Source organism: Croceivirga radicis, assembly GCF_002072105.2.
Lineage (GTDB): Bacteria > Bacteroidota > Bacteroidia > Flavobacteriales > Flavobacteriaceae > Croceivirga > Croceivirga radicis.
This window is the reverse complement of sequence record NZ_MTBC01000002.1, coordinates 346,029-459,267: the sequence shown is the minus strand read 5'-3', so window position 1 is coordinate 459,267 and position 113,239 is coordinate 346,029. Positions and strand designations below refer to the sequence as shown.

Annotated in this window: 110 protein-coding genes and 1 tRNA gene (1 of these 111 running past the window's edge); 50 read left to right on the top strand and 61 right to left on the bottom strand. The window is 37.6% G+C overall.

The window, feature by feature from the left end; translation table 11 throughout:
* The 7 genes from BUL40_RS15725 to BUL40_RS15720 form a co-directional block, all read left to right on the top strand.
* A partial coding sequence (locus tag BUL40_RS15725; RefSeq protein WP_394336966.1) for a hypothetical protein occupies positions 1-809 on the top strand: 809 nt, incomplete at its 5' end.
* Entirely contained in the window at positions 809-1,972 is a 1,164-nt protein-coding gene (locus tag BUL40_RS04935; protein ID WP_080318298.1) for a T9SS type B sorting domain-containing protein, read from the top strand. The genes BUL40_RS15725 and BUL40_RS04935, both read left to right, overlap by 1 nt.
* A gap of 143 nt (positions 1,973-2,115) precedes the next feature.
* Positions 2,116-5,922 (top strand): beta strand repeat-containing protein, encoded by a 3,807-nt coding sequence (locus BUL40_RS04930; RefSeq protein WP_141239639.1) that lies wholly within the window; start codon positions 2,116-2,118, stop codon positions 5,920-5,922.
* Positions 5,922-7,070, top strand: a complete 1,149-nt coding sequence (locus tag BUL40_RS04925) for a gliding motility-associated C-terminal domain-containing protein (RefSeq protein WP_080318296.1) — start codon at positions 5,922-5,924, stop codon at positions 7,068-7,070. The genes BUL40_RS04930 and BUL40_RS04925 overlap by 1 nt, the downstream gene beginning before the upstream one ends.
* Positions 7,071-7,140: 70 nt before the next feature.
* Entirely contained in the window at positions 7,141-7,872 is a 732-nt protein-coding gene (locus BUL40_RS04920; protein WP_080318295.1) for a M15 family metallopeptidase, read from the top strand.
* Positions 7,873-7,912: 40 nt separating this feature from the next.
* Positions 7,913-8,680 (top strand): M48 family metalloprotease, encoded by a 768-nt coding sequence (locus tag BUL40_RS04915; protein WP_010517726.1) that lies wholly within the window; start codon positions 7,913-7,915, stop codon positions 8,678-8,680.
* A gap of 167 nt (positions 8,681-8,847) precedes the next feature.
* Positions 8,848-9,015 (top strand): DUF6747 family protein, encoded by a 168-nt coding sequence (locus tag BUL40_RS15720; RefSeq protein ID WP_176465448.1) that lies wholly within the window; start codon positions 8,848-8,850, stop codon positions 9,013-9,015.
* Between the two features lie 93 nt (positions 9,016-9,108).
* Here the strand turns inward: BUL40_RS15720 and BUL40_RS04910 are convergent, their stop codons facing one another.
* Positions 9,109-9,492 carry an ankyrin repeat domain-containing protein gene (locus BUL40_RS04910; RefSeq protein WP_080318294.1) on the bottom strand — a complete coding sequence of 128 codons (384 nt, stop codon included), beginning with the start codon at positions 9,490-9,492 and terminating at the stop codon, positions 9,109-9,111.
* A 210-nt stretch (positions 9,493-9,702) separates the two neighbouring features.
* On the opposite strand from BUL40_RS04910, the gene gpmI reads away from it, so the two are divergent.
* The 4 genes from gpmI to BUL40_RS04890 are packed head-to-tail and all read left to right on the top strand — an operon-like array spanning position 9,703 to position 14,983.
* Entirely contained in the window at positions 9,703-11,205 is a 1,503-nt protein-coding gene (gpmI, locus tag BUL40_RS04905) for a 2,3-bisphosphoglycerate-independent phosphoglycerate mutase (RefSeq protein ID WP_080318293.1), read from the top strand.
* Positions 11,206-11,207: 2 nt separating this feature from the next.
* Positions 11,208-13,340, top strand: a complete 2,133-nt coding sequence (locus tag BUL40_RS04900; RefSeq protein ID WP_080318292.1) for a glycoside hydrolase family 97 protein — start codon at positions 11,208-11,210, stop codon at positions 13,338-13,340.
* Between the two features lie 52 nt (positions 13,341-13,392).
* Positions 13,393-14,208, top strand: coding sequence for a type I methionyl aminopeptidase (gene map, locus BUL40_RS04895; RefSeq protein WP_010519194.1), 816 nt, complete (start codon positions 13,393-13,395; stop codon positions 14,206-14,208).
* Between the two features lie 55 nt (positions 14,209-14,263).
* Positions 14,264-14,983 carry a class I SAM-dependent methyltransferase gene (locus tag BUL40_RS04890; RefSeq protein ID WP_244901822.1) on the top strand — a complete coding sequence of 240 codons (720 nt, stop codon included), beginning with the start codon at positions 14,264-14,266 and terminating at the stop codon, positions 14,981-14,983.
* 8 nt (positions 14,984-14,991) lie between these two features.
* On the opposite strand, the gene BUL40_RS04885 is transcribed toward BUL40_RS04890, so the two are convergent.
* The 8 genes from BUL40_RS04885 to BUL40_RS04850 all read right to left on the bottom strand — a co-directional run bounded on the left by BUL40_RS04885 (position 14,992) and on the right by BUL40_RS04850 (position 22,554).
* A complete protein-coding gene (locus BUL40_RS04885; RefSeq protein WP_080318291.1) occupies positions 14,992-16,002 on the bottom strand; it encodes an FAD:protein FMN transferase in 1,011 nt (336 codons plus the stop codon).
* Positions 15,999-16,361 (bottom strand): hypothetical protein, encoded by a 363-nt coding sequence (locus BUL40_RS04880; protein WP_010519191.1) that lies wholly within the window; start codon positions 16,359-16,361, stop codon positions 15,999-16,001. The genes BUL40_RS04885 and BUL40_RS04880 overlap by 4 nt, the downstream gene beginning before the upstream one ends.
* Before the next feature lie 98 nt (positions 16,362-16,459).
* Entirely contained in the window at positions 16,460-17,767 is a 1,308-nt protein-coding gene (gene nqrF / locus BUL40_RS04875; RefSeq protein ID WP_080318290.1) for an NADH:ubiquinone reductase (Na(+)-transporting) subunit F, read from the bottom strand.
* Positions 17,768-17,769: 2 nt separating this feature from the next.
* A complete protein-coding gene (nqrE, locus tag BUL40_RS04870; protein ID WP_010519189.1) occupies positions 17,770-18,516 on the bottom strand; it encodes an NADH:ubiquinone reductase (Na(+)-transporting) subunit E in 747 nt (248 codons plus the stop codon).
* A gap of 12 nt (positions 18,517-18,528) precedes the next feature.
* Entirely contained in the window at positions 18,529-19,176 is a 648-nt protein-coding gene (locus tag BUL40_RS04865; RefSeq protein WP_010519188.1) for an NADH:ubiquinone reductase (Na(+)-transporting) subunit D, read from the bottom strand.
* 4 nt (positions 19,177-19,180) lie between these two features.
* Entirely contained in the window at positions 19,181-19,924 is a 744-nt protein-coding gene (locus BUL40_RS04860) for a Na(+)-translocating NADH-quinone reductase subunit C (RefSeq protein ID WP_010519187.1), read from the bottom strand.
* A gap of 2 nt (positions 19,925-19,926) precedes the next feature.
* A complete protein-coding gene (locus BUL40_RS04855; RefSeq protein WP_080318289.1) occupies positions 19,927-21,198 on the bottom strand; it encodes an NADH:ubiquinone reductase (Na(+)-transporting) subunit B in 1,272 nt (423 codons plus the stop codon).
* Positions 21,199-21,201: 3 nt separating this feature from the next.
* Positions 21,202-22,554: a Na(+)-translocating NADH-quinone reductase subunit A gene (locus tag BUL40_RS04850; protein ID WP_080318288.1), complete on the bottom strand. Its 1,353-nt coding sequence runs from the start codon at positions 22,552-22,554 to the stop codon at positions 21,202-21,204.
* Positions 22,555-22,700: 146 nt separating this feature from the next.
* Between BUL40_RS04850 and BUL40_RS04845 the strand changes: the two genes are divergently transcribed.
* The 7 genes from BUL40_RS04845 (at position 22,701) to BUL40_RS04820 (ending at position 29,280) form a co-directional block, all read left to right on the top strand.
* Entirely contained in the window at positions 22,701-23,945 is a 1,245-nt protein-coding gene (locus BUL40_RS04845) for a type IX secretion system plug protein (protein ID WP_080318287.1), read from the top strand.
* Between the two features lie 30 nt (positions 23,946-23,975).
* The gene (locus BUL40_RS04840) at positions 23,976-25,166 is read left to right on the top strand and encodes a DUF3667 domain-containing protein (protein ID WP_080318286.1); all 1,191 of its coding nucleotides are present in this window, start codon (positions 23,976-23,978) and stop codon (positions 25,164-25,166) included.
* 3 nt (positions 25,167-25,169) lie between these two features.
* Positions 25,170-25,556 carry a Co2+/Mg2+ efflux protein ApaG gene (gene apaG, locus BUL40_RS04835; protein ID WP_010519182.1) on the top strand — a complete coding sequence of 129 codons (387 nt, stop codon included), beginning with the start codon at positions 25,170-25,172 and terminating at the stop codon, positions 25,554-25,556.
* Between the two features lie 73 nt (positions 25,557-25,629).
* Positions 25,630-27,258 carry an L-glutamate gamma-semialdehyde dehydrogenase gene (gene pruA / locus BUL40_RS04830; RefSeq protein WP_010519181.1) on the top strand — a complete coding sequence of 543 codons (1,629 nt, stop codon included), beginning with the start codon at positions 25,630-25,632 and terminating at the stop codon, positions 27,256-27,258.
* A gap of 153 nt (positions 27,259-27,411) precedes the next feature.
* The gene (locus tag BUL40_RS15885) at positions 27,412-27,534 is read left to right on the top strand and encodes a hypothetical protein (RefSeq protein WP_262485912.1); all 123 of its coding nucleotides are present in this window, start codon (positions 27,412-27,414) and stop codon (positions 27,532-27,534) included.
* A gap of 92 nt (positions 27,535-27,626) precedes the next feature.
* Positions 27,627-28,190, top strand: coding sequence for a DinB family protein (locus tag BUL40_RS04825; RefSeq protein ID WP_010519180.1), 564 nt, complete (start codon positions 27,627-27,629; stop codon positions 28,188-28,190).
* An 85-nt stretch (positions 28,191-28,275) separates the two neighbouring features.
* Entirely contained in the window at positions 28,276-29,280 is a 1,005-nt protein-coding gene (locus BUL40_RS04820) for a DKNYY domain-containing protein (RefSeq protein WP_010519179.1), read from the top strand.
* A 1-nt stretch (position 29,281) separates the two neighbouring features.
* On the opposite strand, the gene rsmG is transcribed toward BUL40_RS04820, so the two are convergent.
* Positions 29,282-29,920, bottom strand: coding sequence for a 16S rRNA (guanine(527)-N(7))-methyltransferase RsmG (rsmG, locus tag BUL40_RS04815; protein WP_010519178.1), 639 nt, complete (start codon positions 29,918-29,920; stop codon positions 29,282-29,284).
* Positions 29,921-30,024: 104 nt separating this feature from the next.
* Here rsmG and BUL40_RS04810 point away from each other — a divergent pair, with 104 nt between their 5' ends.
* Together BUL40_RS04810 and BUL40_RS04805 are read left to right on the top strand one after the other, a co-directional pair.
* Complete coding sequence (locus tag BUL40_RS04810) at positions 30,025-31,125, top strand: fatty acid desaturase family protein (protein WP_010519177.1); 1,101 nt, start codon at positions 30,025-30,027, stop codon at positions 31,123-31,125.
* Positions 31,126-31,140: 15 nt separating this feature from the next.
* Entirely contained in the window at positions 31,141-32,331 is a 1,191-nt protein-coding gene (locus tag BUL40_RS04805; protein WP_010519176.1) for a pyridoxal phosphate-dependent aminotransferase, read from the top strand.
* A 2-nt stretch (positions 32,332-32,333) separates the two neighbouring features.
* On the opposite strand, the gene BUL40_RS04800 is transcribed toward BUL40_RS04805, so the two are convergent.
* Complete coding sequence (locus tag BUL40_RS04800; protein WP_029511536.1) at positions 32,334-33,824, bottom strand: TrkH family potassium uptake protein; 1,491 nt, start codon at positions 33,822-33,824, stop codon at positions 32,334-32,336.
* Complete coding sequence (gene trkA / locus BUL40_RS04795; RefSeq protein WP_010519174.1) at positions 33,824-35,173, bottom strand: Trk system potassium transporter TrkA; 1,350 nt, start codon at positions 35,171-35,173, stop codon at positions 33,824-33,826. The genes BUL40_RS04800 and trkA overlap by 1 nt, the downstream gene beginning before the upstream one ends.
* 181 nt (positions 35,174-35,354) lie before the next feature.
* Here trkA and ubiE point away from each other — a divergent pair, with 181 nt between their 5' ends.
* Positions 35,355-36,083 carry a bifunctional demethylmenaquinone methyltransferase/2-methoxy-6-polyprenyl-1,4-benzoquinol methylase UbiE gene (gene ubiE, locus BUL40_RS04790; protein WP_080318285.1) on the top strand — a complete coding sequence of 243 codons (729 nt, stop codon included), beginning with the start codon at positions 35,355-35,357 and terminating at the stop codon, positions 36,081-36,083.
* A gap of 4 nt (positions 36,084-36,087) precedes the next feature.
* A complete protein-coding gene (gene porT, locus BUL40_RS04785) occupies positions 36,088-36,786 on the top strand; it encodes a type IX secretion/gliding motility protein PorT/SprT (RefSeq protein WP_080318284.1) in 699 nt (232 codons plus the stop codon).
* 5 nt (positions 36,787-36,791) lie between these two features.
* On the opposite strand, the gene BUL40_RS04780 is transcribed toward porT, so the two are convergent.
* On the bottom strand, positions 36,792-37,514 hold the full coding sequence (locus tag BUL40_RS04780; RefSeq protein ID WP_080318283.1) for a TrmH family RNA methyltransferase: 723 nt from the start codon (positions 37,512-37,514) through the stop codon (positions 36,792-36,794).
* 40 nt (positions 37,515-37,554) lie between these two features.
* On the opposite strand from BUL40_RS04780, the gene tamL reads away from it, so the two are divergent.
* Genes tamL through accD form a run of 3 tightly spaced genes read left to right on the top strand, consistent with a single transcriptional unit; the run spans position 37,555 to position 42,155 of the window.
* On the top strand, positions 37,555-40,131 hold the full coding sequence (gene tamL / locus BUL40_RS04775; RefSeq protein WP_080318282.1) for a translocation and assembly module lipoprotein TamL: 2,577 nt from the start codon (positions 37,555-37,557) through the stop codon (positions 40,129-40,131).
* Positions 40,132-40,184: 53 nt separating this feature from the next.
* Positions 40,185-41,252: a class II fructose-bisphosphate aldolase gene (fbaA, locus tag BUL40_RS04770; protein ID WP_080318281.1), complete on the top strand. Its 1,068-nt coding sequence runs from the start codon at positions 40,185-40,187 to the stop codon at positions 41,250-41,252.
* Between the two features lie 24 nt (positions 41,253-41,276).
* Positions 41,277-42,155 (top strand): acetyl-CoA carboxylase, carboxyltransferase subunit beta, encoded by an 879-nt coding sequence (accD, locus tag BUL40_RS04765; RefSeq protein WP_010519168.1) that lies wholly within the window; start codon positions 41,277-41,279, stop codon positions 42,153-42,155.
* On the opposite strand, the gene BUL40_RS04760 is transcribed toward accD, so the two are convergent.
* Positions 42,148-42,906 (bottom strand): hypothetical protein, encoded by a 759-nt coding sequence (locus BUL40_RS04760; RefSeq protein WP_080318280.1) that lies wholly within the window; start codon positions 42,904-42,906, stop codon positions 42,148-42,150. The two genes, accD and BUL40_RS04760, sit on opposite strands and share 8 nt — an antisense overlap.
* A 203-nt stretch (positions 42,907-43,109) precedes the next feature.
* On the opposite strand from BUL40_RS04760, the gene rpsO reads away from it, so the two are divergent.
* The 4 genes from rpsO (at position 43,110) to BUL40_RS04740 (ending at position 49,250) form a co-directional block, all read left to right on the top strand.
* Positions 43,110-43,379 (top strand): 30S ribosomal protein S15, encoded by a 270-nt coding sequence (gene rpsO, locus BUL40_RS04755; protein ID WP_010519166.1) that lies wholly within the window; start codon positions 43,110-43,112, stop codon positions 43,377-43,379.
* Positions 43,380-43,562: 183 nt separating this feature from the next.
* Positions 43,563-45,779, top strand: coding sequence for a polyribonucleotide nucleotidyltransferase (locus BUL40_RS04750; protein WP_080318279.1), 2,217 nt, complete (start codon positions 43,563-43,565; stop codon positions 45,777-45,779).
* A gap of 162 nt (positions 45,780-45,941) precedes the next feature.
* Entirely contained in the window at positions 45,942-46,805 is an 864-nt protein-coding gene (locus BUL40_RS04745; protein ID WP_010519164.1) for a sigma-70 family RNA polymerase sigma factor, read from the top strand.
* 246 nt (positions 46,806-47,051) lie between these two features.
* Positions 47,052-49,250 (top strand): DUF7133 domain-containing protein, encoded by a 2,199-nt coding sequence (locus BUL40_RS04740; protein WP_080318278.1) that lies wholly within the window; start codon positions 47,052-47,054, stop codon positions 49,248-49,250.
* Between the two features lie 86 nt (positions 49,251-49,336).
* Here the strand turns inward: BUL40_RS04740 and BUL40_RS04735 are convergent, their stop codons facing one another.
* Positions 49,337-49,570 (bottom strand): hypothetical protein, encoded by a 234-nt coding sequence (locus tag BUL40_RS04735; protein WP_080318277.1) that lies wholly within the window; start codon positions 49,568-49,570, stop codon positions 49,337-49,339.
* Between the two features lie 163 nt (positions 49,571-49,733).
* On the opposite strand from BUL40_RS04735, the gene rpe reads away from it, so the two are divergent.
* Positions 49,734-50,393: a ribulose-phosphate 3-epimerase gene (rpe, locus tag BUL40_RS04730; RefSeq protein WP_080318276.1), complete on the top strand. Its 660-nt coding sequence runs from the start codon at positions 49,734-49,736 to the stop codon at positions 50,391-50,393.
* Positions 50,393-51,355, top strand: a complete 963-nt coding sequence (locus BUL40_RS04725) for a YpdA family putative bacillithiol disulfide reductase (protein WP_080318275.1) — start codon at positions 50,393-50,395, stop codon at positions 51,353-51,355. The genes rpe and BUL40_RS04725 overlap by 1 nt, the downstream gene beginning before the upstream one ends.
* 14 nt (positions 51,356-51,369) lie before the next feature.
* Here BUL40_RS04725 and BUL40_RS04720 read toward each other — a convergent pair whose 3' ends face one another.
* Positions 51,370-51,795 (bottom strand): hypothetical protein, encoded by a 426-nt coding sequence (locus BUL40_RS04720; RefSeq protein ID WP_080318274.1) that lies wholly within the window; start codon positions 51,793-51,795, stop codon positions 51,370-51,372.
* 143 nt (positions 51,796-51,938) lie between these two features.
* Here BUL40_RS04720 and BUL40_RS04715 point away from each other — a divergent pair, with 143 nt between their 5' ends.
* Positions 51,939-53,117: an MFS transporter gene (locus BUL40_RS04715; protein ID WP_080318273.1), complete on the top strand. Its 1,179-nt coding sequence runs from the start codon at positions 51,939-51,941 to the stop codon at positions 53,115-53,117.
* 79 nt (positions 53,118-53,196) lie between these two features.
* Here the strand turns inward: BUL40_RS04715 and BUL40_RS04710 are convergent, their stop codons facing one another.
* On the bottom strand, positions 53,197-54,417 hold the full coding sequence (locus BUL40_RS04710) for a DUF3089 domain-containing protein (RefSeq protein WP_176465446.1): 1,221 nt from the start codon (positions 54,415-54,417) through the stop codon (positions 53,197-53,199).
* Between the two features lie 167 nt (positions 54,418-54,584).
* Between BUL40_RS04710 and BUL40_RS04705 the strand changes: the two genes are divergently transcribed.
* Entirely contained in the window at positions 54,585-55,478 is an 894-nt protein-coding gene (locus tag BUL40_RS04705; RefSeq protein WP_080318271.1) for a helix-turn-helix domain-containing protein, read from the top strand.
* 90 nt (positions 55,479-55,568) lie between these two features.
* Entirely contained in the window at positions 55,569-56,225 is a 657-nt protein-coding gene (locus BUL40_RS04700; RefSeq protein WP_080318270.1) for a hypothetical protein, read from the top strand.
* A gap of 513 nt (positions 56,226-56,738) precedes the next feature.
* On the opposite strand, the gene BUL40_RS04695 is transcribed toward BUL40_RS04700, so the two are convergent.
* The 4 genes from BUL40_RS04695 to BUL40_RS04680 form a co-directional block, all read right to left on the bottom strand.
* On the bottom strand, positions 56,739-56,990 hold the full coding sequence (locus BUL40_RS04695) for a hypothetical protein (protein ID WP_080318269.1): 252 nt from the start codon (positions 56,988-56,990) through the stop codon (positions 56,739-56,741).
* 43 nt (positions 56,991-57,033) lie between these two features.
* Complete coding sequence (locus BUL40_RS04690) at positions 57,034-57,576, bottom strand: hypothetical protein (RefSeq protein WP_080318268.1); 543 nt, start codon at positions 57,574-57,576, stop codon at positions 57,034-57,036.
* 221 nt (positions 57,577-57,797) lie between these two features.
* Positions 57,798-58,511 (bottom strand): hypothetical protein, encoded by a 714-nt coding sequence (locus tag BUL40_RS04685; protein ID WP_080318267.1) that lies wholly within the window; start codon positions 58,509-58,511, stop codon positions 57,798-57,800.
* Positions 58,512-58,728: 217 nt separating this feature from the next.
* Positions 58,729-59,313, bottom strand: coding sequence for a hypothetical protein (locus tag BUL40_RS04680; protein ID WP_080318266.1), 585 nt, complete (start codon positions 59,311-59,313; stop codon positions 58,729-58,731).
* 130 nt (positions 59,314-59,443) lie between these two features.
* Between BUL40_RS04680 and BUL40_RS04675 the strand changes: the two genes are divergently transcribed.
* The 7 genes from BUL40_RS04675 (at position 59,444) to BUL40_RS04645 (ending at position 65,252) form a co-directional block, all read left to right on the top strand.
* On the top strand, positions 59,444-59,920 hold the full coding sequence (locus tag BUL40_RS04675; protein WP_080318265.1) for an OsmC family protein: 477 nt from the start codon (positions 59,444-59,446) through the stop codon (positions 59,918-59,920).
* 51 nt (positions 59,921-59,971) lie between these two features.
* Complete coding sequence (locus BUL40_RS04670; protein ID WP_080318264.1) at positions 59,972-60,658, top strand: NUDIX hydrolase; 687 nt, start codon at positions 59,972-59,974, stop codon at positions 60,656-60,658.
* A gap of 64 nt (positions 60,659-60,722) precedes the next feature.
* Positions 60,723-61,553 carry a ribose-phosphate diphosphokinase gene (prs, locus tag BUL40_RS04665; protein WP_080318263.1) on the top strand — a complete coding sequence of 277 codons (831 nt, stop codon included), beginning with the start codon at positions 60,723-60,725 and terminating at the stop codon, positions 61,551-61,553.
* A gap of 11 nt (positions 61,554-61,564) precedes the next feature.
* A complete protein-coding gene (locus BUL40_RS04660) occupies positions 61,565-63,013 on the top strand; it encodes a nicotinate phosphoribosyltransferase (RefSeq protein ID WP_080318262.1) in 1,449 nt (482 codons plus the stop codon).
* 184 nt (positions 63,014-63,197) lie between these two features.
* A complete protein-coding gene (locus BUL40_RS04655) occupies positions 63,198-63,629 on the top strand; it encodes an META domain-containing protein (protein ID WP_010519146.1) in 432 nt (143 codons plus the stop codon).
* A gap of 1 nt (position 63,630) precedes the next feature.
* A complete protein-coding gene (locus BUL40_RS04650) occupies positions 63,631-64,125 on the top strand; it encodes an META domain-containing protein (protein ID WP_080318261.1) in 495 nt (164 codons plus the stop codon).
* 167 nt (positions 64,126-64,292) lie between these two features.
* Positions 64,293-65,252: a sugar kinase gene (locus BUL40_RS04645; RefSeq protein ID WP_080318260.1), complete on the top strand. Its 960-nt coding sequence runs from the start codon at positions 64,293-64,295 to the stop codon at positions 65,250-65,252.
* Between the two features lie 114 nt (positions 65,253-65,366).
* On the opposite strand, the gene BUL40_RS04640 is transcribed toward BUL40_RS04645, so the two are convergent.
* The 15 genes from BUL40_RS04640 to BUL40_RS04570 form a co-directional block, all read right to left on the bottom strand.
* Positions 65,367-65,440, bottom strand: a tRNA-Arg gene (locus BUL40_RS04640).
* 9 nt (positions 65,441-65,449) lie between these two features.
* Positions 65,450-65,902: a GatB/YqeY domain-containing protein gene (locus BUL40_RS04635; protein ID WP_010519143.1), complete on the bottom strand. Its 453-nt coding sequence runs from the start codon at positions 65,900-65,902 to the stop codon at positions 65,450-65,452.
* Positions 65,903-65,989: 87 nt separating this feature from the next.
* Positions 65,990-67,999, bottom strand: coding sequence for a cell division protein FtsZ (ftsZ, locus tag BUL40_RS04630; protein ID WP_080318259.1), 2,010 nt, complete (start codon positions 67,997-67,999; stop codon positions 65,990-65,992).
* A 25-nt stretch (positions 68,000-68,024) separates the two neighbouring features.
* On the bottom strand, positions 68,025-69,386 hold the full coding sequence (gene ftsA, locus BUL40_RS04625; protein ID WP_010519141.1) for a cell division protein FtsA: 1,362 nt from the start codon (positions 69,384-69,386) through the stop codon (positions 68,025-68,027).
* A 3-nt stretch (positions 69,387-69,389) separates the two neighbouring features.
* Positions 69,390-70,097 (bottom strand): cell division protein FtsQ/DivIB, encoded by a 708-nt coding sequence (locus BUL40_RS04620; protein WP_317044007.1) that lies wholly within the window; start codon positions 70,095-70,097, stop codon positions 69,390-69,392.
* Position 70,098: 1 nt separating this feature from the next.
* On the bottom strand, positions 70,099-71,451 hold the full coding sequence (gene murC / locus BUL40_RS04615) for a UDP-N-acetylmuramate--L-alanine ligase (protein WP_176465445.1): 1,353 nt from the start codon (positions 71,449-71,451) through the stop codon (positions 70,099-70,101).
* The gene (gene murG, locus BUL40_RS04610) at positions 71,448-72,536 is read right to left on the bottom strand and encodes an undecaprenyldiphospho-muramoylpentapeptide beta-N-acetylglucosaminyltransferase (protein WP_080318256.1); all 1,089 of its coding nucleotides are present in this window, start codon (positions 72,534-72,536) and stop codon (positions 71,448-71,450) included. Before murG ends, murC begins: the two co-directional genes overlap by 4 nt.
* Positions 72,523-73,722, bottom strand: coding sequence for an FtsW/RodA/SpoVE family cell cycle protein (locus tag BUL40_RS04605; protein WP_080318255.1), 1,200 nt, complete (start codon positions 73,720-73,722; stop codon positions 72,523-72,525). The genes murG and BUL40_RS04605 overlap by 14 nt, the downstream gene beginning before the upstream one ends.
* A gap of 11 nt (positions 73,723-73,733) precedes the next feature.
* Positions 73,734-75,068: a UDP-N-acetylmuramoyl-L-alanine--D-glutamate ligase gene (gene murD, locus BUL40_RS04600; protein ID WP_080318254.1), complete on the bottom strand. Its 1,335-nt coding sequence runs from the start codon at positions 75,066-75,068 to the stop codon at positions 73,734-73,736.
* Positions 75,069-75,070: 2 nt separating this feature from the next.
* On the bottom strand, positions 75,071-76,291 hold the full coding sequence (mraY, locus tag BUL40_RS04595; protein WP_010519135.1) for a phospho-N-acetylmuramoyl-pentapeptide-transferase: 1,221 nt from the start codon (positions 76,289-76,291) through the stop codon (positions 75,071-75,073).
* Positions 76,291-77,754 (bottom strand): UDP-N-acetylmuramoyl-L-alanyl-D-glutamate--2,6-diaminopimelate ligase, encoded by a 1,464-nt coding sequence (locus tag BUL40_RS04590; protein ID WP_080318253.1) that lies wholly within the window; start codon positions 77,752-77,754, stop codon positions 76,291-76,293. Before BUL40_RS04590 ends, mraY begins: the two co-directional genes overlap by 1 nt.
* Positions 77,751-79,760, bottom strand: a complete 2,010-nt coding sequence (locus tag BUL40_RS04585; protein ID WP_080318252.1) for a penicillin-binding protein — start codon at positions 79,758-79,760, stop codon at positions 77,751-77,753. The genes BUL40_RS04590 and BUL40_RS04585 overlap by 4 nt, the downstream gene beginning before the upstream one ends.
* Positions 79,760-80,077, bottom strand: coding sequence for an FtsL-like putative cell division protein (locus BUL40_RS04580; RefSeq protein WP_080318251.1), 318 nt, complete (start codon positions 80,075-80,077; stop codon positions 79,760-79,762). Before BUL40_RS04580 ends, BUL40_RS04585 begins: the two co-directional genes overlap by 1 nt.
* Positions 80,078-80,080: 3 nt before the next feature.
* Complete coding sequence (gene rsmH / locus BUL40_RS04575; protein WP_080318250.1) at positions 80,081-80,974, bottom strand: 16S rRNA (cytosine(1402)-N(4))-methyltransferase RsmH; 894 nt, start codon at positions 80,972-80,974, stop codon at positions 80,081-80,083.
* Positions 80,964-81,437, bottom strand: a complete 474-nt coding sequence (locus BUL40_RS04570) for a division/cell wall cluster transcriptional repressor MraZ (RefSeq protein WP_080318249.1) — start codon at positions 81,435-81,437, stop codon at positions 80,964-80,966. Before BUL40_RS04570 ends, rsmH begins: the two co-directional genes overlap by 11 nt.
* 259 nt (positions 81,438-81,696) lie before the next feature.
* On the opposite strand from BUL40_RS04570, the gene BUL40_RS04565 reads away from it, so the two are divergent.
* The 3 genes from BUL40_RS04565 to BUL40_RS04555 all read left to right on the top strand — a co-directional run bounded on the left by BUL40_RS04565 (position 81,697) and on the right by BUL40_RS04555 (position 83,723).
* Positions 81,697-82,461, top strand: coding sequence for an alpha/beta fold hydrolase (locus BUL40_RS04565; RefSeq protein WP_080318248.1), 765 nt, complete (start codon positions 81,697-81,699; stop codon positions 82,459-82,461).
* Between the two features lie 50 nt (positions 82,462-82,511).
* Positions 82,512-83,132: a ribosome biogenesis GTP-binding protein YihA/YsxC gene (yihA, locus tag BUL40_RS04560; RefSeq protein ID WP_080318247.1), complete on the top strand. Its 621-nt coding sequence runs from the start codon at positions 82,512-82,514 to the stop codon at positions 83,130-83,132.
* A gap of 93 nt (positions 83,133-83,225) precedes the next feature.
* Entirely contained in the window at positions 83,226-83,723 is a 498-nt protein-coding gene (locus BUL40_RS04555) for a hypothetical protein (protein ID WP_080318246.1), read from the top strand.
* Positions 83,724-83,731: 8 nt separating this feature from the next.
* On the opposite strand, the gene gldC is transcribed toward BUL40_RS04555, so the two are convergent.
* Together gldC and gldB are read right to left on the bottom strand one after the other, a co-directional pair.
* On the bottom strand, positions 83,732-84,067 hold the full coding sequence (gldC, locus tag BUL40_RS04550) for a gliding motility protein GldC (RefSeq protein WP_010519126.1): 336 nt from the start codon (positions 84,065-84,067) through the stop codon (positions 83,732-83,734).
* Positions 84,067-85,035: a gliding motility lipoprotein GldB gene (gldB, locus tag BUL40_RS04545; protein ID WP_244901820.1), complete on the bottom strand. Its 969-nt coding sequence runs from the start codon at positions 85,033-85,035 to the stop codon at positions 84,067-84,069. The genes gldC and gldB overlap by 1 nt, the downstream gene beginning before the upstream one ends.
* A gap of 66 nt (positions 85,036-85,101) precedes the next feature.
* On the opposite strand from gldB, the gene nadE reads away from it, so the two are divergent.
* Positions 85,102-85,899: an NAD(+) synthase gene (nadE, locus tag BUL40_RS04540; protein ID WP_080318244.1), complete on the top strand. Its 798-nt coding sequence runs from the start codon at positions 85,102-85,104 to the stop codon at positions 85,897-85,899.
* Positions 85,900-86,064: 165 nt separating this feature from the next.
* On the top strand, positions 86,065-86,694 hold the full coding sequence (locus BUL40_RS04535; RefSeq protein ID WP_010519123.1) for a response regulator: 630 nt from the start codon (positions 86,065-86,067) through the stop codon (positions 86,692-86,694).
* Positions 86,695-86,752: 58 nt separating this feature from the next.
* On the opposite strand, the gene dnaG is transcribed toward BUL40_RS04535, so the two are convergent.
* Positions 86,753-88,726 carry a DNA primase gene (gene dnaG, locus BUL40_RS04530; protein WP_080318243.1) on the bottom strand — a complete coding sequence of 658 codons (1,974 nt, stop codon included), beginning with the start codon at positions 88,724-88,726 and terminating at the stop codon, positions 86,753-86,755.
* Between the two features lie 69 nt (positions 88,727-88,795).
* Between dnaG and BUL40_RS04525 the strand changes: the two genes are divergently transcribed.
* Entirely contained in the window at positions 88,796-89,041 is a 246-nt protein-coding gene (locus BUL40_RS04525; protein WP_080318242.1) for a zinc-ribbon domain-containing protein, read from the top strand.
* Positions 89,042-89,043: 2 nt separating this feature from the next.
* Here BUL40_RS04525 and BUL40_RS04520 read toward each other — a convergent pair whose 3' ends face one another.
* From BUL40_RS04520 to rsgA, 12 genes are all read right to left on the bottom strand, one after another.
* Complete coding sequence (locus BUL40_RS04520; RefSeq protein ID WP_080318315.1) at positions 89,044-90,123, bottom strand: coiled-coil domain-containing protein; 1,080 nt, start codon at positions 90,121-90,123, stop codon at positions 89,044-89,046.
* A gap of 83 nt (positions 90,124-90,206) precedes the next feature.
* Positions 90,207-90,941 carry a hypothetical protein gene (locus tag BUL40_RS04515; protein WP_080318241.1) on the bottom strand — a complete coding sequence of 245 codons (735 nt, stop codon included), beginning with the start codon at positions 90,939-90,941 and terminating at the stop codon, positions 90,207-90,209.
* A gap of 11 nt (positions 90,942-90,952) precedes the next feature.
* The gene (locus BUL40_RS04510) at positions 90,953-91,519 is read right to left on the bottom strand and encodes an RNA polymerase sigma factor (RefSeq protein WP_010519118.1); all 567 of its coding nucleotides are present in this window, start codon (positions 91,517-91,519) and stop codon (positions 90,953-90,955) included.
* A gap of 115 nt (positions 91,520-91,634) precedes the next feature.
* Positions 91,635-92,612 carry a polyprenyl synthetase family protein gene (locus BUL40_RS04505; protein ID WP_080318240.1) on the bottom strand — a complete coding sequence of 326 codons (978 nt, stop codon included), beginning with the start codon at positions 92,610-92,612 and terminating at the stop codon, positions 91,635-91,637.
* Positions 92,613-92,734: 122 nt separating this feature from the next.
* A complete protein-coding gene (gene rlmN / locus BUL40_RS04500; protein WP_080318314.1) occupies positions 92,735-93,772 on the bottom strand; it encodes a 23S rRNA (adenine(2503)-C(2))-methyltransferase RlmN in 1,038 nt (345 codons plus the stop codon).
* A gap of 83 nt (positions 93,773-93,855) precedes the next feature.
* Positions 93,856-94,905, bottom strand: a complete 1,050-nt coding sequence (gene queA, locus BUL40_RS04495) for a tRNA preQ1(34) S-adenosylmethionine ribosyltransferase-isomerase QueA (protein WP_080318239.1) — start codon at positions 94,903-94,905, stop codon at positions 93,856-93,858.
* A 77-nt stretch (positions 94,906-94,982) separates the two neighbouring features.
* Positions 94,983-96,212, bottom strand: coding sequence for a 3-phosphoshikimate 1-carboxyvinyltransferase (locus BUL40_RS04490; protein WP_080318238.1), 1,230 nt, complete (start codon positions 96,210-96,212; stop codon positions 94,983-94,985).
* A 44-nt stretch (positions 96,213-96,256) separates the two neighbouring features.
* Entirely contained in the window at positions 96,257-96,583 is a 327-nt protein-coding gene (locus tag BUL40_RS04485) for a nucleotide pyrophosphohydrolase (RefSeq protein ID WP_080318237.1), read from the bottom strand.
* A 169-nt stretch (positions 96,584-96,752) separates the two neighbouring features.
* Complete coding sequence (locus tag BUL40_RS04480; protein WP_080318236.1) at positions 96,753-98,765, bottom strand: DUF3857 domain-containing protein; 2,013 nt, start codon at positions 98,763-98,765, stop codon at positions 96,753-96,755.
* Positions 98,766-98,803: 38 nt separating this feature from the next.
* Positions 98,804-100,696 carry a DUF3857 domain-containing protein gene (locus BUL40_RS04475; protein ID WP_080318235.1) on the bottom strand — a complete coding sequence of 631 codons (1,893 nt, stop codon included), beginning with the start codon at positions 100,694-100,696 and terminating at the stop codon, positions 98,804-98,806.
* 91 nt (positions 100,697-100,787) lie between these two features.
* On the bottom strand, positions 100,788-101,240 hold the full coding sequence (gene dtd, locus BUL40_RS04470) for a D-aminoacyl-tRNA deacylase (protein ID WP_080318234.1): 453 nt from the start codon (positions 101,238-101,240) through the stop codon (positions 100,788-100,790).
* Positions 101,240-102,193: a ribosome small subunit-dependent GTPase A gene (gene rsgA / locus BUL40_RS04465; RefSeq protein WP_080318233.1), complete on the bottom strand. Its 954-nt coding sequence runs from the start codon at positions 102,191-102,193 to the stop codon at positions 101,240-101,242. Before rsgA ends, dtd begins: the two co-directional genes overlap by 1 nt.
* 105 nt (positions 102,194-102,298) lie before the next feature.
* On the opposite strand from rsgA, the gene BUL40_RS04460 reads away from it, so the two are divergent.
* Positions 102,299-102,739 carry a hypothetical protein gene (locus BUL40_RS04460; RefSeq protein ID WP_080318232.1) on the top strand — a complete coding sequence of 147 codons (441 nt, stop codon included), beginning with the start codon at positions 102,299-102,301 and terminating at the stop codon, positions 102,737-102,739.
* Positions 102,740-102,807: 68 nt separating this feature from the next.
* On the opposite strand, the gene BUL40_RS04455 is transcribed toward BUL40_RS04460, so the two are convergent.
* The 5 genes from BUL40_RS04455 to BUL40_RS04435 all read right to left on the bottom strand — a co-directional run bounded on the left by BUL40_RS04455 (position 102,808) and on the right by BUL40_RS04435 (position 107,531).
* Positions 102,808-103,482: a head GIN domain-containing protein gene (locus BUL40_RS04455; protein WP_080318231.1), complete on the bottom strand. Its 675-nt coding sequence runs from the start codon at positions 103,480-103,482 to the stop codon at positions 102,808-102,810.
* Positions 103,483-103,604: 122 nt separating this feature from the next.
* A complete protein-coding gene (locus BUL40_RS04450) occupies positions 103,605-104,687 on the bottom strand; it encodes a bifunctional 3-deoxy-7-phosphoheptulonate synthase/chorismate mutase type II (protein ID WP_010519106.1) in 1,083 nt (360 codons plus the stop codon).
* Positions 104,688-104,698: 11 nt separating this feature from the next.
* Positions 104,699-105,559 carry a prephenate dehydrogenase gene (locus tag BUL40_RS04445; RefSeq protein WP_080318230.1) on the bottom strand — a complete coding sequence of 287 codons (861 nt, stop codon included), beginning with the start codon at positions 105,557-105,559 and terminating at the stop codon, positions 104,699-104,701.
* 2 nt (positions 105,560-105,561) lie between these two features.
* Complete coding sequence (locus tag BUL40_RS04440) at positions 105,562-106,704, bottom strand: pyridoxal phosphate-dependent aminotransferase (protein WP_080318229.1); 1,143 nt, start codon at positions 106,702-106,704, stop codon at positions 105,562-105,564.
* The gene (locus tag BUL40_RS04435; RefSeq protein WP_080318228.1) at positions 106,701-107,531 is read right to left on the bottom strand and encodes a prephenate dehydratase; all 831 of its coding nucleotides are present in this window, start codon (positions 107,529-107,531) and stop codon (positions 106,701-106,703) included. The genes BUL40_RS04440 and BUL40_RS04435 overlap by 4 nt, the downstream gene beginning before the upstream one ends.
* A 389-nt stretch (positions 107,532-107,920) precedes the next feature.
* Here BUL40_RS04435 and gldA point away from each other — a divergent pair, with 389 nt between their 5' ends.
* Entirely contained in the window at positions 107,921-108,817 is an 897-nt protein-coding gene (gene gldA, locus BUL40_RS04430) for a gliding motility-associated ABC transporter ATP-binding subunit GldA (RefSeq protein WP_080318227.1), read from the top strand.
* On the opposite strand, the gene BUL40_RS04425 is transcribed toward gldA, so the two are convergent.
* Positions 108,804-109,199, bottom strand: a complete 396-nt coding sequence (locus BUL40_RS04425) for a group III truncated hemoglobin (RefSeq protein WP_080318226.1) — start codon at positions 109,197-109,199, stop codon at positions 108,804-108,806. The two genes, gldA and BUL40_RS04425, sit on opposite strands and share 14 nt — an antisense overlap.
* Position 109,200: 1 nt before the next feature.
* Positions 109,201-109,482, bottom strand: coding sequence for a hypothetical protein (locus BUL40_RS04420; RefSeq protein ID WP_010519100.1), 282 nt, complete (start codon positions 109,480-109,482; stop codon positions 109,201-109,203).
* Positions 109,483-109,647: 165 nt separating this feature from the next.
* Between BUL40_RS04420 and BUL40_RS04415 the strand changes: the two genes are divergently transcribed.
* On the top strand, positions 109,648-111,081 hold the full coding sequence (locus BUL40_RS04415; protein WP_080318225.1) for a pyridoxal phosphate-dependent decarboxylase family protein: 1,434 nt from the start codon (positions 109,648-109,650) through the stop codon (positions 111,079-111,081).
* Between the two features lies 1 nt (position 111,082).
* On the opposite strand, the gene BUL40_RS04410 is transcribed toward BUL40_RS04415, so the two are convergent.
* The 3 genes in view from BUL40_RS04410 to BUL40_RS04400 are tightly spaced (at most 6 nt apart) and all read right to left on the bottom strand, a layout consistent with a single transcriptional unit that may run on beyond the window.
* Positions 111,083-112,126, bottom strand: a complete 1,044-nt coding sequence (locus tag BUL40_RS04410; protein ID WP_080318224.1) for a serine hydrolase domain-containing protein — start codon at positions 112,124-112,126, stop codon at positions 111,083-111,085.
* Between the two features lies 1 nt (position 112,127).
* The gene (locus BUL40_RS04405) at positions 112,128-112,898 is read right to left on the bottom strand and encodes a head GIN domain-containing protein (protein ID WP_317044006.1); all 771 of its coding nucleotides are present in this window, start codon (positions 112,896-112,898) and stop codon (positions 112,128-112,130) included.
* Between the two features lie 6 nt (positions 112,899-112,904).
* On the bottom strand, positions 112,905-113,239 hold the end of the coding sequence (locus tag BUL40_RS04400; RefSeq protein WP_080318223.1) for an acyloxyacyl hydrolase. It continues 766 nt past the right edge of the window; 335 of the gene's 1,101 nt are visible here — the last part of the coding sequence; its start codon lies beyond the right edge, outside the window; the stop codon is at positions 112,905-112,907.

Genomic DNA, 113,239 nt, shown 5'->3' with positions numbered 1-113,239 from the left:
AGAACATACCTGTAAATCTTGACTTGGACAGTACCGATGATTTTGACGGAACTTGGACCGCATTGACTGGCGTTCCTACCGATTTATTGGATGGGGATGCTGATACGCAATACACCGCTGGTGCTGGGTTAACTTTAACCGGAACAGAGTTCGCCGTGGACGCTACAACTTTACCAAATTTTGGAACCACAGATTTAACCCAAACTGCAACAGAAGACAGAAACTACAATATAAATGGTAATGATCTATTTTTTAGAAATGGCCAAATTGGTATTGGAGCTCTTGCGGGAGCTCCTCAAAGCATGCTAGATGTAAATGGACAAATACAAGCTAGAGATGGATTTGCCGCAAATACCGGTAGTGTAACTAATCCGCATTATGGTTTTGCAACAAATGGTGATACTAATACAGGAATGTATAGAATTAGTGAAGACAATCTAGGTTTTACCACTGGTGGTATTGAAGCCTTAAGAATTGATGATAACCAAAATGTTGGTGTTGGCAGTACCAACCCAACTTCTAAATTGGACATTGCCGGTTCTGTAGCTAAACCCATTACCGTTGAAAACACTAGCATAACATTGGATGAAACCAATTACACGGTTATTCTTGATGGTACAACAGCAATAATCTTACCTATGGCGGGTACATGCGAAGGGAGGGTATATAGAATTATTGCCCGAGGCAACTCATATACTTTAAACATTAATATTTTAGATTCTGATGGTGGTGGTATTGATGAAACTTCAGGTACCACACGGAATTTAGTGTTGCAAAGTGATGGAACTAATTGGTATCAAATCAACTAATGAAAAAACTACTTTACATATCGTTTTTTACATTAAGCAGTGTAGCAACGGCCCAAGATGCGCTATTTAATAGTGGCGGTTTTCAATTGCATGATAATGGCGCTATAGGTTTCCATACCAATTGGATCAACACGGCACCATTTGTTGCAGAGCAAGGCTTGGTCGGTTTTTACGGAGACAACCCCGTTCAGGTGCTAGGCAATAGCAACCCCACCCTTTATGATTTGGAACTATTTGCGCCTGGTGGTGTATTTTTAGGCAACACCATCAACATAAACAACAATGCAAACTTTATTGCAGGTAACCTATTAAGTTCCTTGAACAACAATACGGTTTACCTTAATTTTATGGATAATGCCTTTTTCACCGGTGAGGACGATTTAAGAAAGGTTTCTGGTATAGCGGCCATTACCAATAAACGTATTTTCTCTTTTCCCGTAGGTGATGTTAGCATGTTACGCCCACTAACCCTAAGCTCTGAAAACACCAACGCCTTTGCTAGTTGTAAATACCTATTTCAAAACCCTAGCAATCCGTTTTCCATTGAGGAAACCTTTGACACCCAAGAAAAAATAAGAGACATAGGAGAAATCAGCGAAAGGGAATTTTGGGTACTTACGAGTACACAACCCTCTAGGGTAACCATAAATTGGAATACGCGCAGTGAATTGTTTAACCTAGCCAATAGCGTAGACGATATTATTTTAGTAGGTTGGTCCAAGGTAAATGCGCAATGGGTCATTATTGGCAATAGTGCGTTAAGCGGAGATGTAGACCAAGGTTTTTTAACCTCGGAAACATTTGTACCAGATGATTATGCCGCCCTAACCTTTGGTACCGTACCCTTGCCAACAGATACTTTTGCGGTGAACAACCCAACCTTGGGCAATTATTTTGTTTCGCCCAATGCAGACGGCATTAACGATGTTTTAATTTTTGATGCATTGGATCCAACAGCACCCAATGAAGTCTACATTTACAACCGTTTTGGACAACGGGTTTTTTACAAAGAAAACTACACCAATGAATTTGCGGGCTTCTCTAATATAGACAACTTTGTTGTTGGCAGGGATAAAGGCTTACCTGCCGGGATTTACTACTACACAGTTAGTTTGCCTCAGCAAGAATTAAACTATCAAGGCTTCTTTTATTTAAAAGACTAATCTTTAAAGTTCTACCCCTCCCAGTCAACCTAAAATAAACTAGACCACAAAATTTATAATTTTTGTAGTCCTTTTCTTAGTTTCTTACAACATATTTTCTTCTTAATTTTTAGTTAAATCTATTTTGCGGGAAAATTAGCACAATGATGATTTCCCCATCCAAAAGATTACTTATAGGTTTTCTATTTTTTACCTGCTACCAATTGGCAACAGCTCAAGTAAAAATTGGAGCAGATGTGAACACCATTAACCCGGCCTCACTTTTAGAGTTAGAGAGTACCAGTAAAGCACTGGTTCTTACTCGTGTAACCAATCAGCAAATGAATGCCATTTTTCCATTAAATGGTGCCTTGGTCTATAATACAGACACCCAATGCGTATATTTTTATAACGGTACGGCTTGGACTAATTTGTGTAATGCCAATAGCGGTTCAAGTGCATTGACTGATAACGGCAACGGCACATTCACCTTTTTAGATGCGAATGGTGTAAGCACAACTTTTTACGGTCAGCCAGAAACGGTGAGTACATTAACAGCCACTGGTGCAGCACAATATACTTATACGAACGAATTAGGCGAAACCACCATAATTGATATTCCTACCTTAAATTTCTCTGGAAGTTTTAACGACCTTACCGATGTACCAGCCAACTTAGATTTGGATAGTACAGATGACTTTTCCGGTGCGTGGGCCGATTTGACAGGAGTTCCAGCTAACTTAGATTTAGATAGTACTGATGATTTCTCAGGAGACTTTGGTGACTTGGCCAACATTCCTCTTGGTCTAGCCGACGGTGATGATGATACCACCTACTCCGCTGGAGCAGGGATCACCATTACGGGAACAACCATCGCAACGGATAATTCCTCCATTGCTCCTGCATGGGCAAACATAACAGGAATTCCAGCTAATCTGGATATCGATGCCACCGATGACTTTTCCGGAGCATGGGCCGATTTGACAGGTGTTCCTGCTAACTTAGACTTGGATGCTACGGATGACTTTTCTGGAGCTTGGGCCGATTTGACAGGTGTTCCAGCCAACTTGGATTTGGATAGCACAGATGATTTCTCAGGTGATTTTGGGGACTTGGTAAACATTCCTGTTGGACTTGCTGATGGAGATGACGATACCACCTACTCCGCCGGAGCAGGAATTACCATTACGGGAACAACCATCGCAGCAGATAATTCCACCATTTCTCCTGCATGGGCTAATATTACTGGCATTCCAGCTAACTTGGATTTGGATAGCACAGATGACTTTTCTGGTGATTTTGGTGACTTGGCCAACATTCCTGTTGGTCTAGCCGACGGTGATGATGATACCACCTACTCCGCTGGAGCAGGAATTACCATTACGGGAACAACGATTGCAGCAGATAATTCTACCATTGCGCCTGCATGGGCTAATATTACTGGCATTCCAGCTAATCTGGATACCGATTCCACCGATGACTTCTCTGGAGCTTGGGCTGATTTGACTGGTGTTCCAGCTAACTTGGATTTGGACAGTACCGATGATTTTTCTGGAGCATGGGCCGATTTGACAGGTGTTCCAACCAACTTAGATTTGGACAGTACCGATGATTTCTCTGGAGCTTGGAGTGATTTAACAGGCGTTCCGGCCAACTTAGACTTGGATGCTACAGATGACTTTTCTGGTGCGTGGGCCGATTTGACAGGTGTACCAGCCAACCTAGACCTGGATAGCACCGATGACTTTTCTGGTGCTTGGGCCGATTTGACAGGTGTTCCAGCCAACTTAGATTTAGACAGTACCGATGACTTTTCTGGTGCGTGGGCTGATTTGACTGGTGTTCCAGCCAACTTAGACTTGGATAGCACAGATGATTTTTCTGGAGCATGGGCTGATTTGACAGGCGTTCCGGCCAACTTGGATTTGGATAGTACTGATGATTTCTCAGGTGATTTTGGTGACTTGGCCAACATTCCTGTTGGTCTAGCCGATGGTGATGATGATACCACCTACTCCGCTGGAGCTGGTCTGACCTTAACTGGAACCGCATTTGCAGTAGACAACAGCTCGATCGCACCAGTTTGGACCAACATTTCCGGAGTACCGGCTAATTTGGATACCGATGCTACCGATGACTTCTCTGGAGCTTGGGCTGATTTGACTGGTGTTCCAGCCAACTTAGACTTGGATGCTACGGATGACTTCTCGGGAGACTTTGGAGACCTGGCCAATATCCCTGTAGGTCTAGCCGACGGTGACGACGATACCACTTACTCCGCTGGAGCAGGAATTACCATTACAGGAACAACCATCGCAGCAGATAATTCCACCATTGCTCCTGCATGGGCAAACATAACAGGAATTCCAGCCAATTTGGATACCGATGCTACCGATGACTTTTCTGGTGCGTGGGCTGATTTGACAGGTGTTCCAGCCAACTTAGATTTGGACAGTACCGATGATTTTTCTGGAGCATGGGCCGATTTGACTGGTGTTCCTGCCAACTTAGATTTAGATAGCACCGATGACTTTTCCGGGGCGTGGGCCGATTTGACAGGTGTTCCGGCTAACTTGGATTTGGATAGCACAGATGATTTCTCAGGTGATTTTGGTGACTTGGCCAATATCCCTGTAGGTCTAGCCGATGGTGACGATGATACCACCTACTCCGCCGGAGCGGGAATCACCATAACAGGCACAACGATTGCAGCAGATAATTCTACCATTGCGCCTGCATGGGCTAATATTACTGGCATTCCAGCCAATCTGGATACCGATGCTACCGATGACTTTTCAGGAGCATGGGCCGACTTGACAGGAATTCCGGCCAATCTGGATACCGATGCTACCGATGACTTTTCTGGGGCGTGGGCCGACTTGACAGGTGTTCCAGCCAACTTGGATTTGGATAGCACAGATGATTTCTCAGGTGATTTTGGTGACTTGGCCAACATTCCTGTAGGTCTAGCCGACGGTGATGATGATACCACCTACTCCGCCGGAGCGGGAATTACCATTACGGGAACAACCATCGCAACGGATAATTCCACCATTGCGCCTGCATGGGCAAACATAACAGGAATTCCAGCTAACTTGGATTTGGATAGCACAGATGATTTCTCTGGTGTGTGGGCTGATTTGACAGGTGTTCCAGCCAACTTGGATTTAGATAGTACTGATGATTTTTCTGGAGCATGGGCTGATTTGACAGGCGTTCCGGCCAACTTGGATTTGGATAGTACAGATGACTTTTCTGGGGCGTGGGCCGACTTGACAGGTGTTCCAGCCAACTTAGATTTGAATAGTACAGATGATTTTTCTGGTGCTTGGGCCGATTTGACAGGTGTTCCAGCCAACTTAGATTTAGATAGCACAGATGATTTCTCAGGTGATTTTGGTGACTTGGCCAATATCCCTGTAGGTCTAGCCGACGGTGACGATGATACCACCTACTCCGCCGGAGCGGGAATCACCATTACGGGAACAACCATCGCAGCAGATAATTCTACTATAGCCAACCTTGCCAATGCAAACTTAACTTTACCAGCTGCTATTGTACGAACTGTAAATCAAAATGGAAGCGATATTGCTTTTACCGGAAATGGAAATATTGGTATCGGAGATGGGGCTAATCCCCCAACTAGCAAATTAGATGTTGCTGGCGAAATAAAGGCAGAAGGCATAAATGTTAGTGGGGCATTGGCAACACCAATAGATGTTACCACAGGAAATTTAACTTTAGACGAAACCCACCACACTATTATCATTGGGGGTAACCATACCATTACCCTTCCTGCCGCTTCTAGTTGCAAGGGTAGAATGTACATTATAAAAAACCCAACTGCTTTAGCCGTAAGCATAAGTCTTTATAAAAATCTTTTAGGATTGGATATTACACTTGTTCCCTTACAGAAAGTAATTTGGATTCAGAGTGATGGCGCTAATTGGCAACTGATAAGTCAGATATAATGAGAACAATTCTTTTAATATTCTGGTTAGGCCTTTATTCAATCAGCGCTCAAGAAGTGCTAAGGCATGATGGTGGGCTACAACTTTTTGAAGAAGCTCAAATTGGTATTTTTTCAAATCTTGATAATAATGCCAGTTTAGAGCTTAACCAAGGGCTAATTGGTTTTTACGGGAATACCAATCAGACAATCAACGGTTCGTTACCCGTAGATTTTTATGATATGGAACTTTTTAATTCAAATGGTATTACCTTAAGCACATTGGCTACAATTGAAAACAATTTAAATTTTGTTGCTGGAAATATTAATTCAATTGGTACCATTGAGGCGCCTTTACTAACTTTTAATGAAAGTGCCTTTCATACTGGAGCCTCAGATCAATCTAAAGCTATTACTCCCATTCAAAGCCTAGCCAAGTCACAATTTGTACTTCCTTTGGGAACAACAGACTATTACCGGCCAATTGAAGTAGCTTTTTCAGAAACAAGCTTTGACTTACAAAGTATGTACAAATGGGTTGGAAACGATGATTCTTTTCAGTCTAATTATTCAATAAATCAGAAAGAATCATCCATTAGAACAATAGAAAACCAAGAAATATGGGAAATAGAAAATGTAATGGGTGCATTACAAGTAACATTGCATTGGGATAACAGAACAACTTCTAGCGAGACTATCGAAGACATTGATAATATAATAGTTGTTGGATGGCATCGAGTGGATCAAGAATGGCATAATTTAGGTAATTCAGAAACCACAGGAACTAGGGAAAATGGCACAATAACATCATTTATTTTTGATGGCCCGGATTATACGGCTGTAACTTTTGGCACTATTACCAATTCAAACCCAAAATTTGAAATTAGTAGTCAATTAATTAGTCCTAACGGAGATGGAATCCATGATGCGTTGACTTTTGAAAATATTGATGAAATGCCAAACAATGTTTTAGAAGTATACAATAGATATGGTATTTTGGTTTTCAAACTAAAAAATTACACTGCGGATTTTGTTGGGTATGCCAATGTAGATAACGCCATAACCCGTTCTAAAGGCTTGGCCTCTGGAATTTATTATTATATACTGACTAATAAGGATGACGGAGAAATGTTTCAAGGATTTTTCTATCTAACTCCAATCAATAATTAAAGTCAACCGGCTAAAATATTATCAAAGCATTTAACGTTATTGCTATACCTTTACCGTAAACAAACGATTAATGCAGAGAAGAAGCTTTATAAAACGTAGTTCTATGGCCGGTATGGCACTTACCACCCTACCATCCTTTTTTAATAACCAAGATGCGTTTTACACAACAAAAGAGCTTTTAGGACAAGCAGATATAGAATTGTTTGGAAAAGGTATTAATCTTCGAAAAGAGGCGCACGATGCTTTTATTTTAATGAAAAAAGCAGCCTACCAAGATGGGTTCGATTTAAAAATGGTCTCTAGCTATCGTAGTTATGAACGCCAAAAGGCCATTTGGGAACGCAAGTACATCAAATACACCCAACAAGGCATGAAACCCTTAGATGCCATGGCAAAGATTATAGAATATTCTACAATACCTGGTACCAGTAGGCACCATTGGGGAACGGATATGGATATTATAGATGGTTATGCGAAAGTAACGGGTGACGTTTTGGTTCCTTCCAAATTTGAAGCTGGCGGCCCATTTGAAAAATTTAAATTGTGGTTGGATGAAAATGCTCAAAGTTTTGGCTTTCATCTAGTTTATACGGATAATTACTTTAGAAAAGGTTTTAAGTATGAACCCTGGCATTATAGCTACGCTCCCTTATCCAAACCCATGCTAAAGCAATACCGAAAATTGAATATCCTAAAATTGCTTTCACAAGCCGAAATGGAAGGCTCCGAACATTTTACTAGAGGTTTTTTAATGGAATATATACACAATAATATTTTGGATATTAACCCAGATTTATTGTAACCTGCTTTTTTGTAACTTTCCTTCGCTAAACATTAACATTATGAGAGGTAGAGGAAATTGGAAAATCCGAATCTTAATAGGTCTGGCTATTGTAGCCTTTGCATACTTTAACAAATGCAGCAACACAGAAACCAATCCGTATACGGGTAGGGAACAGCACATAACCATGGAACCGGAGCAAGAAATTGCCATTGGTCTGCAAAGTGCGCCCGAAATGGCACAGCAACATGGCGGTTTGTACCCAGATGAGCAATTACAAGCCTTTGTAGATGCCGTGGGCAATAAGCTGGTTAGAAACAGCATAGCCAAGGACACACCTTATAAATACGATTTTCATTTGTTGGCAGATGACCAAACCATAAATGCATTTGCATTACCTGGCGGCCAATGTTTTATAACCTACGCCTTGTTTAAACAATTAAACGAAGCACAGTTGGCCGGTGTAATGGGGCATGAAATTGGTCATGTTATTGGTAGGCACTCTGCAGAACGTATAGCGGAGAGCCAATATTGGCAAAATATTGCTATGGGTGCTTCCGTTGGTGCAGATGCAGGTAGTATTGTTGGGGCTATTGGCCAAAACACCTTGTTAAAAAACGGTCGTGGAGATGAATTGGAAAGTGACGATTTAGGCGTATTGTTAATGATAAAATCTGGGTACGATCCGTACGAAATGATTGAAGTAATGAAAATATTAAAACAAGCTGCTGGTCCTAACCGTGTTCCTGAATTTCAAAGCACCCACCCAGACCCGGTTAATAGAATTGAAAAAATAAAAGAAAGCATTAAAAAATACCAAGGTGCCTAAAAAACCACCGCAACGTTCATTTTAATAAAATATTATGGTTGCAATCGAAGAAAAGCAACATTTTACCGATCATTTGATTTGTTCTATCGAAAATGCGTATCTTTATGTGACCAAATCTTATCGACAGTGACTTAGCCCCTTGTAGCTCAACTAAAAAAAACTACAACATGGGGACACTATTAGACTTTAAAAACGTATACTTCAGGGCATTTGAGAACTGCAAGCCAGAATTTTTGGTGGTGCTTTTAAAAGCCTATTCCATATTTTGCGCAGGGATGATTTTTGTTGCGATGTACGCATTCATGTACAGGGCAATAACAGGTTTTAGATTTTAACACGCACATTTCCTTTTACGAGAACACTATAGGAAATAAATAAACCCGTTGCTATGCAACGGGTTTTATATTTATTCTTACTACTAAGTACCTTTACGAAGCCTTATTTAAAATTACAATCACTTCAGAGGCATTGGCCATTTCCGCGTATTTTTTCACGGTAAATCCTTGGTCACAACGTTTTTTAAGATTTGCGCCTTTCTTGATCAATAGTTTTAAAATTTCTGGTCTGTTGTACCGTGCGGCGTAATGCAAAGGCGTTTTACCAAGATATTTCCTATCTAAATTTTCTCCTGCCTCTATCATTTCTTGAACCCTATTGATATCGCCTTTAATAATAGCTTTACAAAAAGATTCTGCTGCAAGAGAATGTAAGGTTATACCTTCAACATTTTTAAGATTTTCGTTTGCGATAGCCGATGGTACTGTGCATAATAATGCCATGGCCATCCCTAGGGATAGGACTGTTTTTTTCATGATGTTTGTTTTTTATTGATGAATTAATTGATATAACAAAGAGACGGTATTATTCAGTAATTGTTACCGGATTAACAGTTATATAACTAAACTTTAACAAGTTGGCAATTTTAGTAGCATATAATTGCAAATAATGTAGTTAGGAAATAACGTCATTTTTTAGCACTTATAAATACAATGCCCTATTTTTGAAGCTTAATTTTTTTAGTCATGAACAACAAAGTAATCTTGATGATATTAGACGGCTGGGGAAAGTCTCCAGACCCTAAAGTTTCTGCAATAGATAAAGCCAATACTCCTTTTATAGATTCCCTTTATACCCAATATGCAAATGCTAACTTATTGACTGATGGCATGAACGTTGGTTTACCAGAAGGGCAGATGGGCAATAGTGAGGTAGGACACATGAACCTTGGTGCGGGCAGAATAGTTTATCAAGATTTAGCTAAAATTAATAAAGCAGTTGCTGAGGACACCCTTAAAGATGAAATAGTTCTAAAGGATGCTTTTGAATATGCTAAAGAAAATAACAAGAAAGTGCACTTTCTTGGCTTGTTAAGTGATGGTGGTGTACACAGTCACATCAATCATTTAAAAGCCTTGGTAACGGCAGCAAATAACGCTGGTGTATCAAAATCTTACATACATGCCTTTACAGACGGTAGAGATGTAGACCCTAAAAGTGGTAAAGCATTTTTGGAAGACCTTTCCGCTTTTATACAAGATAAAAATACCGCTATTGCTACGGTTGTGGGGCGATACTTTGCAATGGACCGAGACAAAAGATGGGAACGTGTAAAGAAGGCTTATGACGCATTAGTAAAGGGTATTGGCACCACATCAGATGCTATTGGCACTGCTATGCAGCAATCTTATGACAATAATATAACCGATGAATTTGTAGAACCCATAATTCTAAATAAAGATGGATTGGTAGAAAAGGACGACGTAATTATCTTCTTTAATTTTAGAACAGATCGCGGAAGGGAATTGACTATGGCATTGAACCAGCAAGATTTTCCTGAACAAGACATGCGTAAATTAGACCTTTATTACGTTACGCTTACCAATTATGACGAATCTTTTAAGGGGGTTAAAGTTGTTTACGATAAAGACAACATAAAGGACACCCTTGGAGAAACCTTGGCAAACGCGGGGAAAAAGCAGATTAGAATTGCTGAAACCGAAAAATACCCTCATGTTACCTTTTTCTTTAATGGTGGTAGGGAAGAACCTTTTGAAGGCGAAGAACGTATTTTGTGTCCTTCTCCTAAAGTGGCCACTTATGATTTACAACCAGAAATGAGCGCGTACGACATTAGAGATGCCATTATACCGGAATTAGAAAAAGGAGAGGCAGATTTTGTATGCTTAAACTTTGCCAACCCAGATATGGTTGGGCATACCGGTGTTATGGAAGCTGCCGTTAAAGCTTGTGAATCCGTAGACGACTGCGCAAAGGCCGTTATTACAACGGCACTAGAAAATGGGTATAGCACCTTAGTTATTGCGGACCATGGTAATTGTGACACCATGATTAACCCAGACGGAAGCCCAAATACGGCACACACCACCAATCCTGTACCGCTAATTTTGGTAGACCCAGATAGAAAATCTATTAGCGACGGTGTACTTGGAGACTTGGCGCCAACAATTTTAAAGATAATTGGTGTGGAGCAACCTGCTGCCATGACACAGAAACCATTAATTTAAATATGAGAATTCTTAGTATCCTTCTGTTTTTAGGGATTACATTTTTTAGTTATAGTCAAGAATTAAAGTCGCCAAACGGCGACTTTAAATTAGTTTTTGAACTTGAAAATCGTGTTCCTACTTATGAACTATTTCTTGGAGAGCAGCACATAATCAAAAAAAGTAAATTAGGTTTTGAACTAAAAGACCAGGAAGCGCTGTTGGAGAATTTTGAACAACTCTCCGTTGCAACAGCTACTGAAGATAATAGCTGGGAACCGGTTTGGGGCGAACAAAAATCCATCAGAAATCACTATAACGAAATGTTGGTAGCTCTCAATCAAACCACCACCAACCGTAAAATGAATATCAGGTTTAGGCTTTTCGATGATGGACTAGGGTTTCGATATGAATTTCCTTCCCAAGATGAACTCACCTATTTTGTAATTCAAGAAGAGAAGACCCAATTTGCTATGGCCGGAGACCATACTGCTTTTTGGATACCAGGGGATTATGATACACAAGAGTATGATTATACAACCTCCAAACTATCTGAAATTCCTGGTTTAATGCAAACGGCAATTACACCAAATGCATCACAATCTCCACTTTCCGTACCGGGTGTTCAAACTGCGCTAATGCTTAAAACGGCCAATGGTATTTACATTAACCTACACGAAGCGGCATTGGTAGAATATCCATGCATGCATTTACAATTAGATGCAAATAATTATGTATTTGAATCGCATTTAACCCCTGATGCCTTAGGTAACAAAGGCTACATGCAAGCGCCAAGAAATACACCTTGGCGAACAGTGATTGCCAGCAAAAATGCAGGAGATATTTTATTATCAAACATCACCCTAAATCTTAACGAACCTTCTAAATATGCGGATACCTCCTGGATTAAACCTGTAAAATATATTGGTGTCTGGTGGGAAATGATTACCGGAAAAAGTTCTTGGGCCTACACGGATATTCCAAGCGTAAAGTTGGGCGAGACCGATTTTACCAGCTTACCGCCCAATGGCAAACACGCCGCGAACACTAAAAAAGTTAAAGAATATATTGATTTTGCCGCTACACACGGATTTGAACAGGTATTGGTAGAAGGTTGGAACCAAGGTTGGGAAGATTGGTTTGGTAAATCAAAAGATTTTGTCTTTGATTTTTTAACTCCATATCCAGATTTTGATGTTGTTGCGTTAAGAGAATATGGAAAAAGCAAAGGGGTGCGATTAATGATGCACCATGAAACCTCGGGTTCCGTAAGAAATTATGAACGCTTTATGGATGATGCTTACCAATTTATGGAAGACAATAATTACAATGCGGTAAAAAGTGGTTATGTAGGAGACATTATCCCAAGAGGCGAACATCATTACGGCCAATGGATGGTTAATCATTACTTATATGCGGTTGAAAAGGCCGCAGCGCACAAAGTTATGGTTAATGCCCACGAGGCCGTTAGACCAACTGGTTTAAGTAGAACGTACCCTAATCTAATTGGAAATGAATCTGCCCGGGGAACAGAGTATGAAGCTTTTGGAGGCAATAAACCAGACCACACCACTATATTGCCCTTCACACGTTTAGTAGGTGGTCCAATGGATTATACCCCTGGTATTTTTGAGCCAGATGTAAGCCAATATAATCCCAATAATAATTCTTGGGTAAATACTACTATTGCTAGACAATTGGCCCTATATGTTACCATGTACAGCCCTTTACAAATGGCAGCAGATTTACCAGAAACATACAATAAGCATTTAGATGCGTTTCAATTTATAAAAGATGTGGCCCTAGATTGGGACAAGACCTTAGTTTTAGAAGCCGAGCCGGGAGACTTTATTACCTATGCAAGAAAAGAAAAAGGAAGCAACAATTGGTTTGTTGGTCGTACAAATGATGAAGAAGCACGTTTATCTACAATTAACTTTAATTTCTTAGATAAAGACAAAACCTATATTGCAACTATATACAGTGATGCAAAAAATGCACATTATAAGAAGAACCCTAAAGCCTATAACATAAAAAAGTTTAGGGTTACCCATAAATCGAAATTAAAACAACCCTGTGCGCCAGGCGGGGGTTATGCAATTAGTATTATAGAAGCAACCCAAAAACAAGACTTAAAAGGTTTAAAGCGATTGTAATTACGGAATAGCCTTAATTGAAAAATGCATTAAACCGTGTATCTTTGCGGCTATGGTTAAAATTAAGACGGCAGAAGAAATTGAAATAATGCGCGAAAGTGCGTTAGTGGTATCCAAAACGTTAGGTATGTTGGCCTCAGAAATAAAGCCTGGAGCCAACCCGCTTAAATTGGATAAAATGGCGGAGGAATTTATTAGGGAACAAGGTGCCGAACCTGGTTTTCTTGGCATGTATGATTTTCCAAATACACTTAACTGGAGCCCAAATGCACAGGTAGTTCACGGCATTCCGGATAATACAGAACTTAAAGATGGAGACATTATTTCCGTAGATTGTGGCGCTCTTAAAAATGGGTATTATGGCGATCATGCCTATACCTTTGAAGTAGGCGAAGTTGCACCTGCAACACGTAAATTGTTAAAGATTACCAAGGAATCGCTATACGTAGGCATAAGTGAATTTAAAAGCGGAAACCGTGTAGGAGACGTTGGCTATGCTATTCAAAAATACTGCGAAGACCAAGGTTACGGCGTGGTAAGGGAATTGGTTGGCCATGGTTTGGGTACCAAATTACATGAGGATCCGCAGATGCCCAACTACGGTAAACGTGGTAGGGGCAAGAAATTTGCAGATGGTATGGTAGTTGCCATTGAACCTATGATCAACATGGGCACTAAACGTATAAAGCAATTAAAAGATGGCTGGACAATCTTGACCGCAGACGGCCAACCTAGCGCACATTTTGAGCATAACGTGGCCATAGTTGATGGAAAACCAGAATTGCTTTCCACATTTCAATACATCTATGCTGCTTTAGGAATACAATCCGATGAAGAAGCACCATTTAGATCTGTAAACGTATCTTAAGTTGTTATCCGGGTTATTTAAATTTTTTCTGAATCTAATTCCAAGGCCTTGGCTCATTAAATTGAGTTACTACATTAGGCCTTTGATTGCACTAAGTCTTAAAGGAAAAAAGTATACAGACCCTATAGACGGTAGAAGTTTTAGAAAATTTTTACCCTATGGGTACGAAAATCCCAGGGAAAATGTCTTATCGCCATCTACCCTATCTTTAGAAAGACACCGCTTGCTATGGCTATTTCTAAAAGAAAAAACCGATTTCTTTTCGGCCCCTCTTAAGGTGCTCCATTTTGCACCTGAACAAGCTTTTTACCATCGTTTTAAAAATTTAGAAAATATAACCTACACCACAACTGATTTGAATTCGCCTTTGGCAGATGTAAAAGCAGATATTTGCAATCTTCCTTTTGATAGTAATGAGTTCGATGTAATTCTATGTAATCATGTACTAGAGCATATACCAGATGATAAAAAGGCGATGAGCGAATTATTTAGGGTAATGAAAAACGGTGGTTGGGGAATTTTTCAAATACCACAAGATCTATCTAGAACTAAAACTTTTGAAGATAACACCATTACCGACAGGAAAGAGCGGGCTAAAATTTTTGGCCAATATGACCATGTTAGAATTTATGGCACAGATTATTTTTCTACACTAGAATCTGCCGGATTCCAGGTTGATCCTGTTGACTTTACCGCTACAATGAAAGGAGAACTTATAGAACGTTATAGACTGGCTCAAGGTGAAATAATACCTTTTGTTTGCAAACCTAAATAGGAACCCTTCTATTTATTGATAACTGCTTTTTCAAAACCAGCAGTCATAAACTCCTGGGTAATTCCATTTTCATCTAGATAAATGATATAAGCATCTAATTCTGAACTCTTCAAGAATGCTTTCGTTTCCTCCAATTGCATTACCATAAAGGCCGTGGCAAAGGCATCTGCAGTTGCACAATCTTTAGCTAAAACAGAGGTTGCCAGAATAGCACTATTTTTAGGATACCCTGTTTTTGGATCTAAGGTGTGCACATATTTTTCACCTGTTTTTTCATCTATCCAGAATTTTCTATAATTACCAGAAGATGCCATAGCCTTATTTTTAAGGTATACCGCCTTTTTTATTACCCGTTGCTCCAAACTTTGTGGATCATCAATACCAATTGCCCAGTTTCTGTGAGTTAGTTTATTGTTGCCCTTAGCTAAAACCTCACCTCCTACTTCAATTAAATAATTGGCAATACCATGATTTTCCAATACTACACCTAAGCGATCAATGGTATACCCTTTGGCAATACTATTAAAATCGAACGCAATACCATTTATTTGTTTTGATATAGTACCATCTTCATTTAAAGTTACCTTATCAAAACCAACATAATTCTTTAGACTATCTACGCGTATACTGTCCATTTTTAACTGTTCACCTGGCCCAAAACCCCAAGCATTAGCCAATACACCCACAGTTGGATCAAAAGCACCATCCGTAGCCTCATACACTTGTTTACTTAGCTCAAAGACATCACGGAACATATGGTCTACCACCAAAGTACTATCGTTAGATAAGTTAATCCTAGAAATATCAGAGTCTGATTTATAGGTAGACATAGACTCATTTATAACCATAAAAACGGAATCTATTTCTTTACTCAGATCTATTTCTTCTTGAGACAAGTAAGTAATGGCATACGTGGTACCTAAAGCACCACCATTGGTTACATTTCTAACCCACTTATCTTTTGGGGCGCAGAAAGTAAATAACAAAGCTAGTACTGGTAACCCAAAATATTTTTTCATAGTATTTCTATTAATCCTTGATATTCCACAATATACTCCTCATTTAATAGCAGGGGATGATCCAATCCTTTTGCACTGGCAAAACCTACACCGGCATAATAGGTTTTTGCTTCAAATTTTATGGCATGATCTTTAACCTTTTTAACCATATCTAGCTCATATGAATTTGGATTATTGGGAAGCAAGGAATGCCGTACGATAATAAAATGAAGGTTCTTATTTTTTAAGCAAACGAACTGCGGATTCTTTTTAGGCTTACTGTTTACGGCCATAAATTCAAAACCATCTTTTTCTAGCTGCTTACCAACCCAATTCATGGCCATATTATGCAATTCTTGTTCCGTTAGTACTCTACTCATACCTCATTAAATTTAGAAATAAAAAAACCGATGCCAGCGCATCGGTTTTCCACATATTCTATTCCTCTGTGCTGTACAGAAAGAAAATGATTTTATAATTATCCACCAAAATCATCAAAACGGATGTTTTCATCTGGGATACCAAAATCCTCACCCATTTTTTGTACCGCTTTATTCATTAATGGTGGACCACAGAAATACAATTCTATATCCTCAGGAGCTTCATGATGGTTTAGGTAATTATCTATTACACAGTTGTGGATAAACCCAACAAAGCCATCTCCTTCTTCGTCATTAATATCCTTTTTAACCTTCCAGTTATCTTCTTCTAATGGTTCTGAAAGTGCCAAATAGAATTTGAAATTTGGGAATTCCTTTTCTAAAGCTCTAAAATGCTCTAAATAAAATAATTCTCTTTTAGATCTACCACCGTACCAATAAGTAACTTTTCTATTGGTTTTTAAAGTTTTAAATAAGTGGTATAAATGTGAGCGCATGGGTGCCATACCAGCACCACCACCAACGTATAACATTTCTGCCTCTGATTCGTTGATGAAGAATTCACCAAAGGGTCCAGATATAGTTACAGGGTCACCTGGTTTCAAGTTAAAGATATAAGACGATGCAACACCCGGGTTTACATCCATCCATCCGTTCTTGGAACGATCCCATGGTGGCGTAGCAATACGCACGTTTAACATAATTTCTCTACCTTCTGCAGGATAGGAAGCCATAGAGTAGGCACGCTCTACCAATTCTGGATTCTTCATGGTCAATGGCCATAAATTAAACTTATCCCATTCTGCTTGGAACTTATCTGGTGTTTCGTGCTCTTCTGGGTGTGCGGTAATATCTATATCGGCATATTTAACCTCACAAGGTGGCACTTCAATTTGAATATACCCACCAGCTTTATAGTTCATATCCTCAGGAATCTCAACAACGAATTCCTTAATAAAAGAGGCTACGTTATAGTTACGTACTACTTTAGCATCCCACTTTTTAATACCAAATACTTCTTCTGGAATGGTAATTTCCATGTCTTGCTTAACCTTTACCTGACAGGCTAGACGTGCACCATGGTTCAATTCTTTCTTAGAAAAATGCGGTGTTTCTGTTGGTAAGGCCTCACCACCTCCAGATAACACATGGCATTCACATTGAATACAAGTACCACCACCACCACAGGCCGATGGCAAGAAGATTTTTTTGTTACCTAAAGTTGATAATAAAGAACCTCCGGATTCAACTTCTAATTCTTTTTCTCCATTAATTTTAATGGTCACCGGGCCAGATGGGGACAATTTTTCTTTTGTGAACAAGAGTAACGCTACCAAAATCAAGGTAAGCGCCAAAAATGCAATAACGGTAATTAAAATTGTACCTCCAGTTGTTGCTAATATCATGTCTACTTGTTTAAAACCTCGTTATAAGAAACTGCTTTGTCATCCTCTGCAATCTCCTTCTTTATATCTTTTTCTTCCTTCTGCTTTACTTCGGCAGTAGTTGGCGCGGATTCTTCTGGCGGCTCATTATCTCCTGTTAACATACCACCAAAACTTTGAAATCCAATACCCATTAGACCTGTAATAATAAAAGTTATACCAAGACCTCTTAACGGCGCAGGTACATTACTATATCTAATTTTTTCACGTATAGCGGCGATAGCCAAAATAGCCAAGAACCATCCTATACCCGAACTAATACCATAATTAAAAGCTAATCCAATATTAGGAATATCTCTAGTTTGCATAAACAGGGAACCTCCTAAAATAGCACAGTTTACCGCAATCAACGGCAGGAAAATACCAAGTGAGTTATACAAGGATGGAGAGAACTTCTCCACAACGATTTCTACCAACTGTACCATTGTTGCAATGGTAGCGATAAATAAAATGAAAGATAAAAACCCTAGATTATAATCTGCATATTCTGGGCCCAACCAAGCCAAAGCGCCATCTCTTAGTAAATACTGATCTAACAACCAGTTTAGAGGTACGGTAACACCCAATACGAAGATTACCGCGGCACCTAAACCAACTGCGGTACTAACCTTCTTAGAAACCGCTAAGTATGAACACATCCCTAAGAATACAGCGAACACCATATTATCTATAAAGATGGATTTGAAAAATAATTCTAAATGCTCTAACATAATACTATTCTTTTATGCTTCTTCTATTAAAGCTCTGTTTCTAGAGCGTTGAACCCAAATTATGATACCTACAACGATAAGTGCCGCCGGAGGGATGATCATAAAACCATTGTTTTCGTAACCTAAGGCGTAAAGTCCCGTTTTTTCAATAGGATCACCCAATACAGGATATCCAAACAAAGTACCAGAACCTAAAAGCTCTCTAAAGAAACCTACGATTACTAAAATAATACCGTAACCCAAAGAGTTACCAATACCATCTAAGAACGATCGCCAAGGTCCGTTACCCAAAGCAAAAGCTTCAAAACGCCCCATGATGATACAGTTGGTAATAATTAATCCAACAAATACACTAAGGGTTTTACTTAGTTCATATGCAAACGCCTTAAGCACCTGGTCTACTATAATTACCAAAGTTGCCACAACGATAAGCTGAACAATAATTCTGATTTTAGAAGGAATTACATTACGCATTAAAGAGATAACCACGTTACCTACACCCAATACGAACATTACACTAATTGCCATTACTACGGAAGCCTTAAGCTCTGCCGTAATTGCCAACGCAGAACATATACCCAATACCTGAATGGTAATAGGATTGTTATCTGCTAATGGGTCAGAAATAAGACTAGCATCCTTTTTTGAAAGTAGTGCCATAATATTATTTTAATGTAGTTAAATAAGGTTTGTATAAGGTTAACGCCTCTTTGATCATTGCCGAAACCCCATTACCCGTAATGGTAGCACCCGCCAAGGCATCTACTTGATTATCTTCTTTATCTTGGTTTAAAGGATCATTATTCCCTTTAGCCACTTCAATACCCGCTAAACGTGCACCATCTTCTATGGATTCACCTTTAAAGTCGTCCATAAAGAAACGTAATTTAATGTTTGCCCCAAGACCAGGAGTTTCTCCTTTGTGATCAAAATACACACCCTGTACTATTAAATTTTTATCTAAAGAAATATATCCCCAGATAGCATCCCAAAGACCTTTACCGTACATAGGAATGATGTAGAATTCCTTACCATCTTTTTCTCCAATGAACAGCGGTAATTTTCCTTCACCACCTTTTTTGATAATGTCCAACTCCTTCTTCATTTCTATTAAATAAGCCTCTTGATCTTCTGTGGTTTTATCACCTTCAAGAATAATTTGCTTTTTAATGTACTTGGAAAATGTTTCTTCTACTTTATCTGTTGGAATGAAGGAAACATCACCATCTCCTTCATTTTCATTAACACCCATTGCATAAAGGATGTTTTGTTGCTTTTCAAAACGTTCGTTTTCATTAATTCTAGACCTTAACCCAGTAGATAGAAAAGCCAAGATAGAACCTACCACTACCACCATGATAACGGCGAAAATAACGGTATACGAATTTTTGTCTGTATTCATTGCCATGACTAAACCGTTTCTGCTTTTAATTGTTCCGCTTCCTCCCCTACATTTGGCAGGATGGTAGCATTTTTCATTCTTTTTAATCGTTTTTTCACGTTACCCTGTACCACGTAATGATCAATAGTTGGCGCAAAAACATTCATTAATAAAATGGCCAAGAATACGCCTTCTGGGTAACCAGGGTTAAATACACGGATCATTACAGAGATAAACCCGATTAAAAAACCGTAAATCCATTTCCCTTTATTGGTTTGTGAACCCGTTACAGGGTCTGTAGCCATATATACGATACCAAAGGCCAAACCACCCACAATTAAGTGTTGCCAGAAATCAAAGCTCATTAAACCATAAAACTTACTATACTCGGGTATCCATCCAAATTCTACCACACCATTAAAAATGAGACCCATTGCCAAGGAACCTAGAACAGCACTTAACATAATTCTCCAGCTGGCAATCTTGGTGAAGATCAAAAACAAGCCTCCTAATAAGATTAAAAACGTAGACGTTTCGCCCACTGAACCAGGAATAAAACCAAAGAACATTTCACTCAAATCATATTTGGCATACATGCCTTCCGTATTACCTTGAGCTAAATACCCCAATACCGTTTCGCCAGAAATAGCATCTGTGGAACCAGCTTGTGTTACACCGGCCTTTGCACCGTGCACCCATACCTTATCTCCACTCATCCATGTAGGATATGCAAAAAACAAGAAGGCCCTAATAGTTAACGCAGGGTTAAGTATGTTCATACCCGTACCACCAAAAACCTCTTTACCAATAACAACACCAAAGATTACCGCAACAGCTAACATCCAAAGTGGCGTATCTACAGGAACAATAAGTGGAACCAACATACCAGTTACCAAATAACCTTCTTCTACCTCATGGCCTTTTATTACCGCAAAAATAAATTCCACAATAAGTCCCACCCCATAAGAAACGATAACTAATGGCAAAATGGTGGTTACACCAAGAATAAAATTATCCCAGTTAATAAAGTGCTCAAATAATGAGAATTCCGCAGGAAAACCATTAATAGCTGAATAGTGTTGATAACCTGCATTGAAAATACCAAAAATCAAACATGGCACTAAAGCCAAGATTACGGTATTCATGGTTCTTTTTAAGTCGTCTACAGCTCTAATGTGCCCACCAGAGTGTGTTGTTTCATTTGGAGCGTATAAAAAAGTATGAAAGGCATTAAAGGCAGGCGCCATTTTTTTACCTTGATACTTTAATTTCAACTCATGCATCTTTTCTTTTAAACCCATAACCTATCCAATTTCTTGATGTAATAAATCTAATCCTTCGCGTATTATTTGTTGGTGCGGTTGCTTAGAAATACAGATAAACTCTGTTAATGAGAAATCTTCTGGAGCTACCTCATAAAGACCAAGTTGTTCCATTTCATCCAAATCTTTAACCATGCAAGCCTTTAACAACTGTAATGGATAAATATCTAATGGAAAAACTTTCTCATATTTACCTGTAACCACAAAAGCCCTGTGCTCCCCATTGGTATTGGTATCCAAATCATATTTCTTATTTGGATTCAACCATGAAAAGGTTAATGCTCTTGTAGAAGAAATTTTATTGAAAACTGGCTTGTTCCAACCAAAAAACTCGTAATCGTCTCCTTCTGGAATTGCCGTTACCGTATTATTGTAAAACCCTAGATGACCATCTGGACTAGTCTTGGCACCAGTTAGCACATCTCCGTTTATAACCCTAAAATTATCACCATTTACACCACTAGCATACAAAAACGTAGATAGCTCGGCTCCAATTTTAGTAGTATAATATTTAGGTGTCTTTACAGATGAGCCCGCCAATGCAACTACACGCTCAGCATTGAACTTACCAGTTAGCAAAAACTCACCAATTATTACCAAATCCTGTGGGGTAACCGTCCAAACCGTTTCACCCTTGTTAATTGGGTCAATTTTATTGATTTGCGTACCAACCAAACCTACAGGGTGCGGACCAGACACTTTATGCAAGGTAACATCTTCTAACGAGGCGAATGGCGAAGTAGCCGCATTACCTATAGAGACATGCACCTTACCTGGCGTTAATAATTTTAACGCATGGATGGCAGCCTGCAACTCCTTTTCTTTTCCCTTTAAAGCATAATCAAGGTCTGCAGCCAAAGGAGCAGAGTTGTATGCAGATATAAAAATTGCCTTAGGCACCCTATCTGGATTGGCAATAATGTCATAAGGACGCTGTTTTATAAAAGCCCAACAACCAGAACCCAACAACAATTCCCTAACAGCTTTCGCATTGGCCGTTTTCAAATCTAGCTTTTCGCTTTCTTTGTAGACCTGCTCTTTATCCGCAAGGATTTTTAGCGTTAGGATACGCCTTCTTGCACCACGTACAATTTCTGCCAATTCTCCACTCACGGGAGAAACAAACAGCATATCCTCTCTATTTTTGTTGTAGAATAAGGGTTCACCAGCTTTTATTTCAGCTCCCTCTTTAACTAACATTTTGGGAGTAATCCCATGGAAATCTTCTAAGTTCAGGGCGTAGACGTTACTGCTAACGGCTTTTGAAGTTGTTTGTTCCGCTGCCCCGACAAGGTTGATATCCAACCCTTTCTTGATTCGGATGTCTTTGGACATATGTTTTGAGACCTTTAAAAATCGGTCACAAAAATACTACTAAAAAGAACAATTCCGATAAAATTTAACCAGAAATTTGACCAGACATCGATTAGATATACCTAGGCACACTTTTTGTTTACCTTTACCTAAAATTATTGCTATTTATGCGTGTTTTGATCAAACAATTTGCCCTATTTTTAGTAATCTTCAAAAGTTTTGCCCAAGAACAACTAGAGGTTAATCCGCCAGATTTTATAAAAAGCATTGTTTTTGTTGGGCCAACCCAGGACCAATTCCCAATAATACAGTTGGGAGAAAGCATAAATCTAACATTTGACGACCTTACGGCAAGCGAACAAGATTACTACTACAAAATAACACATTGCGATTACGATTGGACCCCTTCCCAACTATTAAAATCACAATATTTAAATGGAGCGGACAACCAACGAATCATAAATTACGAAAATAGCTACAATACCCTACAACCTTACAGCAACTACACTTTAACGCTTCCCAACGATGAAGTTTCCTTTAAAGTAAGCGGAAATTATATGCTAGAAATTTATAATAGCACCGGCGACATACAATTTAGCAGACGTTTTTTAATCTATGAAAACAAAGCCGCAGTAAGTGCCACAGTAAAAAGGTCAAGGGATTTTAATTACCTAAACACCAAACAAGTAATTCAATTTACCATTAACACTTCTAACGTAAAGGTGGTTAATCCAAAAGAGCAAATAAAAACAAATATTATACAGAATTATCAGTGGAACACTAGTATTAATACTCTTAAACCTCAATTTACCTTAGGAAACGAATTGGTTTATAAATATGACCAAGAAGCATCATTTTATGGTGGCAACGAATATTTGAATTTTGACACCAAAGACCTACGCTCCCCTACATTTGCCATTTCTAGGATAGAATATACAGATGTCTATCATCATTATCTATTTGCCAATCAATTGAGAAAGGACCAAAAATATACCTACTTCCCGGACATAAATGGCGATTTTCAAATTAGAACATTACAGGGCTCCGATGTTTCTAGAGAAGCAGAATATACCCTTGTGCACTTTAAACTTCCTTACACCGCTGAACTTGGACTTAACAGTATATACGTTACCGGCAAGTTCAACAATTATGACCTGACCGAAGAAAATAAAATGGCCTACAATGAAGAAACAGGCTATTTTGAATTAGCCTATCCCTTTAAGCAAGGTTTTTACAACTATAAATATGTAATGGTAAAAGAAGACGGTTCCGTTGAACCCAATTTCATTAGTGGTGATTTCCATTTTACCGAAAACAACTATTTAATATTGGTGTATTTTAGAAATTTTGGAGACGTTTATGATAGTTTAATAGGAATTGGCAATACCAACTCAGAAACTATCACCAATTAGTTATCTTTAGGGTGCAAACCAACCTAAAAAATGAAACAAGAAAATTGGCCAGTAAATAGGGGACGCTACCAATTAAAATATCGTGGGGTTAGTTGCCTAAATTGTGGCCACCCATTGGACATTAGCGATAAATATTGCCCCAATTGCTCCCAGGCCAATAGCACCAAAAAATTGACACTTAAAGATTTTGTAAATGAATTTTTATCCAGCGTCATAAATTACGATTCCAAACTAATACGAACCCTTTACGTTATGCTCCTTAAACCCGGTAGTATAACTAAAGATTATATTGCCGGCAAAAGAATAGCTTATACCAACCCCTTTAGATTTTTATTAAGCTTAGCCTTTATCTATTTTATTCTAGTTAACCTAAATAGCAATTATGATAGCTTTTTGGACCTAGATTTGGAAAACCAAATGAACATTGAAAACGGATTTAGTTTTGCGGATTCAGAAAAGTTCAAAAAATTAGATTCCATTCGAATTTCAGAAACAGAGGCAGTTTCCATTTCCATGGCAGACACTACTCATCAATTTAATGCGGATCGTATTAAAGGTTTAGAAACATTAGATTCCATTACCCAAAACCTAGACAAAATAATAGAGAAAGAACGGCTTTCCGATTCTATAATGGTAAACAATCCTAAAAAGTACTATTCAGAATTACAAGCTAACGACCCAAGTTTTACAGACAAAATGGAGTTTTTCATGGCCATGATAAAAAGAGACTCTTTAAAAAGTTTTAATCAGGCCAAACAAAAATATGGTGCAAAAGATAACTGGAGCACCAAAATGGCCTTCAACGGTTCCAGAAGTTTTTTACGTGCCTTAGCAGAACCAGACTACTGGATCAACGACACCATTGGTAAGCTACCATTTGTGATATTCTTCTTTATGCCCATATTTACGGTCTTCATTAAACTAGCTTACATCCGAAAAAATTATACCTATACCGATCATTTAATCTTTAGTTTCCATAACCAATCCTTAATGTTTATCTTGCTCATCCTTAGCTGGCTAATAGATTGGATTTTTGGCACCAGCAGTATGTGGTTGTTCGTAACATTGTTCTCCATATACCTGTTTCAGGCCATGAGAAAATTCTACAGCCAAGGAGTTCTTAAAACAATTATAAAGTACTTGTTTCTGAACACGGTATTTTTATTTTTAGCAACTATAAGCATTGTGCTTTTATTTACTGGAAGCGCTATTACATATTAAAGTATGATTACTCAGGTTACCAATGGTATTAAAATTTCTGTAGAAACTTCTTTTGAGGGAACTTTCTTTAAAAATTACAAAATGCATTACGCATTTGGCTATACCATTTCCATAGAAAACCAAACCAACGCATCCGTTCAATTAATAACCAGACATTGGGATATTTTTGATGCGCTTAAAGACATAGAAACGGTAGACGGTGAAGGTGTTATAGGCAAAAAACCGGTAATCTTACCTGGCAAAACACATTCCTACAGTAGTGGCTGCTTATTAGCTTCACCTATAGGCGCCATGAAAGGTTTTTATACCTTAATAGAATTGGTTTCTGGCGAAACCTTTGAGGCAGAAGTACCTACCTTTAAGTTCGCCGCTCCTTTCGCCATGAACTAATTAGGTTTATATTTCACAAACCATAACCCTTTTGTTACCTTTGTTGTAATCATAAATTCTAATTACAACAACTATGGGTAAAGGATTCTTTCAAGTTCCTACAGCTATAAACGAACCTGTTAAAAGTTATGCCCCAGGAAGTCCTGAGCGTGAAGCAGTTTTAAAGCAATACAAAGCATTTTTTGATAGTAAGGTAGAGGTGCCATTATATATTGGTAGCGAAGAAATATATACGGGCGACACCCAAACCATGTCCCCGCCACACGACCATAAACACGTTGTTGGTACTTTCCATAAAGCAACAAAGGCCCACATAGAAAAGGCAATTCAAAACAGCTTAGATGCAAGAGAAAAATGGGCTAATTTAACTTGGGAGCAAAGAGCTGCCATTTTCTTGAAAGCCGCAGATTTAATTGCCGGTCCGTACAGGGCAAAAATAAATGCAGCAACTATGATTGCGCAATCCAAAACGATTCATCAAGCTGAAATAGATGCCGCATGTGAATTGATTGACTTCTTAAAATTCAATGTTGAATTTATGAGTCAAATTTACCAGGAGCAGCCAGAATCTGCCGAAGGTTTATGGAATCGAGTAGAGTATAGACCCCTAGAAGGTTTTATATATGCAATTACCCCTTTTAACTTTACGGCAATAGCTGGTAATTTACCAGCAAGCGCTGCTATGATGGGCAATGTTGTGCTTTGGAAGCCAAGTGATAGTCAAGTATATTCAGCCAAAATAATAATGGATGTATTTAAAGAAGCTGGGTTACCAGACGGTGTCATCAATATGGTAATGGGTGATCCTGTAATGGTTTCTGATACGGCCCTAGCTAGCCCAGACTTTTCTGGTCTTCATTTTACCGGTTCTACCCATGTATTCAAAAGCCTTTGGAAGCAAATTGGAAACAATATTGATAAATACAGAACGTATCCTAGAATAGTAGGCGAGACCGGAGGTAAAGACTTTATAATTGCACACCCGTCTGCAGATGCAAAACAGGTAGCAACAGCTATTACCCGTGGTGCCTTTGAATTTCAAGGACAAAAATGTAGTGCTGCTTCTAGGGTATATTTACCTAAATCTACCGCCAATACTATATTGGATTATGTAAAAGCCGATTTGGAAAGCTTTAACAAACCAGGTTCACCGGAAGATATGAGCAATTTTATCACAGCGGTTATACATGAAGGCTCTTTTGACAAGCTAGCTAAGTTTATTGATCAAGCTAAAGCAAGTTCTGAAGCAGAAATAGTGGCTGGTGGAAACTATGATAAAAGTGTAGGCTATTTTGTAGAACCAACTGTAATCTTGACTACAAACCCACATTACGAAACCATGGAAACAGAATTGTTTGGACCAGTGGTTACCGTTTATGTTTATGAAGACCAAGATTGGAGCAACACGCTTAAATTAGTAGACAACACCTCTATATATGCTTTGACGGGGGCAGTTCTTTCAAAAGATCGTTATGCCATTGACGAAGCTACAAAAGCACTACAAAACAGTGCAGGTAACTTTTATATTAATGACAAACCAACTGGTGCCGTTGTAGGTCAGCAACCATTTGGCGGCGCAAGGGCATCTGGAACCAATGACAAGGCTGGTTCTGCTCAAAATCTATTACGCTGGGTTTCTCCAAGACTTATTAAAGAGACTTTTGTAACGCCAACAGACTACAGATATCCATTTCTAGGTTAGAAAAAAACTAAATAGAATTTACTGAGAAGCCCTGCAAATGCAGGGCTTTTTCATTATTTACCATCAACCAAATACTATTCTATGTAAATTTAACGTTAATTAATTGTGTTTTAAATGTTATTTACAGAACTTAGAACTTTAAACGTATTGATTATGAAGGATGCAGTAGAAAGATTTTGGATTAAGATGAAATTGAAATTTGAAGATATTTGGGACTATATAAAAGTATTTGCGGAAAAATATCGCACTTCTTATTATTACAACCTATTTCATTAATATTCAAATAATTAAATTCACCTAAATTAAATAGGCTATTGGTTTAATTGTTAACTTTCCCTAATAAATCTAGAAACTAACAATTTACCACTATGAAAAACGCAATTGTAATTTCCATTAGCATGTTATGCCTTTTTGCTACGGCACAGAATATACCAGCCAAATCAACTACTATTGCCCTAGCAAGTAATGAGACCCAACTTGTACAAGAAACCCTAAAAGGCATGCTGTACAGGGTTCAAGACCAAGTAGAACAATTAGCAAGTGCTTTTGAAGAAGAGCAGTATGATTGGAAACCAGCAGAAGGCATACGCTCAGTTAGAGAATCTATTTTACATGTAGCTGCCGCCAATTATTTTTTAGCCACTAAATTGGGTTATACGCCACCTGCAGATACCGATTTTATGACTATGGAGGTAAATATAAAGGGAAAAGAGAACGTACTAGCTGCATTAAAAAAATCCAACGAATTTATATTGTCCAAAATCACAGAGGAAAAGGCAGAAAATTTTGGTTCAGAGGTAGATTTTGGTTTTGCAAAGTTTAATAGACTTGCTGGTTTGCTAATAATCTTAGAGCACGCAGGGGAACATAAAGGCCAACTAATTGCTTATGCCAGATCTAACAATGTTACCCCGCCTTGGAGCCAACAATAATTGATGAATACCCCGTTTTCAGGGGTATTTTTAATTGCAATCTTTTCTAATTTGCATCGTTACTAATTAGATTAATTGCACCATCATGAAAAAACGTATCGGTAATTTTATCTTAGGCTTAACGCTTTATCCCTTTACTTTTTTACTCAATAGCTGTAGTCCTATTGGCAAACCGGTAAATCCAGAAATTTCTAAAAACCATTATTACAACAAAAACAAAACAGGAGTTATTTGGAGCCGTCAAGGTAATTGGTTTGCGCTCGGGAAAACCCCAATGAATGTAGATGTAGCATCCTTTGAGGTACTTAATCCTTACTTGAGCAAAGACCATAACCAAATTTATTATTTTGCCAATCCTATTGACCCCAATACTGTTTCCATCGAAAAATTTTACGCTAAAGAGGGATACTTGAACTACTATATTGGGTTTGACGATAAACATGTTTACACATTTACCAACACCGAAACATCTGCCGGCACAGAATATACCGCTACGATTATTGATAGCGCCAAACCAGACAGTTTTTCATATTATGAGATAGATTGGGCAAAGGATAAAGAACATTATTTTTATCGGAATACACTGGTTAATGTAGACTTTGATAGTTTTACACACTTAAATGAGCACTACAGTAAAGACAAAAATTCTGCTTTTGCACATATAAATGGTAATTTCCATACTTTACCATTAACAAAACTAGAAACTTTTGATGTCTTTAAAGACAGTTACTATGCTTATGACAATGAGCATATTTATTATTTAAATCAACCGGGAGACACCACGGCTACATCCCCAATAACTACTATAAAAGCCAACACTACTAAAAGGACCCGCTTATTAAATAAAGAATATTTAAAATCTGGTGAACATATTTACTTTGCAGGAAAACCCTTAAAGAACGTAGATAGTGAAAACTTTGAGATTGTAGGGGTTTGGTATGGTAAAGACAAAGAAAATGTTTACTACAAGGACCAACTAATAACTGGAGCAGATGCGGCAACATTTACCCTGCAAGAGGTTGGCTATGGTGTAGAAGATAAGCACGGTACTTATATTGGAGGCCAATTAGCACCTAAACCCGTAAACTAAATTATTTGCCGTTATACTTTTGAGGTAGATAAACTACTTTTTTTGTTTCGAAAAAGTCTTCGTCAAAAAAAGCACTTAGATTAAATTCTTCAATGTTACGGTAACCTTTTAATTCTTCGGTCAAATCACCACCTTTCAAGTAAAGGATGCCATTTCTACGGTCATGAACAGAATCTTTTTTGATTTTACCTTTGGTCCAATGCACAAAAGTTGGCATAGCAGCTACCGCCCTGCTCACTATAAAATCAAACTGACCGGGCAAATCTTCTACTCTAGTATGATGGGCAGTAACATTGGTCAATCCAAGCCCATCTACCACCTCTTGAACAACCTTTATCTTTTTACCTATGGCATCTACCAATGTAAATTTAACATTGGGAAACATAATTGCTAAAGGTATACCCGGAAAGCCTCCGCCAGTACCAACATCTATAATTTCAGCACCATCTTTAAACTCTTGAACCTTTACAATACCAAGGGAATGTAGCACGTGCCTTAAATACAGCTCATCTATATCTTTACGGGATACCACATTTATCTTCTGATTCCAATCCTTATACAATTCCTCTAACCGCTCAAACTTTGCTTTTTGATTGTCCGTGAGTTTCGTAAAATATTTATAAATGATATCGGCTTTCATGCAAACAAGAATTATTTTGGCGCAAAAGTAGTATTTTTAAGCACTTAAAATTGGATACATGTACTTAAGAAAGTATAGAACTATAGGTATCCTAAAACAATATTATGCAGAAAGATTTAATACGTTTCCCCCGCAGGGACGCCGCTAACTTTTTTAGAACACTAAACAAACGCGTTAATCAATATTTTAAAGAACATAAATTAAAAAAAACGGGGAATTGGCAACTTCACCTTAAAACATTAATCATGTTTGCCATATTTTTAACTCCCTACTTTTTAATGCTATCCTTAAACCTACCCACTTGGGCGCAGTTTTTACTTACCATTGTTATGGGAGTAGGAATGGCCGGTGTAGGTATGAATGTTATGCACGATGCCAATCATGGTTCTTACAGCCAAAAAAGTTGGGTTAACAAAATTATGGGTAGCAGCATGTACCTCTTAGCCGGTAATGTATACAATTGGCAAGTACAACATAATGTTTTACACCATACGTATACCAATATCCACGAACACGATGAAGACATGGAAGCTGGTAGAATCTTACGTTTTTCTGAACATGCTGAATGGAAAAAACACCATAAATTTCAACATTGGTACAGCATTTTATTGTATGGGCTACTTACCTTTAATTGGGCTATTACAACAGATTTTAAACAAATGTATAGCTATACCAAGAGAAAATTGTCTTATGGCAAATTGCCTAACCCAGTTTTAAACTGGAGCACCCTTGCCATTACCAAAGCCTTATATTTTACCATCTGGATTTTATTGCCCATACTATTTTTTGATATTCCTTGGTGGCATGTTTTAATTGGCTTTTTTGTAATGCATTATACCGCTGGCTTAATTTTAAGTGTGGTTTTTCAGTTAGCACACATAGTAGAAGAAGCAGAAACACCACTACCGGATGAAACAGGTAACATGAAAAATACCTGGGCCATACACCAATTGTTCACTACGGTTAATTTTGGAACTAAAAATAAAATCATTAACTGGTTTACCGGAGGCCTAAACCACCAGGTAGAGCACCACATTTTCCCAAACATTAGCCATATACATTACACAAATATTGCCAAAATTGTGAAAGAGACCGCTTCAGAATTCAATTTGCCGTACAACGAATACCAAACCACGAGAAAAGCTATAATTTCGCACTTTAAACATTTAAAAGAGTTAGGTAAAGAACCTACTTTACAATATTAGTAAACGGATAAATTCATGAGCAACCAGCAACTATCAGACAGGATTAACAGCTTAGTGCCATCGGCAACTTTAGAGATGGCGGCAAAGGCAAGATCTTTAAGGGCTGAAGGAAAAGACGTAATAGGATTAAGCCTTGGAGAACCAGATTTTAATACTCCAGACTATATTAAAGAAGCAGCTAAAGCGGCAATAGACCAAAATTACAACTCCTACACTCCAGTAGATGGTTATGCTGATTTAAAGCAAGCTATTATTACTAAATTCAAAAGAGATAATGGCCTCTCTTACGAGCCTGCCCAAATAGTTGTTTCCACGGGCGCCAAACAATCGCTTTACAATGTTGCACAAGCAGTATTAAACAAAGGAGACGAGGTTATTTTACCTTGTCCTTATTGGGTTAGCTATAGCGATATTGTTAAGCTTGCAGACGGGGTGCCGGTAGAGGTACCCACTACCATAGCTTCTAATTTTAAAATGACTCCCGAGCAACTAGAGGATGCCATAACCCCAAAAACCAAAATGATTTGGTACAGCTCTCCTTGTAACCCAAGTGGGTCTATATATAGTAAAGAAGAGCTACGTGCACTGGCCGATGTTTTACAAAAACATCCACAAATTATAGTGGTAAGTGATGAAATTTACGAGCACATTAATTACGGTGTAACAGCGCACGCATCTATGGCGCAATTTGAAGACATGTATGACCGAACCGTGACAGTGAACGGGGTTGCAAAGGCATTTGCCATGACCGGCTGGAGAATTGGTTACATTGGCGCACCAAGTTACATTGCTAGGGCTTGTAACAAACTACAAGGACAAGTTACCAGTGGCGCTAATTGTATTGCCCAACGTGCGGTAATTACAGCTTTAGAAGAAAGCCCAGAACGCATCCAATATATGGTAGATGAGTTTAAGAATAGAAGAAAATTAATTCTTGAACTTTTAAATGACATTCCTGGTTTTGAATGTAACGAACCAGACGGAGCGTTCTATGTGTTCCCAAACATTTCAAGTTATTTTGGAAAAGAGCTGAATGGAACAAAAATTAACAACGCTTCGGATTTTGCCATGTACATTTTAGAGCATGCAAACGTGGCAACCGTTACCGGAGATGCCTTTGGAAACCCAAACGGTATTCGTATTTCCTATGCTGCCAGCGTAGATGAAATTAAAGAAGCCGTAGCTAGGATCAAAGCCGTTTTATAGCTTTAAACCTTTTTCCAGAAATAAGGTACAAATATTATTAGGACGGTGAATAATTCTAGCCGTCCTAATAACATTAGAAAACAGCACCACAACTTACCCACATCTGGTAGCTCACTAAAATTAACCACTGGATTTAAATCGCCCAAGGCCGGACCTACATTACCCAGTGAGGAAGCAGAACCACCTATTGCCGATTCAAAATCCAATCCTAAATAACTTAACACTAAGGCTCCTATTATAAACAGTAGCATATAGAGTACAAAGAAGCCAATTATATTGTATACAATATGTTCGCTCACGGATTTGTTGTTAAACCGAACAGGAATAATAGCATTGGTATGCAAGGACCGTTTAAACTCCAACAAACCGTTTTTGATAATTAGAAGGTGGCGCATTACTTTGATTCCACCAGAAGTAGAACCAGCACAACCACCCAAAAACATTAAACCAAAAAAGAATACCGTTAAAAAAGGAGTCCAATTGGTAAAATCCGCGGTAACAAATCCAGTAGTTGTAATTATAGCCACTACTTGAAAAAGTGAGTGCCTAAAAGCGCTTTCCGCTTCGCCCCAAACCATAGGATGGTAGTCAGAGACAGGCACATCTGCCTGCAACCATACTATAAAACCAGAAATCAAAGTAAAACTTATAGTAAAAATTGTGTACACCCTAAATTCTTCATCCTGTAATACCCGTTGAATTTTGCCCGTAAAAGCAAAGTAACTCATTACAAAATTAGTACCCGCCAAGAACATAAAAACGATTATGATGTACTGTATCACCGGGCTATAGTTGTAGAAAGCTACACTGGCATTTTTAGTAGAAAAACCACCAGTACTCAGAGTGGCCAATGCGTGGTTAATTGCATCAAAAAAGGTCATTCCCGCTGCCCAAAGCAATAAGGTCTCCGCCAAGGTATATCCTACGTAAATATACCACAATCGCTTTGCCGTATCTGTAATTCTAGGATGTAACTTGTCTCCGCCCGGACCGGGAGCCTCAGCAGAAAATAACTGCATACCACCAATACCCAATAACGGCAAAATGGCAATTGCCAATACAATTATACCCATACCCCCTATCCAATGGGTAAGACTACGCCAAAGCAGAATACCTTCTGGTAGAACTTCAATGTCGTTTAAAATAGAAGAACCCGTTGTGGTATAGCCAGAAATGGTTTCAAAAAATGCATCTGTCAAAGAAGGGATGGATCCCGAAAAAACATATGGCAATATCCCTGAAATAGACATGATAAGCCATCCAAAAGTAACAATTAGATACCCTTCTTTTTTCTTTACTTCTTTTCTATGACCCCTGGTATAAAACATGGCCATAACGCCAACAAGCATAGTAACTATGGCCGCAGAAAGAATTTCCATGGTTGCGCCATCTTTATAGACACCGCTAACAATACCGGCCAAAAGCATAAAAGAACCATTGCACAACAGCAATAGCCCCATTATGTGTAAAATGATCCTAAAATTGAATCGCATTATAAAAACAGCTTTTCTATTTTGGCAATTGCCTTTGGTAACGCACAAACCACCACCTTATCTCCTGTGGTTATTCTAAAATCTCCTAAAGCAATTATACCTTCTCCTTTTCTAATTACCCCACCTATTATGGCTTCCCTTGGAAAATCTAATTCTTTTATTACTTCACCATTAACATAAGAGCCGGGTTTTACCTCAAACTCCAACAGCTCCGCATTTAAGTTGTTCAATCTAGTTAAGGCCAATACCTCTCCCCTACGCACAAATCTGAATATATTATTGGCCGCTAAAAGTTTTTTATTAATTAAGGTATCTATACCAATGGACTGGGACAATTGAAAATAATCCATGTTTTCTACCAAGGCAATGGTTTTTTTAATACCCTTGGATTTTGCCACCAAACAAGACATAATATTAGTTTCAGAATTACCGGTAACGGATACAAAAGCATCCATGGATTCCAAGCTTTCTTCTTCCAATAATTCTACATTGCGGCCATCACCATTAATTACCAAGGCATTGGGCAGATTCTCTGCCAAATCCATTGCTTTTTCTTTATTCTTTTCAAAAATCTTAACGTTGAATTTCTTAGAACAAAGATCTCTAGCTGTTTTAAAGCCAACTTTACTACCGCCAAGAATCATCACATTTTTTATTTCACGCTTTTGCATCCCAGTAAGCTTTAACAGCTCTTCTACCCCGTTTTGACAGGTGACAAAATAAACTTGGTCTCCTTCCTTAAAAACAGTATCACCACGTGGTATAAGTGTATATTGGGTTCCCATACGCTGCAAGGCAATGGGCATAAAATGTAATTCTGGAAAAACCCGAGCTGCCTCTTTAACCGATTTACCCACAAATGGGGCGCTCTTAGGCAAAAACACCCCTACCATGGTCAGTAATCCATCTTCAAACTCATAAGTATCACTAAAAGCTGACTTATTCAACAACAACTGAATTTCCGAAGCAGCTAGCTGTTCTGGAGAAATTAATTCGTCTATACCAAGCTCGTTAAAGCGAAGAATATCTTGATTATATATAAACTCTGTGTTGGAAATTCTAGCAATAGTCTGCTTACAACCTAATTGCTTGGCCAGCATACAAAGCGTAATGTTTGTGGTCTCAGATGCGGTAACACCAATTACCAAATCCGAAGCTTCTACCTTGGCATCTTGCAGAACCTCTACAGAGGTTGCATCTCCGCGTAGCACCCTAATATCCAGATGCGTATCTGCATAACCCAGACTTTCCTTATCTGTATCTATCAACGTTATTTCTTGTGACTCATAAGACAACAATTTTGCCAAATGAAATCCTACCTCACCAGCACCTGCAATGATTATTTTCATTACCTATCTTCTAATTAAAAAATCTAAGTTTTATGGGAAAGTTCTTTTGGGTTGGTTTACAAAACACTTTATCCCAAGGATTTAATTCTTTTATGGCAGCAAAAGTAATCAATTTATTATTGCAAATAACTTATCTGCTACCTAGGTTCCGTTATCGTATCTTTGCCAATAAAATTGTTTTATGGCGCAGCACGTAAATCCGTACAAGGATAGTGATTTAGGCAAGAAAGCCCAAGTAACCCAGATGTTCGACACCATTTCTAAGAACTATGATGGCTTAAACCGAGTTATTTCTTTGGGTATAGACGTAAAATGGCGTAATAAAGTTGTTAAAATCTTGGCCGGGACCAATCCTGAAAAAATATTGGACATAGCTACCGGGACCGGCGATTTGGCCATTAACCTTAATAGAACCGGAGCAAAACAAATTATTGGGCTAGATATATCTCCTGGAATGCTTGCTGTTGGTAAGGAAAAGGTAACGGAAAAAAAGCTAGACCAAACTATAGAAATGGTGCTTGGAGATAGCGAGAACCTTCCGTTTGAAGCCAACACTTTTGACGCCATTACCGTTGCCTTTGGTGTTAGAAATTTTGAAAATCTAGAAAAAGGCCTTACCGAAATTAATAGGGTTTTAAAACCAGGCGGAACTTTTGTGGTTCTTGAGACTTCCGTACCCACTAAATTTCCTTTTAAACAAGGCTACCAATTATACAGCAGATACATTTTACCTACTATTGGCAAACTATTTTCTAAAGATAAAGTTGCCTACAAATACCTATCAGAATCTGCTGCCGTTTTTCCATTTGGTGAGGCTTTCAACAATATTTTGAAGAAAACGGGGTTTATACGTGTAGAGAACAAACCTCAGACCTTAGGGGTGGCAACTATATATGTAGCCTCAAAATAAGCAAATGAAAAAACAATTTCTACTTAGTAGTTTTCTGTTATTCACGGCCTTTTGCCAAGCCCAACTATTTGGCAAAGACCCAATAATTAATATACAGAACGAAGACAAAGCCTTTCTAAATTACGGCTACTACCTTGGTTTTAACCAATACGATTTTAAGTTTGAATACAAGAATGATATTGGACAGGATGTGTTAGTGAACAAGGGAATTGGATTTAATGTTGGCCTTATTGGAGAAATGCGCATTAATGAATTTGTAGACCTTCGTTTTGAACCTGGACTGCTTTACGCCCAAAGAGACCTTGGATTTCCAGGGTTTACCACTGCACAAGATGCTATTAGGGAAGTACGCTCTACCTACATTCGTTTTCCCCTATTGGTAAAATTAAGTACTAAACGGTACAACAATATAAAACCTTTTGTAACTGCTGGTGGCTACAGCGCTATTAACCTTGGTGCAAAAGAAGATAGTTTAGACGATAATTCTTCTGGAGAATTTAGGATGAAGAAGAATGTTTACGGTTACGAACTTGGTTTTGGAATAGACATCTATACAGAGTTTTTCAAATTCACGCCTTCCATAAGAGGTGTTTTTGCCCTTACCAATGAAATTATACCAGATAATAACCCTAACAGTCCTTGGACGGGAAATATTGAAAGCATGAAAACAAGGGGAATCTTTGTAAACTTTACCTTCGAGTAAAAATACTAACCTCTTCTAAGTTCGTTCAATAAGATAGCGGTTGCCGTTGCTACGTTAAGGCTTTCCGTATGCGGGCTACCAAATTGAGGTATACAAACCCTTTTATTGCAAAAGGCCTCAACCTTTTTACTTATACCGTTAGCTTCATTCCCCATTACCAAAACACCTTTCTTTGGTAAATTCTCGCCATATACTGGTGCACCATCCATAAATGCCCCATAGACTGGCAATGTATTATTATTAAAAAAGGAGGCCAACTCTGTATATTCTACCTGTACCCTGGCAATAGACCCCATTGTTGCCTGCAACACCTTTGGATTATAACAGTCTACAGTTTGTACAGAACAAACTAAACGTTGAATACCAAACCAATCGCACAACCTTATAATAGTACCTAAATTACCTGGATCTCTTACATCATCCAAAACCAACGTCCAATCAGCTTCAATAGTCTTTGCGCTAGTAGGTATTTTAAAAACGGCAAGTACACCACTGGGTGTTTTTAAAGCGCTTATTTTTTTTAAATCTTCCGCGGTAATTTCATCACAATCAAAATTCTTGAATTCATCACTATGTTCAGCGGTTACCAAGAGTTTTTCTAAACTATAATTAGAATGTAATAGCTCTTTTACCGTTTTAATTCCTTCAACAAAAAAAAGTTCAAGTTCATTTCGGTATTTTTTTTGATGTAATCGCTTAACATCTTTTAACCACTTTTTGCTCACCATGGCAAATCACGTTATTTTTGAATTCTTAATACAAGTATAGGTGCTAAAAAAAGGAAGGGCAAATTTAGGTTTATTATTGGTAGCAATTGCCTTATTCTCTTGTAATGCGGTAAAAAAGGTGGGCGAAGATGAATATTTGCTTACCGAAAATGAGATTTTGATAGACAGCGTTAAAACCAAAGACCCCATCATTAAAAATCTTATTTCCCAAAAACCAAATAGCAACATTTTAGGATATCCACTTAGGTTAAACTTATACAATCTGGCAAAGGACAATCCAGATTCGCTATACCATGCATGGTTAAACAAAAAACCAAAGCGTAAAGAAAGGCTAACCAAATTCTTATCCGCCAAACAAGTAGAACGTTTGGGTAATTCATTTTTGGTAACCGGGTATAATGATTTTTTAAAAAATACAGGCGAAGCACCAGTTGTTATTGATACCTCCAAAGCAAGAAAATCTGCTGAAAGGCTTGCGGCCTACTACGCTACTAAAGGTTATTTCAATGCAACTGCCCAATATACCATAGCACCTAGCAAGAAAGAAAAACGTGCGAGTATTAGCTATAAAGCCACTTTAAGAAAACCCTACTTCATAGATAGTTTAGACACAAAAATAGCAACTGCAGAATTAGATTCTATTTACAGAAAAAACATAGATAGCTCCAAGGTTAGAGCCAAGCAACAATTTGATCTAGAAAAATTCAATAAAGAGCGGGAACGCCTAACCACCTTGTACAGAAATAGTGGCATCTATAATTTTCAAGAAAGCTCTATTAATTTTGACATTATTAGGGATACAATTAAAGGGAATGATGACCAAAAAATGGACATTACCCTCAACGTAAATAATCCTAGAAGCAATAACGATTCCATAACCGCTAAGCCTTATAAGGTACATCGTTTTAACAAAATCAATATATATCCAGATTATTCTTATGACACGGATATAGACAAGTTGGACACTATACAGCACGAGAACTATACCATTTATTTTAAGGACAAACTAAAGTACAGCCCCAAAGCACTTACAGATGCTATCTTTTTTGAAAAAGACAGTGTTTATAGAGATTTGGATTACATACGTACCAATAGACAGGTTACCAATTTAAATACGTTTAGATATCCTAATATAGAATTAACTCCTATAGATACCCTTGGTCTTTTAGACGCAGACGTATACCTGGCCGCCAGACCAAAATATTCTTTAGATGCATCCTTTGAGCTAACGCGCTCTAACATACAGCAACTTGGCATTGGCTTTGGCGGATCCGTTATTACAAGAAATGTATTTGGTGGCGCAGAAACATTAAGTTTATCGGCTAGAGGTTCTATTGGATTTTTGGATAGCGATATTTCCAACGAAAGTATAAGTTCAGAATTGGGAGGAGACATCAACCTAACCTTTCCCAGGATTTGGTTTCCTTTTAACACAGAAAAAGTAATACCCTACTACATGCTACCACAGACAAGACTTTCTGTAGGTACATCTTTTCAAAATAATATTGGACTGGATCGCCAATCTTTAAACTCCGTACTATCCTATTCCTGGTCACCTACTACCTTAAAAAAGCACAATATTGAATTATTGAATATTGAATTTGTTAGAAATACAGACGTAAAAGATTTTTTTAATGTGTACAACAACACATATGATCGCTTAGACGAAATTGCCAACCTTTACCAAGACCCTAACGAGTATCCAGAACTTGCGAGCGCATTTGAAACCTTTGATAGTGAGATTGATAGCCTACGGTTAATAATTCCAAAGGGCACAGAAGATTTTATTGACACTGTAACAACACAAGGTTTTGATATTACACAAGATAATTTAGAAACCGTACGCAGTATACAAGAACGTAAAGATCGTTTAACCAGTAACAACTTAATTTTTACTACCAACTATACTTTTTCGCAAAACAATAGGGAAAACTTAACGGACAATACCTTTTATTCTTTTAGGGCATTAATAGAAAGTGCTGGTAATTTACTTTCGCTCACGGAAAACATAATTCCTTTTGAACAAAACGAAAACGACCAAGGACTTGTATTTGGTGTACCCTATTCACAATACATAAAAGGAGAGTTAGATTACATAAAACATTGGGAATTAAATCCAGACAACGTTGTTGCGTTTAGAGGATTTGTTGGCTTAGCGGTTCCTTATGGCAATGCTAACAGTATACCTTTTGTACGCAGTTATTTTGCAGGCGGATCTAATGACAATAGGGCTTGGAATGTCTATTCCCTAGGTCCGGGTAAGACCGATGATGTAAATGATTTTAATGAAGCTAACTTTAAAATTGGACTGAATTTAGAATATCGTTTTCCTATACTTGGTGATATTAAGGGGGCTTTATTTGCAGACGCTGGTAATATTTGGAACGTATTTGACAATGTTACGGACCCAGATGCACAATTTAATGGCATTAGTTCTTTAGGAGACATGGCCTTAGGTAGTGGTTTTGGCCTGCGATATGATTTATCATATTTTGTTATTCGTTTAGATTTAGGTTTCAAAACCTACAATCCAGCCTTGGATTATTCTGACCGCTGGTTTACAGATTTTAACTTGGGCGAGGCTGTTTGGAACATAGGAATCAATTATCCTTTCTAAGCCTAAATATTTTAGTACATTTACCACCTGATAAAAACAAGAAACCGACTAAAATGGCACATAACATTAAACCTGGAGTTGCTACAGGAGATCAAGTACAGGAAATTTTTAATTATGCTAAAGAGAAGGGCTTTGCTTTACCAGCGGTAAACGTAATTGGCACCAACACCATGAATGCAGTAATGGAAACAGCTGCCGCGTTGAACGCGCCAGTTATAATCCAGTTCTCTAACGGAGGTGCTCAATTTAATGCCGGTAAAGGCTTATCTAATGAAAACCAAAGAGCTGCGGTTTTAGGAGCAGTGGCCGGCGCAAAACATGTGCACGAAATGGCAGAGGCTTATGGAGCCACTGTTATTTTACATACAGACCATTGCGCTAAAAAATTACTTCCTTGGATAGATGGTCTTTTAGATGCAAGCGAAAAACACTTTAAAGAAACTGGCAAGCCGCTTTTTTCTTCTCATATGATAGATCTTTCTGAAGAGCCATTAGAAGAAAATATTGCAATCTGCAAAGAATACTTAGAGCGTATGGCCAAAATGGACATGACTCTAGAAATTGAATTAGGTGTTACTGGTGGTGAAGAAGATGGTGTGGATAATACAGATGTAGACAGTTCCAAGCTTTACACACAACCAGAAGAAGTTGCTTATGCTTACGAAGAACTTTCTAAAGTAAGCCCTAAATTTACCATTGCAGCTGCATTTGGTAACGTACACGGGGTATACAAGCCTGGCAACGTAAAACTTACGCCAAAAATCCTTAAGAATTCTCAAGAATACGTAACAGAAAAATACGGTGTTGAAGAAAACAATATAGACTTTGTTTTCCACGGCGGATCTGGTTCTACTGTTGAAGAAATAAGGGAAGCTATTGGTTACGGTGTTATAAAAATGAATATTGATACCGATTTGCAATATGCTTTCTTAAGTGGCGTACGTGATTATGTACAAGGCAAAAAAGATTATTTGCAAGGACAAATTGGTAACCCAGAAGGGGACGATGTTCCTAACAAGAAATTCTACGACCCACGTGTATGGTTAAGAGAAGGCGAAAAAGCTTTTTCTGACCGATTAAAAAAGGCATTTGAAGACCTTAACAATACAAATACACTATAATTATTAATTAATTTCCCCCGGCATATGACAGCTTGGTTTAAAAGAAAAGAAAAGGGAATACAGACCCGGACGGAAGAAAAAAAGGATACTCCAAAAGGCCTTTGGTATAAATCACCAACCGGTAAAATTGTTGAATCTGATGAGTTGGCAAAAAATTTCTATGTTAGCCCAGAAGATGATTACCACGTAAGAATTGGAAGCAAGGAATATTTTGAAATTCTTTTTGACGATAAATTCAAAGAGTTAGACGAAGACCTTACGGCAAAAGACCCTTTAAAGTTTGAGGATACCAAAAAATATACGGATAGATTAAAAGCGGCCAAAGAAAAAACTGGTCTTAAAGATGCGGTTAGAACCGCCGTTGGCAAATCTATGGGTAAAGAATTGGTGGTGGCTTGTATGGATTTTAGCTTTATCGGTGGATCCATGGGTGCGGTAGTAGGTGAAAAAATTGCACGTGCAATTGACCATGCCAGAAAAAAGAAATTACCATTTCTAATGATTTCTAAATCTGGTGGTGCCCGTATGATGGAAGCAGCGCATAGTTTAATGCAAATGGCAAAAACTTCTGCAAAGCTTGCCCAATTAGCAGATGCGGGACTCCCATACATTTCTTTATGTACAGACCCAACAACTGGTGGTACAACCGCTTCTTACGCCATGCTAGGAGACATTAATATATCAGAGCCGGGCGCCTTAATTGGTTTTGCCGGTCCACGTATTGTAAAAGATACTACCGGTAAAGAATTACCAGATGGTTTTCAAACAGCAGAATTCGTAAAAGAACACGGTTTCTTGGATTTTATAGTCCATAGAAGGGATTTAAAGAAAAAAGTGAATTTATATATTGATTTAATTACAAATCAACCATTAAGAACATTAGAAGAAGAGCCTGTTAATTAACAGGCTCTTTTTTTATTTCAAATATACCTACCAATAATTTGGTTTTGGCTCCAGCTATATTTGGCTTTGCCAAAATCTTGTAATCTTGGTAACCTTTAATGGCTAATTCGGTTTGGTTTTTTGCTAAAGAAAACTCCGTAAGTACTTTGTTTCCATACATCAAAAACTTTTGATTGGGTGTTCTTAGAAATCCTAAAGAATCCCCCTTAATAAAATTCAACTCATAATCCATGGTCTCTGGTGCAAAATAGGGATTGGCCTTGTAATTGGCCACATGGCCATTGGCATTTGTAACCGCCTCTACCTCTAGTATTTTAAATGTATATACATCACCAATAGCTGGGTTGGCCACTAAAACTTCCTTATCAGAAATTCTAGCGCTAGTACGTTGTTTCTTATTAAAATCGCGTTTCAATTCTGTCCCAGCATTATAAAGAAACCATCCAAACACCAATAGTATAGGTAAGGCTACTACAAAAGATCCGGTATAGCTCCAAAAAGGTGTTTTCAGTTTTAATAATTTCAAATTTATAGCCGTTCGTAAACTTGCAGATGTTTCCTTAATTAAATCATTGGTAACCTTGCTTTTTATACGATAATGCTTCTCTGCAGGGAAAATAGGCACATACCATATGTGAAATACCTTCTGCAAAAACTCCACCTTAATATCTTTATACTCCTTGCCCAACCCTAAATCTTCAGCAAAAAATGTTTTAAACTTTATACTATATGTACCTAATCTAATGAGCATACGCCGTACTTTATTCTAGCTAACGCACTTTGGCAATGCTAATTGCAAAAATCTGTTTATTTATTGCGATCAATCAATACATTTGATTTTACGGATAATACCGATATTTAACTTTTTAAAAATCTGTTTCAAAAAAAGCATTATCTTTGCCGCCTGATTGAAAACCAGTCAGGTACATAAAAATCATTTAAAACAATATTGGAATGTATTTAAGCAAAGAGGCTAAGGCCGAAATTTTCAAAAAACACGGTGGTTCTGAAGGAAACACAGGTTCTACTGAAGGACAAATTGCGTTGTTCACTTACAGAATTAACCATTTAACACAGCACTTAAAAAGAAATCATAAAGATTTCAACACAGAGCGTTCTTTGGTAAAATTGGTAGGTAAAAGACGTAGTCTTTTAGATTATCTTAAAAAGAAAGATATTAATAAGTACCGTGCCTTAATTAAGGATTTAGGTATCAGAAAATAAATTTTATTTGGGGGAAGCTTTGCTTCCCCTTATTTTTACCACGTCTTTTATAGACAAGCACAAAAAGCTGCACACAGTTTTTCATTGGTCGCAACACACAACAACACAACCCGACCGTCCGGAAGACGGTAGACCAATTAGTAATTAGCCCTTATACAACTTAAAGGGCAACACGTATTATTTATGATTCCAAAAACATTTAAAGAGGTCATAGACCTAGGAGACGGTAGGGAAATCTCTATCGAAACCGGAAAATTGGCCAAGCAGGCCCACGGTTCTGTTGTAGTACAGTCCGGCAAATGTATGTTACTATGTACTGTAGTATCCAATTACAATGCTGCAGACGTAGACTTTTTACCCCTTACGGTAGACTACCGTGAAAAATTTGCCGCTGCTGGGCGTTACCCTGGTGGTTTCTTTAAAAGAGAAGCTAGACCAAGTGATGGCGAAGTATTGACCATGCGTTTGGTTGACCGTGTTTTACGTCCTTTGTTCCCAAAAGACTACCACGCAGAAACTCAGGTAATGATTCAACTAATGTCTCATGACCCAGAAGTAATGCCAGATGCAATGGCTGGTTTGGCAGCATCTGCCGCATTACAATTAAGCGACATTCCATTTGAATGTCCTATTTCTGAAGTGCGTGTAGGGCGTGTAGACGGTAATTTAGTAATTAACCCTACGCTAGCGCAATTGGCAGTATCTGACATTGATATGGTTATCGGTGCTTCAGAAGACTCTGTAATGATGGTAGAAGGCGAGATGGATGAAATTTCTGAAGAAGAAATGGTAGAAGCCATCAAATTTGCCCACGAGGCAATTAAAGTACAGTGCGAGGCGCAACGAAAGTTGGCCGAAGCATTCGGAAAAAAAGAAACACGCGAGTACGAGCCAGAAGCCGCTGATGAAGAATTGGCACAGAAAATTTATGACATGGCATATGACAAAGTATATGCCGTGGCCAAACAAGGCTCTTCCAAAAAAGAAAGAAGTTTAGCTTTCTCTGAAATTAAGGAAGAAATCAAAGCCTCTTTCTCTGAAGAAGAACTAGAGACCTATGGTGGTTTAGTTTCTAAATACTACCACAAAGCAGAAAAAGAAGCCGTACGTAACCTTACCTTAGAAGAAGGTTTACGTTTAGATGGTAGAAAAACAGATGAAATTAGACCTATCTGGTGCGAGATAGATTATTTACCATCCGTACACGGTTCATCTATTTTTACCAGAGGTGAAACCCAAGCATTAGCTACGGTAACCTTAGGTACTTCTAGAGAAGCCAACCAAATAGATATGCCATCTTTTGAAGGTGAAGAAACATTCTATTTACACTATAACTTCCCTCCTTTTTCTACAGGAGAGGCAAGACCAATTCGTGGTACATCAAGAAGAGAGGTAGGTCATGGTAACTTGGCACAACGTGCTCTTAAGAAAATGATTCCTGCAGATTGTCCTTATACGGTACGTGTGGTTTCAGAAATTTTAGAATCCAATGGTTCTTCTTCTATGGCTACCGTTTGTGCGGGAACAATGGCATTAATGGATGCTGGTGTACAACTTAAAAAACCTGTTTCTGGTATAGCAATGGGATTGATCACCAATACGGAGAATGGAAAATTTGCTGTTCTTTCTGATATTTTAGGTGATGAAGACCACTTAGGGGACATGGACTTTAAAGTTACCGGTACCGAAGATGGTATTACCGCATGCCAAATGGATATCAAAGTAAAAGGATTGTCTTATGAAATTTTGGTAAAAGCCTTAATGCAAGCTAAAGATGGCAGAATGCACATTTTAGGTAAGCTTACAGATACTATTGCTACACCAAAAGCAGAAGTAAAATCTTACGCTCCAAAAATTGTAACCAAGATTATTCCTGGTGAGTACATTGGTGCCGTTATTGGTTCTGGTGGTAAGGTTATCCAAGAATTACAGAAAGAAACCAACACTACTATTGTTATCAATGAAGACCCGGTAACAGAAGAAGGTATTGTTGAAATATTAGGTACGGACCAAGCTGGTATTGATGCCGTTATTGCTAAAATTGATGCAGTAATGTTTAAGCCAGAAGTTGGTAGTGTTTATGAGGTTAAGGTAATTAAGATGCTAGATTTTGGTGCTGTGGTAGAATATATGGACGCACCAGGAAACGAAGTTTTGTTACATGTATCAGAATTGGCATGGGAACGTACCGATAAGGTAACAGATGTAATTAACCTAGGGGATATTATAGATGTTAAATACTTTGGTATTGATCCAAGAACTAGAAAAGAAAAAGTTTCTAGAAAAGCACTTTTACCAAAACCAGAAGGGTACAAAGAAAGACCACCAAGAAACGATAAAGGTGGTGACCGTAGAGGTAACAATAGAGATAATAGAGACAGAAAACCAAGAAGAGATTAATTCTCAATTATCCTAATAATAACAAGCCCTGACCTTTGGTTGGGGCTTTTTAGTTACAATTTTTTTTTGAATTTAATTTTACCTAAATGTAACTTTTTTGATCTTTTTACGTATAAGTATATGGGTAGTCCCCACAAAATTAAAAGAAAGGGATAATTTTAGATGAGACAGTTAAAGATTACAAAACAGGTTACCAACAGGGAAACCGCGTCTTTAGACAAGTATTTACAAGAGATTGGAAAGGTAGATTTAATTACTGCCGATGAAGAGGTAGAATTGGCCCAACGTATAAAAGCTGGGGATCAGGTAGCCTTAGAAAAATTAACTAAAGCTAACTTGAGATTCGTTGTTTCTGTAGCTAAACAATATCAAAACCAAGGTTTAACCTTACCCGATTTAATTAATGAAGGTAACCTGGGCCTTATCAAAGCGGCACAACGTTTTGATGAAACCCGTGGTTTTAAATTTATTTCCTACGCCGTATGGTGGATTCGTCAATCCATCTTACAAGCGTTGGCAGAGCAGTCACGTATTGTTCGTTTACCGCTTAATAAAATTGGTAGCATCAACAAAATCAATAAAACTTTTGCTTTTCTAGAGCAAGCACATGAGCGTGTGCCTTCTGCAGAAGAAATTGCAAAAGAATTGGATATGACCGTTGAGGATGTAAAACAATCCTTGAAAAATTCTGGTCGTCACGTATCAATGGATGCACCTTTGATCGATGGGGAAGACTCTAACCTATACGATGTACTTAAAAGTGGTGAGTCTCCTAATCCAGACAAAGATTTGTTGCATGATTCTTTACGTACGGAAATTGAACGTGCTTTAGAAACCTTAACTCCAAGAGAGGCAGATGTTATTCGTTTGTATTTTGGATTGGCAGGACAACACAGTATGACTTTGGAGGAAATTGGCGAAACATTTGACCTTACCCGTGAGCGTGTAAGACAAATTAAAGAAAAAGCAATCCGTAGGTTAAAGCATACCTCTAGAAGTAAAATCTTAAAAACTTATTTGGGGTAATACCCTATCCAAAGTACGGTTTTGGCAATAACACAATTGCTTTTTAATAAAGAAAATTGTACTTTGCGTTACTATAACAGTTTATCATGACTGTTCGTTTTTTGATTGATGAATAAACTCCGGCTGATTACCGGAGTTTTTTTGTGCCTATTCCTAAAGTTTTAAGAAAACCATTCAACAATTGGCAATACTTATTTAACTTTAAGCTTAATTCCCTAAGTTTCCCAAACAGAATAGACCCATAGAATGACCAAGAATTTTTACACACTAGCAGTAGTGTTTTTATGCCTTTCCTGCTCCAAAGAATATTCAGAAACCCAATTAGACCATACCAAATACAAGCTTGCCTCCACTTTACAGTTAGAAGCTATAGCCGCAGAACCCTTATTAGAAGCACCAGTAGCCATAAGTTTTGACGATAACGGCCAGCTTTGGGCACTAGAATTAATTGGCTATATGCGCAATATAGAAGGTACGCAAGAAGAAGAACCTGTGGGCCGCATTGTAATTTTAGAGGATAAAGATGAAGATGGTATAATGGACCACACTCGCGTATTCTTAGATAGTTTAAAATTAGCGCGCGCTTTTAGTCATGTCTACGGTGGTCTTTTATATGCAGAACCGCCTTTTCTATTTTTTACTGAAATCAGATCAGACAATACTCCAGGAAAAACAACCGTTGTAGATTCTTCCTATGCGGTAGGCGGTAATGTGGAGCACCAACCTAACGGATTAATGTATAATTTGGATAACTGGATTTATAACGCAAAATCCAACAAAAGATACCGTTTAAAAGATGGAAAATGGCTAACCGAAACCACTAGCTTTAGGGGTCAGTGGGGCATTACCCATGATGACATGGGGCGTTTGCTCTATAATGATAATTCCAATCAACTTAAAGGCGATTGGATATTGCCCAATATGCTAGATAATAATCCAAAAATTAATACTCTTAAAGCACTTAGAGCTACTATTGTGGCCAACCAAAAAGTATACCCTATACAAGCAACCTCCATTAACAGGGGCTATTTGCCCAATACGCTAGACAAAGAACAAAAAGTGAAAAATTTCACCAGTGCTTGTGGACCACTTTATTTTGAAGGAAGCAATTTACCCAATACGTTCCAAGGCAATGCCTTTGTTAGCGGTCCAGAGGCAAACTTGATCAAGCGAAACATATTGGAGAACCAAGCCCTTAAATTAAACGGAAAACAAGCTTACGCCAATAAAGAGTTTTTAATAAGTACGGATGAAAATTTTAGGCCGGTAAACAATTTCAATGGTCCGGATGGTTCTTTATTTGTTGTAGATATGCATCGTGGGGTTATTCAGCACAAGACCTATATGTCTGGGTATCTACGCCAAGAATATTTAAAAAAAGGCCTAGATACGGTCGTTGGTATGGGTAGAATTCTTAGAATAGGCAAAAGCTTAAAACCCTTAAGAAAACTTAAAATAAGTAAATGGACAAATTCGCAATTAATAGACTCACTGGCTTCTAAAAATATCTGGATACGAACTAGGGCACAACATCATCTTGTTGCAAAGGGCACACCAAAAACGATAGAATTACTACAAGAAAAGATTAAAAAAAGTAAAAGCAGACAACAACTTATACATCTACTCTACGCCTTAAGCGGTCTTGATGCTTTTACTAGTAATCTTTTTGAAATTGCAACATTATACCAATACCCCAAAGCTGCGGCTGTTGCCATAAAACTAGCGGTAGATCATAATATTACGCTCACCCCAGAACAATTAGATGCCTTTATAAGCATGCAGCATACCATGGTGGATTATTACTTAGGTTATTATTGGTCCAAACAGGCTAAGCACCATTTAGATGAAAAATGGCTTACACTTATTGGCGAATACCAAGAAGCAAATTGGTTTATAGAACCTGCCGTAGTTAATAGTTTAGGACATGAACAACTTTATTTACAAGAACGGTATGCAGCAGTATTACCTAATACCCAAAACCAAATAGACTCGCTTAGCAAAATACCCTTACCACAGCCCGAAAGTGTAATTTTTCAAGACGATAACCTTACCCGTGGTCGTACGTTGTTTAATCAACATTGCGCTACCTGTCATGGACCAGATGGCAGGGGTATTACCAATTTAGCACCACCTCTTCTAAATTCAGAATATGTAACAGGGCCAAAAGAGCGTTTTTTGGCAGTTATGCTATACGGCTTAAACGGACCCGTTACCATAAATGGCAAACGATACAACAATGGTATTGCCATGCCCGGCATAGGAGGAAATCCAGAAATAACCGACGAAAACATTAGGGATATTGGTAATTATATAAGGAATGCATTTACCCATAAAGCCCAACAAGATGTAGATTTGGAGACCATAAAAGAACTAAGGCAATTAGATCGTAAAACCGACCAGTCCTTTACAGAAGAAGAATTATTTGAGCTCTTTAAAGCAAATTAAAAAGGTAATGGCTTTGCCTAGACAATAAATAACACCATTAAAAAAGGAGCTTAAAGCTCCTTTTTTAATTCTTAATGCTGCTAATTTTAAGCCACCTTTTTAAGGGCCTTTTTAGCCGACACCGCTTTTTTAGAGGCCTTTCTAACGGCCATTTTTTTGACTTTAGCAGTTGCAATAGCTTTTTTAATTGCCTTTTTCTTAGCTTTTTTCTTCTTTAATTTTTTTAAGGATTTCAAAGCCTTTAAAAGACCTTTCTCTTTTTTAGCGACTTTCTTTTTAGCACTTTTAAATTGTTTTTTTAGCTTTTTCTTTTTAGACATACTAATCAAATTTATATTGCAAAGTTAACAAATTGTTAGGTAAACATTAATTTAAAAACAACCTGTTTCAATGCATTTACGTTAAGGCTATTCTAAATCCGCTTTTAATACCCTTCTTTAGTAGTACAATGCGTATTTTTACAAGGTATAATCAACTAGTACTATGCAAACAAAATTAGTAGCACCTTCCTTATTGGCAGCAGATTTTGGCAATCTGCAACGCGATATAGAATTAGTCAATAAAAGTGAGGCAGATTGGTTTCATATAGACATTATGGACGGTGTTTTTGTGCCAAACATTTCTTACGGAATGCCTGTTTTAAAAGCAATGGCCAAACATGCCAACAAACCGTTAGATGTGCACTTGATGATAGTAGACCCAGACCGTTACATAAAAACATTTGCTAGTTTAGGCGCAGATAACCTCAGCGTACATCTTGAGGCCTGTACCCACCTACACCGCACCCTACAAGCCATAAAAGCGGAAGGAATGAAGGCAGGTGTGGCTTTAAATCCGCACACCTCTGTTTCACTATTGCAAGATACCATCCAAGATATTGATTTGGTTTGCTTAATGAGCGTAAACCCTGGTTTTGGTGGCCAGTCTTTCATAGAAAATACGTATGCCAAAATTAGTGCGCTAAAAGACCTGATTATTCAAAAAAATGCTTCAACCTTAATTGAAATAGACGGGGGTGTATCTGGTAAGAATGCCAAGAAATTAGTAGAAACCGGTGCGGACGTTTTGGTTGCGGGTAGTTTTGTTTTTGGTAGTGACAACCCTACCGAAACCATTAGTAAACTAAAAGAAGAAATAGCTTAATGCAACAATATGACTTGGTAATTATTGGAGGAGGACCTATTGGAATAGCTTGTGGTTTAGAAGCAAAGAAGAGCGGTTTAAACTACGTGATATTAGAAAAGGGCCCTATAGTTAATAGTCTTTTTAACTATCCCGTTAATATGCAGTTTTTCTCTTCTTCAGAAAAGTTAGAAATAGATAACATCCCTTTTATAAGTAAAGAAGCAAAGCCAAAACGAGACGAAGCTTTGGAGTATTACAGACGTATTGTAACCAATAACGAACTTAATATTAAGTTGTTCGAAAAGGTGGAAAGCGTAATTAAAAAGGAAGAATTATTTACCGTTACCAGTACCAAGGATTCCTATACTAGTAGCCAAGTTATAGTAGCCACAGGGTTTTATGATATTCCAAATACCATTGGTGTTACCGGAGAAGAATTACCCAAAGTAGCCCATTATTATAACGACCCGCACTTTTATGCCAGTCAAAAATTAGCGGTCATTGGTGCCAGCAACTCGGCCATAGATGCGGCTTTAGAATGCTACCGTAAAGGCGCGGAAGTAACCTTGATTATTCGTGGACCAGAAGTTGGCCAACGGGTTAAATATTGGGTTAGACCAGATATTATCAACAGAATAGAAGAAGGCAGTATAAAAGCGTATTTTAATTCTGAAGTCACAGAAATAAGACCCAAAGAGTTAGAGGTACAAACTCCGGAGGGTAAAATTACCTTGGCTAACGATTTTGTTCTTGCGCTAACAGGCTATAAACCCAATTTTGAATTTTTACTACAAATGGGAGTAACCCTGTCCAATGATGAAAAGCGTTTACCGCATTACAACCCAGAAACCATGGAAACCAATGTAAATGGGTTGTTTTTAGCAGGTGTTATTTGTGGGGGAATGGAAACCCATAAATGGTTTATAGAAAACAGTAGGGTACACGCCAAAATGATAATGGACACCATTACCAAACAATAACTAGCTTACCATACTTAATCCTTAATTAGGGTATATTTATAGCTGCAACCTTCTATACAGGTGGGACCACTAGTGGGGGTTAGAATAAAAAAATTGGCGCCAAAAGCTATGGCATAGGTAATAAACCCATCCTCATCTATTGCATTATTTTCAAAATCAGGACAATTGTATAGTACTTGTAAAACATCATTAGCTATAACATAGGTACCTGTAGAACAGGTTTCATAATGGGTAGAGGTAAAGGTTCCATTACCTGCAAACACAAACTCAGGCCCATTTTCCACTACCTGCCAATCCGTTTCCCCTCCCGTACCTAGATAAGATTCCGTAAGCTTAAATTTACCTTCAATCTGTATGGGACCATCCGTTACCAAGGGAGCTTCACTAGACGGGGAACAGCCCAAGAAAGTAAGTACAACAAAAATGAAAACAATACGCATAGAAAAAGTATTTACCTATAAGATTAACTAAGCAAAAAAGGTTGCTTCATCTTAAAAACCTTTTGCATTTACCTTTTGTGGCCATAGGCAAGTTTTACGTTATAAAAATTTAACTTTAGCTGCTGTAACAGACACCAAATTCTATGCCCACCAACCGCAAGGTACTTCTTGTAATTGTATTTGCCCAGTTTTGCTGTACCTCGTTATGGTTTGCCGGTAATGCCGTTTACCATGATTTATTGTTGGCATACGACTTATTACCCAGCGCTTTGGCGCATTTAACGACCGCCGTTCAATTTGGATTTATAACAGGTACTTTGGTTTTTGCCCTGCTTAGTTTTGCAGACCGTTTTTCACCCTCCAAAGTATTTTTGGTAAGTGCCCTACTGGCAGGAGTTTTTAATCTTGGATTACTTTATAACACCAATACCCTATTCTCTTTAATGGGGTTTAGATTTGTTACGGGATTCTTCTTAGCTGGAATTTATCCTGTTGGCATGAAGATAGCTGCAGATTATTTTCAACAAGGCTTAGGAAAATCACTAGGCTTTTTAGTTGGGGCATTGGTACTAGGAACGGCACTACCCCATTTATTAAAAGACCTAACGGCTACCATTTCTTGGACAAGCGTTATTTGGAGTACCACGCTCCTTTCCTTTTTAGGTGGCAGCCTTATGGTACTACTAATACCAGATGGCCCTTTTAGAAAAAAAGGGAGTAAGCTTAAGCTACAACAATTAGGCGGTCTTTTTAAGCACAAAGACTTCCGTATGGCCGCATTTGGTTACTTTGGCCATATGTGGGAGCTTTATACCTTTTGGGCCTTTGTACCGGTAATGTTATTTACGTATTATCAAAAAATTGAAACAACGCCCACATATACCAGTTTATTGGCATTTGCCATTATAGCCACCGGGGGTTTGGCCTGCGTATGTAGTGGTTATGCAGCCCAAAAATTCGGAACTAAAAAAATAGCCGGTTTAACACTTGCTTTATCTGGCGTGTGTTGCCTGGTTTCACCGCTGTTTTTCACCACCGTAAATGAAATTCTCTTTATTGCTTTTCTTTTTTTCTGGGGTGCGGTAGTGGTTGCAGATTCTCCCCTATTCTCTACTTTGGTGGCCCACAATGCCGATGCCAAGACGAAAGGCACGGCGCTAACATTGGTAAACTGCCTAGGGTATAGTTTAACTATTGTAAGTATCCAGTTGATAGCATACCTAAGCACGCGTATACCTACCGAGTTTCTTTTTATGATTTTAGGCGTGGGCCCAGCTTTTGGGGTGCTTGCATTAGTTAAAAAACGGAGCAATACCAAATAGTTATTTTATCGCCGCTATAAAAGAAAACCTTGAAACTTCACAAAAATGGATATTTCGTGGATAATCTTTTAAACAGATATTAGAGACAGTTGCTTAGTTTTTGGTCTATTTGTTGTAATAAGGGCCATATGTAAATATGGTAATCCTTTACATGGTAATCGCCTTCTGAAAATAGAATAGGATTATCCAAGTTTTGTAGTTCATTGGGGCGCTCATCGCCATCTTCCGCATCATATATTATGGCAAAACCTACTTTTTGATCGGACTCCCGTTTAAAATAGCCAGAATACATATGGTCAAAAGCCACAAAATTATATCCGTTACTAAAGCTATAGGGAGCCCCAGGTGTAATATAGCGTATGGGTTTATGGGCAGATGAAATGGCCAAACTATCTTGAAAGAACACATCCGCTTCAATTTGGGTGGCCCGGTTTACCAAGCCACTTTGCACTAAGGTTTCGCTAAAAGAAGGAAAAGCACTATTGGGTTCAGGTAATGGCTCATCCGCACTATAGCTTCGCCAATAATGTACACAACCACATTGCTCTTGGGTTTTACACAAACCTATATTTTGCCACCATCCACCTAAAGTAGTATCCGTAGTTGCATACACATATCCCATTCCGCCCAAAGCTGCCGTAACTAGTTGTTTCCTAAGTTGCGGATTGTTATCAAATACATCCCTTACCAATAGCGCCAATAAAAACGAACCCTGTGAGTGCCCGGCAAGTATTATTTTATTGCCGTTATTGTACGTATTCAAATAATGCAAAAAAGCAGCCTTAATATCTGCATAGGCTTCTAGTATACCTTGGGCCTTTTCTGTTTCTGTATGCACCGTACTCAAAAAGGAAGCGGGTGAAGCTTGTCTATATTTTGGCGCAAAAAACCTTCCGTATTTAGACAGTAACGCCCCTTGTGCCAAAATGGTTAAGCCAATATAATTGGTATCCTGATTTTCTATGGCAATACTGGTAGGGTATGTTGGCGGATTAGTTAGATGGGTTGGGTGCACCCAAAATACATCTACCCCGGTATTGGTAGTGGCTTTGTTGGGTACCGCCACAATGGAACTGGTTTGTAGTGCCGCATCAACTACCGCTATATCTAAACTGTACGACTTTAAAAAATTAAAAGATTGCTCTGGGTGGTAGTACCAATTGGCCATAGCCGTAAAATCTATAGTAGAGGTAGGCACGGTTATTACGGGTACATCCACAGCGGTTTCAGAGACAGGTTCTTGATCCGCACAACCACTAAGCAAGGGCAGCAACAGCAAAAGTTTTATCCAATTTTTCATAATAAGTAGGGGTTGGTTATTGTTTTGGACTAGTCTTACCCAAAAAGGTTTAATTAAAACGAAAATGCCTACTGTTTTCTTATCCATTTATGTTTGCTATCTAAGTAATCTAGTTTACCAAGCACATTTAAATAAATAACCTAACTTATTGCCAGAAAACAACTTATATGATTAATACATATAACGATAGCTTGGCCAACCCAGATATTTTTAAACAGCTATCTGTAAAAGATATGCTTTTTGTGTACTACAAATGCCCGCAAATTAGCCGCTTGATACAATTGTATAATCATTACAACCTAATCGCCTTTTCCTTAGAAGGGGAAAGAACCTTACACCAAGGCGGTAAAGCGTGGCGTGTAACTCCCAAAACCTCTTATTTTCAAAGAAAATCTGCCTATGTCCAAGAGTTATCAGATGCCCAACATTGGAAAGTATTGGCCTTTCATATACCCGACCAATTCTTAATCAATTTTGTTAAAGAATATTTAGATTTTCTACCAACCACAAATTTGCCCAGCACCAATAGCGATATGTTTATTAAAATTGAATTGAATGCGGTGACGGAAGCTTATTTTTATAGTTTATTACCCTATTTTTCTAAACCAGAGAAACAATCAGAAAAATTGTTAGAGCTAAAGTTCAAAGAATTGTTTCTAACCATACTAACCAACCCAGCAAACAAGCAACTACTCTCCTATATTCTACAATTAAATACAACGGACAAACCGCCCATTTGGCAAGTAATGGAGAAAAATTACCTGTATGGTCTTACATTAAAAGAATATGCGCAACTGTCTAGAAGAAGTCTATCTGCCTTTAAAAGAGACTTTAAGCTACATTATGCCGAAAGCCCAGGTAAATGGCTAACCAATAAACGATTGGAACATGCCTGCGTTTTGCTTAAAACAACCCAGCAAACCATTACCGATGTAACTTTGAACGCTGGCTTTAAGAACGTTTCGCATTTTAGCAGAAGGTTCAAGGAAAAGTACAACATACCTCCAATTTCTTATAAAAACTTACATAGCAACCAAATAGAAAAAAAGAAGGACTTTTAAGAAAAACGACCTGTTCCCCTTGAAACTAATTTTACCATAGAAATTAAAGATGCAATCTAGGCATCCATAAACCTAACGTAAATAAGACCAATGGAAAAAGGATATAAGTATACAGGGTATATTATGTTATTGCTACTAGTAATGGCCATAGTAGCTTTTTACAAGACCTATTTTGGTCAATTCCCAAATTTTGAGGTTAATACAACTGCTTTATCGCACAGTGCTGTTTCCATGATAGACCATATACATGTAGTTTTTGCCCTAGTTTGGATTGGTTTGTTAATTGGCCAACCACTATTAATACGTTTTGGTAGGTACAAAACCCATAGGCGTTTGGGCCGTATTTCTTACCTGATTTTTCCCATGCTCATACTTACCTGCATACAACCCATTATACGAATTTTAAAAGCAGATCATGCCATGTTGGCCTACCTACCAATCTCAGATAGTGTGCTGCTCATATTATTTTACGTACTGGCTATTTTTTATAGAAAGGATACCGCCAAGCATATGCGTTATATGATTGGTACCAGTTTGGTTTTCTTAGGACCTATTTTTGGTAGAATTGGGCCTACTATTTTTAATATACACCCTAAAATAGCCAATCATATTAAGTTTGCGGTGCTCTATGTTTTGTTGTCTACTTTAATCTATTTAGACAAAAAAACGGGCAGAAGCTATAGGCCTTACGTAATTATCTTGGCTTGTTTTATGGTAAAACAATTCTTGTTTACGTTGCTGTTATAACTAAACATTAACACCATAGTATTAAATTAAGGTTAGGCACAATAGGTTTATTTTTCATAGAAGTATTCCGTTTGGGACTATAAAAAAACATTAACCAAATAGTCCAGTTTTAAAATGTTCCCAATCTGAAAAAATAGCCCAAGCAACACTAAATATGACAACAACTACAGCTAGTAATACAATAGCTTTTTTCTTTAAATTATTTACCATGTTATTCTTATTTTAGATTTTTTCAAAAGAAATGGCCAAGGTTGGGCCATAATTACGTTGTGGAATTTCATGAAGTGAAAATTGCAGCTACAATCAATCCTTCGCTTAAAAGTAATGATTTCCGCATAGGAAATGCGCTAAAACGAATTATAGCCAATAAAAGCAAAGTTATTTCAAAATTACTTTTTCAAGAAACTGATAACCTCCATCTCCCCGTTCAACCAGTCCATTTTCTAAGTCTAGTTCAAAAGTTATTTTTGAAATCGATTCATTTGATAATTCCGTATTCAATTTTGTTTTTGATTATTTATTCTTTTCTTCACTTTCACGTACTATTACGAAATAGATAACATAAAGCCAGCCCAAACTTCCGTGTAATACTGCATAAAGAATTGATTTATTTCTGTCCCAAGAAACTACAATTGCAATTGCGCTTCCAATTCCAATACCGTTTTTTACAGCAATTTGTGTTATTCCATTATTTCCGGTTTGTTGGCTAAAACAATCTAAAGAAAATAACAGTATAAAAATTAAAGTCAGTTTTATTTTATTCATTTTACTTTTTAAGGGTAGCGTGAGTCCAATGAGTGGCAACTGTTTAGCTATGAGCAGTAGCGTCCCGCAGGACGCTATTGCTTTGAGGTTTTGTTGTCTGTAGTTTTTTTAATCGATTAATTATTTTTCTGGCTCTTCTTTCTACACATTTCCATTCCCATAATTCTGGATTTCCGAATTCGGGATTTGTACTTTTCCAATTTTCAGCTCGTTTTTTTGAGTTTACAGATACATTACATTCAATTTGGTTTTCTCCGTTTTTCAAGTTAAGCTGAACAAAAATTATTGCCCAACCATCGATTCGATAGCGGAAGGTTTTTCCATTACAATATTTTGGGTTGAGCTTTATCTTCGAAGTAAAAATCTTGCCTTTTGATTCAGGATTATAGATTCCAAATCCGAAATGAACTTTACCGTTAGCGATTCCGAGATCAAAATAATCTCGGAAATCAGACAGATTGTTTATCAGAATTATTTCTTTTTCCATTTCAGAGTATGATTCATAGAATTCAGTTTTTGAGTCCGAAAGAATGTATTCAATCAGTTCAAAAAGTTGATTTTTATCTATGGTTTCTGTTCTCTGCATTGGTTTTTTTCAAATTACACACAACGTCTAAGCTATGGCAAGTAGGGCTGGCAAGGAAACTTTTTGTTTCCGTCTGCACACGAAGCTAAAGCTTATTGTTTAGTTTTATTTTTTCTTGTCCAAAGCTAAATCCATAAGATTTAGCGACCTCATAAATATACATAGACCTTTCCATTTAACCCTAAAGGCCGCATTACGTATAGGTTGTGTTGGGTGTAGTTTTATTTCAGTTCATTCTCAACTTGGTCAATTACATTAATAGTATTATCAATATACCTTCTCGGACTACCAGAAATATTATATTGAAAATTTTTTATTTTATTTCTCAAAGTGTTGAAATCAGTAGGCGGATTATCAATCTCTTTAAACCATATTAGGTTTAAGTGTGAAATTGTACCGCATTTAAGTGGTGTTTTAAACTCAGACAAAATCTGTTTACTCACACTTTTTTCTTCATTATCTTTAAAAAATTTCTCTATGGAATTGTGAGCAACTATTCCGAAATAATTTACCTCTTCCTCTAGTAAATAAGCATCAATAATTGGTTGCCCGAAGTATATTTGGCTTGACTTATTCAGACTGATTTCTCCATAGGCTAGTGCTCCTTTTAGGGGAATAGACTTATCTATAGCCCCTGAAAATAACCATTTTATTCCAAAAGCAAAAAGGTCAAAATCTTCAACGGTATCACTTTTTGAAAAAACAACTATTGAATCTGAAAAACTAACTGTATACATTTCAGCATTAGAATATCTTCCATCATTTTTGTCTTTCCAATTATCTATCAGACTTCTTAATTTTGATATCTCAGAAAGAAGGTCATAAATATGGGAGTGGCTACTTCTCATGACTAAATCTTTAAATCCCAATATATCGATGAAAGCCACAAATCTTTTATCTGTAGGAAGCCAGTTTGTGGTTTTTTCTTTTTCCATTAATTTTTTTTTCAAATTACACCTAACGGTTAGGCTATGAGTAGTGCGGGAAAGAAAAGCTCTAGTTTTCAGTCTAACACGAACCCAAGCGAACCATTTTTAAATTTGTTTTTTGTTTGTTACCAATTTACAAAATTGAGAGCGATGCTGTAAGAAAATCCCTTTCGTCTAAAACATGAGCCCGCATTACTTATAGGCGTTGTTACCAAACGGTTTTTTATAATCCGACATAATCAGTTTCTTTTATTTCCAATTTGCCAAGTTGGTTATTATTTATTTTAATCGAATACCAAACTCTCCATTGATTATCCGTATCAGGAACAGCTAAGTCGGAACTCAGATAAATGTTGTTTCCAACAATACTGTCAATTTCAGTTGAGAAAAGATTGCATTCGGCGTAAAATTCAGGAATCAATTTTTTTTCAAAGTCAGTTCTGTCGATTTGTTTTTTGTCAACAATTGAGTCTGTCAAAAGTTTAAAATCGGTTACCATTTTGTGAGAATGGTCTATATAGACTTGTTCTCCGTTTTGAGATAAATTCCTAACAATTGAACTATCGTTTAAACTATAAGTTTTTATTTCAAGGGTATGTTTTATGTCCAAAATTTTAAATTCTTTTTTACTTGAAATAGTGTCGAGAATTAAAGCCCAATAATTATTAATTGTATTGATTTCTTTTTTTGATTTTACCGTTTCTAATTCAGTTTTTTGTTCAAGTTTCGGTTGGATTTTGTCTGACTTTCTTCGGTCGCAACTTGATAGAATTGAAAGTATTAATATTAAAATCAAAAATTGTTTCATTATTCGGTTTTCAACTGTTTGGTAACAATTCAATATCCGTCATCTAACGCATATCTGTTTGGCATAAAACTACTAAAACTTTGTTTAAGTTAAGCGCTTTTAATACGCATACTTATAGTAGCTTTAGCGTATGAAAATGCACAACTACACCCTTTTTCTAGAATGGACCGGTAACAGAGGTAAGGGCACCAAAAATTACCGCAGCTATGAACGCAGCCACCGTATAAGCACCGCCGTGACCAACCAAGTAATAGAAGGCAGCTCTGATCCGGCTTTTTTAGGAGACAAAACCAAATACAACCCAGAAGAATTGTTCGTGGCCTCATTGGCCTCTTGCCATATGCTATGGTACCTGCATTTATGTGCCAGCAACAACATTGTGGTACTAGAATACACAGACGAACCACTGGGAAAAATGGTAGAAGAGAAAGATGGTAGCGGCCATTTTACCGAGGTAATTTTAAAACCTACGGTTATTATAAAACATAAAGCCAACAAGCAGCTGGCCAAAAGCCTACACGCAGAAGCGCAAAAGATGTGCTTTATAGCCAATAGCTGTAATTTTCCGGTACTACACCAACCAGAGATTTTAACGGCCAAGTTGTAACCCTAGGATTCTAAACAGAAAGTGTAATTTTGTGTTGTTTAAACGCAAAATATGATTTCGCAAAACATAAAAGTAGCCGTAGACGCTGTGGTATTTGGGTACGTAGAGAGGCAATTGCAATTACTGCTCATAAAACAGAAATACGGAAGCGAGAAAAATAAATGGGCCTTGCCAGGTGGTTTTGTCCTAGACCATGAAGATTTAGATACCGCAGTAACAAGGGAACTAAAAGAAGAAACCGGTATAACGTTGGCCTACCTTGAACAATTATACACTTTTGGTGCCGTAAAAAGAGACAACAGGCAGCGTGTAGTAAGTATTGCCTATTTGGGATTAATAAATCCTAAAAAATTTAAACTCACCGCCAGTACGGATGCGCTAGAAGTAGGGTGGTTTGCCATAGACGCCCTACCCCCATTAGCGTTTGACCATCAAGAAATAGTAGCCAAAGGTCTAGAACGCCTACAAAACAAAATAAGCTACAAACCCATAGGGTTTGAATTGTTGAATACGGAATTCCCCTTTTCTAATATAGAAAACTTATACCAGACCATTCTAAACAAACCCATAGACCGTAGAAACTTTAGAAAAAAGCTTATGAGTTTTGGAATACTAGAAGAAACCGATAAGATTAGTAAACCAGAAAGTGGCAGACCGGCTAAGTTATTTCGCTTTAACACTAAAAAATACAAGGCCTTGGAACAAAAGGGTTTTCATTTTGAAATAAAATTTGCGTAAAATAAACACAAAATAATTTTGTTGTCTGATTTCAATATTATACTTTGCGTAAAAATAACGCAATATGAATTTAAATCTCGACCCAACTTTTGGCCCTAATGCGAACCAAATTGCATTTGAGGCGTTTACTTTTAATGGTGGCGAGCCCCATATAAAAATTAAAAGTGATATTCCTAAGAACCAAGAGGTAGTTATTTACCATAGGATCAATTCGTTCAATGATTTAGGGTTGCTATTGGTAGCCACAGATGCCCTAAGGCATATGGGAGTTAAAGACATCGCATTGTTTTTACCTTATTTACCCGGTGCTAGACAAGACCGTTTAATGATTGCCGGAGAACCATTGACCGTAAAGGTGTACACCCAACTAATTAATGCACAACATTACAGTAGCGTAACCCTTTTTGACCCCCATTCTGAGGTAGGGCCCGCTTTATTAGACAATTGTGTAGCAATTAACAACCATGCATTTATCCAAAGGGTTTGTGAGCAAATAGAAAAAGATGCTTTTTTGATTTCTCCAGACGGTGGTGCGCTAAAAAAGATATATAAATTGGCAGCCTATCTACAAGATTACCATGTGGTAGAGTGCTCTAAATCTAGAGATGTAAAAACCGGGCAACTTACCGGCTTTAAAGTATATGCAGACACTTTGGAAAACAAATCTTGCCTTGTGGTAGATGATATTTGTGATGGTGGCGGCACCTTTATTGGCCTAGCCGAAAAATTAAAAGAAAAACAGGCGGGTAAATTATACTTGGCCGTTAGTCACGGTATTTTTAGTAAAGGTTTTGATACACTATTAAAACACTATGATAAAATATTCGTTACCAATGCAGTCAGAGATGTACAACACCCCAAAGTAATACAAATTAACCTACTAGATTTAAATTAAAACCTAACAGTATGAACCCACTTTTATATACAGATGGCTACAAAGTAGACCACAGAAGGCAATATCCAGAAAACACCACCTTGGTCTATAGTAATTGGACCCCTAGAAAAAGTAGAATTCCCAATGTGGATAAAGTAGTTTTCTTTGGGCTACAGTATTTTATTAAAAAGTACATTTTAGAGGATTTTCAAAACAACTTTTTTAACCTGCCAAAAGAAGAGGTATGCGCCCAGTATTCTAGAAGAATAAATAATTATTTAGGGCCAAATTCCGTAGGTATTAAACATATTGAGGCCTTGCATGATTTGGGTTATATACCCATGGCCATAAAGGCGCTTCCAGAAGGGGTTTCCGTACCTATAAGAGTACCCATGTTTACCATGTACAACACCCTACCCAATTTCTTTTGGCTAACTAATTATTTTGAAACCTTATTGTCTACTACCATTTGGTTACCCTGTAATTCTGCCACCATAGCCAAGCAATACAGAAGCTTGTTAGATGATTATGCGGCGAAAACCTCAAGTATACCCGAATTTGTAGATTGGCAAGGCCACGACTTTTCCATGCGTGGTATGGCTGGTTTAGAGGCCGCTTTATTGAGTGCGGCTGGGCATTTACTTAGTTTTAGCGGTACAGATACCATACCTGCGGTAGATTTTTTGGAAACGTATTACAATGCCAATAGCGATGAAGAACTTATAGGTGGCTCCGTAGCCGCTACGGAGCATTCCGTAATGTGTATGGGCACCAATTCTGGTGAGCAAGAAACCTTTAAGCGTTTAATTACCGAAATTTATCCTAACGGTATTGTTTCCATAGTATCAGACACTTGGGATTTATGGAAAGTATTGACCCAATACCTTCCTAATCTAAAAGACGAAGTTTTAGCAAGGGATGGCAAAGTAGTAATACGCCCAGATAGTGGTGATCCAGTAGCCATAATCTGTGGTGATCCAAAGGCCAATAGCAGTGTAGCCCAAAAAGGTGTTGTACAATTACTGTGGGATACTTTTGGAGGAAGCATTAATGAGAAAGGCTTCAAAGAATTAGACCCACATATTGGAGCCATTTATGGGGATAGCATTACCTTGGAACGCGCAGAAAACATTTGTAAACGATTAGAAGAAAATGGTTTTGCTTCTACCAACGTTGTGCTCGGGATAGGTTCTTTTACCTACCAATATAATACTAGAGACACCTTCGGCTTTGCCATGAAAGCCACCTATGGTGAAGTAAATGGCGAAGGCCGGGAAATCTACAAAGACCCTATTACGGATGACGGTACTAAAAAATCAGCTAAAGGACTTATAAAAATCGAAAAAGTAGATAACACCTATTCCCTAAAAGACCAAGTATCCTGGGAAGAAGAAGCTACTGGCGAATTACAATTAGTTTTTAAAGACGGAGAACTATTAATAGACGATAATTTAAAAGCTATACGAGCCCGTGTAAAATAACACGCTAAAAACTAAATTAAAAAGCCCCTTTAATAGGGGCTTTTTCTATTTATTGGTGGTAAAATTAGCTGTTTTAGACCATCCACTCCAATTTAAAAATCGACCTCCTTTTTTACTATAGTTTTCTTAAATACTACAATTGCAAAATCATTTTCGGTTATTTTAGAATAAACCACTTGTTATAATGGATACAATCAAAATTTTAAAATTCGCATCTTTTATTTTAATAATCATTGGTATGTCCTGTACCAGCTCAAAAGCAATTAACCAAGATATGCTCTATAATCACAAATGGGAATTGGAATCCATTACAGGTACTAAAATTGCTTTTAATACGCTTTACCCAGATAAAAAGCCATTAATTTATTTTGACAAGGAAAAAGAACATGTTAGAGGCAACAATAGTTGTAACGGTTACAACGCTCCTATTAACGTTTTAAATGGAAAAATATCTTTTGGACAACCTGGCCCAACTACTATGCGTTACTGTGGAGAAGGCGAACAGGTATTTTTAAAAACCATTAAAGAAGTCAATGCTTATAGCATAACGGAAAACAACATACTTGAGTTATACAAAGACGATGTTATACTCATGAAATTTCATAAAACAGATTAAAATGAAAAATTACATAAAAACGCTAATAGTTCTCTGTGTTTGCATTGTAGTATCCTGTAAAGAGGATAAAATGGCGGACAAGAATGCTAAACAAGAAGCTAAAAAGATAGAAATAGACCCTAAAAAGAAAGCGACTAAAACTGAGGTAGGCACAGCTAACATTCATGATATTTGGATTTTAGAACGAATTGACAATGTTGCCGCAAATGAAGTTTTCACCAATAAAGAAGCGCCTTTTTTAGAGGTAAACACTAAAACTAAACGATTAATGGGCACAACAGGCTGTTATGAGTATTATAGTAACTTAAAGCTTGACGGACACAAAATTTCCCTTTCAGAATTTGTAAGCATGGAAAAAGCATGTAATCAAGAATTATCCATAGAAAAAGAATTTTTAAACCAATTAAAGCAAATAGATTCATTTTCGGTTGCTCCGTTGAAACTTATTTTTAGCACCAAAGAAAAAAATATTCTAGAGTTTAAAAAAGTAGACTAATTCTCTTCTTTGCAGCACAAAGCACGGATAGAATCCATACCTAATAAATTACCTTTATCCTTAATTAGGAACTAACAAAATAGCATGTTTTTAAAGCACAATAAAACAAGTAAACTCACCTATTAAACAAAATTTATCTTTTATTTTTATCCACCTAAAATCAAAAGATGAGCACGCCATTAGATGTGATAACATTTGGAGAATCCATGGTGCTTTTTAGCCCAGACTCCAAAGGCCCATTAAGACACATACATACTTTTACAAAGGCCATAGCAGGGGCAGAATCCAATGTTGCCATAGCACTTAGTAGATTAGGACATCAGGTAGGTTGGTTCAGTAAAGTAGGAGACGATGAATTTGGAAGGTATCTTGAATTTATTGTTCGTGGAGAAGGTGTAGACGTTTCTAGACTAATTACGGACCCTAACCACAGCACGGGATTATTATTTAAAGAGCTATTTGCCCACGTTAATCCTAATGTTTACTACTACAGAAAAAATAGTGCCGCTAGTTTTTTTAAACCAGAAGACTTAGACCTAGATTACATAAAAACGGCTAAAATCTTACATGTTACAGGCATTACCCCTGCCATTAGCCAATCTGCCAAAGAAACGGCTTTAACCGCAATAAAAGCTGCAAAAGAGGCTGGGGTAAAAATCTCTTTTGACCCAAATATTAGATTAAAACTATGGTCGTTAGAAGAAGCAAAAGAGACGCTTTTGGAGTTCTGTAGTCTTGCGGACATCTTGTTTCCCGGTATTGATGAATCTGAATTATTACTAGGATTAAATAAACCTGAAGAGATCATAACCGCTTTCCATGAATTAGGTGCTCAGGAAATTGCATTAAAAATGGGGAAAGAAGGCTGTATGGTTTCTGATGGTACTACAAATGAATTTATACCAGGATACGTTGTAGACCGTACAGAAGATACCGTTGGCGCAGGTGATGGCTTTGCTGCGGGCTTTCTAAGTTCTAGATTAAAAGGGTATTCCATACAAGAAGCTGGCGATTTTGCAAACGGAGTTGGGGCCATGGCCACTTTGGTAAAGGGTGATAGCGAAGGATACCCTACATTTAAACAATTACAAGTCTTTATGGGTAAAGAAAAATCCATAGACCGTTAACCCAACCCTAAAAAACTATCCTTTCTATGAAACATTAGATTGAGGGATTAAAACCTAAAGCATAAAAAAACGCCAAGCTATCTTGGCGTTTTTTCTTTTAAAAGTATTTGGTTGTGACCCAGGGAGGATTCGAACCCCCAACCCTCAGAGCCGAAATCTGATATTCTATCCAGTTGAACTACTGGGCCCCTTAATTTTTATTCGCTTAATTTCGCTTTTACAATGCTAGATATGGTCTTGCCATCTGCTTGGCCTGCTAGCTCTTTGGATACCATACCCATTACTTTTCCCATATCCTTCATACCCGTTGCGCCAACCGCATCTATAGTTTGCACAACAACGCTTTCTATCTCTTCTTCTGATAATTGTTCTGGTAAAAACTTTTCAATCACCGCTACCTGGGCCAATTCTGGCTCTGCCAGATCTTCTCTTCCCTGTTCTGAAAAAATAGCGGCACTATCCTTTCGCTGTTTTACCAACTTTTGAACCAGCTTAATCTCATCCTCTTCAGATAATTCCGCTCCGGCTCCTTTATCCGTTTTTGCCAATAATATAGCAGATTTTATAGCGCGCAAGGCTTCCAAAGCAACCGTGTCTTTAGCTTTCATTGCTGCTTTCATCTCTGTCATTACGTTTTCTTGTAATCCCATATCTTGGTAGTTTTAGGCCTGCGAAGATAAAAAATAAACCCGAAAATTCTTGAATTTTCGGGTTCATACTTAGTAAAGTGATAGGTGTTAATCTACATTATCGTGCAAGAAGGAATTATTACTTCTTAATTGAATTTCATCATTGCTATCTTCTCCCAAACTCATTCTTGAAACTTTCTGCTCTTTTGGACCTTCTTCAAATTCTATACCTTGTCTTTTATAAGCAGGAACTTTCTCATACTCGTCCAAGCTAGAACGGCTGTTCTTAAATTTATGGTTAAAGCTTTTTAGTTTTCTTTTACGTTCTTCGGCACGGTCTTTTAACATGTCGCTAATAGAGCTGTTCATTGGATCTAATTCTCCCTTTGGCTCATCAGCACCACCAGAATTAGGCTCTGGTGTTGGCTTAACGGTTTTCTTTTCAAATACCAACTCATCTTCTATCATTACTGGATCATGAGTTTCGGCTTTGCTTTTGGCTCCCGTTAATTTCGTTTCTAACTCCATGTATTCTTGAAGGTCATACCTGGTCTCTTCCTTTTTGTTGTATTCCAAAACCGGACTTACCTCTACATACTCCTCTACTTCCATGTCTTTGATTTCGTCATTCAAATCAAAAACAATGGTATTCGCTGTTTCTTCCTCTTCCTTTTTGGTATCGTTTAATGGCATATCAAAAGAAAGGGTAAATTGCTCTTCTTCTTGCTTGCTAGAGGCTACCAATTCAGCATCTATAACATCTATCTCGGCCAAAACATCTTTAGCTTCAATAATTATAAAATCGTCATCAGAAGATCTTGCAACAGTTTGTTTTACCGGCTCTGCCACTACCTCTTCATAAAATACATTGAAGTTTCTTATGAAATTTGTAGTTGGTATTAAATCAGATTCCGGAGCTGGTGCCTTTGGCTCTTCTAAATTATGTTTTACCACCTGTTCTAATTGCTGTCTTTTTTGCTGAACCGGCTTAGGCTTCACTGGCTCTTCTAAAGGTTCTTCTAGCGTAAATCTCTTTACTGCCCCACTTCCCCCTAAATGTTGAACGGCTTTTTGTTCATCTTCTAAAGTGTGGATAATTTTTTTGGTTTCCGTATTAACTATTTCGTCTTGTTGATCTACGGCAAAACCTGTTGCAATTACGGTAACGGCAATGGCATCTCCAAGATTTTCGTCCTCACCAACACCCATGATAATATTGGCTCCGTGACCGGCCTCTATCTGAATGTGGTCATTGATTTCTCCAATCTCATCAATTGTAATTTCTTGGGCGCCAGAAACGATAAGCAATAGTACGTTTTTAGCTCCTCTAATTTTATTATCGTTAAGCAAAGGAGAATCCAATGCCTTCATTATGGCCTCATTTGCCCTACCAGAACCAGAAGCCATAGCAGAACCCATAATGGCAGTACCACTATTAGAAAGTACGGTCTTGGCATCCCTAAGGTCAATATTCTGTGTATAGTGATGGGTTATAACCTCTGCAATACCTCTAGCCGCAGTGGCCAATACTTCATCTGCTTTAGAAAATCCGGCTTTAAAACCAAGATTACCGTAAACCTCCCTTAGCTTATTATTGTTGATAACAATCAAGGAATCAACGTTGGCACGAAGTTTTTCTATTCCAAGTTGTGCTTGTTTATTCCGCATGGCCCCTTCAAATTGAAAAGGAATAGTTACGATACCAACGGTAAGCACATCTAACTCCCTTGCAATTTTAGCTATAACAGGAGCGGCACCCGTTCCCGTACCACCGCCCATACCAGCGGTAATAAAAACCATTTTGGTTGTGCTCTCCAACATGCTTTTTAACTCTTCCATGCTCTCCAAGGCCGCTTGCTCTCCTATTTCTGGATTAGCACCTGCACCTAGACCCTCTGTTAAGGAGACCCCTAATTGAATTTTATTGGGTACAGCACTATTTTCCAAGGCTTGAGAATCTGTATTACAGATTACAAAATCTACTCCGTTAATACCAGCCTGGAACATGTGATTTATGGCGTTGCTACCGCCGCCACCAACTCCAATGACCTTAATAACGTTGCTTTTATGCTTGGGCATATCAAAGGCAATATTATCCATCTCGTTGCTATTACTCATGTTGTTTATTTTTCTTGGGGGTGTGTTATTCTGCGTTATCTAAAAAATCTTTCAACTTCTCTGACCATTTGTCAAAAATGGACTTACGTTCTCTAGTTTGGGTGCTTGTATGCTGTTGGGCAGCTACTTGCTCTTCTCCAGTGTTACTTACCAAAACCTCTTCTGGCACACCCATATCTTCTTGTTGTTCTTGCCCTACAGGAACCTCTTCTATATAGTTTTTATTATCTGTTTTTAAGGCGTTCATCAAAAGGCCAACTGCAGTTGCATACAACGGGCTAGCCACACTTTCATCAGAATCACCTGCAAGATGTTCATTTGGGTAACCAATACGGGTATCCATACCTGTGATGTACTCTACCAACTGCTTTAAATGCTTAAGTTGGCTACCACCACCTGTAAGAACAATACCAGCAATTAGTTTCTTTTTCTGATCTTCGTGACCATAATTTCTAATCTCTACATACACCTGCTCTATAATTTCTACCACGCGGGCATGTATAATCTTAGATAAGTTTTTAAGCGTAATTTCTTTTGGCTCCCTACCCCTTAAACCTGGAATGGATACAATTTCGTTATCCTTGTTTTCTCCTGGCCATGCGGAACCAAACTTTATTTTCAATAATTCTGCCTGCTTCTCTATAATAGAACAGCCTTCTTTAATATCTTCTGTAATTACATTACCACCAAATGGTATAACCGCTGTATGGCGAATAATGCCGTCTTTGAAAATGGCCAAATCAGTGGTACCACCACCTATATCGATCAAGGCAACACCTGCCTCCTTTTCCTCTTGACTTAAAACGGCCTCTGCAGATGCCAATGGTTCTAGGGTAATATTGCCTAAATCAAGACCAGCACTTTTAATACACCTACCTATGTTTTTTATAGAAGAAACCTGACCTACCACCACATGGAAGTTTGCTTCTAGCCTACCCCCATACATACCCATGGGCTCCTTGATTTCTGACTGCCCATCTACTTTATATTCTTGTGGCAATACGTGGATTATTTCTTCTCCTGGCAACATAACCAATTTGTAGACTTGGTTACACAACATGTCCAAATCATCCTCGTCTATAACCTCTTCCGCGTTATTCCGGGTTATATAATCGCTATGCTGTAAACTTCTAATGTGTTGCCCTGCAATACCCACCACTACAGAACCTATTTTTAAACCAGAATTTAGCTCTGCCTGTTCTACAGCCTGTTGTATTGATGCAATGGTTTGGGTAATGTTATTTACCACGCCTCTGTGCACACCTAGACTTTTAGATTTACCCGAACCTAAAATCTCGATTTTTCCATATTCATTTTCCCTACCAATCATTGCCACGATTTTGGTAGTACCAATGTCTAAACCAACAGAATATTTACCTTGTCCCATAACTTATATTTTGGTGCAAACCACTTGATTATCAAATTTTAAACTTACTTCTGCATACGTATCCAAGCTATTGTCTTTAGCTGCCTTAACATAAAAGGCCATAAACTTTTTAAACTTTTCGTCAAGGTTTTCCACGCTTCCTAAATTCACCACAAACTCTTCTACTCTTAGTTTAAGCAAGTATGCATCTTCATCTTTAATATGTATACCAATAACATTTTTCCTTAGAAAATCATCTTGGCTTATATACTCAAGAATAACATAGGCATCTTCCAATGTTTTCTCGGTTATTTTTCCCGTAATTATAGGCACTCTTGCAGAATGATACCTGGATAAGGGCATGCGCTTGCCCTCACTATCCAAATAAAATCTGGAATTTCCTTCAATCCTGCCTATTGGTTTTCGCTGTATTATTTTGGAAATAAGTTTACCGTCTACCGTACGATAGACTTGTGCGGTTTTCACCATAGGACTAGATTGCACAATCTTCTCTATGGAATCCAAAACTACCGCATCTTTTGCCCTATTTTCCAAGGCTCCCAATTTTTGTATTAACAATTTATTAACCGCTTCTTCGGTCAAATACAAGTTTTCTTCACCTACAAATTTAATGGCGATGTTGCCCATAGGCCTTTTAGCATTTCTAACGCTGGCAAAACCATATAAACCTATTACCAAAAGTAAAAGGACCACAATTTTTATATAGGCCATACTAATACGCATGTTGTAGTGCTTTTTTAATTTTTACAACCTCTAATCCTATATCTCCCGCTCCTAGCGTTAACAAAACTCCTTGGTCTAAGTTCTGTAGCTCTTGTACTAAATCTGCTTTATCTATTATACGTTTATTTTCTTGGGTGATTTTCTCTAACAACACGCCAGAATCTACCCCTGGAATAGGTTCCTCTCTGGCAGGATAAATATCTAGCAACAACACCCTATCAAATTTTGACAAGCTTGTCGCAAACCCTTCCATAAAATCTTGTGTTCTAGAAAACAAGTGTGGTTGAAAAACCACGGTTACCAATAAATTTGGATGCATCTCCCGAACGGCCTGGTGTACCGCTTCTATTTCTGTAGGATGATGCGCATAGTCATCTATAAAATAGAAATCCCTACTTTTAATTTGATATGAAAACCTTCTTTGTACGCCTTTAAAGGTTGCTAGACCTTCTGCTAAATCTTTAGCGTTAAAACCAGCCTCTGCCGCCATGGCCAATGCTGCTAGTGCATTATTTAGGTTATGCCTGCCTGGTTTTGAAAATGAAATAGACCTAATAATCTCTTTTGGAGTTTTAATGTTGAATTGATAGGCACCATTTCTAATTTCCAAATTATGTATCTCATAATCCGAACCATCTTCAATACCATACGATATCCCTTTTAAACCAACATTTTGCGGTTTTAGCAAGCCACCATTTTTAGCAACAATACCTGCAAACTGAGCAAACGTTTGTTTTAAATTATCTGCATCTCCGTAAATATCCAAGTGATCCGCATCCATTGATGTTACACAAGCCATATTAGGGTGCAAATGCAAGAAAGAACGATCATACTCGTCTGCTTCTACAACAGTATATTCTTGACCCTTACAAACATAATTGGAATTGAAATCTTCTGAAATTCCACCTAAAAATGCTGAAAATGGTGCATTTACTTCGTTTAACAAATGAGCCAGAATACTGCTAGTAGTGGTTTTACCATGTGTACCAGCTACGGCAAAGCAATACGTGCCTTTTGTAATAAGACCAAGAACCTGAGCTCTTTTTTGAACTTGAAATTTGTTGGCGATAAAATAATTCAATTCTGAATGATGCTTTGGAATAGCCGGTGTATAAACCACTAATGTATTCTCCTTGGTTTTAAAACACTCAGGCACCAAAGTCAAATCATCTGCATAGTGAATGGCCATACCACTTGTAGCCAATTCTTCAGTTAAAGGCGTTCTAGTTTTATCATAGCCTCCAACTTGCTTACCAATGAAATGGAAATATCTGGCCAATGCGGACATACCGATACCTCCAATACCGATAAAATATACGTTATGTATGTCCGTCATATTCATTTTAATAATTTTTCAATTTCATCTACAATTGCGGTTGTTGCATGTGGCATACCCAATCGTTTAATATTTCTAGAGAGTGTTGCTTGTTGCTCTTTTGAATCTAACAATCCTTTAAATGCAGGCTCAAACTGGCCCTCTAGCTCCGTTTCCTTCAACATTAGCGCGGCATTCTTTTTTACCAATGCCTCAGCATTTTTAGTCTGATGGTCTTCTGCTACATTGGGAGAAGGCACGAACAAAACCGGCTTACCAACCAAACATAATTCTGAAACCGAACCGGCACCTGCCCTAGATATAATAATATCCGCCATGGCATAAGCCTTATCCATTTCATTTATAAAGGCCTGAACTTTTACGTCCTCGCTGTTGTATTTTTTATAATCTTGTTCATATAGTTTACCGCACTGCCAAAAAACCTGAACATCGTTCGCCCTAAAAAAGGAAAGCTCGGTCTCTATCAATTCATTTATTCGTCTTGCCCCTAAACTACCGCCCAAAACCAAAACCACTGGTTTAGTTTCATCTAAACCATAAGCAGCTTTTACAGCCTTAGCATCATGCTTAATAGCTACTAAATCTTTACGAACGGGGTTACCGGTTAGTACGATTTTGTCTTTAGGAAAAAACTTTTCCATACCAGAATAGGCCACACAAATTTTCTCTGCTTTGCCCGCCAAAAGCTTATTGGTAATTCCGGCAAAAGAATTTTGCTCTTGAAGTACACAGGGAACACCTGCCCGTTCTGCCATTTTAAGCAAAGGCCCACTAGCAAAACCTCCCGTACCTATGGCAACGTCCGGTTTAAATTGCTTAATAATGTTCCTAGACTTTAACAAACTACTAATTACTTTAATTGGAAATAGTGCATTTTTAAATGTAAGCTTACGCTGCAACCCGCTAATCCACAAACCTTCTATTTTATAACCGGCATTTGGCACTTTTTCCATTTCCATTTTATCCTTGGCCCCAACAAACAAAAACTCCGCATTTGGATAGCGTTGCTTAAGCTCATTAGCTATGGATATGGCCGGATAAATATGACCGCCCGTACCGCCACCGGATAATATGAATCTAAATTTGTCCACTTAAAACTTCTAAAGGGTTCATATCATCTATTTCTGCAGCCGGCTCTTCCGTTTTCTTATTGCTTGCACTCAATACTATACCTATGGCCAAGCACGTCATCCAAATAGAAGTACCCCCCATACTAATTAAGGGTAGTGGCTGACCCGTTGTTGGAAACAACTGAACCACGACCGCCATATTTATCAATGCCTGAAAAACAATGGGCACACCTACCCCTATCACCAACAACTTGGTAAAGATGGTTTCGGCACTATTGGCCACAACCACAATTCTAAACAAGAGCAACAAGTAAAAAAACAACAACCCCAAGCCACCTATTAATCCATACTCTTCTATTATGATTGCAAAAATGAAATCTGATGTACTTTGGGATAAAATGTTTTTCATGACACTTTTACCAGCTCCCTTACCTACAATACCACCTTGCGCAACAGCCATTTTAGCATAATTTACCTGCCTATTGGCATCTGCAGAAGCTTCATCTGGATTTAAAAAGGTTTCTATTCTTGATTTCCACGTACCCGCCCTGTCTGGCAACACTTCTGGTGCTTTGAACAAAACAAATAGGAACATACTTGCCAATATACCCCCGGTAACCACCATTACCGTTAGATACTTTAACGGATACCCCCCTAAAAAGCAAAGTAAAAAAGCCAATGCACCTACAATTGCAGCCGTAGAAAAGTTAGCGGGTAAAATTAAACCCACCACCAAGGCAATAGGCAACCAAAGAGGCAAAATACTTTCTTGAAAAGTAACTTGCCTATCTCTTATTTTACTTAAATACCTAGCAACCCAAATCATTAAAACAACAGAAGCCAACGTAGATGTTTGAAAAGGAATACCTACAACCGGAATAGTAATCCACCGGTTGGCACTTACGCCTCCAATATTGGTTTCTACTGTTAGAGTGTACCCCAACAAGCACAATATTATTGGGAGCCCAATTAGGGACAGGCCTTTAAAGTAATGCGCAGGAATACGATGTACGGCAAAGATGATCATAAAACCTAAAAACAACAGCACGCCATGCTTTACCAAGTGCCCTAATGCCGTACCAGAATCTTTAACGTAAACCAAGTTGGTACTAGCACTGTACACCGGCAAAAATGAAAAAATAGCCAACAAGGCAACAATGCCCCAAATGGCACGATCTCCCCGTAAGTTTTTCATTAATGCTTTCATCTACCTATTCTCTATAAATTTCTTACCGCATCTTTAAATTGATCGCCGCGGTCTTCATAATTTTTAAACAAATCAAAACTTGCACAGGCTGGTGATAGTAAAACGGCATCACCACGTTCCGCAACCTTATAGGCAATCTTAACCGCTTCTTCCATAGAATAGGTTTCTACCAAAGGCTCAACAACCTTACCAAAAGTGGCCACCAATTTGCTATTATCCATACCTAAGCAGATAATTGCTTTTACCTTTTCTCTTACCAAAGGCATAAGGTCTGTGTAATCATTGCCCTTATCTGTACCACCCACTATCCAAACAATTGGTTTTTTTATACCGTCTAACGCATAGTAGGTAGCATTTACGTTAGTTGCCTTAGAATCGTTTATATATTCTACGTGATTAATTTTCAACACTTTTTCCAATCTATGGGGAGCTCCCTGAAATGATTGTATGCTATCCCTAATAGCTTCTTTCCTCACTCGCACCAACATAGCGGCCATACTAGCTGCCATTGCATTTTTTGTATTGTGCTTTCCTTCTAGCGTTAAAAAATCTGTACTCATCTCCAAATAATTAGTGTCTACGTTTATTTTAATTAGGTTGTTGTCTATATATGCCCCTTCTTCTAGTTCTCGCTCTAGCGAAAAAGGCAATAGTTTTGATTGAACTGGGTTTTGCGATAACCATTCGGTAATCACGGAATCGTCTGCATCATAGATTAAATAATCTTCCGCTGTCTGATTCATTGCTATTCTAAATTTAGATGCGATATAGTTTTCAAATTTGTAATCATATCGATTTAAATGATCTGGCGTTATATTGGTTATTATGGCAATGTTTGGCTTAAAACTCACGATACCGTCTAGCTGAAAGCTGCTTATTTCCAGAACATAGCAATCAAAATGCTGCTCTGCCACCATTTTAGCATAACTATCGCCTATATTACCGGCCATCCCCACATTCACACCACCGTTTTTTATTAGATGATAGGCCAACATGGTAGTGGTTGTTTTACCGTTACTGCCGGTAATACCAATTAATTCTGCATCCGTATAATTGGTTGCAAATTCAATTTCAGATATTACTGGAATGCCATTTGCCACCAATTGCTTTACCATTGGTGCCTTATCTGGAATTCCAGGACTTTTCATTACTAAATCCGCATTTAGAATCTTAGATTCCGTATGCATTTTCTCTTCCCATTCAATTTCAAACTGTTCAAGAACGTTTTTATAGTTTGGCTTTATGCTTCCAAAATCAGAAACAAAAACCGCATACCCTTTTTGTTTTGCCAAAATGGCGGTTCCCACGCCACTTTCTCCACCACCAAGCACCACCAATCTTTTCACCCTTATCTAATTTTCAAGGTTACAATGCTAACTATGGCCAAAAGAATTCCAATAATCCAAAAGCGGGTTACAATCTTACTTTCGTGGTATAATTTCTTCTGGTAATGATGGTGTAAAGGAGCCATTAGAAATATCCGTTTTCCTTCTCCATATTTTTTCTTGGTATGCTTAAAGTATCCTACTTGAATCATCACAGAAAGTGACTCGGCAAAAAAGATTCCGCACAAAAGTGGAATCAACAATTCTTTTCTAACGATTATAGCTATTACCGCGATTACCCCACCTATGGTTAAGCTGCCGGTATCTCCCATAAATACTTGTGCTGGAAAGGTGTTGTACCACAAAAAGCCAATTAAGCCCCCCACAAAGGCCGCTATAAAAACTACGGTTTCACCAACCCGAGGTATGTAAAAAATATCTAAGTAATCTGAGAAAAGGATATTACCAGACACCCATGCAAAAATACCCAAGGTCAATACGATTATAGCAGAAGATCCTGCGGCCAAACCATCTATACCATCCGTTAAATTAGCACCATTGGATACCGCTGTAACAATTAAAATAACTACCGGAATAAAGATGAGCCATGCGTACTCCTCCATTCCCTCTCCCATCCAAGAAATGAAATCTGCATAGTTAAGCTCATTGTTCTTAAAAAATGGAATATTGGTACGAACAGTGCTTAGCTCTTCTCCATAAACGCGTTCTACCTTAAAATCTTCTGTAATTCTAGACCCGTCTTTTTCCTTTATAGTTACTTGCGGATGAAAGTAAAGCACGGCACCTACAACTAGACCTAAACCAACCTGGCCAATTACTTTAAATCTACCTTTTAAGCCTTCTTTGTTCTTCTTAAAAATCTTAATGTAATCGTCTATAAAACCAATTATACCCATCCACACCATGGTAACTATGAGCAAGATGATATAGATATTCTTTAAATCGCACACCAGTAGTACTGGAATCAGGGTAGACAAAATAATGATGATACCGCCCATAGTTGGCGTTCCTGCCTTTTGCTTTTGCCCTTGCAAGCCTAAATCACGCACGGTTTCGCCAATCTGTTGTTTTTGAAGAAACAGAATTATACGTTTACCATATACCATGGCAATAAGCAAGGATAGAATTACCGCAAAACCAGCTCTAAAAGAGAGGAATTGAAATAAGGAAGCTCCAGGAATCTGGTATTGTTCTTCTAAAAATTGAAACAAATAATACAACATTAGCCTTCTATTTCTTTTAATGCGATTTTTAATTCTTTAAAATCATCGAACTCCGTGCGTACCCCATTGGTTTCTTGGTAGGTCTCATGCCCTTTGCCTGCCACTAGAATAATATCATTAGCAACGGCAAGCTTACAAGCGGTACGTATGGCTTGCCTTCTATTTTCTATGCTCAAAACCTTACGTGTGTTTTGTGGCTCCACCCCAGCTTCCATCTCTTGGATGATGGTTGCGGGCTCTTCTGTTCTTGGATTGTCTGATGTAAATATGGCCTGCTGGCTCATTTCTGATGCGATATGACCCATAACCGGACGCTTAGACTTATCTCTATCACCACCACACCCCACTACGGTGATGACTTTTTCATTTCCAGTCCTTAAAGTGTTTATAGTGTTCAACACGTTTTTTAGCGCATCCGGCGTATGGGCATAATCAACAATAGCCGTTATTTTATTTTTAGATACAAAATATTGAAACCTTCCATCTACAGTTTGCAGTTCACTAATTAGACGAAGCACCTCTAAGCGTTCTAAACCTAATTCTATCGCAACCGCATAAATGGCCAAAATATTATAGGCATTAAAGTCACCTATTAACTTGGTCCATAGCTCATTATCATCTACTTTCAACAATTGCCCATCTAGTTGACGTTCTAGGATTTGCCCCCTATAATCCGTCATACTTTTTAAGGAATAACTAAGTTTTTTAGCTTTGGTATTTTGTAGCATAACGGCACCATTCTTATCATCTAGATTGGTTAAGGCAAATGCCGTCTTGGTCAATCCATCAAACAGTAACTTTTTAGTATCCCTATATGCTGCAAAGGTCTTGTGGTAATCTAGGTGATCATGGCTTAGGTTGGTAAAAACCGCCCCTTGAAAATGAAGCCCTTCCGCTCTTTTTTGGTGCAAACCGTGACTACTAACTTCCATAAAACAAAACTCCACCCCGGCTTGGCTCATTAAATCCAAACACTTGTTAATAGTAAGAGAATCTGGCGTAGTATGGGTAGTGGCAAATTCTTTGTCATCTACCATAATCTTTATAGTAGAGATCAAACCTACTTTATAACCCGCACTTTTAAATAGGTTGTACAATAAGGTTGAAATAGTGGTTTTGCCATTGGTACCCGTTACCCCAACTAATTTTAGGTTTTTAGAAGGGTTATCATAAAAATTAGCCGCCATAACCGCCAATGCTTGCTGGGAGTCTTTAACTTGAATGTAGGTAATACCATTAATTACCATTTCTGGCATTACCTCACAGACCACTGCCTTAACACCGGCATCGATAGCCTTAGCAATAAATTTATGCCCATCTACCTGGAGCCCTTTAATAGCAACAAATACATCGTCCATACCAATTTGCCTAGAATCAAAATGCACTTGATTGATCAAGACATTGGTGTCTCCACTCACGGCGTTAAGCCCCACTCCATATAATATATCCTTCAACAACTTCATGAAAGCTCCAGTATTATATATTCAACTTCTTTTATTGCCGTACCTGCCTTTACCGATTGCTTTTTTACCTTACCATTACCCCTAACCTGTACTTTCACCCCCATATTCTCCAATAGGGACACAGCATCCATACCACTCATTCCTGAAAGATTGGGAATTGCTGTTTTAACTTTTTGTGATAAGGCATAGTAGTTTTTGTAGTTTTTTTCTAGAACCGCCTCTTTGGGGCTTTCGGGATCCACTTTATCAATAACAGGTGAATTGGTATATATTTTTTGAGCTAACGATTTAAATACCGGTCCAGAAACATCGGCCCCGTAATAACCTACGCTCTTATCCGGTTCATGAATTACAACAATGCAGCTATATTTTGGATTATCCGCAGGAAAATAACCTACAAAAGAAGATATATATGCTAATTTATCTGGGTCTTTTGCCACGTAATTTTTTTGGCACGTACCTGTTTTACCTGCCATTGAAAAAGTAGGGCTATACAAACCATGCCCAGTTCCCTTTTTCTTTTCTACAACATCTTTTAAAATACGCTGGGCCTTTTTTACCGTAGCATCTGAACAGATAGACGGATTCAACACCTCTTTATCAAAAGCTTTTACCACCCTGTTACCTATCCTGGCCTCTTTTATGAATCTTGGTTTCACCAACTCTCCATTATTAGCTATGGCATTATAGAATGCCAAGGTTTGTAAAGGAGTCATAGAAACCTCATAACCATGAGACATCCAAGCCAAAGAAATTCCTGACCAACCTTTATCACCAGGATAGCGGATTACCGGACTACCCTCTCCAATTATGGGAAGTCCTAAATTTTTATGAAGCCCCATATTCATGAGACGATTTACAAACTTCTCTGGGTTCTCCTTGTAATTTTCATGTATAATTTTAGCAAAGGCCGTATTGGAAGAAACAGCAAAAGCATCTGCAACCGACACTTTACCGTAACCACCCCATTTAGAATCACGAACAACGCGATCATAAACTTTATAACGCCCTTTTTCGGTATCTACAACCGTATTGGTATCTACCATGTTATCTTCCATGGCAGCCACTAAAGACATTAGTTTAAAGGTAGAGCCAGGCTCATGAGACTCACCAACCGCATAATTTAAACGCTCATAATAGTTTCCCTCTTCGGTTCTTCCAAGATTGGAAATGGCTTTTATCTCGCCAGTTTCTACCTCCATAACCACAACACAACCGTGATCAGCCTTATACTTTTCTAACTGGCCAAGCAAAGCATGATGCGCAATATCTTGTATATTAGAATTTATTGTGGTTACCACATCCATACCGTCTTGCGGCTCTATGGTATTGTTAAAACCAACAGGTTTCCAATGGCTACCGGCACTTTTTTGCTTTAAACGCTTACCTTCCCTACCTCTTAAATAGGTAGCACCAAAGGCACCATCTAGCCCCACTCTGGTATAATAACCTTTTTCATCTACACGCTCATAACCAATACTGCGCGCACCCATTTTACCCAGAGGATATTCCCTAACTACCCTATGTTTCTCTATAAAACCACCCCTATGCGGACCTAATTTAAACAATGGAAAGCCCCTAAGCCGCTGATAATCTAAATACCCAACATTGCGTGCAATTAACTTGTAACCATTCTTATTGGCCCTAGCTTTTCTAAGCATTTGACGGTAATGAGAAGCCGGCTTATTGAACAACATACCTAAGGAATCACATAAAGGACCAATGTTTTCTTGCCAATCTTTCTCTGTTACCGTGTTGGTATCAAATCTAATTTCGTATTTGGCCACAGAAGCCGCCAGTAAACTACCATCATCTGCATAAATATTACCTCTATTTGGTTGTATGGTGAACATTTTTTCGGTTTTGGCTTGCGCCATTTCCTTATAGGTGTCACCATCTACCATTTGTATATCTACCAGCTTCCATACAACGGCCACGGCAAACAAGAACATCCCTGCTGCCACCAAATACAGTCTATGCATTATGGTTTTTTCCTTTACGGCCATTATTTATTGGATTTTACTATTATTTTTTGAGGTGGATTTAAGGACTGTTTTAAACCCCTACTCGCCACTTCTTCCTTTAAAAAGGATTCCATTTTTAGCTCTTGCAACATTCTTCGGTTAGCCACAAATTCTGATCGTAATGAACGAACCTCTTCATTTAACCTAGAAATTTCGTGCACCTTCCTATCTGCCTGATGCCCACTCGAAATCATAATTGCCGCCAAAAAAGAAGCAAACAACAAGAAAAGCCAGTTCTTAGGAGCATCTCCACTCACCAAAAACTTACCTTTTAATATGTCTAACAATCCCTTTTTCATCAATTACAAACGCTCTGCTATTCTTAATTTGGCGCTACGCGCCCTATTATTTCTCGCTATCTCTTCTGCCGTTGGCACAACTAAACCGCCAACCTTTTTAAGGGGCACATCTACATTCCCATAAAAATCCTTCTCTGCCTCACCTTCAAATTTTCCATCTCTAATAAATCGTTTTACCAAACGATCTTCCAGAGAATGGTAGCTTATTAAACTTAACCTACCACCAGGCTTTAAAACTTCTGGAATTTGAGTCAAAAACGCTTTTAAAACAGCTATTTCCTCATTTACCTCTATACGAACTGCCTGATAGATTTGCGCTAAAATTCTGTTCTCTTTCGCCTTGGGTAAAAACCTACCCAAAACCCCTTTGAGCTGCTCTGTTGTTTTAAGTTCACCCTCAGACCTAGCATTTACAATAGCCGTAGAAATACCGTAGGCATTTCTTAATTCTCCATACTCCTTTAAAACCCGCGTAAGCTCTTTTACATCGTACCCGTTTACCACCTCAAAAGCAGAAATAGACCTTCTACGATCCATTCGCATATCTAAATCTCCATCAAAGCGAATAGAAAACCCCCTATCGGCCTCATCAAACTGATGCGATGACACACCAAAATCTGCCAAAACGCCATCAACTTGCTTCACACCATGAAAACGCAGATACTGTTTTAAGAACTTGAAATTTTCATTAATCAAAACAAATCTTTCATCATCCAAAGTATTGGCCAACGCATCTTCATCTTGATCAAAAGCGTATAACCTTCCAGTAGGTCCAAGTCTTGATAGTATCTCCTTTGAATGGCCACCACCACCAAAAGTTACATCTACATAGGTGCCATTTTCTTTAATGGCCAAACCATCTACAGTTTCTTTAAGCAAGACGGGATCATGATACATTGTCTACGTTTTTATTAGAACTCATAACCCTTTTTGCCAAAGCTTTCTTTTCCTCTTTGGTCGCCGTAATAGCCTTCTCGTAGGTGTCTTTATCCCAAATTTCTAAATGCTTACCAATTGGTGCTATTACAATTTCTTTGGCAATACCCACCATACCAATAACATCTTTGGGAATTAACAACCTGCCATTTGCATCTACCTCTATTTGACGTAAACCAGCGGTATACATTCTTATAAAATCAAGGTTTTCTTCATCAAACCTGCTTTTTTGGTTTAATTCTGACATTACCCTGTTCCATTCATAAGCAGGATACAACTCCAAACAATCACTGTAATACGCCTTTTTAATAAAAAACCCATCTTTTAAAACAGGGGCCATTTGGTTGCGCAACGCCACAGGTAGCATTACCCTACCCTTGGCATCGGCCTTACAGTTAAATACCCCAAAGAAAAAAATGTCCAAAATCGGCGTGTTTCTTATTACAACTCAAAAATATAAAATTTATTACCACATTTTACCACAAAACCCCACATTGTTAATAAAATGAGAACATTCTTACCACTTTTTGACACTTTTACCCAAAACTTGAGACACTTTTTACCACAAGGTTTAAAAACAACCTTTAAAAAAAGCACTTAACATTTTTACGAAAACCAAAAAAAAGTGTGTTATTGCATTCTTTTGAAATCCCTATATTTGCCCACATTCGTAACCAACTTAAATGGAGGAGAAAATTGTACAGGACGGCAAGTACCGTTACATAGAGCTAGGAGAAGGCACTCCGATTATTATCTTACATGGATTAATGGGCGGCCTTAGTAATTTCCACGGCGTAACCGAGTATTTTCCAACAAAAGGCTATAAAGTTCTGGTTCCTGAGCTACCCATTTATGATATGCCGGTAATAAAAACAACAGTTAAGAATTTTGCGAAATTTCTTAAGGATTTTATTGAGCATAAAGGTTTAAAGGACGTTATTCTACTAGGCAACTCTTTAGGCGGACATATTGGTTTATTGCACACCAAATTATACCCCGAAATGGTAAAGGCTTTGGTAATTACCGGAAGTTCTGGGTTATATGAAAGCGCCATGGGCGATGGGTACCCAAAACGAGGAGACTACGAGTTTATCAAGAAAAAAGCACAAGATGTTTTTTATGACCCAGAAGTGGCCACCAAAGAAATTGTAGACGAGGTTTTTGCAACCGTAAACGATAGAATGAAATTGGTTAAAACATTAGCTATTGCCAAGAGTGCCATACGCCACAATATGGCAAAAGATTTACCCAACATGAATACACCAACATGTATAATTTGGGGAAAACAAGACAATGTTACACCACCAAATGTGGCCGAAGAATTTCATCAATTACTGCCTGATTCTGATTTATTTTGGATAGACAAATGTGGCCATGCCCCAATGATGGAACACCCTGAAGATTTTAACCTAATTTTAGACAAATGGTTAGAGAAAAGAGCGTTTTAAACAAGCGTTCTTCTGACTTGCCTTATCTTTGAGTTCCAAAAGGAACCTAAATGAAAATTACCGCTGCAGAGTTTGTGATGAGCAACTCGGACGTTGCCAAATGTCCCAAAGAACCACTACCGGAATATGCTTTTATAGGACGTTCTAACGTAGGTAAATCCTCACTGATAAATATGCTGGTAGACCGCAAGAGTTTAGCAAAAACTTCTGGCAGACCAGGGAAGACCCAGCTCATTAATCATTTTAAAATAAATAAAAATTGGTTCTTGGTAGATTTACCCGGATATGGTTATGCCCGTGTTTCCAAAAAAGACAAGAAGACATTTCAAAAATACATTACCGAGTACTTCTTAAAACGCAAACAACTAGTCTGCGCTTTCGTGTTAGTAGACATACGCCATGAACCACAACCAATAGACATGGAGTTTATGGAATGGTTGGGCAGTAACGGTATTCCCTTTGCCATTATTTTCACCAAGGCAGATAAACTTAAGTCTGGTGCTATAGAAAAAAATGTAAAAGCTTATTTAACGAAGTTATTAGCTTCCGTTTGGGAAGAAACACCGCCTTATTTTATTACTTCTTCTAGCAAACATTTGGGGAAAGAAGCGTTACTTAACTACATAGAAGAAATTAACCAAAGCCTTAACCCCAACGATTTAATAGATTAAATTTTACAGCAAAAAGGGCACTCTAGTTTTCTAACGGTTTCCAATTTACATTTCTCAATTAATCCGTATCTTTTAATACGTAAAAGACCATAAATGACTCAGCAAAACAGACCACAAAGAACTCCAAAAAACTTTCTAAAAACTGCAAAAATCATTCATTTAGCGCTAGCCATGGGGTGCCTGGCCATTTCTGCTTATTTCTACTCCAATACCGAAATGAATTTTACGGATGAATTGAATTTAAAAGACCCAATGATTTATATTCTACCGGTAATTGGTGCTATTGCTTTTTTCGCCAGCTCGGTTTTGTACAGAAATTTAATAGACAAAGCCAAAACACAACCCTCTTTGCTTAGCAAGTTAAATGGTTTTTTAAGCGCCAATATTGTGAGATATGCTATAATTGAAGGCGCAACCTTAATAAATATTATATGGTTTAGCACCACCGGAACCCCACTTTACATTACGGTAGCTGGCACATTATTGATTTATTTGTTCTGGCTAAGACCTACTAAAGATAAAGTTATAGAAGACCTTGCATTAAGAGGCCAAGACAAAGCTAAATTTGAGGCCTTTGATCAAGACTTGTAGCCACTTTGCTATTTTTTAAGGTCTAGCTTATCTGCAAAATATTCACAAAAGTCTTTCATGGTAGCTGTCATCTTTTCATCCTGAGTGGCACGCATAAACGTATCTGCCATGGTTACCAAGGTTTGATGAAAAAATACTTTCATCTCATCTACTGGCATATCCTTTGTCCACAAATCAATTTTTAAGGATTCTTGCTTAGCACTATCCCAAACAGAAAGCATCATTGCTTTTGCTTCTTCGTTATCTACCCCACCGTCTTGGGCAGACCAGCTTAATTCTTCTGGAACTCTATTTTCATCTAATCCCACCTTCAACTTTATCTCAGAAGTATGTACTACAGCCATTATTTTCTTGGTTTATAATTTGAATTTTTAAATATATCATCTGCCGGCATATCCAGTAATTCAACTATGGAAACCTCCGGATTTTTGTCCATGTATTTTTTTACAATTTGCCAGCCTATGAACCTTCCTAATCGTCCTGGAGACTCACGATCCAATTCAAGACCAAATTTTGAGAATGGCGCTGGATCTAAAAAACGCCTGTCTAAAGCACTATCCGTGCTATACAACAATTGTTCCTCTATAAAATAGCGCCAAATTTGCTCCTCATTGTTTTGCGCCCATACTAGCTCTTCCGCAGTAAAGCCTATTTTTTGCGCATTAGTACTATTAGGCAGTAAGAGGTCTTTTAAATACAGTTCTTTACCATGATAAACCATACGAGACAAAAAAGTTCTATTTCTAGGCAATGCATTCACCTTTTTAGCAAAAGCACTAGCCACATCTGAAAGTAGAAATTGCTTATCCAACCCCTTAGCGATATACTTGGACATACCTTCGTAGAAAAAGTGATCGGCCCCTAAGTAATTATCCAATCCAATTAACAAAAGAGAATCTGTAAGCACCACTCGGGTATCATATTGCACTTCTGAAATTAGGGTGACTATTTTTGGAGTTTTGTAACGTGGAAAGTAATATTTTATGTGCTTAAACAGCGATTCCAAACCGGCCTTCTCTGTATCAAAATCTTCAAAAGTTTTGTCTACTTCTTCTTTTAGCTGCAGCTGCAAGGTGTCTTTTAGCTTAAGTGCCCAAATACTATCTGGAACAACCTTTGGGAACAAATAAGGAAATTCGGCTTTTAAACTAGGAATAGCTTCCAACGTAGAATTTGCAAACAAATCATCAAAACGCTTAACCGTGATATTTACAGGAACTTTTGCTATTTCCCGTTCTATTTTAGACTCTTCTTTGCAAGAAAAGAGCAAAATCACCAAAAAGAATAACAAGAAATAGGGATACGACTTCATTTTTAAAGCTACAGCGTTTAAATTTACAGGATGCAAAGGTAATTTTTTGATAGTAAAAACAATAGTATGCAAACAGAAAAGGTAGTAAACCACATTGTTGATTGGTTAAAAACATACGCCAACAATGCCAATATAAAAGGATTTGTAATAGGTGTTTCTGGTGGAATTGACTCTGCCGTTACCTCTACTTTATGCGCAAGAACAGGGTTAGACCTTATGTGTATAGAAATGCCAATTCACCAAGCAGAAAGCCAAGTAACCCGTGCAGACCGCCATATAGATTGGCTTATGCAGAACTACCCTAATGTAAGCAGACAACCAGTAAACCTTACTCCCGTTTTTGATAGTTTGGTTGCTGCGCTCCCAAAGGTAGAAAACGAAGAGGAACGTTTTATGTCATTAGCAAATACCAGAGCAAGACTTAGAATGACCACCTTATATTATTTTGCGGCCTTACACGGGTATTTGGTAGCCGGTACTGGCAATAAAGTTGAAGATTTTGGTGTGGGGTTTTACACCAAATATGGTGATGGCGGTGTAGACTTAAGCCCCATTGCAGATTTAGTAAAAACAGAAGTGTACCAAATAGGACGTTTTTTAGGCGTAAACCAAGATATTTTGGAAGCCGCTCCAACAGACGGACTTTGGGGAGACGATAGAACTGATGAAGACCAGATTGGAGCCTCTTATCCAGAATTGGAATGGGCTATGGAAATGGCAGATGCTGGTAAAACCGCAAATGATTTTGAAGGGCGTAAAAAAGAGGTCTTTGCCATTTACAAGCGTTTTAATACCGCTAATAAACATAAAATGGTACCCATACCGGTTTGCGAAATCCCTAAAGCGTTAAAATCAGCAGATTAACCATTTTATACCGACTTAAAACGAATAAAACCCTAGAAATTCTGTGTTTTTTATGAAAAAACCCAAATTTGTCGTGTTTATTGGTTAACTTGCCTGTCAGTATTTGTAATCTTTTATTTATTAAATACTACCAACAGGCCTTAATTTTAAAGATTTACTACCACAATGATCAAAGTTCTTATAGCGGACAGCCACCCAATTGTTCGTTTAGGTATAAAGGAAGTTTTAAACTCCGAGACTGGATTTGAAGTTATTGCAGATGTAGCTTCTACTAGCGAATTGTTTGAAACACTTAAGGATGTTTCTCCTGACGTAGTTATGCTAGAAATGGATATACCTGAAATTAACGGTATTGCCACCCTGAGAAAACTAAAACAAGATTTCCCAAAAACAAAGGTGCTAATGTATAGTGGCCAATCTGAAGATGTCTACGCTTTGAGCACCATTAGAGCAGGAGCATTTGGCTATCTATCTAAAACTGCGGATGTTAATTACATAATATCTGCCGTTAAAAAAGTGGCAGAGGGTAACATGTTTATTACCAACGAGCTGGCACAGCGATTAGCGTTTGATGAAGGTACCCAGAAACCAAGAAGATTCTTTAGAAAATTATCTACTAGAGAAATAGAAGTTTTAAAACTATTGGCAAGTGGTAAGCGAAATAAAGAAGTTGCAGAAGGCCTTAACCTGAACGAAAAAACAGTAAGCACCTACAAAGCTCGTTTAATGCGTAAGTTAAACGTAGATAATCTTGTAGACTTATTACAGCAGGCAAAAGCTTTAGAACTGTACTAAGATATACGCACATATTATCCATAAATAAAAAAAACCCTAGTTTTTCTAGGGTTTTTCTTTACCCCAATACTCGGTTCAACTTAGAATTCAATAATTTACTAAGCTGTATATAATTCATGATTTCCTCTAACACTTCGGTGTTAACGTCCATTGAGTTTTCGGTCTCCTTTTGAAGTTGATTTATTCTGTTTTTAATCAAATTACAGCGTAAGGACAATATAGTTTCGCTTACCAATTGGGCAACGCCAACCTCTTTGTCTTTTGGATAAATATCTTTTCGCTCCCAATTGTGCAGCACATACTTTTCATCATCCATTAAAATGGAGCTTACTTGCTGCATCTCTTCTTGCCCTAAAGTTGGTAAAAACTTTTTTATATCAAACTCAGCCGTTGCATTCAAATGCTCAATTAGTTGAGTATATATAGCCCTGAAGCTCTCGTTAGACAATTCTACCTCATCTTCCTGCAAATCCAAAAAAATCTTCTCATATACTCTAGCCTCTAGTGCTTCTGGCTGCAACACCAAATCTCCCTTCTCGTTTTCCTTAAGCACTAAATCTTCAAAAGTTTCTAACTTACTACCATAAATCAATAACAACTCAATAATTTTATGCTCGAGTATAAATTGCACATCAACTTTTTCAGGTTTGGTATCTGGCCGCACCACATCAAAAGCTTTTTGGTCTGTCTTTTGTTTTTTAGCTGCATCCGTAACCAATTTTTTATTGATTTGCGCCAAGGTGTTGTATAGAACAGCCTCGGAAACATTCATCAATTTAGCGCATTCCTGTACGTATATTTCTCGCTTAATTTGATCCGGTATTTTAGAAATACTATTTACAATATCCCTTACGGTATCTGCTCTTTTTAACGGGTCGTTGGCCGCCTCTTTAGCCAATAACGAAGTTTTGAACTGAATAAAATCTTGTGCATTTTCTTTTAGGTAATGAGCAATATCCTCCTCTGTATTATTCTTTACAAAACTATCTGGATCTTCACCCTCTGGAAAGGTACAGATCTTAACATTCATACCTTGCTCTAGAATAAGGTCTACCCCACGTAAAGAGGCACGTAAACCAGCTGCATCACCATCAAATAAAACGGTAATATTTTTAGTTAACCTATGTATTAGTCGTATTTGTTCTGGTGTTAGTGCCGTGCCACTTGATGCAACCACATTAGCTATTCCAGACTGATGCATTTGAATCACATCTGTATACCCTTCTACCAAAAAACAATTGTCTTCTTTTGCTATTGCTTGCTTAGCATGGTAAATTCCATATAGCACCTTACTTTTATGGTATATTTCGCTCTCCGGAGAATTTAGGTATTTGGCTGCTTTCTTATCATTGGTCAAAATTCGACCACCAAAACCCAAAACCCTACCACTCATAGAATGAATTGGAAACATTACCCTACCCTTAAAACGATCAAAGGTTTTGCGTTCTTGGCCTTGTTGCTCTTTAACAATGGTTAACCCGGTTTTCTCTAAATAGTCTAGCTTATAACCTTCTCCTAAAGCCGCTTTGGTAAACGCTTCCCATTGGTCTGGATTATAACCCAACCCAAACTTCTTAATAGTTTGATCGGTAAAACCACGCTCTTTAAAATAACTTAAACCAATAGCCTTACCCGGTTCTGTGTTCCATAAGGTTTTTTCGTAGAACTTTTGGGCATATTCTGAAACCAAAAACATACTTTCCCGTTCATTGGCCTGTTCTTTTTGCTCATTGGTCTGCTCTGTTTCTTCTATTTCTATGTTGTACTTTTTGGCCAAGTACTTAATAGCCTCAGGATAACTAAAATGTTCGTGCTCCATAATAAAAGCCACCACGTTACCCCCTTTGCCGCTACTAAAATCTTTCCATATCTGTTTTACCGGACTTACCATAAAGCTAGGGGTTCGCTCATCTGTAAATGGACTAAGCCCCTTGTAGTTTGTACCCGATTTTTTAAGCTGAACAAAATCGCCTATTACCTCTTCTACCCTTGCGGTTTCATATACTTGGTCTATGGTAGATTTTGATATCATTTAAAAGGAAAAAATTTAGCGCGTTAGATTACTACCTTTGTAGCAGTATTCAAAGATAATTAATCGGTAATGATTCTATTCTTCGGCACCAAAAAAGGAAAAGAAAATAGCAACAAAATGCCCAACGTGGTTTGTGGGCATTGTGCGCAAAAAGGTACGGTAACGCTTTATTCTCAAGAAACCTTAGCACATGTATTTTGGTTGCCCATAACAAAAATAGGAACAAACCACTATGCGGAATGTTCCCATTGCAAACGAGTGTACTATAAGAACGACTTTTCTGCGGATATGCTTAAAGTCATAAATCAGAAATAGCACTACAAATCGAACCGAAGGCCAACGGATATATTTCTTTGCGTAATAATGGCATCTTTAAAAATAGGATTTAAATCGTACTTAACATACAACAACATACCATCTACGCCCGCATAAGCACTTAAACCATATATTAAATTGCTTGTATTGTAATCTCGCTTTAGCTTATCCTTTATTTTATCACCGTCCATTTGATATTTTAACTTTTGGCGCGTACCAATATTAAAACCTCCATAGCCACCAAATCCTAACCTAAATTGATCTTGTAGGCTGTATCTAATTTTTTCCTCAGTTTTATAGGTTTTAGAAGGCCCCACCTCAAAATGGATTGGAAAAACCAAATTATCCATTCTTAATTTTGATTTATCTAGCTCAACATCAAATTCTTGTAACTCGGTCTGGTTTTCGTTCATTACAAAATATTGATTGTTTTCTGGTTTTAAGCCGTTAAACTGAAAAGAGAATCCGTAATTAAAACGCAACCAATTACTATGCTTAAACACCCTGGTTCGCCATTGCCAACCCATTTCAAAAAAACGACTTCCCGCAATCTTATAAGGCGTATCTACAAAAGACTCTCCTTCTATGATGGCATTATTAAACCCAATGGCCATCACAAAATCTGAATAGGTTCGGCGATCGTATTTTGTTTCTGACCTGAGCGGATTATTATTGATTCTAATACCAAATAAATTACCATTGTCGCCATCTTCATTACCAAAACCAATTTCTATGGCCCTCAGGTAATTAAGTGTGTCTACTTCTAAAACTTTACCTTTATTACGCTCAATTAACGCTATTTTATTTTCTATAATCGCAATTCTATTTTCAATATTCAGCGCTCTTTTTTTAGCCGCTTCGGCTTTAAGCTCGTCTGCTTCTTTTTTGGTAATAAGCTTCGCTTCCAGTTTAGCATTTATAGCTTCTACCTCTTCCTTTAGTGCCTGCTTTTCTTGTTGGGTTATTTCTGTCTTTAAGGTTTTTAATCTCTCAATTTCCTTTTGTATTTGTTCCTCTTGCGCATGGATGAACAATGTTCCTAGTAGAACTAAAAACATGCTAATAACAACTTTGTTTTTCATGATTTTTTGTTGATTTAGACCAGTATTTGGCCACCCTCTCAATTAAAGAGGGCAGCTAATACCAATGATTGATTGATGAATAATTACTGATTGCGTTCTGCAACGGCCGTACGTACCTTAAAAAAGCCGTCTTTTAATTTATCAAAAACTTTATCCCTAAAGCTTTGGTCCAGCTCCGTTTCTACTTCTGCCAACAAAGCAACGGCATCTACCTTACCATTTGGACGCAGTATTTTTTCTTGTAAGATTTCTTTTTGGGCATTTAACAGTAATGAGTCTATTTCAGAATCCAATAAACTAGCGTTCTGAGATGCTTCCAAAGCCGTTACCTTTGCCAATACTTGTGCCAACTTACCGTTAACCAAACTATCTAGCTGCTGGTCTTTTACCGGTATTGCTTGTGCCAACTCTTCTTTTTTAGGCGGCATAACTTGTTCAACATTAGACTGTTGTTTCTTTATCACTATTTCTTTTTCTCCCTTGGCTTGTATTTTAGTTTCTTGTGCAACAACAGTACTCTCTCCATCGGTTTTAGTAGTTGAAATTTTAACTTGTTTCTCTCCTTTTTGATTCGTGTTGGAATTTTTCTCCACTTCCACAAGTTGGGTAGGACTATCAAATTCCACATTTGATACCTTAAAATACGTAAAGAGGCCCAACGCCACCATAACAGTTGCTGCTACAGCCCACCAAATTGCCAGTGGTTTTTTCTTGGCGGGAGCATCTAATTGCGATGCGATTTTATCCCAACTGGTAGCTGCGGGCTGCAGCTTTCGTTGCTCCAAGGTATTTTTGATATGTTTTTCTAACTTATTCATTTCTAATTCTTTTACTGCTGCATGGTTCTGTTATCAAATTCTTTTTGCAGCTTAAGATTTTCTTGTAATTGTTTACGAGCTTTAGATAATTGCGATTTAGAAGTACCAACAGTAATATCTAGTAATTCTGCAATCTCCTGATGTTTGTACCCCTCTACCGCATACAAAACAAAAACCATCTTGTACCCCTCTGGCAAAGCATCAATCAATTGTTGTACATATTCCACATCTAGTTCCGTGCTGGAATGGTAAGAAGGTTGTTGTTTTTCAAAAACCTCATCGTCATACACTACAAATTGTTTTTTGCGTAAATAGGTTATGCTCTCCCTAACCATAATTCTACGAACCCAGCCCTCAAAACTTCCTTTAAACTCAAAAGATTGCAATCCTTTAAAAACCTTTACAAACGCAGTTACCATAACATCTTCTGCAAAATGCGCATCTTTAATGTATTGTCTGCACACACTCAACATTTTAGGCGCAAATTGGTCATAGATGGCCTGCTGGGCATCTCTATTTCCTTTTTGTGCCTTTTTTATGAGCAACTTTTCGTTAGTATAAAAAGGTATAATCTTCAATGTGTTTAGATTGTCTTCTATAACTATAGACGTAGAAACATTTAAAAGGGTTGCCTAAAATTATATTCTAGAAAACTATTTTTAGCAACTATCTGAAAAAGAAAGTGGTAAGTAGTTATTTTTTTCGCTCCACTACGTAATTAACCATTAGCGTTAGTGCCTCTTTATAGGGAGAATCCGGGTACTCTTTTAGTAGGCCAAGCGCTTCATCTTTAAATTCCATCATCTTGGTAATAGCATATTCCAGACCGCCGGCCTCTTTTACGTAGGCAATGACTTCTTTTACGCGCTTCTTGTTTTTATTATGATTTTTGATGGAATTGATTAACCAGCGTTTTTTTTCTTTTGAACTTTGGTTGAGCGCATAAATTAATGGCAAGGTCATTTTTTGCTCTTTAATATCGATACCTGTTGGTTTACCGATGCGTTCCTCACCGTAATCAAACAAATCGTCTTTTATTTGAAACGCCATACCGCACAACTCACCAAACCGCTTAAATATAGCAACCTCTTTAGATTCTGGCCTTACCGAAGCCGCACCCATACTACAACAGGCAGCAATTAATGTTGCTGTTTTTTGACGAATAATCTCGTAATAAACCTCCTCGGTAATATCCAATTTACGGGCCTTTTCTATCTGCAGCAACTCACCCTCACTCATAGAACGTACAGATTCTGAAATTATCTGTAGTAAATCATAATCGCCACGTTCCAAAGAAACCAATAATCCTTTAGAAAATAGATAATCGCCCACTAAAACAGCAATCTTATTTTTCCATAAGGCGTTTATAGAAAAGAAGCCACGGCGTTTGTTGCTATCGTCTACCACATCGTCATGTACCAAACTGGCCGTGTGTATCAGTTCAATGATAGAGGCACCTGTATACGTGCGTTCTACCACCTCGCCTTTGTTTAGCATCTTTGCGGTTAAAAACACGAACATAGGCCGCATTTGCTTGCCCTTTCTATTTACAATGTAGTAGGTAATTCTATTGAGTAGCGCTACTTTAGAAGACATGGATTCATGGAACTTTTTTTCAAAAAGTGCCATTTCTTGTTCTATGGGTTCACGTATTTGCGCTGCTACCTTCAATTAAATTGAAAAAATTTTCCGTTTTATTCTGGGTGTCAAATGTAGGGAAAATGCCTAAGGCAAACACACTCATTTGCTAGAATTAAGACCGCTGTTGCATTTCTTTAGATGAACGTTAAGAATTAACTTTTATTTGCCAACTGCCCACATGCTGCATCAATATCTTTTCCGCGAGAACGCCTAACTGTAACCGTGATGCCGTTTTTCTCTAAAGTGGTAATATATCTATTTAAAGCATCATCAGAAGCTTGTTGAAATTCACCATCATCTATGGGGTTGTATTCTATTAAATTTACTTTGGAAGGTGCAAATTTGCAGAACTTAACTAAGGCATCTACGTCTTTCTGAGTATCGTTAATGCCCCGCCACACAACGTACTCATAGGTTATTCTATTCTTGGTTTTGGCATACCAATACTCCAACGCTTCTCGTAAATCTTTTAGTGGAAAGGTGCTGTTAAATGGCATAATAGCGGTTCTAACCTCATCTATTGCGGAGTGCAGGGAAACCGCAAGTTTAAAACGCACTTCTTCATCTGCCATTTTTTTAATCATCTTGGGCACTCCGGAGGTTGAAACGGTAATACGCTTTGGAGACATACCCAAACCTTCCTCTGAGGTAATCATATCAATAGCCTTGAGTACATTATTATAGTTCATTAAGGGTTCTCCCATCCCCATAAATACTATATTGCTTAAAGGCCTATCATGGAACAACCTACTTTGGTTATCTATAGCCACTACTTGATCATAAATCTCATCTGGATTTAAGTTGCGCATACGTTTAAGCCGTGCCGTGGCACAAAACCGACAGTCTAAACTGCACCCAACCTGACTAGAAACACAAGCTGTTGTTCTGGTTTCCGTAGGGATTAAAACGGACTCCACCACCAAATCGTCATGCAACTTTACTGCATTTTTAATGGTACCATCCGTACTCCTTTGCATTTGGTCTACACGGATATTGTTAATAGTAAAATTGGCTTCGAGCATATCTCTAGTTTCTTTAGAGATATTGGTCATACCTTCAAAAGAATGTGCAGATTTTTTCCAGAGCCACTCATACACCTGGTTGCCTCTAAAAGCTTTATCGCCTTGGGCTACAAAAAAATTACGCAATTGCTCTTTTGTTAATGCCCTTATGTCCTTTTTATCTGCCATTGGTGCAAAGGTAAGAAAGTAAAATTCCCGCCCAGACATGCATCCAGACAGGAATTATATATTATTAAATGAATGTTTCTGAGTTAGATAATCAACATTGCATCGCCATAAGAATAGAAACGGTAGTTTTCTAAAATGGCCTGCTTGTAAGATTTCTTCATTAAATCGTGCCCCATAAAGGCAGATATCATCATTAATAAAGTAGATTTTGGCAAGTGGAAATTAGTAATCATACAATCCGCAATGCTAAAATCATAAGGAGGAAAGATGAATTTATTGGTCCAACCTTCAAACGTATTTAATGTTCTTTCAGAAGAAACCGCACTCTCCAAACCACGCATAACCGTAGTACCAACCGCACAAACCTTCTTTTTATTGGCCTTGGCATTATTTACAATTTCAGTAGCCTTTTCATCTATTACCAATTCTTCACTATCCATTTTATGCTTAGATAGGTCTTCTACCTCCACAGGGTTAAACGTACCCAAACCAACGTGTAAGGTTACCTCTGCAAAATCTACACCTTTAATTTCTAAACGCTTTAACAAGTGCTTGCTAAAATGCAGACCGGCAGTTGGCGCCGCAACTGCACCTTCGTGCTTGGCATAAATAGTTTGGTAACGGTCCTCATCTTCTGGAGTAACCTCTCTTTTAATATATTTAGGAAGTGGTGTTTCTCCCAGTTCTCTAAGTTTTCTCCTAAAATCCGTATAGGATCCGTCATATAAAAAACGAAGGGTTCTACCTCTAGAAGTTGTATTATCTATTACTTCTGCAACTAGACTTTCATCGTCTCCAAAATACAATTTGTTACCTATACGTATTTTTCTTGCTGGATCAACCAGTACATCCCAAAGACGCTGCTCCTCGTTAAGTTCTCTTAACAAAAACACCTCTATTCTTGCTCCTGTTTTCTCTTTATTACCAAATAATCTGGCCGGAAAAACTTTGGTATTGTTCAATACCATCACATCGCCCTCATCAAAGTACTCAATCATATCTTTGAACATGCGGTGTTCTATTTTACCGGTATCTCTATGGATTACCATTAATTTGGATTCGTCCCTGTTTTCTGCAGGGTACTCGGCCAATAATTCTTTTGGAAGATCAAAATTGAAGTTAGATAATTTCATCTGGGCGTTTTGAATTTTTAGGATGGCAAATATACAATCTGCAACAAGGGGTTGTCAAGTAAATTATGGATTATTCCTTAAACTGTTGCTACTTTAAAGCCAACGAGCTCCATATCTTTCCAAAAATCCGGATAAGATTTGGATACAACACCTGCATCGTTAACAAAGAAATTGGTTTTCATGGCCAAAGGAGCAAAAGCCATTGCCATTCTGTGATCATTGTAGGTATCTACGGCCGCACCGCTTCCAATTAGATTATTACTTTCCAACGTTAAACTTTCTTCTGTAATAGATACCGTGGCACCAAATTTTTCCAATTCGGTTTTCATTGCAGCCAAACGATCTGTTTCTTTGATTGGTAAAGTGTGTAGGCCGGTTAAATGACAACCCATTCCTAATCCGTAACAAGTTACCGCAATGGTTTGGGCAATATCTGGTGCATTGGATAAATCCAATTCAACGCTATCCGCCAGCTGCTCTCCATTTTTTTCTAACCATATTGAATTTTCGGAATACGTTGTACTTACTCCAAATTGCTGGTAAATGGACGCTAGAACGCTATCGCCCTGTAAGGAATGTTCTTTATAACTAGACAACTTAATTTTACTACCTATTTCCGCAAGTGCCACAATGCTATAAAAATAGCTTGCCGCACTCCAATCAGATTCCACCGTCATGGTTTTAGAGGTAACCTCATCTTTTGGCATTACCTCTATGGTATTATCCTTAAAAGTAGCAACGATACCAATTTCATCTAACAACCCTAAGGTCATTTTTATATAGGGCACAGAGGTGATTTTACCAACCAATTCAATTTCTAATCCGTCTGGCAAACTTGGCGCTACCAGAATTAAGGACGAAATGTATTGACTACTAATATTGGCCGGCAAACTAACTTTGTTGTGCTTTAGTTTTTTTCCAGTAATTTTTAATGGAGGATAGCCCTCTTCTTCTACATATTCTATTGCTGCACCAAGAGACCTGAGCGCCTCTACCAAAATTTTAATAGGACGTTCTTTCATACGTTTAGAACCCGTAAGTACAATTGTTTTACCTTCTTGCGTGGCAAAATAAGAAGTTAAAAAACGCATGGCAGTACCGGCATGATGAATATCTACCGTACCGTTGGCTATTGCCAATCCTTTTTGCATAACTTCCGCATCATCAGAATTGGATACGTTATCTATCTTTAGATTAGGAAAAAGTGCCTGCAATAGCAGCAATCTATTCGTTTCGCTCTTTGACCCTGTAATTTGAATTTCGTTATCCAGTAAGGAATTTGCTGGAGCGCTTAAAGCTAATTTCAATTTATTAGAAATTTAATACCGATTAGTAAGGCACAAAGATAGGCTTATTTAAGTTTTTGATTGTTGTGATGGCGGTCATGATCCCGCTTGGTTTTCAAATCCAACTTTTTTTCAAATGCTTGTTGCAAATTAACCCCTGTTTGGTTGGCCAAACATAAAACTACAAAGACCACATCTGCTAATTCTTCTCCTAAATCCTTGTTTTTATCCGATTCTTTTTCACTCTGTTCGCCATATCTGCGCGCAATGATACGAGCTACTTCTCCCACTTCTTCTGTTAATTGGGCCATGTTGGTTAATTCGTTAAAGTAGCGAACACCATGATTTTTGATCCACTCGTCTACGGCTTGCTGTGCGTTTTGTATGTTCATTACCAAAATTTTTTACAAAGGTAATCTAACAAGGTGAGACCTTTTCTAAAACAATATAGGTTTGTATTTGAGCTGTTAACGCTTTTGCAAAGAGTTCTTTAATGTTATGGTATAATTTACAAAAAAACACACTACGGATACAAATGTATCTTGACCATATTATTTAAAATTAAGCCTTAACTAGAACAACCTGCTCTAATTGTTTTTGAACCATTGTTCCATAAAATTCTTTTAAACTAGGGTACAGTTGAGCGGGAACCATATGAACGTTAATATTTTGTTGGATCTGGCACTTTAACTTTCCATTGGCAAATTCAGTTGTGTAAGAGAATAATCCCATTTGGTCCGGCAAGGCCAAAGCTACATTCTCGGGAACTGATTCTACCGTATAACCTTCTGGAATATCTAACAACACAGTAATCTTCTTGGAATTTGGATAAACAAAATCTACCGGATACTCCCTTGATTCTTCAATAAACGGGTTTTGAGTAAGACCCATGAAAAAAAAAGGTTTAAAAAATAACTTATCACCAATTGTTTCTAATTGATTTTCCTTACTAAACTCAAAAGACTTTACCAATGCCTTATTGTACTTATTTTTATTATTGAATTTTAAATTGTCCACAGAAAAATCAGTATTATTTTCCTCCATTTCTTCCATGACTTCCACTACATCACTATCCTTATACTTTTTTCTATAATATAAGGCCGTATTATCAAAATATTGATTTCTAATTTTCCCCTCTAACAATCCATTTACGGAAAGCTTAGCTTGTAAAAACGTTACTTCTTTAGCGAGTTTTTTAGGAACCAAACTTACTTCTTTAGATGTTAGGTCTTCCTTTACCAACCTACCATACCAATTCATTGCCCTAGAAGGCAATAGTCCAAAACCATTCAGTTTTTCAGTAGCATCTAAATATATAAGTTTACCATCAAGACTTAAACCTGCTATAACGTAATTAAAACCATCATTTGTAGGATAAAGGGGTAATCCGTTAGATTTTGTACTTACTAGAACGGGATCAACCTTAAAACCAGCCTCTTTTAACAAACCGACTAGTAATAAATTAATATCGGCTACATTTCCGGTTTTTTCCTTAAGTGTATTTTTTAATCCATTTTCGCAATAGTAGCCATAATAACCATTCCAAGTAATTTCATTTTTAACGTAATCAAAAATTTCCAGCATCAATTGGTTATCATCCTTCCCCTCCCCCTTTAGATTTAAAAGAACTTCTTCGAACAACCGTTTCTTAGACAATTCGCCTCCAAAATCACTTGATTTATAAATAGTTTTGGCAACGTCTGCCCAAGAAAGACTATAATTTTTATAAGGGCTATCTGGAAATTGTACGGAAGCTAATTCAAATTTAATTGCACTTCTATAGTTATCAATATTATCTGTGTAATCGGTATTTCTTAAAGATGGTATATTAGAGGTCTCGATAACATATTTATTCTCAAAAAACTCCAAATAACCAGTAGACCTTTGATTTCTTGCAGAAAAACCTACATCATTTCCTGATTTATAACTATACGGTATTTTTCTATTCTCTTTGGTCTGCCTAACATTTATTGGGTGGTACCCTTTACCATGGCGTTTAAAAACAAAATATTCAGGTATTTCAACTTTAATTTCAACTTTATCTAAAGGAATACCATATTGCATAACGAATGTATCTAAATTACCTATAAACTCAGACCCAACTTTATATTCCACATCTATTACAGTACCCTCTTTAACTGCGGGCATTACAATGGAAACCTTATTGCGATACTTATTTACATTTTCTTTTAAAATTCCGTCTTTCTTTAACTTTGTTTCTTCTATTTTACCGTCCATTAGATTATAGGAATAACCTTTTACCTCGTAAACGGTCTCTTCCTCGTTGTTAGATTTGTATAATGGAACCTCAATTGTTCCCCAATCCAATCCATCTTTATTGTAGATTTTAATTCTATAATGACAGTACCTCACACTTTTAAAACCTTTATTAGGAGTAAACTCATATTCTACCCGTTCCTTTTTATATAATATGGCCGCTTCTGCCTCCTTTTCAATAGGATGCTCTTCTTGCAATATTTCTGCTTCACTTACCTTACCTAGTTTATAGTTTATTTCTTGAGCAGTTGCAACAATAACAAATAGGATAAAGCTAATAGATAGTTTAAGTTTCATATACTTGGTTTTGGTTATCGTTATTAATTTGGCAATAGTTAATTTGTAGTAATAATAATTTTGGAATTATCAAATTGGGCAATCTTTTTTCTAAATGCTCTAAAATCTGCATATTGTTCTTTAGGAAACACCCCGGATTTTATTACCAATTTTCTACTGTAAGAATACGTGCCGTCATCATTTTTTTTCATTACAACGCTATATTCTCCAAATGGCGTTATTATTTTTACAGGGCTTAAAAGTGACTCAATTTTATAACCCTTTGGAAGTGTTATATTATAAACATCCTCATCAAAGTACCCTCTTTTCACCACCACGTCCGTTTTCCTATTCCTTACACGTTTTGGAATAAAAGTATTTCGATTAAATATATTAGGCACCATAAGAAATTGGTTGCCCGCTTTAGATAAATAGGAACCTACCCACAAATTGACATCCTCTGTTAAGCGCGCTTCATTTTTATCATTTGAAAAGGAAACTGCATCCAGTTCCAATTTATTGAGATAGCTCCAGTATTCTTTATAATGTTCCATTTGATCTTCTTTCTTAAAATCCAATATGCCATACTTATTATGATATTGAATTCCCGTAGACTCAATGGTTACGTTAGCTTTTAAACTTCCATCCTGATTTATAGAAACACTTGCAACACTTTTCTGTTTACTTACTTCATCTTCATATTTTTTTGTCTTATCAAATATGCCTCCATTAGGAGTTACCTTAAGAACATTTCGGTCATCTGTAAACGTTCCTAAAAAATTTACCGGTGCCTTTTGGCTTGTACATTCTAAATAAATTTCTTTGTCATGAAGTGGAACATTTAGAATTACATGGTTTCCAGACATTTTAGGAAATTCCTCGTCTAGATTTTGTTTATCTCTACCGGCGTAAACTACTGTATAATAAGAAGGGACACCCACCGCCTCCAAGAGTGCTTTAGTGTAATTGGTCAACCCTTTGCAGTCCCCATATTTATTCCTATCCACTTCAGTTGCCGAAATAGGTTTCCATCCACCTATACCTAATTGAACACTTATATAGCGGGTATTATCTTGTACATATTTATACACCAAACGTATTTTTTCTTCTAGTGACGAGGCCTTTTCAACCAGTTTCTTGATTGACGTTATTGTAGCTTCGGGTAGTTGTTCTTGACCAACTAAAAACTCATCGTGTATCCATTTTCCATAATCTTTCCAACTATCCGCTTCACCGTCTACCCCTTTAAGATGAAATTTATTTAGAGCAAACTTAACATTGGGGGTATTATTTTTTAAACCAGAAGAATATGGTTCTTTTTCCTGTGCCACTAGGTTAGCAATACTGTATTTTAGTTTATGCCCTTCCTTTATTTTATCAACGTTAAACCCATCAAAATTACTTTCTTTGATTCTAAGAGTTTGATTCTCTTGATAGCTAATCTGGAACGTACTTTTTAATATTCCTATACCATAATCTTCTACAAAATTACAATCTGGCAAAAAAGCAGTATCCGAAGTTGAGTAGCTCGATTCAAAAACTAACGTATATGGATAAGTTACAGGAACATACCTAAGAAATTTAACTCTACTTTCAGAATACAATGTGCCATTACCCACAGCACTTTGATCTTTGAAATCCTTTTTTTTGAACCTATCTAACTGTTTACCATTGCTATTGAACACCTTAACTTCCAAATCCTCGATTCTTTGCTCGTTGTCATAGAAAGCAAAGGCTCTAGCGTGTTTATCACCATTTTGATTGTACACTTTAATTACCAACTTTTCGTTATAATAATATTTGTCGTAATCTTCAATGGTGACTTTTACATCTTTAGAAATTATAGTGGCGTCAGCATTTTTGGTCAATTGTTCAGGTATTTGAACAATAGGAAAGTCTTGCGCATTAACTTGAATTAATGCCAACAAGAAAATAATAGTAAATTTTCTCATGAATTGGTTGGTCTGGTAAACTAACAACGATAAATCAAATGAAAACTTATCTAAAAACCAAAATTATTTGATAAACTGCTTGTAAAATGCTTTATTCCTTATTCTTCGTATCGATTATAATTGTTACCGGTCCATCATTTAAAAGCTCTACCTTCATATCTGCTCCAAATTCACCAGTTCCTATTTCCTTACCTAGTTCTTTTTGAAACTGATGTACAAACGCCTCGTATATAGGTATGGCTGTTACAGGCTTCGATGCCTTTAAATAAGATGGCCTATTCCCTTTTTTGGTACTAGCATGTAAGGTAAATTGACTCACGACTATAGCATCACCTTCACAGTCTTTTAATGATAGGTTCATTACACCATCACCATCATTAAAAATACGAAGGTTCACCACCTTACGGCACAACCAATCTATATCTTCTTTAGTATCTGCATCTTCTATACCTACCAAGACCAATAAACCTTTGCCTATTTTGGATAAGACCACCCCTTTTACCGAGACCGAAGCATAAGTAACACGCTGTACAACAACCTTCATTATTTTTCCTTATAAATATCTTGTCTGTAATTTGCGTCTACGTCTTCTGTTAACATTTGCACATAACTACGGTATCGGCTCCAAGAAACCTCATCGTTGTCCAATGCTTCCTTAACTGCACACTTAGGCTCGTCTAAGTGTAGGCAATTATTGAATTTACATTCTGACTTTAACTCAAAAAACTCTGGAAAATAATCTCCTATCTCATCTTTTTCCATCTCTACGATCCCAAAGCCACGAATACCTGGAGTATCAATTATTTGAGCATTAAAGCTTAAATCGTACATCTCTGCAAAGGTAGTTGTATGTTGGCCTTGCGCATGCTGTTCGGATATTTCTGCGGTTTTTAGTTTTAATCCTGGCTCTAAGGCATTTACTAGAGTAGATTTGCCAACACCAGAATGCCCAGAGAACATACTAACCTTATTCAGCATCAATTCCTTAACCAAATGTGTGTTTTTACCTTCTTTGGCAGAAATTTCTAAAACGGTATACCCAATATTTTTATATAGATCCATTAGGTATGCTACCTCTGCCCGTTCTTCTATGGCGTAAGCATCTATCTTATTAAAAAGTAGTATTGCCGGAATATCATATGCCTCTGCCGTAACCAAAAATCGGTCTATAAAACTGGTAAACGTAGTAGGATTGTTTAAGGTAACCATTAAAAACACTTGGTCTAAATTGGCCGCGATAATATGTACCTGTTTAGACAGGTTAACAGATTTACGAATGATATAGTTTTGTCTTTCTTCAATTTTATGAATTACACCAACCGTTTCATCTCCTTTAGTTTCTAGCTTAAAATGTACTTTATCCCCAACCGCTATTGGATTGGTACTTTTAATCCCTTTAATACGGAATTTACCCTTAATTCTACATTCATAAAACTTACCGTCCCTTGCCTTTACGGTATACCAACTGCCGGTAGATTTATAAACGGTACCTATCATAGACTGTTCTTTGTAAAATAGTTGTTTTAACAAAGAAACAATTTTATACCTAATTCGTCCGTTGTGTATAACATCAAATTTAAAATCAACATTAAAAACAAAAACATGAAAAAACTAGTAGTATTTGCCTTATTTGCATTGGTGGCAACCGTAAACGTACAAGCACAACAATATAAGGTTATTACCAGTGTTGAATCTATTGTTCCAAATGGTTTAGGTAGATCTAGGATAATTAATGCCCTAGAAGAGAAAGATTACAGAGAATTTACTTCTGTGCAAACCGAAGAAGATAACACTAGAAACAAGTCTAAACGAGACGAAATACGTGTTAAGAATTTTGAAGAAACCAAGCTATTGAACTTTTACAATATTGGTGGTATTCGTTTTCAAAACATTGCTGCTAACGATGCTTTGATTACTTCTATGATAAACGACATGGTTTCTCAAGGATGGCAATTAGAACATGTAATTAGTGCCGTAGAAAGTGAAGGTGGTAAAGGAGACGGCCAAGGAATTTTTATTACGCGTTATATCTTTAAAAAATAGAACCCTATTAACAGTAACAAAAAAAAAGCCCCAACTTTTAGTTAGGGCTTTTTTGTTTTGTGGGTAATTTAATTTCTTACCCGTATACTACCGCCTACCAAGGTTTTCTTTCTTACTTTCTTTGGGTTTCCAAAAATATCCACATCTCCACCAGCTTTTACGTTAACGTCTATACTTTCAGAAGCATAGACTTCTGCTTCTCCTCCTGCAGATATTTTTACTTCAGATGCCATCGTTCTTAATTCCCTACCTTCAAAAATACCTCCGGTATTTAATGTTACCGTTTGGTTCTCCGCTAGACCGGAAACTTCTAAAATACCACCCGTAACAGCTCTCATTTCTGCATACTCTACATCTAAACCGGCAATAATTCTAGCGCCTTCTTGTGTTCTTAACTCTATTCTATTCTGTTCTATAAGTTCATTACAAACAATTTTTGCACCTTCATTACCATCTATAACATCAATATCTTTATAATACACCTCTATGAATGTATCTTCTCCGGTAAACTTTTTGTCCAACTGCATTCTAAGCTTTAAAACGCCATCGTTATTGGTCCATTTAATATCATCTACATTAAGGCCTTTAATGATGATTTTATCCTCATCTGATTGGATTAGATTGACCTCTATCAAATCAAAGACTTTGATTTTATGGAAATCCCCTACATTATTTTCTATCATCCTTTGAGAAAAAACTGAAGATGAAATGGCCAATATTAAAAGGGTAACTATTTTTTTCATGACTGTTTGTTTTTTGTTTGCCTTAAAGATGACACCTTTTTTGATTTGTTACACTTGTAAAAATAAAAAGGCCATTTCTATATAGAAATGACCCTTTTGCCTTGACACTAAGGTTATAACTCCTAAGAGTTGATTATCTTTTCTTGATGGTTAATAGATTCTTGGTGAATTGCTTTAAACATTTTTAAAACAAATTCTTCACTTAATCCATGCTGCTCACCCTCTAAAATCATTTTACCCAAAATAGTATTCCATCTATTGGTTTGTAAAACGGCAACATTCTTTTGTTTTTTCAACTCACCAATACCGTCAGAAACTTTCATCCTTTTACCTAAAGTCTCGATCAATTGGTTATCAATAACATCAATCTGCGCTCTTAGGTTACTTAAATGCGCATTGTATTCTGCTTCTGGATCACTTTCTTTTCTTATTTTTAGATCTCGCATAATCTGAACCAATTTATCTGGAGTAACTTGCTGCGCGGCATCACTCCATGCGTTATCTGGATCATGGTGTGTTTCAATCATCAAACCGTCAAAATTTAAATCTAAAGCCGTCTGAGAAACATCAAATATCATATCTCTCTTTCCTGTTATATGAGATGGATCATTGATTAAAGGTAAATCTGGAAACCTGTTCTGAAACTCAATCGCCATTTGCCATTCTGGTATATTTCTATACTTGGTCTTCTCATAGGTAGAAAACCCTCTATGGATGGCACCTAACTTCTTAATTCCTGCAGTATGCAAACGCTCAATACCACCTAACCACAAGGCTAAATCTGGATTTACAGGATTCTTTACCAAGACAATTTTGTCTGTACCTTCCAGCGCATCTGCCAATTCTTGCATAATAAATGGGCTCACGGTAGAACGTGCTCCTATCCATAATAAATCCACATCGTGCTCTAAAGCTAAATCTACGTGTGCTTTATTGGCAACCTCAGTGGCCGTTTTTAAACCTGTCTCTTCTTTTACTTTTTGCAACCACTTTAGTCCTATGGCGCCTACTCCCTCAAAATTTCCTGGTCTTGTTCTTGGTTTCCATATACCGGCACGGTAATAATTTACATCCGTGTCTTTAAGCTGGTGTGCAATTTTAAGCACCTGCTCTTCGGTTTCTGCGCTACATGGTCCTGCAACTACTAATGGATGTGGCAACGCCATATCATCCAACCATTTCCTCATCTCTTTTGAATTTTCCATAATCCTAATCTCTATTTTTTAGTAAGTGGTATTCCGTTTAATATTTGTTTTATTCTATTGGTATTGTTCATTTCTTCATAAAGTCCATCAAAATCATCATCCTCCATCATTTTTTTAAAGGATTCCAAATTGTTAATGTACTCTGTTAATGTTTCTAATACATTTGCTTTGTTTTGCTCAAAAATTGGTGCCCACATTGCAGGGGAACTTTTTGCCAACCGCACCGTACTCTCAAATCCACTACCAGCCATGTCAAAAATATCACGCTCATTTTTTTCTTTCTCAATAACCGTCTTTCCTAACATAAAGGAACTAATGTGTGACAGATGCGATACGTAAGCTATATGTTTATCATGATTATCGGGATTCATATACCGGATTCTCATGCCTAATTTTTCAAATAAGGCCAAGGCTTTCTCTTGTAATTTAAATGCGGTTTGCTCTACCTCACAGATTATGTTGGTTTTGCCATTGTACAATCCACTAATTGCTGCAGACGGCCCAGAATACTCAGTACCTGCTATAGGGTGGCATGCCAAATAATTTCTACGTTTTGGATGTTCCGCTACAACCTTACAAATTTGTGCTTTGGTAGAACCAGCATCAATCACCACTGTTTCTTCCCCAACATAGTCTAGTATGATGGGTAACTCTTTGGCCAAAACCGTTACTGGAATAGCTACAATTACCACATCTGCATCTGCTAAACCCTTATAGGTGGTAGCCGCATCTATTAAACCCAAATCAATAGCTTCTTCTATATGCGAAGTATTTGCGTCTATACCCTCTATACAAACCTTTGGATGCGTTTCCCGTATGTCTTTTGCAAAAGAGCCTCCAATTAACCCTATACCAACTACAACTACTTTCATGCTTAGAATCTTTCTATGGCTTCTTGTATTTTCTCTTCTTTTACGCAAAGCGAAAAACGAATGTATCCCTCACCGTTTGTTCCAAAAATGGTACCTGGCGCAATAAAAATATGCTTATCGTACAACACCTCATCAATAAAACTTCCTGCGTCTTTGGCTCCTTCTGGCAGTTTACACCAAACAAACATACCAACAGCATTGGTGTCATAGGTACACCCCAATTTATCTGCTAATTGATAGATTAAAGCTCTTCTTTTTTGGTAGACCTCATCTAAAGCTTCAAACCATTCCTTACCGCTTTCTAAAGCAGCTACAGCTCCTTTTTGAATACCATAGAACATTCCAGAATCCATATTGCTCTTTACCTTAAGTACTGCATTAATGTAATCAGCATTCCCCAATAGCATTCCTACACGCCAACCAGCCATATTAAAGGTTTTGCTCAATGAATTTAATTCCAAGGCCACTTCTTTTGCTCCTGGCAAGGATAACATACTGGTTGGGTTATTGGCCAAAACAAAACTATACGGATTGTCATTCACCAATAAAATAGAATTGCGCTTGGCAAATGCCAATAGTTCTTGCATTTGCTCGGTGGTTGCGGTTGCTCCTGTTGGCATATGCGGATAGCTCACCCACATTAATTTTACCTTGCTTAAATCTTCTTTCTCTAGCACTTCCAAATCTGGAAACCATCCATTCTCCGCAGTTAAATCGTACGTTTTTGGTACTGCTTCTACCAATTTGGTAACCGATCCATAGGTGGGGTATCCTGGGTTGGGCAAAAGCACCTCATCTCCCACATTTAAAAAGGCCATGCTAATATGCATAATCCCTTCTTTAGAACCCATTAATGGCAATACTTCTGTGTTGGCATCTACCGCTACATTAAATTTATCTTGATAAAATTTGGCAATTGCCGATCGTAATTCTGGTAAGCCCTGATAACTCTGATACTGGTGTGCCCCTGCATCTAAAATAGCTGCACTTAGTGTTTGTAACACCTTTGGCGAAGGTGCCAAATCTGGACTACCTATGCCCATATTGATTATGGGCTTCCCATCTGCCATAAGACCACGTACCTCTCTTAATTTTCTAGAGAAGTAGTACTCTTGTACCGAGTTTAATCTGTCTGCCGTTGTCATTTTATCAATGCATTTTTATATTCTCCCAATACCCTAAAATCTTCTGCCATTATTTCTAGTAAACTTTTCGCTTTAGCAAAATTTTGATACGCATCAAAAGTTACATCTACAAAAAAAGCGTACTTCCAAGGGGTTTCAATTACAGGTAGGGATTGTATTTTAGTTAGGTTTAAATGGCAATCGCTCATCACATTAAGTACGGCTGCCAAACTACCTCTTTTATGGTCGGTAATAAACCTAAGAGATGCTTTGTTAATAGCTTCCTTAGGCCATTCTTTGTTCTCTTTTTTTAGGATAATAAAACGCGTAGCGTTATTTTTTATGGTTTGTATGGCCGGCGCTATAATTTCTAAATTATACAACTCGGCAGCTACATCTGGGGCAATTGCGGCTACATGCGCTAATTGATTTTCTTGGATTTGTTTTGCTGTTTCTGCCGTATCCACATCTTCTACCAATTTAATATGGTCGTACTGCTTTAAAAAATCCATGCACTGTAACAAAGCCATAGGGTGGGAGCGTACTTCTGTAATTTTGGAAATATCTTGCCCTTTTAACACCATTAAATTATGGTTAATGTTTAGATATTGCTCCCCTATAATGTGCAAATTATTATGGTAAACTAAATTGTAATTGGGAATTATGCTCCCCGCAATAGAGTTTTCTATGGCCATTACCGCTTTGTCTGCAGTACCATCTAGAACGCTGGCCACCAACTTATCAAAAGACATGCACTCTACCAAGTTTATGGCATCTCCAAAGTAGTCATTGGCTACCTTGTGGTGGTTACTTCCTTTTATTCCCTGTATGGCTATTTTTAAATCCATTGCAAAAAAAAAGTCCCGAATTTAACATCGGGACCTTATTGTTTTATTTAGTTACATATAGCTAGAACAGTCCCGTACCTCTTTGGAAAAAGAAGTAAAAATAAAAACGGTTCCAGAAATATAATTTGCTCATCTTGTTATAAATGTTCGGCTAAGATTACCCTTTCTTTATGAATGACAAAGTTAATTTTTTAATTTTTAGAATTTTTAACAAAAACCATATTATTGCTGATTTTTATTACATAAAAAAGCCGATTTATTATTAAAATCGCATAGCAACAGACACTTTCCCAAAAGGATATCTTACAAAACCACCCTTTTTCAATTATCCTAAATTTCACTTCTTAAAAAAATAAGTAAAACGTACTTTTGACAGTAAATACCTGTATATGTCCATAGTTGTAAAAGATATTGTAAAAACTTACGGCGAACAAATAGCCCTAGACCAAGTCTCCTTTTCTATTGATAAAGGAGAAATTGTTGGCTTTCTAGGTCCAAATGGTGCTGGCAAGTCTACTATGATGCGTGTATTAACCACTTTTCACGCTGCAGATATAGGTAGCGCTACTGTTAATGGTTTTGATGTTACTACCCACGCCAAGGACGTACAAGCTAGTATTGGCTTTTTACCGGAGCATAATCCTTTATACCTAGACATGTACGTTAAAGAATACCTTATGTTTAATGCTCAGATACATAAGGTAAAAAAGGAGCGTATTGCAGAAGTTATAACACAAACGGGATTAACACCAGAGGCCCACAAAAAAATTGGCCAACTTTCTAAAGGGTATCGCCAACGCGTTGGTCTTGCCGCTGCTTTGTTGCACGACCCTGAGGTATTGATTTTAGATGAACCCACCACTGGCCTAGACCCTAATCAGCTTATTGAAATAAGAAAACTAATACAAGAAATTGGTAAAAATAAAACCGTGATGCTTTCTACCCATATAATGAAAGAGGTAGAAGCCGTGTGCGACCGAGTTATTATAATAAACAAAGGAAAATTAGTGGCAGATAAATCCTTAGAAGATTTAAGACAAACCGAACAACAAATTATTGAGGTAGAGTTTGATTACCGTGTGGAAGATGTGCTATTACAAAAGCTTCCGAATGCCGTGCATGTTAAAAATACCGGTGGTTTTGTCTACGAAATAACTTTTGACACTCAAAAAGACATGCGCCCTGCTGTATTCGATTTTGCGCATGACAATCAGCTTAAAACTTTACAATTAAGTCGTAAAAACAAAAATTTAGAAAGCCTATTTACCGAGCTTACATCTGCCTAGGTTTACGGTGTTCATATATCGTAAAAAACATACGCACACTCATATTTCTTGCGCGTTGTTTGGCTTTTTCTGTTACTGTGCCTTCAAAATGACTATCTAAGGTAGCAATCCAATGGCGTAGCCAAATTCCAAAATGATAATTGCCTATGGCCCCTTTAAACTTTGCATCTACTTCTGCGTGCACCAACAGTGGGTTTCCCATATATTTTTGTTGGTAAAAGAGGTTGCTCTCCCAAAAGTCTGTAAGCTTATTTAAATGAGCAGGCCAATCTTTTATGGTCTCATTAAAAAAATGACCTATCTCTTTATCCTTGCGCACCCTATCATAAAACCGATGCACTAGAAGAGCAACATCTTCTCTTGATGCTATGTCTGTTTTCACCTTACATTAAATTAGCCCCTAAAACTAGGCCACTTACCAAAAGGCTCAAAATAAATATATTAAATGTAATCTTAGAAGGTAGTTGTGCCAAGACTGCCGCATTAAAAGACATACACCCCATTACTACCAAAAACAATTGTATCATTTGAAAAATGCCTATTCCTTGCATTAAGACTGCCATAGCAGCTACAGCTCCAAAGCAACTTTGTATCATAACAAATATGCTGGCATATCCCGTTTCGTTTTTTCTATACTCGCCCAATAGTTCATTATACGTTGTCATACCTAATTATTTTTAATTATAGTGTAAAAGTATCTGGGTTTGCTTAGGTTAAATATGATATATATCAGTTAACCTCATCTTTCTGGGTTCTTTTAAAAGAATACTGCAGTAAAGTTTTATTAGCCTAGGGCGATGGGTATCTTTGCAAAAAATAAATTCTATTGCATGAGCAAGTCTAATCCACGTTTAGAACTGTCTAAAGAAGAGATGAAATCTTTGGGGTACAAAATTGTAGATGCCATTGTGGACCATCATCTTACCCAAGATAAAAAGCTACCGGTAGCTGTAGGTACACGTGCAGAAATGGATTCTATTTTTTTGGAAGAAGCCCCAGAAAAAGGAATGGACGCACAAAAAGTGTTAGAATTTGTTTTAAAGAATGTTATGGCCAATAGCACCTTGCTTTCTCACCCTAAAGCCTATTCTTTTGTACCTGGCCCAAGTAATTATGTGAGCGTTATGGCAGATGCATTGGCAACCGGTTTTAATGTTTTCTCTGGCGGATGGTCTGCATCCCCAGCCGCTGCAGAGCTAGAGATTATTACCATACAATGGCTGTTAAAGATTTTCGGCTTTCCTAAAAAGAAAGGCGGCGGAATATTTACTTCTGGTGGTTCCATGGCCAATTTAACCGCTTTAACCACCGCCCGTAATATAAAATGCGGAAAAGACTTTTCTAAAGCCGTAATTTATTTATCAGACCAGGCGCACAGTTCTAATATAAAGGCCATTCGCGTAATTGGTTTTAGAGAAGAACAAGTACGGATTATACCTACGGATAGTGAATTTAACTTCCCAATTAACAAACTAAAAAATGCCATTGCCAAAGACCGTTTAGCAGGTTTACAACCATTTTGCCTAATTGGTACCGCAGGCACTACCAATACAGGTACAGTAGACCCACTTACGGAATTGGCTGCCATTTGCAAGAAAGAAGATATTTGGTTTCATATTGATGGTGCCTATGGTGGTGCGGCTATTTTAGCGCCTAAAGGTAAAACGGCACTAAAAGGCATAGAAAAAGCAGATTCTGTTACCATTGACCCACATAAGTGGTTGTACCAACCTTATGAAATGGGATGTTTATTGGTTAGAAATCACAAACATTTAAGCCACACCTTCACAGAAAAACCAGAATACCTGCGAGATGTAGAGGGAAATACCTCTGAAATTAATTTTTATGATTTAGGTATACAGCTTACCAGACGTTTCCGTGCGTTAAAATTCTATATGTCTATCAAAACCTACGGTTTGCAATCGTTTCGTGATGCTATTGCGTACAATATGGACTTGGCAGAACAGCTAGAAGAACAGATGAGAAAAAGTAGTCTGTGGGAAATAGTACACCCAGCAACCTTAGCTATTATCAACTTTAGGTACAACCCCATCGGCAAGAATTATTCTGCTAAAAAGTTAGACAAGCTTAACCAGTATATATCTGAGAAGGTAGTTAGCTCACAAAAGGCATTATTGGTAACCACCATTTTAAACAATCAAATTGTGTTGCGTATGTGTTTAATTAATCCCCGTACCACCCTAGCAGACGTACAAGAGACGCTAGAGCTTTGCGAAGCTTTTGCGGCAGAAGCCGATAAATAAATTAGGCTATTTTGGTCAAAATATCATCCCAAAACGGTTGCACCTTGGGGTCTGTACAATTGGTAAGTAAAACCGCGACCAGTTGCTGTTCTGGGTAAACGAATAAATTGGAATAAGCGCCAACACTGTTGCCAATATGGCCAACATATTTTCTACCTAAAATATCTTGACTTACCTGAAAACCTAATCCGTAATACGTGCTTTTACCATTTACCTCTTGGGCGGTCAGCAACTCTTTATACGTTTCTGGCTTCAATAAGATTTGCTGCAGCAGCTCCTGTCCCAATTTGGCAATATCCGCACTCGTAGACAAATAACCACCTCCAGCCAGTTTATAATAATTATCCACCTCACTTGCCGCTCTGAAACTCAATCCGCATCGTGTAAAAAACGGCACAGTATCTACCACCCTTCTTGGAGATTTAGTTTGATGCATTTCTAACGGAGTTAGAATTTCTTTACTTACATAATCTTCAAAAGGCATTTTTGCAGCATTTTGTAGCGCTATAGCGAGTAAAACAAAATCTAAACTGTTGTACAAATACCCCTTCCCAGGTTCAAAGACTAAGGGGTCGTCTTTAAAAAAAGTAATACTCTCTGCTATCTCCCATGGCTTGTTCCAAGCATATTCCTTACCCTTGTAACTACGTATTCCCGCGGTGTGACTTGCTAATTGTCTGAGCGTAAAGTCATATTTTTTTTTAGGATAATCAGGCACATGCTTGTAAAAAGAATCGTCCCAAGAAACCAAGCCTTGCTCTACCATTTTACCAAATGCCAATCCCGTTATACATTTAGAAATACTAGCAATTCTAAACATCGAATGCTCGGGCTCAATGGCTTCTTGCTGCAGGCTGTTATTGGCATAGCCTTTCTGTAAATAAACTTTTCCTTCTTTGAGTATGGTAACAGAAATACTCGGCACTTTATTTTCTAAAACCAAATTGCCTAAAGCGGAATTTACATAGGATTTCCCTTCCAAGTTGGCCAGTGACACTGGTTTTTTACGGTTAAAAATGCCAAAAAGGGTATTCCACCAAGCCATACTAGTCTTTAAAAATAAGTTTTCCCCTAAATTCTTCTGTTACCCTAACCGTTTCTGGCCTATTAAAACTTAGTACATCTCCATAGCCTCTAATAACCCCTATTAGGCGTTCTTGCGGATTTACCAAAATGTCATTGGAACCCCTATGGTTTAGATTTACATTGGTAGTTATAAGTTCTTGCGCTTCAATACGCGTATCTCCAGCGGCAATAGTTATATCAAGGTTGGTAGAATTGCCTTTAAGATTGAAGTATGCTATTCCGTTTACCACTATAGACACGGTTGTGGTATTTAAATCGAGTTCAAAAGAACCATCTGTGGTTTCCGTATCTGGATTAATAAAACTTTCCGAGACCAAGCGAAGCGTAGGATAACTTAATACGCCATCACTAGAAATGGTAAGCCCGGTGCTGCTTCGTATTTCCTCTATATTGGGCGCTGTAACATATACCGTAGACAACGCATAATCCCGAAGCAGGTTACAGCCATTTTCATTCTGTACAATTAAACGCCCCTCTTCAACTTCCGCAGAAATTTCATTTAAAAGATATTCCCCTGATTCTATGACAACCTTCTGTTCTGGCCCTTGTTTAAGTACTAAGTTCAGTTGCTCAAATACAGTTATCTTGGTAAAGTTGGGCAAAGCAACTTCAACCTGTTGCAAATCGCCTGCATTTTGAAAACAATCCGAAGCATCTTCTGAATTACAACCTAGAAAGAAAAGCGCCATCGCACTATAAAAAACTACTATTAATTTTCTTCTCTGCATCATCCTAAATTATAATCGTACTCCAATACCAAATTCCAACGCCTCTGCGGCCGCACCATGAGATTTTAAGGTAACTGCACCAAAAACCTTATTGCCAAAGTAACGTTTTAAACCTACTCTATTGTAGACTTTACCTTCAAAATCAAAAGGATAGTACACATAATAGCCTAATTGGGTAACCACACTTAGTTTGTTTACAAACAGCTCATGCCCCAGAAATAATCCTACACGTTTGTAATCATCATCTACCTGAACATCCATTTCTGGAAAAGAAGTTGCTTGAAACGCAATAAGTTCCTTTAAAAAATTAGAAAAGAAAGCATCTGCCCCAAATTGAATAGCGC

What these genes read in the sequence shown, in the direction of transcription:
- BUL40_RS04935 (WP_080318298.1), top strand. Translation starts at nt 809, where the DNA reads ATGAAAAAACTACTTTACATATCGTTTTTTACATTAAGCAGTGTAGCA.
- BUL40_RS04930 (WP_141239639.1), top strand. Translation starts at nt 2,116, where the DNA reads ATGATGATTTCCCCATCCAAAAGATTACTTATAGGTTTTCTATTTTTT.
- BUL40_RS04925 (WP_080318296.1), top strand. Translation starts at nt 5,922, where the DNA reads ATGAGAACAATTCTTTTAATATTCTGGTTAGGCCTTTATTCAATCAGC.
- BUL40_RS04920 (WP_080318295.1), top strand. Translation starts at nt 7,141, where the DNA reads ATGCAGAGAAGAAGCTTTATAAAACGTAGTTCTATGGCCGGTATGGCA.
- BUL40_RS04915 (WP_010517726.1), top strand. Translation starts at nt 7,913, where the DNA reads ATGAGAGGTAGAGGAAATTGGAAAATCCGAATCTTAATAGGTCTGGCT.
- BUL40_RS15720 (WP_176465448.1), top strand. Translation starts at nt 8,848, where the DNA reads ATGGGGACACTATTAGACTTTAAAAACGTATACTTCAGGGCATTTGAG.
- BUL40_RS04910 (WP_080318294.1), bottom strand. Translation starts at nt 9,492, where the DNA reads ATGAAAAAAACAGTCCTATCCCTAGGGATGGCCATGGCATTATTATGC.
- gpmI (WP_080318293.1), top strand. Translation starts at nt 9,703, where the DNA reads ATGAACAACAAAGTAATCTTGATGATATTAGACGGCTGGGGAAAGTCT.
- BUL40_RS04900 (WP_080318292.1), top strand. Translation starts at nt 11,208, where the DNA reads ATGAGAATTCTTAGTATCCTTCTGTTTTTAGGGATTACATTTTTTAGT.
- map (WP_010519194.1), top strand. Translation starts at nt 13,393, where the DNA reads ATGGTTAAAATTAAGACGGCAGAAGAAATTGAAATAATGCGCGAAAGT.
- BUL40_RS04885 (WP_080318291.1), bottom strand. Translation starts at nt 16,002, where the DNA reads ATGAAAAAATATTTTGGGTTACCAGTACTAGCTTTGTTATTTACTTTC.
- BUL40_RS04880 (WP_010519191.1), bottom strand. Translation starts at nt 16,361, where the DNA reads ATGAGTAGAGTACTAACGGAACAAGAATTGCATAATATGGCCATGAAT.
- nqrF (WP_080318290.1), bottom strand. Translation starts at nt 17,767, where the DNA reads ATGATATTAGCAACAACTGGAGGTACAATTTTAATTACCGTTATTGCA.
- nqrE (WP_010519189.1), bottom strand. Translation starts at nt 18,516, where the DNA reads ATGTTAGAGCATTTAGAATTATTTTTCAAATCCATCTTTATAGATAAT.
- BUL40_RS04865 (WP_010519188.1), bottom strand. Translation starts at nt 19,176, where the DNA reads ATGGCACTACTTTCAAAAAAGGATGCTAGTCTTATTTCTGACCCATTA.
- BUL40_RS04860 (WP_010519187.1), bottom strand. Translation starts at nt 19,924, where the DNA reads ATGGCAATGAATACAGACAAAAATTCGTATACCGTTATTTTCGCCGTT.
- BUL40_RS04855 (WP_080318289.1), bottom strand. Translation starts at nt 21,198, where the DNA reads ATGGGTTTAAAAGAAAAGATGCATGAGTTGAAATTAAAGTATCAAGGT.
- BUL40_RS04850 (WP_080318288.1), bottom strand. Translation starts at nt 22,554, where the DNA reads ATGTCCAAAGACATCCGAATCAAGAAAGGGTTGGATATCAACCTTGTC.
- BUL40_RS04845 (WP_080318287.1), top strand. Translation starts at nt 22,701, where the DNA reads ATGCGTGTTTTGATCAAACAATTTGCCCTATTTTTAGTAATCTTCAAA.
- BUL40_RS04840 (WP_080318286.1), top strand. Translation starts at nt 23,976, where the DNA reads ATGAAACAAGAAAATTGGCCAGTAAATAGGGGACGCTACCAATTAAAA.
- apaG (WP_010519182.1), top strand. Translation starts at nt 25,170, where the DNA reads ATGATTACTCAGGTTACCAATGGTATTAAAATTTCTGTAGAAACTTCT.
- pruA (WP_010519181.1), top strand. Translation starts at nt 25,630, where the DNA reads ATGGGTAAAGGATTCTTTCAAGTTCCTACAGCTATAAACGAACCTGTT.
- BUL40_RS15885 (WP_262485912.1), top strand. Translation starts at nt 27,412, where the DNA reads ATGAAGGATGCAGTAGAAAGATTTTGGATTAAGATGAAATTGAAATTT.
- BUL40_RS04825 (WP_010519180.1), top strand. Translation starts at nt 27,627, where the DNA reads ATGAAAAACGCAATTGTAATTTCCATTAGCATGTTATGCCTTTTTGCT.
- BUL40_RS04820 (WP_010519179.1), top strand. Translation starts at nt 28,276, where the DNA reads ATGAAAAAACGTATCGGTAATTTTATCTTAGGCTTAACGCTTTATCCC.
- rsmG (WP_010519178.1), bottom strand. Translation starts at nt 29,920, where the DNA reads ATGAAAGCCGATATCATTTATAAATATTTTACGAAACTCACGGACAAT.
- BUL40_RS04810 (WP_010519177.1), top strand. Translation starts at nt 30,025, where the DNA reads ATGCAGAAAGATTTAATACGTTTCCCCCGCAGGGACGCCGCTAACTTT.
- BUL40_RS04805 (WP_010519176.1), top strand. Translation starts at nt 31,141, where the DNA reads ATGAGCAACCAGCAACTATCAGACAGGATTAACAGCTTAGTGCCATCG.
- BUL40_RS04800 (WP_029511536.1), bottom strand. Translation starts at nt 33,824, where the DNA reads ATGCGATTCAATTTTAGGATCATTTTACACATAATGGGGCTATTGCTG.
- trkA (WP_010519174.1), bottom strand. Translation starts at nt 35,173, where the DNA reads ATGAAAATAATCATTGCAGGTGCTGGTGAGGTAGGATTTCATTTGGCA.
- ubiE (WP_080318285.1), top strand. Translation starts at nt 35,355, where the DNA reads ATGGCGCAGCACGTAAATCCGTACAAGGATAGTGATTTAGGCAAGAAA.
- porT (WP_080318284.1), top strand. Translation starts at nt 36,088, where the DNA reads ATGAAAAAACAATTTCTACTTAGTAGTTTTCTGTTATTCACGGCCTTT.
- BUL40_RS04780 (WP_080318283.1), bottom strand. Translation starts at nt 37,514, where the DNA reads ATGGTGAGCAAAAAGTGGTTAAAAGATGTTAAGCGATTACATCAAAAA.
- fbaA (WP_080318281.1), top strand. Translation starts at nt 40,185, where the DNA reads ATGGCACATAACATTAAACCTGGAGTTGCTACAGGAGATCAAGTACAG.
- accD (WP_010519168.1), top strand. Translation starts at nt 41,277, where the DNA reads ATGACAGCTTGGTTTAAAAGAAAAGAAAAGGGAATACAGACCCGGACG.
- BUL40_RS04760 (WP_080318280.1), bottom strand. Translation starts at nt 42,906, where the DNA reads ATGCTCATTAGATTAGGTACATATAGTATAAAGTTTAAAACATTTTTT.
- rpsO (WP_010519166.1), top strand. Translation starts at nt 43,110, where the DNA reads ATGTATTTAAGCAAAGAGGCTAAGGCCGAAATTTTCAAAAAACACGGT.
- BUL40_RS04750 (WP_080318279.1), top strand. Translation starts at nt 43,563, where the DNA reads ATGATTCCAAAAACATTTAAAGAGGTCATAGACCTAGGAGACGGTAGG.
- BUL40_RS04745 (WP_010519164.1), top strand. Translation starts at nt 45,942, where the DNA reads ATGAGACAGTTAAAGATTACAAAACAGGTTACCAACAGGGAAACCGCG.
- BUL40_RS04740 (WP_080318278.1), top strand. Translation starts at nt 47,052, where the DNA reads ATGACCAAGAATTTTTACACACTAGCAGTAGTGTTTTTATGCCTTTCC.
- BUL40_RS04735 (WP_080318277.1), bottom strand. Translation starts at nt 49,570, where the DNA reads ATGTCTAAAAAGAAAAAGCTAAAAAAACAATTTAAAAGTGCTAAAAAG.
- rpe (WP_080318276.1), top strand. Translation starts at nt 49,734, where the DNA reads ATGCAAACAAAATTAGTAGCACCTTCCTTATTGGCAGCAGATTTTGGC.
- BUL40_RS04725 (WP_080318275.1), top strand. Translation starts at nt 50,393, where the DNA reads ATGCAACAATATGACTTGGTAATTATTGGAGGAGGACCTATTGGAATA.
- BUL40_RS04720 (WP_080318274.1), bottom strand. Translation starts at nt 51,795, where the DNA reads ATGCGTATTGTTTTCATTTTTGTTGTACTTACTTTCTTGGGCTGTTCC.
- BUL40_RS04715 (WP_080318273.1), top strand. Translation starts at nt 51,939, where the DNA reads ATGCCCACCAACCGCAAGGTACTTCTTGTAATTGTATTTGCCCAGTTT.
- BUL40_RS04710 (WP_176465446.1), bottom strand. Translation starts at nt 54,417, where the DNA reads ATGAAAAATTGGATAAAACTTTTGCTGTTGCTGCCCTTGCTTAGTGGT.
- BUL40_RS04705 (WP_080318271.1), top strand. Translation starts at nt 54,585, where the DNA reads ATGATTAATACATATAACGATAGCTTGGCCAACCCAGATATTTTTAAA.
- BUL40_RS04700 (WP_080318270.1), top strand. Translation starts at nt 55,569, where the DNA reads ATGGAAAAAGGATATAAGTATACAGGGTATATTATGTTATTGCTACTA.
- BUL40_RS04695 (WP_080318269.1), bottom strand. Translation starts at nt 56,990, where the DNA reads ATGAATAAAATAAAACTGACTTTAATTTTTATACTGTTATTTTCTTTA.
- BUL40_RS04690 (WP_080318268.1), bottom strand. Translation starts at nt 57,576, where the DNA reads ATGCAGAGAACAGAAACCATAGATAAAAATCAACTTTTTGAACTGATT.
- BUL40_RS04685 (WP_080318267.1), bottom strand. Translation starts at nt 58,511, where the DNA reads ATGGAAAAAGAAAAAACCACAAACTGGCTTCCTACAGATAAAAGATTT.
- BUL40_RS04680 (WP_080318266.1), bottom strand. Translation starts at nt 59,313, where the DNA reads ATGAAACAATTTTTGATTTTAATATTAATACTTTCAATTCTATCAAGT.
- BUL40_RS04675 (WP_080318265.1), top strand. Translation starts at nt 59,444, where the DNA reads ATGAAAATGCACAACTACACCCTTTTTCTAGAATGGACCGGTAACAGA.
- BUL40_RS04670 (WP_080318264.1), top strand. Translation starts at nt 59,972, where the DNA reads ATGATTTCGCAAAACATAAAAGTAGCCGTAGACGCTGTGGTATTTGGG.
- prs (WP_080318263.1), top strand. Translation starts at nt 60,723, where the DNA reads ATGAATTTAAATCTCGACCCAACTTTTGGCCCTAATGCGAACCAAATT.
- BUL40_RS04660 (WP_080318262.1), top strand. Translation starts at nt 61,565, where the DNA reads ATGAACCCACTTTTATATACAGATGGCTACAAAGTAGACCACAGAAGG.
- BUL40_RS04655 (WP_010519146.1), top strand. Translation starts at nt 63,198, where the DNA reads ATGGATACAATCAAAATTTTAAAATTCGCATCTTTTATTTTAATAATC.
- BUL40_RS04650 (WP_080318261.1), top strand. Translation starts at nt 63,631, where the DNA reads ATGAAAAATTACATAAAAACGCTAATAGTTCTCTGTGTTTGCATTGTA.
- BUL40_RS04645 (WP_080318260.1), top strand. Translation starts at nt 64,293, where the DNA reads ATGAGCACGCCATTAGATGTGATAACATTTGGAGAATCCATGGTGCTT.
- BUL40_RS04635 (WP_010519143.1), bottom strand. Translation starts at nt 65,902, where the DNA reads ATGGGATTACAAGAAAACGTAATGACAGAGATGAAAGCAGCAATGAAA.
- ftsZ (WP_080318259.1), bottom strand. Translation starts at nt 67,999, where the DNA reads ATGAGTAATAGCAACGAGATGGATAATATTGCCTTTGATATGCCCAAG.
- ftsA (WP_010519141.1), bottom strand. Translation starts at nt 69,386, where the DNA reads ATGGGACAAGGTAAATATTCTGTTGGTTTAGACATTGGTACTACCAAA.
- BUL40_RS04620 (WP_317044007.1), bottom strand. Translation starts at nt 70,097, where the DNA reads ATGGCCTATATAAAAATTGTGGTCCTTTTACTTTTGGTAATAGGTTTA.
- murC (WP_176465445.1), bottom strand. Translation starts at nt 71,451, where the DNA reads ATGAATATGACGGACATACATAACGTATATTTTATCGGTATTGGAGGT.
- BUL40_RS04605 (WP_080318255.1), bottom strand. Translation starts at nt 73,722, where the DNA reads ATGAAAGCATTAATGAAAAACTTACGGGGAGATCGTGCCATTTGGGGC.
- mraY (WP_010519135.1), bottom strand. Translation starts at nt 76,291, where the DNA reads ATGTTGTATTATTTGTTTCAATTTTTAGAAGAACAATACCAGATTCCT.
- BUL40_RS04590 (WP_080318253.1), bottom strand. Translation starts at nt 77,754, where the DNA reads ATGAAGTTGTTGAAGGATATATTATATGGAGTGGGGCTTAACGCCGTG.
- BUL40_RS04585 (WP_080318252.1), bottom strand. Translation starts at nt 79,760, where the DNA reads ATGGCCGTAAAGGAAAAAACCATAATGCATAGACTGTATTTGGTGGCA.
- BUL40_RS04580 (WP_080318251.1), bottom strand. Translation starts at nt 80,077, where the DNA reads ATGAAAAAGGGATTGTTAGACATATTAAAAGGTAAGTTTTTGGTGAGT.
- rsmH (WP_080318250.1), bottom strand. Translation starts at nt 80,974, where the DNA reads ATGTATCATGATCCCGTCTTGCTTAAAGAAACTGTAGATGGTTTGGCC.
- BUL40_RS04565 (WP_080318248.1), top strand. Translation starts at nt 81,697, where the DNA reads ATGGAGGAGAAAATTGTACAGGACGGCAAGTACCGTTACATAGAGCTA.
- yihA (WP_080318247.1), top strand. Translation starts at nt 82,512, where the DNA reads ATGAAAATTACCGCTGCAGAGTTTGTGATGAGCAACTCGGACGTTGCC.
- BUL40_RS04555 (WP_080318246.1), top strand. Translation starts at nt 83,226, where the DNA reads ATGACTCAGCAAAACAGACCACAAAGAACTCCAAAAAACTTTCTAAAA.
- gldC (WP_010519126.1), bottom strand. Translation starts at nt 84,067, where the DNA reads ATGGCTGTAGTACATACTTCTGAGATAAAGTTGAAGGTGGGATTAGAT.
- gldB (WP_244901820.1), bottom strand. Translation starts at nt 85,035, where the DNA reads ATGAAGTCGTATCCCTATTTCTTGTTATTCTTTTTGGTGATTTTGCTC.
- nadE (WP_080318244.1), top strand. Translation starts at nt 85,102, where the DNA reads ATGCAAACAGAAAAGGTAGTAAACCACATTGTTGATTGGTTAAAAACA.
- BUL40_RS04535 (WP_010519123.1), top strand. Translation starts at nt 86,065, where the DNA reads ATGATCAAAGTTCTTATAGCGGACAGCCACCCAATTGTTCGTTTAGGT.
- dnaG (WP_080318243.1), bottom strand. Translation starts at nt 88,726, where the DNA reads ATGATATCAAAATCTACCATAGACCAAGTATATGAAACCGCAAGGGTA.
- BUL40_RS04525 (WP_080318242.1), top strand. Translation starts at nt 88,796, where the DNA reads ATGATTCTATTCTTCGGCACCAAAAAAGGAAAAGAAAATAGCAACAAA.
- BUL40_RS04520 (WP_080318315.1), bottom strand. Translation starts at nt 90,123, where the DNA reads ATGAAAAACAAAGTTGTTATTAGCATGTTTTTAGTTCTACTAGGAACA.
- BUL40_RS04515 (WP_080318241.1), bottom strand. Translation starts at nt 90,941, where the DNA reads ATGAATAAGTTAGAAAAACATATCAAAAATACCTTGGAGCAACGAAAG.
- rlmN (WP_080318314.1), bottom strand. Translation starts at nt 93,772, where the DNA reads ATGGCAGATAAAAAGGACATAAGGGCATTAACAAAAGAGCAATTGCGT.
- queA (WP_080318239.1), bottom strand. Translation starts at nt 94,905, where the DNA reads ATGAAATTATCTAACTTCAATTTTGATCTTCCAAAAGAATTATTGGCC.
- BUL40_RS04485 (WP_080318237.1), bottom strand. Translation starts at nt 96,583, where the DNA reads ATGAACATACAAAACGCACAGCAAGCCGTAGACGAGTGGATCAAAAAT.
- BUL40_RS04480 (WP_080318236.1), bottom strand. Translation starts at nt 98,765, where the DNA reads ATGAAACTTAAACTATCTATTAGCTTTATCCTATTTGTTATTGTTGCA.
- BUL40_RS04475 (WP_080318235.1), bottom strand. Translation starts at nt 100,696, where the DNA reads ATGAGAAAATTTACTATTATTTTCTTGTTGGCATTAATTCAAGTTAAT.
- dtd (WP_080318234.1), bottom strand. Translation starts at nt 101,240, where the DNA reads ATGAAGGTTGTTGTACAGCGTGTTACTTATGCTTCGGTCTCGGTAAAA.
- rsgA (WP_080318233.1), bottom strand. Translation starts at nt 102,193, where the DNA reads ATGATAGGTACCGTTTATAAATCTACCGGCAGTTGGTATACCGTAAAG.
- BUL40_RS04460 (WP_080318232.1), top strand. Translation starts at nt 102,299, where the DNA reads ATGAAAAAACTAGTAGTATTTGCCTTATTTGCATTGGTGGCAACCGTA.
- BUL40_RS04455 (WP_080318231.1), bottom strand. Translation starts at nt 103,482, where the DNA reads ATGAAAAAAATAGTTACCCTTTTAATATTGGCCATTTCATCTTCAGTT.
- BUL40_RS04450 (WP_010519106.1), bottom strand. Translation starts at nt 104,687, where the DNA reads ATGGAAAATTCAAAAGAGATGAGGAAATGGTTGGATGATATGGCGTTG.
- BUL40_RS04445 (WP_080318230.1), bottom strand. Translation starts at nt 105,559, where the DNA reads ATGAAAGTAGTTGTAGTTGGTATAGGGTTAATTGGAGGCTCTTTTGCA.
- BUL40_RS04440 (WP_080318229.1), bottom strand. Translation starts at nt 106,704, where the DNA reads ATGACAACGGCAGACAGATTAAACTCGGTACAAGAGTACTACTTCTCT.
- BUL40_RS04435 (WP_080318228.1), bottom strand. Translation starts at nt 107,531, where the DNA reads ATGGATTTAAAAATAGCCATACAGGGAATAAAAGGAAGTAACCACCAC.
- gldA (WP_080318227.1), top strand. Translation starts at nt 107,921, where the DNA reads ATGTCCATAGTTGTAAAAGATATTGTAAAAACTTACGGCGAACAAATA.
- BUL40_RS04420 (WP_010519100.1), bottom strand. Translation starts at nt 109,482, where the DNA reads ATGACAACGTATAATGAACTATTGGGCGAGTATAGAAAAAACGAAACG.
- BUL40_RS04415 (WP_080318225.1), top strand. Translation starts at nt 109,648, where the DNA reads ATGAGCAAGTCTAATCCACGTTTAGAACTGTCTAAAGAAGAGATGAAA.
- BUL40_RS04410 (WP_080318224.1), bottom strand. Translation starts at nt 112,126, where the DNA reads ATGGCTTGGTGGAATACCCTTTTTGGCATTTTTAACCGTAAAAAACCA.
- BUL40_RS04405 (WP_317044006.1), bottom strand. Translation starts at nt 112,898, where the DNA reads ATGATGCAGAGAAGAAAATTAATAGTAGTTTTTTATAGTGCGATGGCG.